This is a genomic window from Natrialba sp. SSL1, assembly GCF_001861355.1.
Lineage (GTDB): Archaea > Halobacteriota > Halobacteria > Halobacteriales > Natrialbaceae > Natrialba.
Window position 1 is genome coordinate 343,076 of sequence record NZ_MASN01000060.1, and the last position, 112,841, is coordinate 455,916.

Annotated in this window: 107 protein-coding genes, 1 tRNA gene and 1 pseudogene (1 of these 109 cut by a window edge); 49 read left to right on the plus strand and 60 right to left on the minus strand. The window is 63.1% G+C overall.

The window, feature by feature from the left end; translation table 11 throughout:
* Positions 1–112: 112 nt before the first annotated feature.
* Both BBD46_RS20585 and BBD46_RS20590 read right to left on the minus strand, forming a co-directional pair.
* Positions 113–475, minus strand: coding sequence for a NifU family protein (locus BBD46_RS20585; protein ID WP_071403520.1), 363 nt, complete (start codon positions 473–475; stop codon positions 113–115).
* 100 nt (positions 476–575) lie between these two features.
* Positions 576–920: a DUF5783 family protein gene (locus BBD46_RS20590; RefSeq protein WP_071403521.1), complete on the minus strand. Its 345-nt coding sequence runs from the start codon at positions 918–920 to the stop codon at positions 576–578.
* 206 nt (positions 921–1,126) lie between these two features.
* On the opposite strand from BBD46_RS20590, the gene BBD46_RS20595 reads away from it, so the two are divergent.
* Both BBD46_RS20595 and BBD46_RS20600 read left to right on the plus strand, forming a co-directional pair.
* The gene (locus tag BBD46_RS20595) at positions 1,127–1,516 is read left to right on the plus strand and encodes a hypothetical protein (protein ID WP_071403522.1); all 390 of its coding nucleotides are present in this window, start codon (positions 1,127–1,129) and stop codon (positions 1,514–1,516) included.
* 892 nt (positions 1,517–2,408) lie between these two features.
* The gene (locus tag BBD46_RS20600; RefSeq protein ID WP_071403523.1) at positions 2,409–3,167 is read left to right on the plus strand and encodes a PHP-associated domain-containing protein; all 759 of its coding nucleotides are present in this window, start codon (positions 2,409–2,411) and stop codon (positions 3,165–3,167) included.
* Between the two features lie 58 nt (positions 3,168–3,225).
* Here BBD46_RS20600 and BBD46_RS20605 read toward each other — a convergent pair whose 3' ends face one another.
* From BBD46_RS20605 to hemC, 5 genes are all read right to left on the minus strand, one after another.
* On the minus strand, positions 3,226–4,773 hold the full coding sequence (locus BBD46_RS20605) for a DHH family phosphoesterase (RefSeq protein ID WP_071403524.1): 1,548 nt from the start codon (positions 4,771–4,773) through the stop codon (positions 3,226–3,228).
* Positions 4,774–5,012: 239 nt separating this feature from the next.
* Positions 5,013–5,186 (minus strand): hypothetical protein, encoded by a 174-nt coding sequence (locus BBD46_RS22850; protein WP_171908257.1) that lies wholly within the window; start codon positions 5,184–5,186, stop codon positions 5,013–5,015.
* A 174-nt stretch (positions 5,187–5,360) separates the two neighbouring features.
* Complete coding sequence (locus BBD46_RS20610; RefSeq protein WP_071403525.1) at positions 5,361–6,089, minus strand: uroporphyrinogen-III synthase; 729 nt, start codon at positions 6,087–6,089, stop codon at positions 5,361–5,363.
* 3 nt (positions 6,090–6,092) lie between these two features.
* Positions 6,093–6,899: a uroporphyrinogen-III C-methyltransferase gene (cobA, locus tag BBD46_RS20615; protein WP_071403526.1), complete on the minus strand. Its 807-nt coding sequence runs from the start codon at positions 6,897–6,899 to the stop codon at positions 6,093–6,095.
* A complete protein-coding gene (gene hemC, locus BBD46_RS20620) occupies positions 6,900–8,036 on the minus strand; it encodes a hydroxymethylbilane synthase (RefSeq protein ID WP_071403527.1) in 1,137 nt (378 codons plus the stop codon).
* Between the two features lie 227 nt (positions 8,037–8,263).
* Here hemC and BBD46_RS20625 point away from each other — a divergent pair, with 227 nt between their 5' ends.
* A complete protein-coding gene (locus BBD46_RS20625) occupies positions 8,264–8,629 on the plus strand; it encodes a group I truncated hemoglobin (protein ID WP_071403528.1) in 366 nt (121 codons plus the stop codon).
* A 30-nt stretch (positions 8,630–8,659) separates the two neighbouring features.
* On the opposite strand, the gene BBD46_RS20630 is transcribed toward BBD46_RS20625, so the two are convergent.
* The 5 genes from BBD46_RS20630 to hemB all read right to left on the minus strand — a co-directional run bounded on the left by BBD46_RS20630 (position 8,660) and on the right by hemB (position 14,741).
* Positions 8,660–9,340, minus strand: coding sequence for a hypothetical protein (locus tag BBD46_RS20630; RefSeq protein WP_071403529.1), 681 nt, complete (start codon positions 9,338–9,340; stop codon positions 8,660–8,662).
* Between the two features lie 71 nt (positions 9,341–9,411).
* Complete coding sequence (hemL, locus tag BBD46_RS20635) at positions 9,412–10,686, minus strand: glutamate-1-semialdehyde 2,1-aminomutase (RefSeq protein WP_071403530.1); 1,275 nt, start codon at positions 10,684–10,686, stop codon at positions 9,412–9,414.
* 118 nt (positions 10,687–10,804) lie between these two features.
* Complete coding sequence (locus tag BBD46_RS20640) at positions 10,805–11,383, minus strand: PH domain-containing protein (RefSeq protein WP_071403531.1); 579 nt, start codon at positions 11,381–11,383, stop codon at positions 10,805–10,807.
* Positions 11,384–11,514: 131 nt separating this feature from the next.
* Positions 11,515–13,278: an ammonium transporter gene (locus BBD46_RS20645; protein WP_071403532.1), complete on the minus strand. Its 1,764-nt coding sequence runs from the start codon at positions 13,276–13,278 to the stop codon at positions 11,515–11,517.
* A gap of 461 nt (positions 13,279–13,739) precedes the next feature.
* Entirely contained in the window at positions 13,740–14,741 is a 1,002-nt protein-coding gene (hemB, locus tag BBD46_RS20650; RefSeq protein WP_071403533.1) for a porphobilinogen synthase, read from the minus strand.
* 114 nt (positions 14,742–14,855) lie between these two features.
* Between hemB and BBD46_RS22855 the strand changes: the two genes are divergently transcribed.
* Positions 14,856–16,460 (plus strand): hypothetical protein, encoded by a 1,605-nt coding sequence (locus BBD46_RS22855; RefSeq protein ID WP_071403534.1) that lies wholly within the window; start codon positions 14,856–14,858, stop codon positions 16,458–16,460.
* A 40-nt stretch (positions 16,461–16,500) separates the two neighbouring features.
* On the opposite strand, the gene BBD46_RS20660 is transcribed toward BBD46_RS22855, so the two are convergent.
* Positions 16,501–17,580, minus strand: coding sequence for an asparaginase (locus BBD46_RS20660; RefSeq protein ID WP_071403535.1), 1,080 nt, complete (start codon positions 17,578–17,580; stop codon positions 16,501–16,503).
* Positions 17,581–17,797: 217 nt separating this feature from the next.
* Between BBD46_RS20660 and BBD46_RS20665 the strand changes: the two genes are divergently transcribed.
* From BBD46_RS20665 to BBD46_RS20675, 4 genes are all read left to right on the plus strand, one after another.
* Positions 17,798–18,973 carry an MFS transporter gene (locus BBD46_RS20665; protein ID WP_071403536.1) on the plus strand — a complete coding sequence of 392 codons (1,176 nt, stop codon included), beginning with the start codon at positions 17,798–17,800 and terminating at the stop codon, positions 18,971–18,973.
* 144 nt (positions 18,974–19,117) lie between these two features.
* Positions 19,118–19,270 carry a hypothetical protein gene (locus tag BBD46_RS22860; RefSeq protein WP_171908258.1) on the plus strand — a complete coding sequence of 51 codons (153 nt, stop codon included), beginning with the start codon at positions 19,118–19,120 and terminating at the stop codon, positions 19,268–19,270.
* 62 nt (positions 19,271–19,332) lie between these two features.
* The gene (locus tag BBD46_RS20670) at positions 19,333–20,112 is read left to right on the plus strand and encodes a TrmB family transcriptional regulator (RefSeq protein ID WP_071403537.1); all 780 of its coding nucleotides are present in this window, start codon (positions 19,333–19,335) and stop codon (positions 20,110–20,112) included.
* A gap of 137 nt (positions 20,113–20,249) precedes the next feature.
* Positions 20,250–20,573: a 4Fe-4S dicluster domain-containing protein gene (locus tag BBD46_RS20675; protein ID WP_006165595.1), complete on the plus strand. Its 324-nt coding sequence runs from the start codon at positions 20,250–20,252 to the stop codon at positions 20,571–20,573.
* A 51-nt stretch (positions 20,574–20,624) separates the two neighbouring features.
* Here the strand turns inward: BBD46_RS20675 and BBD46_RS22865 are convergent, their stop codons facing one another.
* Both BBD46_RS22865 and BBD46_RS20680 read right to left on the minus strand, forming a co-directional pair.
* The gene (locus BBD46_RS22865; protein WP_006110911.1) at positions 20,625–20,789 is read right to left on the minus strand and encodes a DUF6757 family protein; all 165 of its coding nucleotides are present in this window, start codon (positions 20,787–20,789) and stop codon (positions 20,625–20,627) included.
* A 44-nt stretch (positions 20,790–20,833) separates the two neighbouring features.
* Entirely contained in the window at positions 20,834–21,640 is an 807-nt protein-coding gene (locus tag BBD46_RS20680) for a PHP domain-containing protein (RefSeq protein WP_071403538.1), read from the minus strand.
* A gap of 186 nt (positions 21,641–21,826) precedes the next feature.
* Between BBD46_RS20680 and BBD46_RS20685 the strand changes: the two genes are divergently transcribed.
* Positions 21,827–22,114 (plus strand): DUF5789 family protein, encoded by a 288-nt coding sequence (locus BBD46_RS20685; RefSeq protein ID WP_004267430.1) that lies wholly within the window; start codon positions 21,827–21,829, stop codon positions 22,112–22,114.
* A 154-nt stretch (positions 22,115–22,268) separates the two neighbouring features.
* On the opposite strand, the gene BBD46_RS20690 is transcribed toward BBD46_RS20685, so the two are convergent.
* Positions 22,269–23,276, minus strand: a complete 1,008-nt coding sequence (locus tag BBD46_RS20690) for a DUF5784 family protein (protein ID WP_084777837.1) — start codon at positions 23,274–23,276, stop codon at positions 22,269–22,271.
* A gap of 125 nt (positions 23,277–23,401) precedes the next feature.
* On the opposite strand from BBD46_RS20690, the gene BBD46_RS22420 reads away from it, so the two are divergent.
* Positions 23,402–23,575, plus strand: a complete 174-nt coding sequence (locus tag BBD46_RS22420) for a DUF5786 family protein (RefSeq protein WP_004267428.1) — start codon at positions 23,402–23,404, stop codon at positions 23,573–23,575.
* A gap of 131 nt (positions 23,576–23,706) precedes the next feature.
* Here the strand turns inward: BBD46_RS22420 and BBD46_RS20695 are convergent, their stop codons facing one another.
* Positions 23,707–24,726, minus strand: coding sequence for a YkgJ family cysteine cluster protein (locus tag BBD46_RS20695; RefSeq protein ID WP_071403540.1), 1,020 nt, complete (start codon positions 24,724–24,726; stop codon positions 23,707–23,709).
* 115 nt (positions 24,727–24,841) lie between these two features.
* On the opposite strand from BBD46_RS20695, the gene BBD46_RS20700 reads away from it, so the two are divergent.
* The gene (locus BBD46_RS20700; protein WP_071403541.1) at positions 24,842–25,111 is read left to right on the plus strand and encodes a DUF7561 family protein; all 270 of its coding nucleotides are present in this window, start codon (positions 24,842–24,844) and stop codon (positions 25,109–25,111) included.
* A 204-nt stretch (positions 25,112–25,315) separates the two neighbouring features.
* Here BBD46_RS20700 and BBD46_RS20705 read toward each other — a convergent pair.
* Positions 25,316–25,411: transfer RNA gene (locus tag BBD46_RS20705), tRNA-Gly, on the minus strand.
* A gap of 220 nt (positions 25,412–25,631) precedes the next feature.
* Between BBD46_RS20705 and BBD46_RS20710 the strand changes: the two genes are divergently transcribed.
* Positions 25,632–27,539 (plus strand): helicase C-terminal domain-containing protein, encoded by a 1,908-nt coding sequence (locus BBD46_RS20710; RefSeq protein WP_071403542.1) that lies wholly within the window; start codon positions 25,632–25,634, stop codon positions 27,537–27,539.
* 251 nt (positions 27,540–27,790) lie between these two features.
* Here BBD46_RS20710 and BBD46_RS20715 read toward each other — a convergent pair whose 3' ends face one another.
* The 5 genes from BBD46_RS20715 to BBD46_RS20735 all read right to left on the minus strand — a co-directional run bounded on the left by BBD46_RS20715 (position 27,791) and on the right by BBD46_RS20735 (position 36,604).
* On the minus strand, positions 27,791–28,450 hold the full coding sequence (locus BBD46_RS20715) for a hypothetical protein (protein ID WP_253184616.1): 660 nt from the start codon (positions 28,448–28,450) through the stop codon (positions 27,791–27,793).
* A 173-nt stretch (positions 28,451–28,623) separates the two neighbouring features.
* On the minus strand, positions 28,624–32,130 hold the full coding sequence (locus BBD46_RS20720) for a S8 family serine peptidase (RefSeq protein ID WP_084777838.1): 3,507 nt from the start codon (positions 32,128–32,130) through the stop codon (positions 28,624–28,626).
* Between the two features lie 272 nt (positions 32,131–32,402).
* On the minus strand, positions 32,403–33,638 hold the full coding sequence (locus BBD46_RS20725; RefSeq protein WP_071403544.1) for a class I SAM-dependent methyltransferase: 1,236 nt from the start codon (positions 33,636–33,638) through the stop codon (positions 32,403–32,405).
* 3 nt (positions 33,639–33,641) lie between these two features.
* Positions 33,642–34,799: a 60S ribosomal export protein NMD3 gene (locus BBD46_RS20730; protein ID WP_071403545.1), complete on the minus strand. Its 1,158-nt coding sequence runs from the start codon at positions 34,797–34,799 to the stop codon at positions 33,642–33,644.
* A gap of 92 nt (positions 34,800–34,891) precedes the next feature.
* Entirely contained in the window at positions 34,892–36,604 is a 1,713-nt protein-coding gene (locus BBD46_RS20735; RefSeq protein WP_071403546.1) for a PQQ-binding-like beta-propeller repeat protein, read from the minus strand.
* 338 nt (positions 36,605–36,942) lie between these two features.
* Here BBD46_RS20735 and htpX point away from each other — a divergent pair, with 338 nt between their 5' ends.
* The 3 genes from htpX to BBD46_RS20750 all read left to right on the plus strand — a co-directional run bounded on the left by htpX (position 36,943) and on the right by BBD46_RS20750 (position 38,826).
* Positions 36,943–37,836, plus strand: a complete 894-nt coding sequence (gene htpX / locus BBD46_RS20740) for a zinc metalloprotease HtpX (protein ID WP_071403547.1) — start codon at positions 36,943–36,945, stop codon at positions 37,834–37,836.
* Positions 37,837–37,948: 112 nt separating this feature from the next.
* Positions 37,949–38,221, plus strand: a complete 273-nt coding sequence (locus BBD46_RS20745; RefSeq protein ID WP_071403548.1) for a DUF7472 family protein — start codon at positions 37,949–37,951, stop codon at positions 38,219–38,221.
* Positions 38,222–38,340: 119 nt separating this feature from the next.
* On the plus strand, positions 38,341–38,826 hold the full coding sequence (locus tag BBD46_RS20750) for a hypothetical protein (protein ID WP_071403549.1): 486 nt from the start codon (positions 38,341–38,343) through the stop codon (positions 38,824–38,826).
* A 21-nt stretch (positions 38,827–38,847) separates the two neighbouring features.
* Here the strand turns inward: BBD46_RS20750 and priL are convergent, their stop codons facing one another.
* Entirely contained in the window at positions 38,848–40,122 is a 1,275-nt protein-coding gene (gene priL, locus BBD46_RS20755) for a DNA primase regulatory subunit PriL (RefSeq protein ID WP_071403550.1), read from the minus strand.
* A 198-nt stretch (positions 40,123–40,320) separates the two neighbouring features.
* On the opposite strand from priL, the gene BBD46_RS20760 reads away from it, so the two are divergent.
* On the plus strand, positions 40,321–41,256 hold the full coding sequence (locus tag BBD46_RS20760; RefSeq protein ID WP_071403551.1) for an alpha/beta fold hydrolase: 936 nt from the start codon (positions 40,321–40,323) through the stop codon (positions 41,254–41,256).
* Positions 41,257–41,328: 72 nt separating this feature from the next.
* Here the strand turns inward: BBD46_RS20760 and BBD46_RS20765 are convergent, their stop codons facing one another.
* The 5 genes from BBD46_RS20765 to BBD46_RS20785 all read right to left on the minus strand — a co-directional run bounded on the left by BBD46_RS20765 (position 41,329) and on the right by BBD46_RS20785 (position 46,786).
* Positions 41,329–41,790 (minus strand): HalOD1 output domain-containing protein, encoded by a 462-nt coding sequence (locus BBD46_RS20765; protein WP_071403552.1) that lies wholly within the window; start codon positions 41,788–41,790, stop codon positions 41,329–41,331.
* A 202-nt stretch (positions 41,791–41,992) separates the two neighbouring features.
* Positions 41,993–42,736 (minus strand): DNA polymerase sliding clamp, encoded by a 744-nt coding sequence (locus BBD46_RS20770; RefSeq protein ID WP_071403553.1) that lies wholly within the window; start codon positions 42,734–42,736, stop codon positions 41,993–41,995.
* A gap of 195 nt (positions 42,737–42,931) precedes the next feature.
* Complete coding sequence (locus BBD46_RS20775) at positions 42,932–44,368, minus strand: response regulator (protein ID WP_071403554.1); 1,437 nt, start codon at positions 44,366–44,368, stop codon at positions 42,932–42,934.
* A gap of 79 nt (positions 44,369–44,447) precedes the next feature.
* Positions 44,448–45,716, minus strand: a complete 1,269-nt coding sequence (locus BBD46_RS20780) for a response regulator (protein ID WP_071403555.1) — start codon at positions 45,714–45,716, stop codon at positions 44,448–44,450.
* A complete protein-coding gene (locus BBD46_RS20785) occupies positions 45,713–46,786 on the minus strand; it encodes a winged helix-turn-helix transcriptional regulator (protein WP_071403556.1) in 1,074 nt (357 codons plus the stop codon). The genes BBD46_RS20780 and BBD46_RS20785 overlap by 4 nt, the downstream gene beginning before the upstream one ends.
* Before the next feature lie 224 nt (positions 46,787–47,010).
* Between BBD46_RS20785 and BBD46_RS20790 the strand changes: the two genes are divergently transcribed.
* From BBD46_RS20790 to BBD46_RS20805, 4 genes are all read left to right on the plus strand, one after another.
* Positions 47,011–48,435 carry a DUF2334 domain-containing protein gene (locus BBD46_RS20790; protein ID WP_071403557.1) on the plus strand — a complete coding sequence of 475 codons (1,425 nt, stop codon included), beginning with the start codon at positions 47,011–47,013 and terminating at the stop codon, positions 48,433–48,435.
* Entirely contained in the window at positions 48,432–50,081 is a 1,650-nt protein-coding gene (locus BBD46_RS20795) for a glycosyltransferase family 2 protein (protein ID WP_071403558.1), read from the plus strand. The genes BBD46_RS20790 and BBD46_RS20795 overlap by 4 nt, the downstream gene beginning before the upstream one ends.
* Before the next feature lie 166 nt (positions 50,082–50,247).
* On the plus strand, positions 50,248–51,168 hold the full coding sequence (locus BBD46_RS20800; RefSeq protein ID WP_071403559.1) for a hypothetical protein: 921 nt from the start codon (positions 50,248–50,250) through the stop codon (positions 51,166–51,168).
* A gap of 141 nt (positions 51,169–51,309) precedes the next feature.
* A complete protein-coding gene (locus BBD46_RS20805; RefSeq protein ID WP_071403560.1) occupies positions 51,310–52,131 on the plus strand; it encodes a 23S rRNA (uridine(2552)-2'-O)-methyltransferase in 822 nt (273 codons plus the stop codon).
* Between the two features lie 167 nt (positions 52,132–52,298).
* Here BBD46_RS20805 and BBD46_RS20810 read toward each other — a convergent pair whose 3' ends face one another.
* Together BBD46_RS20810 and BBD46_RS20815 are read right to left on the minus strand one after the other, a co-directional pair.
* On the minus strand, positions 52,299–52,478 hold the full coding sequence (locus tag BBD46_RS20810) for a ribbon-helix-helix domain-containing protein (RefSeq protein WP_004267407.1): 180 nt from the start codon (positions 52,476–52,478) through the stop codon (positions 52,299–52,301).
* A gap of 140 nt (positions 52,479–52,618) precedes the next feature.
* Positions 52,619–54,988, minus strand: coding sequence for a twin-arginine translocase subunit TatC (locus BBD46_RS20815; RefSeq protein ID WP_071403561.1), 2,370 nt, complete (start codon positions 54,986–54,988; stop codon positions 52,619–52,621).
* Between the two features lie 175 nt (positions 54,989–55,163).
* On the opposite strand from BBD46_RS20815, the gene tatC reads away from it, so the two are divergent.
* Complete coding sequence (gene tatC / locus BBD46_RS20820; RefSeq protein ID WP_071403562.1) at positions 55,164–56,201, plus strand: twin-arginine translocase subunit TatC; 1,038 nt, start codon at positions 55,164–55,166, stop codon at positions 56,199–56,201.
* A gap of 2 nt (positions 56,202–56,203) precedes the next feature.
* Here tatC and BBD46_RS22425 read toward each other — a convergent pair whose 3' ends face one another.
* The 5 genes from BBD46_RS22425 to BBD46_RS20840 all read right to left on the minus strand — a co-directional run bounded on the left by BBD46_RS22425 (position 56,204) and on the right by BBD46_RS20840 (position 60,183).
* Entirely contained in the window at positions 56,204–56,404 is a 201-nt protein-coding gene (locus BBD46_RS22425) for a hypothetical protein (protein WP_139173734.1), read from the minus strand.
* Between the two features lie 447 nt (positions 56,405–56,851).
* Positions 56,852–57,253, minus strand: a complete 402-nt coding sequence (locus BBD46_RS20825; protein ID WP_071403658.1) for a hypothetical protein — start codon at positions 57,251–57,253, stop codon at positions 56,852–56,854.
* A gap of 165 nt (positions 57,254–57,418) precedes the next feature.
* The gene (locus BBD46_RS20830; RefSeq protein ID WP_071403659.1) at positions 57,419–57,778 is read right to left on the minus strand and encodes a hypothetical protein; all 360 of its coding nucleotides are present in this window, start codon (positions 57,776–57,778) and stop codon (positions 57,419–57,421) included.
* Between the two features lie 182 nt (positions 57,779–57,960).
* Positions 57,961–58,800: an ATP-dependent sacrificial sulfur transferase LarE gene (larE, locus tag BBD46_RS20835; protein WP_071403563.1), complete on the minus strand. Its 840-nt coding sequence runs from the start codon at positions 58,798–58,800 to the stop codon at positions 57,961–57,963.
* A gap of 99 nt (positions 58,801–58,899) precedes the next feature.
* The gene (locus BBD46_RS20840; protein ID WP_071403564.1) at positions 58,900–60,183 is read right to left on the minus strand and encodes an MFS transporter; all 1,284 of its coding nucleotides are present in this window, start codon (positions 60,181–60,183) and stop codon (positions 58,900–58,902) included.
* Positions 60,184–60,323: 140 nt separating this feature from the next.
* Here BBD46_RS20840 and BBD46_RS20845 point away from each other — a divergent pair, with 140 nt between their 5' ends.
* From BBD46_RS20845 to BBD46_RS22870, 3 genes are all read left to right on the plus strand, one after another.
* Positions 60,324–60,926: a hypothetical protein gene (locus tag BBD46_RS20845; protein WP_071403565.1), complete on the plus strand. Its 603-nt coding sequence runs from the start codon at positions 60,324–60,326 to the stop codon at positions 60,924–60,926.
* A 73-nt stretch (positions 60,927–60,999) separates the two neighbouring features.
* Positions 61,000–61,941 carry a metallophosphoesterase family protein gene (locus BBD46_RS20850; RefSeq protein WP_071403566.1) on the plus strand — a complete coding sequence of 314 codons (942 nt, stop codon included), beginning with the start codon at positions 61,000–61,002 and terminating at the stop codon, positions 61,939–61,941.
* 180 nt (positions 61,942–62,121) lie between these two features.
* Entirely contained in the window at positions 62,122–62,289 is a 168-nt protein-coding gene (locus BBD46_RS22870; RefSeq protein ID WP_171908259.1) for a hypothetical protein, read from the plus strand.
* Positions 62,290–62,311: 22 nt separating this feature from the next.
* On the opposite strand, the gene BBD46_RS20855 is transcribed toward BBD46_RS22870, so the two are convergent.
* The 3 genes from BBD46_RS20855 to BBD46_RS20865 all read right to left on the minus strand — a co-directional run bounded on the left by BBD46_RS20855 (position 62,312) and on the right by BBD46_RS20865 (position 66,313).
* The gene (locus BBD46_RS20855) at positions 62,312–63,043 is read right to left on the minus strand and encodes a Yip1 family protein (protein WP_071403567.1); all 732 of its coding nucleotides are present in this window, start codon (positions 63,041–63,043) and stop codon (positions 62,312–62,314) included.
* A 130-nt stretch (positions 63,044–63,173) separates the two neighbouring features.
* On the minus strand, positions 63,174–63,404 hold the full coding sequence (locus BBD46_RS20860) for a hypothetical protein (RefSeq protein ID WP_071403568.1): 231 nt from the start codon (positions 63,402–63,404) through the stop codon (positions 63,174–63,176).
* An 86-nt stretch (positions 63,405–63,490) separates the two neighbouring features.
* A complete protein-coding gene (locus BBD46_RS20865) occupies positions 63,491–66,313 on the minus strand; it encodes a PAS domain S-box protein (protein WP_071403569.1) in 2,823 nt (940 codons plus the stop codon).
* A 184-nt stretch (positions 66,314–66,497) separates the two neighbouring features.
* Here BBD46_RS20865 and BBD46_RS20870 point away from each other — a divergent pair, with 184 nt between their 5' ends.
* Together BBD46_RS20870 and BBD46_RS20875 are read left to right on the plus strand one after the other, a co-directional pair.
* Positions 66,498–68,612, plus strand: a complete 2,115-nt coding sequence (locus tag BBD46_RS20870; protein WP_071403660.1) for a MutS-related protein — start codon at positions 66,498–66,500, stop codon at positions 68,610–68,612.
* Between the two features lie 95 nt (positions 68,613–68,707).
* Complete coding sequence (locus tag BBD46_RS20875) at positions 68,708–70,138, plus strand: amidohydrolase family protein (RefSeq protein ID WP_071403570.1); 1,431 nt, start codon at positions 68,708–68,710, stop codon at positions 70,136–70,138.
* A gap of 69 nt (positions 70,139–70,207) precedes the next feature.
* On the opposite strand, the gene BBD46_RS20880 is transcribed toward BBD46_RS20875, so the two are convergent.
* Both BBD46_RS20880 and BBD46_RS20885 read right to left on the minus strand, forming a co-directional pair.
* Positions 70,208–70,708: a hypothetical protein gene (locus BBD46_RS20880; protein WP_071403571.1), complete on the minus strand. Its 501-nt coding sequence runs from the start codon at positions 70,706–70,708 to the stop codon at positions 70,208–70,210.
* Positions 70,701–71,381 (minus strand): nucleotidyltransferase domain-containing protein, encoded by a 681-nt coding sequence (locus tag BBD46_RS20885; protein ID WP_071403572.1) that lies wholly within the window; start codon positions 71,379–71,381, stop codon positions 70,701–70,703. The genes BBD46_RS20880 and BBD46_RS20885 overlap by 8 nt, the downstream gene beginning before the upstream one ends.
* A 314-nt stretch (positions 71,382–71,695) precedes the next feature.
* Here BBD46_RS20885 and BBD46_RS20890 point away from each other — a divergent pair, with 314 nt between their 5' ends.
* The 3 genes from BBD46_RS20890 to BBD46_RS20900 all read left to right on the plus strand — a co-directional run bounded on the left by BBD46_RS20890 (position 71,696) and on the right by BBD46_RS20900 (position 73,911).
* Positions 71,696–72,826, plus strand: coding sequence for an ORC1-type DNA replication protein (locus BBD46_RS20890; RefSeq protein ID WP_071403573.1), 1,131 nt, complete (start codon positions 71,696–71,698; stop codon positions 72,824–72,826).
* A 130-nt stretch (positions 72,827–72,956) separates the two neighbouring features.
* A complete protein-coding gene (locus BBD46_RS20895) occupies positions 72,957–73,340 on the plus strand; it encodes a DUF2267 domain-containing protein (protein WP_071403574.1) in 384 nt (127 codons plus the stop codon).
* 154 nt (positions 73,341–73,494) lie between these two features.
* Complete coding sequence (locus BBD46_RS20900; RefSeq protein ID WP_071403575.1) at positions 73,495–73,911, plus strand: DUF2267 domain-containing protein; 417 nt, start codon at positions 73,495–73,497, stop codon at positions 73,909–73,911.
* A gap of 81 nt (positions 73,912–73,992) precedes the next feature.
* Here the strand turns inward: BBD46_RS20900 and BBD46_RS20905 are convergent, their stop codons facing one another.
* The 3 genes and pseudogenes from BBD46_RS20905 to BBD46_RS23305 all read right to left on the minus strand — a co-directional run.
* Complete coding sequence (locus tag BBD46_RS20905; protein ID WP_071403576.1) at positions 73,993–74,259, minus strand: DUF7553 family protein; 267 nt, start codon at positions 74,257–74,259, stop codon at positions 73,993–73,995.
* 64 nt (positions 74,260–74,323) lie between these two features.
* Positions 74,324–74,581, minus strand: coding sequence for a hypothetical protein (locus tag BBD46_RS23300; RefSeq protein WP_071403577.1), 258 nt, complete (start codon positions 74,579–74,581; stop codon positions 74,324–74,326).
* Between the two features lie 265 nt (positions 74,582–74,846).
* Positions 74,847–75,017 (minus strand): annotated as a pseudogene (locus tag BBD46_RS23305) (pyrrolo-quinoline quinone); the annotation flags it as partial.
* A 395-nt stretch (positions 75,018–75,412) separates the two neighbouring features.
* Between BBD46_RS23305 and uvrB the strand changes: the two are divergent.
* Positions 75,413–77,473 carry an excinuclease ABC subunit UvrB gene (gene uvrB, locus BBD46_RS20920; RefSeq protein WP_071403661.1) on the plus strand — a complete coding sequence of 687 codons (2,061 nt, stop codon included), beginning with the start codon at positions 75,413–75,415 and terminating at the stop codon, positions 77,471–77,473.
* 591 nt (positions 77,474–78,064) lie between these two features.
* Here the strand turns inward: uvrB and BBD46_RS20930 are convergent.
* The 5 genes from BBD46_RS20930 to BBD46_RS20950 form a co-directional block, all read right to left on the minus strand.
* Positions 78,065–78,553, minus strand: coding sequence for a GNAT family N-acetyltransferase (locus BBD46_RS20930; RefSeq protein ID WP_071403580.1), 489 nt, complete (start codon positions 78,551–78,553; stop codon positions 78,065–78,067).
* A gap of 122 nt (positions 78,554–78,675) precedes the next feature.
* Positions 78,676–78,972: a stress response translation initiation inhibitor YciH gene (gene yciH, locus BBD46_RS20935; protein WP_071403581.1), complete on the minus strand. Its 297-nt coding sequence runs from the start codon at positions 78,970–78,972 to the stop codon at positions 78,676–78,678.
* Between the two features lie 42 nt (positions 78,973–79,014).
* Positions 79,015–79,548 (minus strand): hypothetical protein, encoded by a 534-nt coding sequence (locus tag BBD46_RS20940; RefSeq protein ID WP_071403582.1) that lies wholly within the window; start codon positions 79,546–79,548, stop codon positions 79,015–79,017.
* Between the two features lie 96 nt (positions 79,549–79,644).
* Positions 79,645–81,486 (minus strand): excinuclease ABC subunit C, encoded by a 1,842-nt coding sequence (locus BBD46_RS20945; protein ID WP_071403583.1) that lies wholly within the window; start codon positions 81,484–81,486, stop codon positions 79,645–79,647.
* A 94-nt stretch (positions 81,487–81,580) separates the two neighbouring features.
* Positions 81,581–82,453 carry a hypothetical protein gene (locus BBD46_RS20950; protein WP_071403584.1) on the minus strand — a complete coding sequence of 291 codons (873 nt, stop codon included), beginning with the start codon at positions 82,451–82,453 and terminating at the stop codon, positions 81,581–81,583.
* Positions 82,454–82,590: 137 nt separating this feature from the next.
* Between BBD46_RS20950 and BBD46_RS20955 the strand changes: the two genes are divergently transcribed.
* The 3 genes from BBD46_RS20955 (at position 82,591) to BBD46_RS20965 (ending at position 84,835) form a co-directional block, all read left to right on the plus strand.
* Positions 82,591–82,860 (plus strand): hypothetical protein, encoded by a 270-nt coding sequence (locus BBD46_RS20955; protein WP_071403662.1) that lies wholly within the window; start codon positions 82,591–82,593, stop codon positions 82,858–82,860.
* Between the two features lie 92 nt (positions 82,861–82,952).
* On the plus strand, positions 82,953–83,879 hold the full coding sequence (locus BBD46_RS20960) for an ABC transporter ATP-binding protein (RefSeq protein WP_071403585.1): 927 nt from the start codon (positions 82,953–82,955) through the stop codon (positions 83,877–83,879).
* Complete coding sequence (locus BBD46_RS20965) at positions 83,876–84,835, plus strand: ABC transporter permease (RefSeq protein WP_071403586.1); 960 nt, start codon at positions 83,876–83,878, stop codon at positions 84,833–84,835. Before BBD46_RS20960 ends, BBD46_RS20965 begins: the two co-directional genes overlap by 4 nt.
* Positions 84,836–84,905: 70 nt before the next feature.
* Here BBD46_RS20965 and BBD46_RS20970 read toward each other — a convergent pair whose 3' ends face one another.
* Positions 84,906–85,307 (minus strand): PPOX class F420-dependent oxidoreductase, encoded by a 402-nt coding sequence (locus tag BBD46_RS20970; protein ID WP_071403587.1) that lies wholly within the window; start codon positions 85,305–85,307, stop codon positions 84,906–84,908.
* A gap of 368 nt (positions 85,308–85,675) precedes the next feature.
* Between BBD46_RS20970 and BBD46_RS20975 the strand changes: the two genes are divergently transcribed.
* On the plus strand, positions 85,676–86,947 hold the full coding sequence (locus BBD46_RS20975) for an RNA-guided endonuclease TnpB family protein (RefSeq protein WP_071403588.1): 1,272 nt from the start codon (positions 85,676–85,678) through the stop codon (positions 86,945–86,947).
* A 278-nt stretch (positions 86,948–87,225) separates the two neighbouring features.
* Here the strand turns inward: BBD46_RS20975 and BBD46_RS20980 are convergent, their stop codons facing one another.
* The 3 genes from BBD46_RS20980 to BBD46_RS21975 form a co-directional block, all read right to left on the minus strand.
* Positions 87,226–87,648, minus strand: a complete 423-nt coding sequence (locus tag BBD46_RS20980) for a universal stress protein (RefSeq protein ID WP_006653537.1) — start codon at positions 87,646–87,648, stop codon at positions 87,226–87,228.
* 344 nt (positions 87,649–87,992) lie between these two features.
* A complete protein-coding gene (gene ligA, locus BBD46_RS20990) occupies positions 87,993–90,089 on the minus strand; it encodes an NAD-dependent DNA ligase LigA (RefSeq protein ID WP_071403590.1) in 2,097 nt (698 codons plus the stop codon).
* A gap of 208 nt (positions 90,090–90,297) precedes the next feature.
* A complete protein-coding gene (locus BBD46_RS21975; RefSeq protein WP_084777839.1) occupies positions 90,298–90,681 on the minus strand; it encodes a 2Fe-2S iron-sulfur cluster-binding protein in 384 nt (127 codons plus the stop codon).
* Positions 90,682–90,873: 192 nt separating this feature from the next.
* Here BBD46_RS21975 and rio1 point away from each other — a divergent pair, with 192 nt between their 5' ends.
* From rio1 to BBD46_RS21010, 3 genes are all read left to right on the plus strand, one after another.
* Positions 90,874–91,749, plus strand: a complete 876-nt coding sequence (gene rio1 / locus BBD46_RS21000; protein ID WP_071403592.1) for a serine/threonine-protein kinase Rio1 — start codon at positions 90,874–90,876, stop codon at positions 91,747–91,749.
* Positions 91,750–91,827: 78 nt separating this feature from the next.
* Positions 91,828–92,739 (plus strand): hypothetical protein, encoded by a 912-nt coding sequence (locus tag BBD46_RS21005; RefSeq protein ID WP_071403593.1) that lies wholly within the window; start codon positions 91,828–91,830, stop codon positions 92,737–92,739.
* Positions 92,740–92,987: 248 nt separating this feature from the next.
* Positions 92,988–94,277: a tryptophan--tRNA ligase gene (locus tag BBD46_RS21010; RefSeq protein ID WP_071403594.1), complete on the plus strand. Its 1,290-nt coding sequence runs from the start codon at positions 92,988–92,990 to the stop codon at positions 94,275–94,277.
* A 17-nt stretch (positions 94,278–94,294) separates the two neighbouring features.
* Here the strand turns inward: BBD46_RS21010 and BBD46_RS23415 are convergent, their stop codons facing one another.
* Positions 94,295–94,429: a hypothetical protein gene (locus BBD46_RS23415; protein ID WP_256375007.1), complete on the minus strand. Its 135-nt coding sequence runs from the start codon at positions 94,427–94,429 to the stop codon at positions 94,295–94,297.
* A gap of 180 nt (positions 94,430–94,609) precedes the next feature.
* Between BBD46_RS23415 and BBD46_RS21020 the strand changes: the two genes are divergently transcribed.
* The 4 genes from BBD46_RS21020 to BBD46_RS21035 all read left to right on the plus strand — a co-directional run bounded on the left by BBD46_RS21020 (position 94,610) and on the right by BBD46_RS21035 (position 99,226).
* Positions 94,610–95,113 carry a metallophosphoesterase gene (locus BBD46_RS21020; RefSeq protein WP_071403596.1) on the plus strand — a complete coding sequence of 168 codons (504 nt, stop codon included), beginning with the start codon at positions 94,610–94,612 and terminating at the stop codon, positions 95,111–95,113.
* Between the two features lie 99 nt (positions 95,114–95,212).
* The gene (locus BBD46_RS21025) at positions 95,213–95,791 is read left to right on the plus strand and encodes a KH domain-containing protein (protein ID WP_071403597.1); all 579 of its coding nucleotides are present in this window, start codon (positions 95,213–95,215) and stop codon (positions 95,789–95,791) included.
* Positions 95,792–96,175: 384 nt separating this feature from the next.
* Positions 96,176–97,834, plus strand: coding sequence for a thermosome subunit alpha (gene thsA, locus BBD46_RS21030; RefSeq protein WP_071403598.1), 1,659 nt, complete (start codon positions 96,176–96,178; stop codon positions 97,832–97,834).
* A gap of 312 nt (positions 97,835–98,146) precedes the next feature.
* On the plus strand, positions 98,147–99,226 hold the full coding sequence (locus tag BBD46_RS21035) for an ornithine cyclodeaminase family protein (RefSeq protein ID WP_071403599.1): 1,080 nt from the start codon (positions 98,147–98,149) through the stop codon (positions 99,224–99,226).
* A gap of 13 nt (positions 99,227–99,239) precedes the next feature.
* On the opposite strand, the gene BBD46_RS21040 is transcribed toward BBD46_RS21035, so the two are convergent.
* Positions 99,240–100,031, minus strand: coding sequence for a YqjF family protein (locus tag BBD46_RS21040; RefSeq protein ID WP_071403600.1), 792 nt, complete (start codon positions 100,029–100,031; stop codon positions 99,240–99,242).
* A 262-nt stretch (positions 100,032–100,293) separates the two neighbouring features.
* Between BBD46_RS21040 and BBD46_RS22875 the strand changes: the two genes are divergently transcribed.
* Together BBD46_RS22875 and BBD46_RS23420 are read left to right on the plus strand one after the other, a co-directional pair.
* Positions 100,294–100,467 (plus strand): hypothetical protein, encoded by a 174-nt coding sequence (locus BBD46_RS22875; protein ID WP_171908260.1) that lies wholly within the window; start codon positions 100,294–100,296, stop codon positions 100,465–100,467.
* A 217-nt stretch (positions 100,468–100,684) separates the two neighbouring features.
* Complete coding sequence (locus tag BBD46_RS23420) at positions 100,685–100,810, plus strand: hypothetical protein (RefSeq protein WP_256375008.1); 126 nt, start codon at positions 100,685–100,687, stop codon at positions 100,808–100,810.
* Positions 100,811–100,829: 19 nt separating this feature from the next.
* Here BBD46_RS23420 and BBD46_RS21045 read toward each other — a convergent pair whose 3' ends face one another.
* Positions 100,830–101,324 (minus strand): PaaI family thioesterase, encoded by a 495-nt coding sequence (locus tag BBD46_RS21045; RefSeq protein WP_071403601.1) that lies wholly within the window; start codon positions 101,322–101,324, stop codon positions 100,830–100,832.
* Positions 101,325–101,537: 213 nt separating this feature from the next.
* Here BBD46_RS21045 and BBD46_RS21050 point away from each other — a divergent pair, with 213 nt between their 5' ends.
* From BBD46_RS21050 to BBD46_RS21060, 3 genes are all read left to right on the plus strand, one after another.
* Positions 101,538–102,005 (plus strand): DUF4385 domain-containing protein, encoded by a 468-nt coding sequence (locus BBD46_RS21050; RefSeq protein WP_071403602.1) that lies wholly within the window; start codon positions 101,538–101,540, stop codon positions 102,003–102,005.
* A 60-nt stretch (positions 102,006–102,065) separates the two neighbouring features.
* Complete coding sequence (locus BBD46_RS21055) at positions 102,066–103,544, plus strand: serpin family protein (RefSeq protein WP_071403603.1); 1,479 nt, start codon at positions 102,066–102,068, stop codon at positions 103,542–103,544.
* 68 nt (positions 103,545–103,612) lie between these two features.
* Positions 103,613–104,995, plus strand: coding sequence for a serpin family protein (locus tag BBD46_RS21060; protein ID WP_071403604.1), 1,383 nt, complete (start codon positions 103,613–103,615; stop codon positions 104,993–104,995).
* Positions 104,996–105,019: 24 nt separating this feature from the next.
* Here BBD46_RS21060 and BBD46_RS21065 read toward each other — a convergent pair whose 3' ends face one another.
* On the minus strand, positions 105,020–105,931 hold the full coding sequence (locus BBD46_RS21065) for a hypothetical protein (protein ID WP_071403605.1): 912 nt from the start codon (positions 105,929–105,931) through the stop codon (positions 105,020–105,022).
* A gap of 59 nt (positions 105,932–105,990) precedes the next feature.
* Here BBD46_RS21065 and BBD46_RS21070 point away from each other — a divergent pair, with 59 nt between their 5' ends.
* Complete coding sequence (locus tag BBD46_RS21070; RefSeq protein ID WP_071403606.1) at positions 105,991–106,809, plus strand: lipoate--protein ligase family protein; 819 nt, start codon at positions 105,991–105,993, stop codon at positions 106,807–106,809.
* A gap of 110 nt (positions 106,810–106,919) precedes the next feature.
* Positions 106,920–107,471 (plus strand): DUF7529 family protein, encoded by a 552-nt coding sequence (locus BBD46_RS21075; protein WP_071403607.1) that lies wholly within the window; start codon positions 106,920–106,922, stop codon positions 107,469–107,471.
* Between the two features lie 58 nt (positions 107,472–107,529).
* On the opposite strand, the gene BBD46_RS21080 is transcribed toward BBD46_RS21075, so the two are convergent.
* The 3 genes from BBD46_RS21080 to BBD46_RS21090 form a co-directional block, all read right to left on the minus strand.
* Entirely contained in the window at positions 107,530–108,615 is a 1,086-nt protein-coding gene (locus tag BBD46_RS21080; protein WP_139173736.1) for a hypothetical protein, read from the minus strand.
* Positions 108,616–108,780: 165 nt separating this feature from the next.
* The gene (locus BBD46_RS21085; RefSeq protein ID WP_071403608.1) at positions 108,781–109,488 is read right to left on the minus strand and encodes a DUF5806 family protein; all 708 of its coding nucleotides are present in this window, start codon (positions 109,486–109,488) and stop codon (positions 108,781–108,783) included.
* Between the two features lie 162 nt (positions 109,489–109,650).
* A complete protein-coding gene (locus BBD46_RS21090; protein ID WP_171908261.1) occupies positions 109,651–111,549 on the minus strand; it encodes a PKD domain-containing protein in 1,899 nt (632 codons plus the stop codon).
* A 179-nt stretch (positions 111,550–111,728) separates the two neighbouring features.
* On the opposite strand from BBD46_RS21090, the gene BBD46_RS21095 reads away from it, so the two are divergent.
* Positions 111,729–112,841 carry the 5' portion of a thiolase family protein gene (locus BBD46_RS21095; protein WP_071403610.1) on the plus strand. It continues 24 nt past the right edge of the window, so only the first 1,113 of its 1,137 coding nucleotides appear in the window; it begins with the start codon at positions 111,729–111,731; the stop codon falls past the right edge of the window.

Here is a 112,841-nt window from a genome sequence, read left to right on the forward strand (position 1 = left end):
TCGTATCGTTTCCACCCGTCGCCAGCGGGCTGCACTTTCTGTCCGTCACGATCGGTAACTCGTTGCCCGTCTCGAATCGAACGGGCGAACTCACACCGAGGCCGACGGTGCGTTAGAACGGTGCTTCCGGTCCTTCGTCGGCTTCGCCGCCGTCGTCATCGACGGTCTCGCCGGGGAAGGAGGGGCTCGCGCCACCGCCCATGTCGCCACCGCCGTCCATGCCGGTGTGGGCGTTGACCTTCTCGATTTCGGGAATCTCCTTGACCATGCGGCTCTTGATCGCCTGAATCGTCATCGGGGAGATCCCACAGCCACTGCAGGCGCCACCGAGTGCAATGGTGACCTCACCGGTCTCGCGGTCGAGATCCTGAATCGCCGCGCTGCCGCCGTGCATCTGGATCTGCGGGAAGTTCCGTCGCAGGAAGTTTGCGACGCGGTCCTCGAGATCGTCTCCGCCCTGGGTTTCGGTACTCATATCTCGGCGTTAGGGACGAACCTCCCTAAACCTTCCGTCGTTTCCCGCTGGCGGGCACTGCTGTTCGGTGCTCTGCTCTTGTTCGGGCCGGTTTGGTGACTTAGGCCAGTCCGAACACGCGCTCGAGTTCAGTCTCGATCTCTCCGATGTGGATCTCGAGAACCTCCTCGAATCGGTCCCGGTCGACGACCACGCCGGTAAGCCGATCGTATGGGTTCTCGGGGAGTTCGATGCGGAACTCGCCGTCCGCGTCGTCCTCATCACCGACGTAGAATGGCTCGCTCTCGTTCAGTACCTGCTGGTCGATTGCGTGGACCAGTTCGGAGTCGTACTGGTCGTTCATCCGGTTGAACGCGTTCTTGTAGGCCTGCTGGAGTTCGGGGAAGTAGTTGGCGTACTTGTCCTCGAACGCCTCGGGATCGAACTCGGTATTCGTGTGTGCCATACTGGTGCTACGGACGAGCGCAGACAAAAGTCGGACGATCAGTCCCGCCACGCTGGATTCGGTGCCAGACGGTCACACAGAACGTCACTGATAGATCGTCACGCGAACTGGTGTTGCCTGCTCCTGCTGAAAGTAGGGGGACCCTACAGAGTAGGGTGCGCTTGCAAGCCGAACCGACACCTCTCCGAGTGGCGCTATCGACAACTATGCCCCCCGATCACCATCCCATTCCGTGGGAGCAACTCCCCCCGGAATGGGGACCCACTGAGCACGATGACGGCTGTTTCGCCTACCGACATCGCCGATCGCCAACCGTTCTCGTCGCCGATCGAACCCCCGCCGCAAACTCTCACCCCGGATTCGGTCTCTGTTGTTACTGGGAACTGCGTTGTCGCTACTCGCTCGGTGACCGTTCGCTCTCGGAAGCGATCGCTCGCGTCTCCACGCGCAGCGCCGCCGTCGAAGGACTACTCGAGTGCATGCATCGCGTTCACGACTCAGTCGAGCAGCCGGCGGACCCGATCGAGGTGGTGAACGTCCTTCGTGAGGTGTCCATGTCGGATATCGTCCCGGAGAGTCGGTCACGATCGAAGTAAGAGAGAAGCGTTGTCGTTCCTCGTTCGCTGACGAAGGTAAATTCTGTATAGCGCATACGGGTGTATCACTGCCGTGTGCGTGCACCTGCTCACTGTTCAGAACTGGTCTTTCAGCCAGAAACCTGTGTGTGATAACGGTGCTGTCCTCAAACAATGCGTAGTGCTGGACTTGAGCTGGGTGAGATACGTCGCCGCGCACTATTTGCGGAACAGGTGGTTCGACTGTACTGTACTCGCGTTCCCCACCATTCCTGCGTCCGAATTGGTCCTCCTCTCGCAAACAGATCAGTTTCGCGTTCGAAGCACACCGATTCGAGCGGTCTCGGTCGTCGTCACCACCTTCGCGGTATCGAGTGGTGTATGAAGTATTCTTCGCGCCTGAATCACGGGTAACTCCGCTGTGGTTGTGTGTCACTGCTAGTCAATCTTTCAGATCAGTTGTGGTTGAAACGCAAACTGACCAAAAACGGAGACTCCACTGCATACGACTTCGCCGCCACCCTCTCCCGGTCGAGTTCCTCAATTGTACAGACACGATTTCTTTCTCTGCCTGTTCCTGACTACACCGGTTCCAGACGTCATCCGTGCCGTTTCTGATCCAGCGTCGTGTGTGGGACTTGGGTCTTCTCCCTCGCCTCCGCTGCTACTCGAGTACCGTCGAACACAGCTGTCGGGTGATCCGTAGGGGCTGCTGACCGCTGTCTGTCGCTGCAGCGTCTACAGTCGACAGCACGGTGCCGTAGCGACCTGTTTTCTGTTCTCGTTCATCCACCACAGTCGCAGTCAATAAATCATATATTGCGATACGGAATTGGTCTTATCGCCTACCATGTACCAGCAGAGTGCTTATGCTGTTCTCGACGGTACAGGGGGTAGCTCCCGCTGGATCCCTATGACACCGCTCCCCTTTGCGATCGACTTTCACGTCCACTCGGAGGACTCCTACGACGGCCACGAACCGATCGAACTGATTCTCGAACACGCGGCGGATATCGACCTCGACGGCGTCGTCATTACGGATCACGACGAGATCGACGAATCGCTCCGTGCGGCGGAGTTAGCACCGGAGTACGGACTCATCGGCATTCCGGGTGTCGAGATATCGACGCGTCACGGCCACCTTCTCGCGGTTGGTGTTGAAGAGCGACCAGATCCCGGACAGCCGTTCATGGACACCGTTGAGACGGTTCGCGAACTCGGTGGAATCACGATCGTCCCGCATCCGTTCCAGCGTAGCCGTCACGGCGTTCGTAAGCGCCACATCGAGGATGCGGACGCAATCGAGACGTACAACTCGATGCTCTTTACCGGCTATCGCAATCGCCGGGCGCGGACGTTCGCCCGCCGTCGCGAGTATCCAGAGATCGGTGCGAGCGACGCACACTACCTCCCGAACGTCGGCAAGGCGTACACTGAGGTTCTCGTTACGCCGAAACCGGCCGACAGCACGCCTTCGAAGGCAGAGATCAGCGGCGACGACCTTGTCGACGCGATACTCGAGGGCCGAACACAGATCCGCGGGAAACGAACGCCGGTCCACAAGAGTACGGTTCAGTACGCCAAGGGTGCGGTCCGCAAGTCGGCCTACATGCTGACCTCGCGTGCGCCGCTCGTGCCGACGATGCCGGCGTCGATGAACCGGTCACGATAGCTGTTCGTCGACGATCACGAAAGCTGTTCCCGCTACTCGCGGTAGCTGTCGCCACCGTTCACGATAATTGCTCGCCGACGAGTTCGTCCGCGTGCTCGATAAAGTCCGCCTCGTTCCCTTTCGGGACGGTCGCACCGGCTGCAACGTCGTGTCCGCCGCCGTCGCCGCCGACGGCGCGTGAGGCCTGTCCCATCACGGTAGAGAGGTCAAGCCCGTTCCGAACCAGACTGTGCGTACCGCGAGCGGAGACTTTGACCTCCTGTTTTTGGTCGTCCGTCGGCTCCGGCTCCGGCTCCGCGCCCGCTCCTGCGTCATCGTCCGATTTGTTCGCGAACGCGATGATCGGCTTCGAGCGGCTGATTCCTTCGTTACCCATCGCCATGCCGGCCACGATGCCGACGATCGTCTCGCGGATGCGGTCTTCCGCGTGGAACCACTGGAGGTTGTCCGTGTGTGTTACGCCCTCTTCGGTCACGAGATCGATGCCGTTCGAGAGGTTGCGCCGGTGGTTCCGCAACAGGGTTCGGGCCTGCTCAAGTGCCGCTCCACGATCACCGAGACAGACCGCCAGGCCAACGTCGGCGCGCTCGTAGCGCGCGGTCGCGTTGAGCAGCGTCGAGAACTCGCTGGCGTCGCGCAGTTCGGTGCCGACAGGTTCGTCGCTCAGGACGTAGGCAGTGCCGACGAGTCGGTCTATCTTCCCCGCCGGTACCCCGCGGGAGACGGCCCGCTTGACGAGCGCGCTGGCGACGGTCTGTTTCTCATCGGCGGTTAGTTCCGCCCAGCGACGCCACTCGCCGGTGTCGTCGCCGTTGCCGTCGCCACCCCCGTCCGCCGGCCGGCGCAACTCGAGTGGCAACTCATCCAGAAACGAGAGCACCCCGCGTTCGCTGCCGGAGATGCCCGGGATACGCACGTCGGTGGCGTACTCGAGTAGCTTCGGGAGCGGGCGGGTCTGCTTGCCGTAGAGGGCGAGGTCGGTGCTGGGTTCGACGACGCCGGCGTCGACGCCCTCGGCGACGATTTGTTCGTTCGCGCCGTGGAGTTCGCCGTCGGAGTCTTGCATGTCGCCGACGGCACCGACGATGGCGAGGGCGGCGAGGTCGCGGTTGTCGGCGCGGGCTGCGGTTTCGCTGCCACCGTCGGAAATGACTGTCTCGTCCGAAACCTCGGCGAGCGCCCGAGCGAGAACGTAACTCGCACCAGCACCCGAAAGTTCGGACGCGCCGTTGATGCCGAACAGGAGCGGGTTGAGGTGGTAGGGCGTCTCCGCGTCGGCGGGCTGGTGGTGGTCCGCGATGACCGGCGTAAACGCGCCGTCCGCTTCGTGGACGCTGATCTCGTCGAGCTGGCCGCTCCCGAAGTCAGTAAAGAGGACGGTGTCGTACTCGGTCGCCGCAATAGCCTCGATAGCCGCCGCGTCGAGCTGTTTTTCGAAAACGGTCTCGAACGGAATCCCCGCGCGTTCGAGCGCCTGGCTCGCGATGGCGGCGCTCGTCAGTCCGTCGGCGTCGATGTGAGAGGCGAGCAATACGCGCTCTGCCTCACAGAGTTTTCGTGCGCACTCGAGTGCGCGGTCCTCGAGTTCGGGGATTGGGCCAGCCATCGCGGTATCGTTGGATCGGCTTCCCGAATAAAGGTGCGGATCAGGCACAGGTGGTGAGTGACGGAGGCTGGTCGGGCGTTCGTACCGATGTGTGCCTCTCGTCGATGATGTAGAATTCCTCCCGAGACGCGTGCGATCTACGGACTCCGACGTTAGAGAGGGGGAGGAGCGTCCCGTATCTCAGGGTGTGTTGTCTGATAGGAACGGCACCCTATTACCACGACACCGGATCCCCATAATCAGTCGAGGCTAATATAGCCGAGAAGTGTCGCGATTGTTATAACAATTCCAGCGATAATCATCCCGAACGAAAATGCTGGCGGTTCTATACCGCTCAGATGCGAGTCGATCATCAATAAGCCACCGACCAGTGATATGTGCATTCCAACAACGCTGATGTGTGTTTTCCCCATGGGAGATACCAATTAAAAACAACCTAAAACTTTGCCATTAGCCGTTGATGATACGGCTTCGGTATTCAAACTGAGGTGTCACACTCACGGCGAGTACGAAAACAATTCCTGCAGCGATCATCAGAACTGCTCCCAACGGGTCGCTGATCACAGATACTGTGTGGCTCGCAACCGTTAGGAGAGTACGTCGACTGTCTCTCGGGCCAGCGCGTCGAACGTCGCTTCGCTCGCGACGAGGTCGACGTCGATGCCGAACTCGGCGGCGGTTTCCCGGGTCGGCTCGCCGATGACGCCGACAGTCGCGTCTTCGAGTCCCGCCAGCGCGTCCGCCCGAACGTCGCGCTCGGCGGCGGCTTCGAGGAAGTGTTCGACGGTTAGCGACGAGGTGAAGCAGGCCGCGTCGAGGTCGCCTGCGGCGGCGCGCTCGGCTGACTCGCCGCTCCCCTCGGGTCTGACGAGTCGGTAGAGCACCGTCTCGTGGACGTACGCGCCGGCAGCCTCGAATCCGTCGAGCAGGACGGGACTGCCGTGGTCGCTGCGGGCGACTTCGACCCGCGCGCTGTCGAGGTCCGACTCGAGTTCGGCGACGAGGCCGCTCGAGGTGTACTCGTCGGGCACGATGTCGACCTCGTAGCCCGCGGCACGGATCGCGTCGGCGGTTTTCGGGCCGATGGCGCAGACGGTCGCCTCGCCGGGCTCCCAGTCCGTCTCCGCGACGAGTTCGACGCCCGTCTTGCTCGTGAGGACGACGTAGTCCGCGTCCGTGCGCGGGATGGCGTCCGTTGGATCGACGGCCAGCATCGGATCCGGAACTGCCGTTGCACCAAGCGAGTCGAGCAGTTCGACCGCGTCCGCGAGGCGTTCGTCGTCGGGGCGGAAGACGGCGACGGAGAGGTCGCGCATGGGTTAGATCTCCTCCTCGCGCTCTTTGGTCGCTTCGTTTGCTTCGTTTGTTTCGTTCGCCAGGAACTCGAGTACCCCCTCGCGCGTCCCGGCAACGTCACCGATCACGGTGACCGCGGGCGGCGAAATGTCGTGCTCGTCGCGCACGTCGACGATGGACTCGAGTGTCCCCGTCGCGACTTTCTGGCCGGGCCAGGTGCCGCGCTCGATGAGCGCGACCGGCGTTTCGGGGTTCATCCCGGCCTCACGCAGGGCTTGCGTGTAGTCCGGGAGTCGTCCGACGCCCATCAGGACGACGATGGTGCCGCCGGTGGCGGCGAGGGCGTCCCAGTTGACAGCGGATTCGTCCTTCGTCGGGTCCTCGTGCCCGGTGACGAACGAGACAGAGGAGGCGTGGTCTCGGTGGGTGACCGGAATCCCGGCTACCGCGGGGGCGGCGATGGCGGAGGTGACGGCGGGGACGACCTCGAACGGGACCTCGTGATCCGCCAGATACTCTGCCTCCTCGCCGCCACGGCCGAAGACGAACGAGTCGCCGCCCTTCAGTCGGACGACGCTCTTGCCCTCGCGGGCGAGTTCGACCAGCCGCTCGTTAATTGCCGACTGGGGCGTGCGCTCGCCGCCGGCGCGCTTGCCGACGTCCTCGCGTCGGTCCTCGGGCAACTGGTCGATGATCTCCGGCCCCGGCAGCTTGTCGTGGAGCACAACGTCGGCGGACTCGAGTAGCCGCGTCGCTTTGACGGTGAGCAGGTCGGGGTCGCCGGGACCGCTGCCGACGAGGTAAACGGTGCCCGGCTCGGGAGCGCTCATCTATTTCCCCTCCGGCTGGTCCTCCTGGCTCGGCTCGGACTCGCTTTCGGTTTCCTTGCGCGCGTTTTCGATCAGTTCCGCAGCGCCGCGGTCGGCGAGGTCCTGTGCGAACTCGCGGGCGGCTGTCGCGTGGTTCTCGACCGGAAGGTCCCGCGTCGCCGTGATCGACTCCTCGCCGTCGCGGTCGAAGACGCTGACCGCCGTGTGGACGTACTCGCCCTGGATGATAGCGTAGATGCCGATTGGGGCGATACAGCCGCCGCCGAGTTCGGCCAGTACGGTGCGCTCGACGGTGGTCTCGACGCGACTACGCGGGTGGTCGATCGCGGACTGGATCTCCGTGGCGGTCTCGCCGTCCGTTGCGGTGACGGCGAGCGCGCCCTGTCCCGGTGCGGGGACGAACGTTCCGGTGGGGAGTTCCTGCGCGTCGACGTAGTGCTCGAGGCCGCTGCGCTCCAGTCCGGCCTGTGCGAGGACGATGGCGTCGTACTCCGTTTCGACCTCGCGGCCGAGCGCCTGCTTTTCGAGTTCCGAGAGGCCGTCGAACCACTCGTCGACGGTCTGGTCGAATTCGGGCTCGAAGTCCTCATTTCCGGTTTCCCCCTTCCGTTCCTTATCTGCCTCGCTGCGCTCCTCGTGTTCGACCTGCAGCGACGGCGCGAGGAGCTTCTCGAGTCGGGTGTCGACGTTCCCGCGCAGCGGCTCGACGGTGAGGTCGGGTCGCTCGGAGAGGAGCTGTGCACGCCGGCGGAGACTCGAGGTGCCGACGGTCGCTTCCTGTGGAAGCTCCTCCAGCGTCGCGCCGTCGGGCGTGATCAGGTAGTCACCGGGGCGGCCACGTTCCGGTACGGCCGCGGTGACGAGGTCGTCGGGCTGTTCGGTCGGCATGTCCTTCATCGAGTGAATTGCGCCGTCGAGGTCGCCCTCGAGTACGCGTTCGTCGAGTTCCCGGACGAAGGCACCTGTCTTGCCGAGCCGATGGATGAGTTCGTCTCGGATCTGGTCGCCTGTGGTCTCGACGGTGACGAGTTCGACCTCGTACCGGTGGTTCTCCAGGGCCTCCTTGACGAGTGTGGCCTGCCGCCGGGCGAGAGTGGATCCCCGTGTCGCCAGTCGCAACGTCCCACGCGTTCTCATAGAAGGTAGTCCTCGCCTGAGGTATGAAAAGCGCACGCTTGTCGCCCGACTCGCTTGGTACTCGAGTTCGATTCGATCGGTGGGCCCATTCAGCCTGCCCACCGACGGTACGGACAGTTGGATCACCCACCACTGTGAACGGGTGCGTGTATGAGGCATTTTGACACACTTTTCGACCAACATATTCGGGATGTGGTTTATTCGTTGTACGTGAGAAGCCGTACACGATGACAGACACCCTGTACGACCGACTCGGCGGCGAGGACGCGATCGGTGCCGTCGTCGACGAGTTCTACGACCGCGTCGTGGCCGACGAGCAGGTCGCACACTTCTTCGAGGACGTGGATATGCAGAAACAGCGCGCCCACCAGACCCAGTTCATCAGTTCGGTCGCGGGCGGGCCAGTTGACTACACGGGCGGCGAGATGGAAGCCGTTCACGACGGGATGGGGATCGACCACGACGAGTTCGACGCGATCGCGACCCACCTCAACGACGCGCTACTCGAGTTCGATGTCGGTGACGACGACCGCGAGGCGGTTCTCGAGGCGATCGAGTGCTATCGGGAGCCGATCGTCGTCGCGGCGGATTGATCCTGCAATCGTCGTTCGGTTTCCGCCGGCTCACTCGCCGTCAAGACCGATCTCTCGTCGTCGTTTTCGCAAGTAGTACCCCGCGACGAGTGGCTGTAACGGCGCGACCGAGAGGCTCAGGAACGCAAGTCCCAGATAGATGCCGGGATTCGGTCGCCACGAGTTCGATTCGGTACAGACGTAGGCTGCATCCTGATGGATCGCCACCGGAAACGCACCGACGGCGATCGCACCTGCGAGCCCGATCGCACCGGCGACGACGCCCGGAATCGCGAGCAGGAACGCCACGATCGCGGCGACGAGGCCACCAACTGTTGTCGCCAGCGTGGCCGCGATCACGAGCCACCACCCCGACCAGCCCGCTGGCGTCCCAAAGCGCCTGTGTCGCCGGGCGAGGTAGACGACGCCCGCCACCGGTGCCCAGAGGAGTGCAAAGAGCCCGTTGAGCCACGGGTGTGGCCGCCAGTTGCCACTCGCCTTCGGCTGCTCGCGAACCCGTTTCGCGTCCAACACGAGCGCCATCGCGAGTGCCAGTGTCAACACCGTATAGCCGAACGTCCCGACGAGGAAGAGTCCGAAGTCGAGTCCCGGGACGGGGTACTCGAGTTCCTGGAGCACGCCGACGATCCCGACACCGATGATCGGTGGAAAGAGATAGAGGAGGCGCTCGACGACCCGTGCCCAGTCGAGTCCGTCTACGATCGGCGACACCTGCGAGAGCGAACGATGTCCGGCCTCATAACAGTTCGTCGTCGCGGCTGATTTTGTGGGGGTTGGACAGCTTACAGCGCGTGCTTGTACGCCTCGAGCGTCTCTTCGACATCAGCCTCGGTGTGGCCGTAGCTGACGAACTGGCACTCGAACTGGTTCTGTGAGAGGAAGACCTCTTGTTCTTTCATCTGGCCCCAGAAGACACGCCGCCAGCGGTCGGTTTCGGCGTTCTTCACGTCGCCCGCGTTTTTGGGTGCCTCGCCGTCGCGCGTGAAGATCACCTTGAACATACTGTCGGTGCCGGCGACGGTGTACTCGGGGGCCTGCTCGGCGACGATGTCGGTGAGTCCCGACCGTAGCTGGTCGCCAAGCGCGTTGACGTGGTCGTAGACGTTGTTCGCCGCGGCGAACTGGAGCGTCTCGAGTCCGGCCGCCATCGTGACGGGGTGGCCGGAGAAGGTGCCGGCCTGGAAGACGGGGCCGGAGGGTGCCAGTTGCTCCATAATCTCTGCGCGACCGCCGAGTGCGCCGACGGGGAAGCCGCCGCCGATGATCTTGCCAAACGTTGTCAGGTCGGGCGTCACGCCGAACTCGCTCTGGGCGCAGCCGAGCCCGCCGACGCGGAAGCCGGTGATCACTTCGTCGAAGATGAGCAAGGAGCCGTGTTCGTCGGTGATCTCGCGCAGGAAGTCGTGGTAGCCGTCGTCGGGATCGACGATACCGTAGTTGGCGAGGATCGGTTCGGTCATGACGGCGGCGATGTCGTCGCCGTGTTTCTCGAACGCCTCGCGGACGGCGTCCTCGTCGTTGAACGGCACCGGAATCGTGTGCTCGGCGAACGACTGCGGGACGCCGGCGGAGGAAGGTGCGACGCTTTCGGCGTCGCCTTCGACCAGCGTTGACTCCTGGGCCCCGTGGTAGCCGCCCTGGTTGACGACGATTTTGTTTCGCCCGGTGTAGCCGCGCGCGAGTCGGACGGCCGAGGTCGTCGCCTCGGTGCCGGAGTTGACGAACCGGATCTTCTCGACGCTCGGGACGTGGCGCACGACGAATTCGGCGAGGTCGACCTCGATTTCGGTCGGCGTGCCGTACATCGGTCCCTCGCTCGCCTTCTGCTGGATGCCGGCCTGGACGGATTCGGGGAGGTTGTGCCCGAGCAGCAGCGGGCCCAGGCCCATCACCCAGTCGATGTAGCGGTTGCCGTCGGCGTCGATGACGTGGCCGCGGTCGCCCTTCTGGACGAAGAACGGGTAGGGCTCGATCGCGGCGCGGACGGCGGAGTTTACGCCGCCGGGCATCACCGAGAGCGCTCGATCGTACAGCGCGCGCGAGTTGTCGTCGTTCATGCGCGAGCCTAGGGAACGGGACGGCAAAGTAGTACCGAGGTTCGGCTGCGATCTGTCCGATGGGAGTCTGCGTCTGCCGAGCCCACCAGACCCGACACTGTCACCGTAAGTGGTTGCCTCAGCGCCCCTTCCGCTCGGATTGGCGTCTCCGAACCGTCTGGGCCACCTGCTCGTAGTTCGGAACGCCCTGCAACTGCAGATCGCCACCCATGCCGAAACCGCTCGGCGTCACCGTGTGCGAAACCGTGATCGTGCCGTACCCACGACTGCGGCTGAACGACGTCGTTTTGGTCTGGAGTCCACTCACGTCTTCGACCCACGTTTCGTTCGTCGTTCTGGTCGTCATTCCGGTCACGACGATGATGCGCCGGTCGGTGACGAGATACCGCTGGTAGGTCCGCTGATACCAGACGTAGCCTGCGATCAGGACGCCCGGAACGAGTGCCAGGAGCCCGACCGCGAGTTCGACGAAACTCAAAAGGAGTCCGAATCCGACAAACATGCCTGCAAGCGTGAGCGAGCCAGTCCATCCCCACCACGTCGGCCGCGTGTCGACCAGCACTGTTTCGTCGTCGAGACAGAACGGCTCGTCACCCGAACTGGTGTCCGTCTTCGTCTGCGCTGCAGCGTCCGCTTCGCTTTCGTTCCCCTCCGTTTCGTCGTACTCCACCGTCGACCGGTTACCCCGCTGACTCATTCATCAGCTACCTTCGAGAGCGACGTGATAAATGTGGGTCATCTCTGGAGACAATCAGTCTCTCTGATATACCGATTGAGACGGGGCCGTGGTGTCATCCGGGTGCGGGACCGCGGACGAGACCCTATCGATTAGATCGCCTCAGTCCCCGTCTTTCCGGTGCGAACCTGGTATGCGTCTGCGACCGGGAGAACGAAAATCTTCCCGTCGCCCGGTTCGCCCGTGTTCGCGGCGTCGGCGATCGCATCGACGACTTCGTCCGCTGGGATATCGGCGACGACGCACTCGATCTTGATCTTCTGGTGGAGGTCGACGGTGTACTCCTCGCCGCGCCACTGCCCCATCTTTGCGGGCTGAGAGCCGCGCCCAGAGACGTTGGTGGCCGTCAGCGACGGCGCACCGACCTCGGCCAGCGCCTGCTTGACTGCACCGAGGCGGTCAGGACGGATGATCGCCGTGACCATCTCGATCTCACTCCCGTCGGTCGTTCCCCCATCGGAACGCAGGGGCTGCTCGCCACCATCCGTTCGAGCGACGGAACTCGAGTGCCCGCCGTCTGCAGCGATATCCGGCTGACCGAACTCTGGGTAGGTGTCGACGCCGTGTTCGGCGAGGTCGAGGCCGTCGCGTTCGTGATCGGGCGTGACGCGGGCCTGTCCGATTAGCTTGAACGCGCCCCAGACGGCTGCAGTCGCCACGACGGTCCAGATCGTGATGGTCGCGACGCCGACGAACTGCGGTGCGAACGCGCTGGCTTCGATCGAAAGGAGGCCGCCGGCAATGACGCCGCTGCCGATGGCCGTTCCCTCGACGGACCACAGCGGGTAGATGAGCAGCCCGAGCATGCCCGCAGTCCCGTGAACGGGGAAGACTGCACAGACGTCGTCGATCTTGAGTGTCTCGTCGACGAGTTTGAAGACGAGCGGGAGCTGTGCGCCGGCGAGGAAGCCGATCGCGATCGCCCCGACGGGCGTGATGAGGTCCGTCGGACCGGTGACGCCGACGAGGCCGGCGAGCATCCCGTTCGCGACGTACAGCGTGTCGACTTTTCCGTTCATCGCCAGGGAGACAGTCGACGCGCCGAGTGCGCCGAGTCCCATGCCGAGCGCGGTCACGATTGCGACTCGCCCGACGATGGCGAAGTCACCGAGGACGAACTCGCCCGTGTCGATGACCAGCGCAGCAGTCCCGACGTTGAAGCCGAACCAGCCGAAACAGAGAATCAGCGTCCCCAGCACGGCGAACGTCAGCGAGTGGCCGGGAATGATGTTGACGCTGCCGTCGTCGCCGTACTTGTCCATCCGTGCGCCGATGATCCAGGCCGCGGTCAGTCCCGCGACCCCACCGACACCGTGGACGACCATCCCGCCCGCGAAGTCGTCGAAGCCGAGGCTCTCGAGAAGTGGTGCCTCAGCACCGGGCGCGTACCAGACCATCGCCGCGACCACCGGGTAGATGACCGCCGCGAGCAGGAAGGTGTAGGCCACGTAGGCGCGGAGTTTTGCACGGCCTGCCACCGCACCGGACACGATCGTCGCGGCCGTCATCGCAAACACCGCGCTGAACAGTAACTCGGCCATCTCGACGCTCGGGTCGAGGCCAAACTGCGTCAGCGGACTCGAGCCGCTGCCGCCGCCGAGTATCGTCCCGACGTTGTTCGCGATTCCCATCCCGACGGCGACGAACACGAGAATGCCGACCGCCCAGGTCAGCATGTTCTTCGTCAACTGGTTCGCGACGTTTTTCGAGCGGACCTGTCCCGCTTCGAGCATCGCGAACCCGGCGTGCATGAAGAAGATCAGGAAGGTGACCGTCAGCATCCACACCAGGTTCAACCCCGTCGCGAGCGACTCGAGATCGCCCATCTCTGCTTGTAACACGACCGATTCAACCATTACGTACGCACCTCAGTTCCGTTCGAACGGATCACTCTAACCGGACACTGTAGACAATCGTCCACTATTCCGCCATCTCCACTGCAGTTCGTGTTCCAAATCACGTTCGACTGGGATGTAACAGTGGAATATAAGGCTACGCGTTGTTGTTCGTCAAGTATCCTGCCCTATTAGGTTGGATCGTCAAACTCTAGAGTCAATATAATGTGTATTAGGTTTCCGACGTCCGCAGTTTGGCGCGGATTCGCGCTGCAACTGGGCGTTTAGGTACCACTTCGCATAGTGGCTGTGGCAAGTACTACCGGTCACCGCCCAGCAAACCGCCAATCAGTGTCGTGCGCGGCGTCTTTCGGTCAGTTTCAGTGATCGTCTCCCCTGTGACTGGACGTTCATCAACTCTCTTTCTGATTCCGGTCCGCCCCAGGTGCACACCACCGCAGAACACGCTCCGGCTGCGAGACTCAGCGCAGTCGTCCCGCAACGTCCTCGGCGAAGTAGGTCAGAATCAGATCCGCGCCCGCCCGCTTGATCGAGAGCAGGGACTCGAGTGCGACCTCCTCGAGATCGAGCCAGCCCTTCTCGGCGGCGGCGTGGAGCATGGCGTACTCGCCGGAGACGTTGTAGGCGGCGACGGGGTGGTCGAACTCCTGGCGGATGTCGCGGACGATGTCCAGGTAGGGAAGGGCGGGTTTGACCATGAGCACGTCTGCGCCGGCGTCGGCGTCGAGACGGACCTCACGCAGTGCCTCGCGGGAGTTCGCGGGGTCCATCTGGTAGTGACGACGGTTACCGAAGGCGGGTGCGCCGTCGGCGGCGTCCCGGAACGGGCCGTAGAAGGCGCTCTCGTACTTTGCGGCGTAGCTCATGATCGGCACATCGTGGAATCCCTCGTCGTCCAACCCGTCGCGGATCGCGCCGACCATGCCGTCGGTCATGCTGCTCGGCGCGACCATGTCCGCGCCCACTGCAGCGTGGGAGACTGCCGTCCGCCGGAGCGAGGTGAGGGTGGCGTCGTTGTCGACGGTCAGCGAGGGGTCCGGCGTCTCGCACTCGCCGTCACGGAGTTCCGGTTCGAGTGTGCCGCAGTGGCCGTGTTCGGTGTACTCACAGAGACAGACGTCGGTAATCACGTAGGCGTCCGTTTCGGCGGTGATCCGCCGGGTTGCCTCCTGAATGACGCCGTCGTCGGCCCAGGCGCGCGTTCCCGTCGCGTCCTTGGATTCTGGGATGCCAAAGAGCATGACGGCTTCGACGCCGGTCTCGAGTACTTCCTCGACGCGCGCGACACTTTCTTCGATCGGCACGCGCTCGTGGCCGGGCATCGACTCAATTGGTTGGCGCGTCGTCGCCGTCGCGTCGATGAACACCGGCGCGATGAGATCCGCCGGCGTCAGGCTCGTTTCGCTGACGAGCCCGCGTATCCGGTCTTGCCGGAGCCGACGCGGACGGTGTGTAAGATCCATACTGGCGTTATTGACGGCATATGCAAAAGCGGTGCGTTCACGATCCGTCGCGTTCGGTGAAAGATCAGTTTGAGCTAGCGGCTCACTTATACTATTTCTCCGACACGTCCCTGTATGGACCGCCGCCGCTGTCATCGCTCTCGCCGCCGCTTCCTCCAGACCGCTGCTGGTGGACTGGCCCTTCTTGCAGGCTGTGCCGATCTCGGACAGACGGACGACGAGCCGGACCGTGATCCTGCACAGGTTGGTTCGAACCCGGATGTGAATGCGGACGCGGATGACGACGTAACCATCGGGTGGCCAACTGCGGATGTGACCGTCGTCGACTTCGAAACGGCACCGCTGACCGCTGTCGTCACTGGCAGCGTTCGGACCGAAGACGGCCTCGGTGCGACACTCGATTTCGACGAGCCAGCGACCGCGTCGTCGCCGGCGACGCTTTCGGGCGTGGTCACCAACCACCACGACTACGAGCAGACGTTCGATCCGACTCGGCTCGTCGTACTCGACGACCCGCCTGCGAGTCGGTCGTCCGGCGACGCCAACGATGCAGTCTATCTCGTCCCGACCGCGGAGCATCCACTCGCCGAGACGGTGCCGTCGTCCAGCCAAGACGACGGCCGCTGGCGAGTCGACACCGTCCACGGCGACTGGTACCCCGAGACGCTCACGCTCGAACCCGGGGAACGACTCGAGTGCGAGTATCACCTGCTCGGCCACCACGAGCGCGCCTCGCAGCCGATCGAGGCCGGTCGGTACGAGTTCAGCGCTCAGGAGAGCGGATTCGCGGTCGCCGTCTGGCCGACCGACGCGCCGGGGCCCGACGGTGACTCGCAGTTTTCGGGGACGGACGTGCCGGCGCTTCCCGAGTCACTCGACGAGGAGGGGACCGAAGCCGCCGACCTCCACTGGTACCACGAGGCGACCCCGGAAACCCCGGTGTATCTCGAACCGGACCAGGAAGCGGTCACCGCACCGGCGCGGATCGAGTTCGATCTCGTCAATCACAGCGACGAGTTCCTGTCGGGGAACCCCCACCGGTGGCGGCTGTCCAAACTCGTCGCCGGCGAGTGGCACCGGATCGCACCCGATGTTACCCCCGACCCGCTGTCGTGGGTCGCGCCGGGCACCGTCACGACATCGACGCTCGACCTCTACGACGGCCGGCCGATCGACCGTGATCGGTCCCGAACGGTCGGCTACCTGGGCGGCGGTCGCTACGCCTACTCGGTCGGCTACAGCGCCGACGACGAAACCCACGCCGCCCTGTTCGACCTCGACGCATCACCCCTCGCGGTGGAGTTGGAATCTGATGCCATCGTTGACGACGCTGGAAACGGAACCGCGGCCGACCGCGTCGTCCGTCTACCGAACTACGAGGACGCCCGCCGCCCCGCGACGCTCACGGTTACTCGAGTCGGTTCCGGTTCGACCCCCGACGCCGATGCCAGTACCGATACTGAGCCCCAGACCGGCGACGCCAGCACCGACACCGACACCGACACCGACGCTCACCTCATCCCCGAACAACTCCCGCGCCGTCGATTCCGCAGTTTCCGAAACACACTCCCGCTCTTCGACGACGACGGCATCGACCGCGTCGTCCTCGAAACGGATCGCGGAACGGCACTCCGCTGGTTCGGCTACGAGGAAGCCACGCGGACGGTTTCCTACAAGGGAACCGTGTTCGAGGTGACGGGTGCACTCGAGTCCGACTGATGCCTCCCACTCCCTCCGCCTCTCACCCGCATCGGACCGCTCAGACTACCGACTCCACACCCTCGAACGCCGCAGCGACACGATCTTGGACCTCACCTTCGGCGTCGTCACCAGCCACCGACAACACCAGCGCCACCTTCAACCGCGCCTTCCACGCCGGCAGATCGCCACCCGAAATCGCACCCGCCTCGCGGAGCGTCTGCCCACCACCCGGCCCGCCGTACAGCCCCGCCGTCGCACCCGCGTAACACCGCGAGGTCAGCACCACCGGGAGGCCGTCGTCGATAGCCGTCTCGAGTACACTCCCCAACTCGCCGGTCGCGTTCCCGAGCCCGGTACCGGCGAGGACGACGGCGTCGGGAGCGGCGGTGGACTCGAGTGCCTGCGCGAGCTGTCGGCCGTCGGCACCCATCGCGTTCGTCACGATGTCGACGCGGATGTCGGGGTCGATTCGCGCGCCGTCGTCCGGGATCGCCGACGCGTCGGTGTAGCTGCGCGGTTCGCGAAACGTTCGGAGGCCGTTGGGGGTCAGTTCGGCCACCGGCCCCGCGCCGGGTGAGGCGAACGTCTCGAGTTTGCTCGTGTGGGATTTGACGACCCAGCGGGCGGCGTGGACGGTGTCGTTGAACGCGAGGTAGCTACCGGTCTGGAACCGGTCGTCGACGGCGGCACGGACGGCGGTGAGCAGGTTCGAGGGGCCGTCGGTTCCTTCCTGGTCGAACGGGCGCTGTGCGCCGGTGAAGACGACCGGTACGTCGGCGGCGGAGACGAGGTCGAGGTAGTACGCCGATTCGGCCATCGTGTCGGTGCCGTGAGTGACGACGACGCCGGTGACGCCTTCCTCGGCCGCTCGCTCGGCGGCGTCGACGATGTCGGTCGCGTTCTCGACGGTCATCTGGAACCCCGAGCGCTGGCAGACCGTGTCGACGTTGAGGCTGGCGTACTCGGTGAGTTCCGGGACGGCGTCGACGAGGTCTTCGCCGGATACCGATGGGGTCTTGCCGCTGGTGTCGTCGTCATCGCCCGTGCTCGCGATGGTGCCGCCGGTGCTGACGACTCTGACGTGTGGCTGTGACGACGATGCGGACGCCGGCGACGGTGCCGAATTCGGTGGTGACATATCCGTGTGCTCGGCTTCCAAGGAGAAGGGTCTTCCCGCCGTCGGGGACGACAGCCGTCGTTGACGCGGATTCGGTCTGTCGCTGTTCGACTCCGGGCGACGGCTGCCGGGATCAATACCCTCATCTGTCAGCATCGGTGACGAACGGATGAGCGATTAGAACGACGATGGCGAGGAATTCGATGGGACGGACAGGCAGACGGCTCGTTGGTGGCGAATGAGACGGTGGCGATACAGCGAGACTGTGCTCGCGCTGTGTACACTCGCGTTCTTCGCGACGATGGTCGGCCGACTGGCGATCAGTCCGGTGTTGCCGCTGATCACCGAGGACTTCGGCGTCACGAATTCGGTCGTCGGCGTCGCGATGACCGGCATGTGGATGGCCTACTTCCTCTCGCAGTACCCGAGCGGTATCTTCGCGGACCGCTACGGCGAGCGCCCGATCATTTTGATCGCCGTCGGCGGAACGGCAGTAACGAGTCTCTTCCTCGCACTCTCGCCCGTCTTCGCGGTGTTCGTCTTTGGAACGGTTGCACTGGGTGCCGTCGCCGGCCTCCACTACAGCGTTGCGACGACGCTGTTGACCCGGACGTACGACGAGATCGGGGCTGCGATCGGGGTTCACAACAGCGGCGGTCCCGCTGCCGGTCTCGTCGCACCGCCGATCGCCGGCTGGGTCGGTGTTACCTACGGCTGGCGGGCGGCCGTCGCGATCGCCGTTCCTATTGCAATCCTCGTCTACGTGCTGTTCTCCTGGCTTATCGACCCGACGGAGCCTCGCCGACCGAACCAGCCGATGCAGGATCGATTCGATATCGGGGCGATCACGGACCTCCTCTCGCGGCCGAAGATCGCGTTCCCGATCTGTCTCGCCATCGCCGCGGCGTTCGTCTGGCAGGCGACCTCAACGTTCCTTCCTACGTTCCTCACCGAACACCGGGAGCAGTCGACCGAACTCGCGGCTGTCGTCTTCGCGAGTTACTTCGTCGTACAGGCGATCACGCAGGTCGGTGTGGGTGCTGTTTCGGACCGCGTCGGTCGCGACTTCGCGACGGCCGGCTGTCTGTTCCTTGCGGGTGTCGGCTTCGTGATTTTCGTTACCGTTCCCGGATTCGAAGCCGTCGTCGTCGGAGTAGTACTGGTCGGGACCGGACTCGGCTGGGGAGCAGCGCTCTTACCACGGTTCATGGACGTTCTCTCGGATGCAGAACGCGGGGCCGGATTCGGTCTTATTCGCACGGTGTACGGCTTTATTGGTGCACTCGGTTCGGTCGCAACCGGGCTGTTCGCCGACCTCTTCGGTTGGGGGGTTGCGTTTCTCGTGTTGGCCGGCCTCCTGGGGCTCGGTTTCTGTGCGATTCTCGTCAACTGGCTGTTCTCGCTCGGCTACTGAGGGATTGCGTCCTGTCCTGCCCGGCTCGTTCGCCTCGTTCCACACACCTCGTCTCGTGCGATGTTGTTACGACAGCAGTAACAGTCGTCATACTCCTCGGAAAGTAACAAGTACATTATGTGTTCTGACGAGAAAGGAGTGATGATGACAGACACGACGCGAAAACGAGCGGCAGCACGCTGTGAGGACTGCGGGCGGGCACTCGCCGTCTGGGTAACGCCGGATCAGAAAATCGCACCGATTGGCAGCGTCAGCGGTTGCCCCTGCGGCGAAACCTCGTTTCGATTGCTCAACTGATCATCTCGAAACCCGTCGGCTGAAAGCTTCGGACTTTACTCACTGTAGTCGGTTGTTACCGTGTGTCCGTCGACAATGCCGAGGAAGCGATTGCAACCCTCGTCGAACTCGGGCTGACGGAGTACGAAGCGCGCTGTTTCGTCGCGCTGACGCGCCTCCAGGACGGGACGGCAAAGGAAATAAGTCAGGTTTCCGATATCCCCCGGTCGCGCGTGTACGACACGATCGAACGGCTCGACGAGAGCGGGCTGGTCAACGTCCAGCAGACCGATCCTCGTCGGTACAAGGCTACCTCCGTCGAGACGGCCTGTCGGCGGCTTCGAGAGGACTTCGACTCGCGAATTAACGCGGCCGAGAACGCCCTCAAACAGGTCGAGGAACCGGAGTCGGAGGCGGACGAAGGAATGTGGGCGATCTCTCAGCCCGACCACGTTACCGACCGCATCGTTACCTTCATCGACTCGGCCGAGGAGTCGATCCATCTCGTCGTCGCCGAGACGACGGTCGTCGAACGTCGCATTCGCAAGTCGATCGCGACAGCCGTCGACCGTGGCGTCGAGGTGTACATCGAGGTCCCAACCGAGGAGGACAGAGACCTGTTTGCGGAGTCGGTTCCCGAGGACGACATCGTGACCGCACCTGATCTCGAGTCGGCCGACTCGGTGTACGACGAACGGCCGGGTCAACTCCTCGTCGTCGACCGGCGCGCGATCGTCGCAGCCGGGATCAGGGAGAGCGACTTACCGGGCGTGACCCAGGAGACTGCGGTCTGGACGCACGGACACGATCACGGATTCGCGGCCTGGGTTCGAACACTCCTCGACGAGCGGGTTGCCAAGTAGTCACCGACGACAAGCACGAGCACAACAACGACGAGTGACCGTCGATCAGTCGCTTCCCGACCGTCCGAGAACCGGTCGCACTGTCGTACACGAGTCCGTACTTTTAAGTGCGCATCCGCCGTTCTCATCTGCTAGCAATGGCCATAGATCCACAGTTCCACGAAAACCGCGAGCAGGTCGACGAACACGAGGGCCACGTCGTCTGGGGTCCCGTCGACGAACCCGAAGAACTCGGGATCCACGGCACTCACGTCGCCGTCGACTTCGACCTCTGTATCGCCGACGGTGCCTGTCTCGAGGACTGTCCCGTCGACGTCTTCGAATGGGTCGAGACCCCTGGACACCCCGAGAGCGAGGAGAAAGCAGACCCCACCCACGAAGCTCAGTGTATCGACTGCATGCTCTGTGTCGACGTCTGTCCGGTCGACGCGATCGACGTCGACGCCGGACGAACGGCCTGATTCTGCACTCTCTGTCTATTCGCGTGACGGATCGCGGTCGATTGTACGAGTCTACTCCGCGCGATCGACGTCGACTTTCTCTTTGAGGTTCTCGAGTCCGTCGGCTTCCGCGAGCTCCTGTAAGCGTTCGCGGAAGTGTTCCTCACAGAGACCGACTTTGAGGCCGTCCGACTCCGCGGCGAAGGCGGCCTCGCGGTCACAGTAGTGACAGTTCATACACAGCCGTTGGTGCCACGAGGCATTGAACCCTCCGCTCCCGGCTAGTCCGTCTGACTTTCTGGGACCAGCCCCAACTGGTCGAACTCTTCCTTCGAGAGTCCTGCAACGCCGAGTTCCTCCTCGTGGGCGTCGGTGCCGCCGGTCGCGAGCAAGTCGTCTCGCTCGATTGCTCGCTCTACTGGTTCGAGATCGACCGTTCGGCCGTAGGGGTACGAGAGCTCGACTGCATCGAGATCCGCTGCGTGCGACAGCGCGTGCTCCGGGTTCGGATACCGAAGCGGGTGAGCGAGCGACACGACCTGTGCAGCCTCGCCGAGAATCCGTCGACCCTTCTCGAACGACGGAATCTCACGCGCGACGAAACACGGGCCGTCGTTTCCGATGAGTTGGTCGAATGCGTCCTCGTAGTCGTACTCGGTCTCCGGATGTGCATCGATCGCGCGGGCGACGTGCGGGCGGCCGAAGCCGTCCGTGACGGTGACGCCGAGGTCGATCCCCAGTTCGTCCTCGACGTTGTCGACGATCGCCTGTCCGCGTTCGATACGGTTCTCCTGAATCCCAGCCGTCAGGGACTCGAGTTCGGCCGTCGGCTCGATTCCATATCCCAGCAGATCGACGCGCTGACTCGGCGTGTCGCCGTCGCCCTGAATCTCGACGCGGAGTTCGATGCCGTTGACGAGAGTAATCCCATCGCGCTCACACACGGGGTCGTCGAACGGCTGGAGTCGGTCGTGGTCGGTGATCGCGACGACGCTGACGTCTGCACGGGCGGCCGCGTCGGGGACGGCCTCGAGTTCGAGGCTGCCGTCCGACCGCGTCGTGTGGACGTGAAGATCGGCGTAGGGCATTAGTCTGACTCATCCGAGTTGTTCTGTCGATAAAGGCGTTTTCAGTGTCGATGATGGTATTACCGGCCGCTTCGGTGGTAACGCGCACGCCAGTCGAACCCATTCTAGCCATATTAGGTCTTGGGTGAGGCTAGTAATCCATTATGGACAATGTTTATAATTATCGTTCACGCACGATGGGGTGTAATGCTTCCAACTGGCACCGCCGAGGTCATCGACGACCACGAGTACCCCGCAACGACCGAGGAACTGATCGAGGACTGTGGCGACCGCACCCTCGAACTCCCGAACGGCTCCGAGACGGTCGGCGACGTACTCGCGCGTCTCGAGTCCGAAACGTTCGAATCGGCGGATGACGCACAGCTCGCCGTCTACTCCGCGGTGAGCAACAAGGCCGTTGGCCGCGTCGGCTACAGCGACCGCGATCCAACACCGGTCGGCAGTCCGTACTCACCGGACGCGGTTTCCTTCTGAGGTCGGCCTGTTCGATTCTCTTCTTGGCTGTTGTGCAACTACTTGTTCAACGGAGAGTCATCGACCGCGCGCAGAGCAGCTGTTCAGTCGCTCAGCCATTCAGTCGTTCGGCCCTTCAGCGCTTCAACCATTCAGTACTCCAGCCGCTCAGCAATCAGCCCAGAAACTCGATCGCCTCGGCCAACTCGAGTGGCACCGATCCTTTCCGGTAGCCTTCGACCCGGCCGTTCGGGCGTGCGCGATAGACGACGGCGGGACGGTGTCGGACGTCGGGCCGTTCGCCGCGAACGGCAGCCCAGGCGTCGTCACGGAAACTCGAGCAGTCGACAAAGAGCACTGCCCCGCCGCCGTGTTCGGCGAGTTGGCCGTTCGTCTTCGTCTCCGCGGTATCGCGGACGGCTGCGACGGGGCCGTCTGCGGCCCGGTTCGTCGGCGGCTGCGGGCGAGTGACCTCGACGAGGACGTTCGTCTCGACATCTTCGGCGCGGAAGTCGAGCGAGTGTCCTGTCGTCACCTCGATTTCGGGTGTCACATCGTAGCCCGCGTCGGTGAGAATTTTCGCGGCGATGAATTCGCCGAGTGCGGCGCTCATGCGAACTCGGTCGACGTGGTTGCTGGTGCCGAGCTTGCCCGACATGTCGTGTCGGTACTCGTCGAGCGCGCCGGTTTTGAGAAAGTCCTCGAAGAAGCGCGTCGTCTCCCGTCGGCTCGCGTCGGGGAAGCCGGCGGCGTGCTGGCGGAAGAACGCGCGCGTCGATTCGCGACCGTCTTTCGACATGAAGACCGGCAGGAAGTACCACGAGAGGTGCGGATAGTCGGCCAGCCACGGGTCCTCCTCGTGCAGCGTCGCGAGGAGTTCACGCTGGGTCCAGCGCGCGACGTGATACGGAACCTCGCGCCAGCCGTACTTGTCCGTCCGCCAGAGCGAGGACGGCGTTTCCGTGTTGCCCATCCAGTAGGCCTCGTCGTCAGTACGCGCAAAGAGGGCGATATCGCCGTTTTGCATCTCGAAGCGGTGTGTCTCCCAGTCTGCGCCGATGTCGAACTGCGGCGTCACTGCACGAGCACCGATATTCGACCGCAGCGGCTGGAGTATCTTCTGTCGAACTCGCTGCTCGCTCCAGGATGTGGGCGAATAGCGAAAGCGAAGCGGCCGTGCCACGGGCGCCCTACGGCCTGGTCGGCCATACGTGTTGCGAGATAACTCCTTACTCACCGTGACTGCCTTCGAATATGAACGACCGTTACATTGATATGCGAATCGCACCTACTATGTGTATACTTGCCATGTCAATGGGTGCCTATGACGAAGACGAACACGAACGCCGCGAAGAACAAGCCTCTCGAGTCGACGCCGATTTCGATGACGAGCGAACGATCTATCACGGTCGCGTAGAGTACGATTCGGGTGACTCCGCGGAGGACCTCCTCGACCAGTTCGAGCAGATCAAGTCGGACTAGTGTCGACCCCCTCCCTTCTGCGGTCCATCAGGACGAGTCGTGAGCCGCTGCGCTCGCCTCGGTAGCGATCACCAGTTCATCCCGATCAGGGACGGAAGCCGTCGCTTGCACCGTGAGTGACCTGCGGTCGGTTACTCGAGTTCCCCTTCTTCCCAACCGGGCGTCTCGGGCGCGCCGTGGTCCTCCTCGACTGTAACTGCGAGATCGGGTGATGACACCGAATCATCATCGTCGCACGCTGCCGTGTCGTAGCGCTCGTGCCACTCGTCGATTGCGGGACCGACCCAGGACGCACTGTCGGGGGCGCTGTTTCCACTGTCTCCACCGCCTGCTGATGGCATCGCCTCCATCGCCTGTGTTTTTCCCGTCTCGTAGTGGTGCTCCGAAATCGCGAGCGTGCCCGGACTCGAGGCGCTCGCGACGGCGATGCACTCGGCGCGATCCTCCGGCCGAAGGTGACCGGTTTCGAGGCGGTCGACGACGCCGGTGAGGTCGTCCGGCTGTGGATGACAGAAGAGTTTCTCGCCGATAGCCTGTGAGCCGAGCAGCGGTCCGTCGCCGAGTTCGTCGTCTGAAAGCCGGTCGTCGAGCAGCCGATCGCCTCCGAAGGCCGCCTCGACGCGCTCGCACTCGGTTTCGTGTCCGAGTTCGAGGTTGTGCGCCGGATAGGCACCGCACTCGGAAGGAAAGTGTTCGTCGCCGTGGATGCGACACTGCAGCGTCGTCGGATCGAGAAAGACACAGGTCGGCAACCAGTTCGGTTCGGCGCGGCCGAAGGGTGCGACCGGTTTCGGCGGTTTTCGGAGGCCGACGAAGAAGACCGGTCGGTCCGCGATGGCGGCGACCTGTTGGCCGTCGATTTCGACCGCCTCGTGCTCGTCGCGGGCGCGCCAGAACCGCGGCGTCATGGCAGCAGCCATTCCCCGGTCGAGGAAGGTCCGGACCTCGTCCCGGGTCAGCGGGACGAAGTTAGCGTCGTCGTCGAACGGTGGGCGGCGCTCGTTTTCGGTGTTGTCGCTAGTGCTGTCGCTATCGCTGTCGCTGGCGTCAGCGAATCGCCCGCGCTGGCGCGTTCGGTCCGCCTCGTAGTCGTCGAGCAACGCCGTCCAGTCCATACAGCAGCCGGCACAGCCAGCACAGTGCACCTCCATATCCGGCGCTACCACCGCGGTCGGTATAACTCGTTGGCCGACGGTGGAAGCTGACACCGGGTGTCGAAACTGAACCGGGGGAACGACTTTCACCACGCAGCACCCACTGCCAGCTATGGCAACAGACGTCTGCGACGGCTGTGGTCGAGCGGTCAGCGTTGCCGGCGGCATCGCCAACCTCTGGACCTTCGGCGAGAACGACGGCAGCGACGGCTCGGCGATCACGCTCGAACTCGCTGACGGCACGGAGCACCTGCTGTGTTACCCATGTCTCGAGGTCATCCCCGACGACCCGACCGCCGAGGACGTGGCGCGACTCGAGCAGGTCGATGCGGAAACGTCCCGCATTGCACCCGGTAGTACCCACTCCGAGGAGTCACTGTGAAGCGTCACCGGTAGCGAGTCACCAGCAGCCAGTCACCTGCAGTACTCGAGTTGGCTACTAGGTTGGGAGAAGACATGAGCCGTGGTCCGCGAACGGTCTGGCCGACGCGGACGGCGGACCACGGACGCAAGCCACTGTGTTGAACGGGGATGGGGGAGGGGTGGCAATGGCAACGGGAAGGGTCATGGAGACCGATCCCGTAAACGGAAGGGGTGGGATTTGAACGCCACGAGGCATGTGCTGCCGTCGCGGGCCAGGGTCAGCTGGCACCGCGATGCTCTACCGCTGAGCGACCCTTCCGCGACTAAAGCCAAGGTCGGTGTTCGTATTTGTAATCAGTCGGTTACCTGCGGGTAACTGCCACCTACCGGTGCCTATCAGCCGTTTTTGCGCTCCACATCCGCTCCGATTTGCTGCCAGTTGGTTTCGATTCCGTCCAGTCTCGTTCCCCACAGCCGAACAGTTCAGTGCGAGCAACGCTCCGTAGCCTTTAGGAGTCGGCCGGTCCGTGACTCAGACGGTGAACCCCGAGCGGATCTTCGACGCCTTTCCCGCGCCCAGCTACCGCGGGAACCAGGAGCAGGCCCTCCGCGACATTCGTGACGCCTTCGCGGCCGGCAACGACGTGGTGCTCGTGCGCGCGCCCACCGGGAGCGGCAAGTCCCTTCTCGCACGATCCGTCGCCGGCTGTGCCCGGACGATCGAGGAGGCAGAGCCGAGCGAGGCCGCCGGGGCCTACTACACGACCCCGCAGGTCTCACAGCTCGACGACGTCGCCTCGGACGATCTGCTCGCCGATTTGAACGTCATCCGCGGCAAGTCGAACTACACCTGTATCCTCCCCCAGGAGCGCAATACGCCGGTCAACCAGGCCCCCTGCGTGCGCGAACGGGGGTACGACTGCTCGGTCCAGCATCGCTGTCCGTACTTTTCGGACCGCGCAATCGCCTCGAACCGATCGATCGCGGCGATGACGCTCGCGTACTTCATGCAGACCGCGGGTAGCGAGGTCTTTCGCAAGCGCGACGTCGTCGTCATCGACGAGGCACACGGCCTCGCCGAGTGGGCGGAGATGTACGCGACGATCCAGCTTGGCCCGCGAACCGTCCCGTTCTGGGACGACCTGCGCGTGCCACAAATCGACAGCATCGAACGGGCCGTCCGCTACGCCGAGAACCTCGAACAGACCTGTACCCGTCGCAAGGACGACCTGCTCGCACAGGAGACGCTCTCGCCCCGCGAGGTCCGCGAACGCGACCGGCTTCAGGAACTGATCGGCGAACTCGACTGGTTCGTCTCTGACTTTCGTGACCCGCAGAGTCCGACGACGTGGCTGGTCGACCAGTCCGAGCGGAACGCAGCCAATACGGACGATGAGACCGACGAGGAACTCGGCGGCCCCCTGACCATCAAGCCGATGAATCCCGAGAAGTACCTCGCCCACACTGTCTGGGACCGAGGCAACAAGTTCGCGCTCCTCTCGGCGACTATTCTCAACAAGGCGGCCTTCTGCCGACAGGTCGGGCTCAATCCTGACGACGTCGCGCTCGTCGACGTTGGCCACACCTTCCCCGTCGAGAACCGGCCGCTGTACGACGTCACCCAGGGGAAGATGACCTACGAACACCGCGACGAGACGACGCCGGACATCGCCCGTACCATCGTCCGGCTCATGCAGCGCCATCCCGACGAAAAGGGGCTGATTCACGCCCACTCCTACAACATTCAGGAGCGACTCGCCGACCTCCTGCGCGACTTCGGCGTCGGCGAGAGAATCCGCGTTCACGACCGCGACGGCCGCGACGCCGACTTAGAGGAGTGGAAAGCCAGCGACGACCCCGACGTGTTCATCTCCGTGAAGATGGAGGAGGCACTCGACCTCAAGGGCGACCTCTGTCGCTGGCAGGTGCTCTGTAAGGCTCCCTACCTCAACACCGGCGACTCGCGCGTCGCCCACCGACTCGAGGAGGGCCAGTGGGCGTGGTACTACCGGACCGCGCTGCGAACCATTATCCAGGCCTGCGGCCGCGTCATCCGCGCCCCCGACGACCACGGCGCGACGTATCTCGCCGACTCGAGTCTCCTCGACCTCTTCGAGCGCGCACGGACGGACATGCCCGACTGGTTCGCAGCACAGGTCGACCGCATGTCGACGCCCGAGTTGCCGGCGTTCGATCCGCAAGCGGCGTGTGATTCGTCCGGACCGGGTGGCCGGCGCGGCTCTGGTCGCAGTGGTGGCTCGGGCAGGGACTCGAGTACGAGTGGGTCAAAATCCGAGTCAGCGGGTCAGTCTTCGACGGGGTCGGATTCGGGGACTGCGTACACGCGCTCTCGCTCTCGTTCTCGCTCGCGTTCGCGCTCACAGTCGGGGTCGTCGAACGGTTCGTCGTCGAGTCCGCTCGCAGATGTTTGGGATACCGACGGCTAACGAGATTGACTGACGACCGACGACCGACGCGCGGAGTCTCATCGCAAAATCGAGTCGTATAGGCTGAGGTGATTCGGCCTCAGAACGCGGCGAGTGCGCCCCACGCGATCATCGACGTGACCATGAGGAACGCGAAGCCGAGCGCGATGAACTGATTTTTGTCCATACATCTCTCGATTCACTCCGATGGTATGAATGTCACGCCCGCGCTGGCGACGGCGGTTGATGGTAGTTGATCTGCGCGAGCGGTGTTATTCTTGCCTCGTTATCGATCCAAGGGCTATAAGTACGATTACCAGTGCGCCGAGTGCAGCGAGCGCCGTGAAGCCCGGTAGTCCGTTCTCCTCGCCGTTGCCGTCATCAGTGCTTCCCTCCTCGTTGTCGGCGCTAGTGTCGGTTCCGTTTTCACCAGCAGACTCACCGTCATCCCCCTCTGACATCTCGGTTATATCAATGTCGTCCTCGCCCTCTATTCGTTCTGCATCACTACCGGTTACGTGTGAGTCGTCAACGAACTCGAGTTCTTGAAGACCATCCTCAACGGTAAACGTCACCATCGCGAGTTTAGGCTTGTCAAGGCTATTATCTCCGGTAACCGACTCTGTCATCGCTACGTGTCCCTCCTCTGGCATTCCGACGTTCCCGATTCCGTCGAGATCCTCGAACTCGATATCGTTGTCAGTAATCACTACGTCCGATCCGTCGTAGCTCAGGTTGGCATAGAAGCCGGCGGTGTCCTCGGCGAGTGAGGCGATTCCGACGGTGACGGACTCATCGTCTTCCTCGATGAGTTCGAGCGTCATCGTATTGTCTGCGTTAGTCGCTATCAGTTCGCCCTCATCGGCTTCCTGGATAGTATCGGCTGTCGCGTGTACACTGGCAGCCATTGCCGGCGCCGTGGCTGCGGTCATCAGAACGACTACCATTGTGAGGACGAGCAGTAGTTTCGTTGATTTCGTCTGTGTCATTGTATTGTTTGTATGAATGGAAATTATTTATACCATTGTCGGTGTGTAATAACCGAGTACAAATAAAAACCGCAATGTAGCGGTTTAGTGGTGGTCGTTCGTTCTATACTCTTTAGTTAGCTTGTGAGTTCTTCCAGCATTATCGTGACATCACCAGGTCCAATTTCACCGTTCTGGTTCATGTCAGCGAATTCCTCGTGGAATGTATCGGTCGGTTCCTCTCCCATGAGGAACTGCTGGGTCAGCGTCACGTCCATGGTGTTGAACTCGCCGTCACCGTTTACGTCGCCAAGCCAACCAGTTTGGATCGTGTCATCAATCGGTACGACATCTACTTCGCCGTATTCGTTGTTGAGGAAGGTGTTCTCCTCATCGAATGCCAGTTCACTACCGCTCTGGTCCGCTTCACCGACGATTTCGAACTCGAATTCGGCGAGTGACGGCGCTTCATCGTCGCTGGCCTGTGCCTGTGCCATTGAAACCGTACCGTTCTCGTTGTCGATGTTTGTCACGGGATCATCGAAGTCGACACCCTCGATTCCTTCAACCTGAACGACATCGGGATCGAAGTGAACTTCAGTTTCGTAGCCTGCAACGTCTTCCGTCGTGTTGATCTCGATGTCAATCGTCTCTTCGACAATACCGACGTGGTCGCCATCACCGAACGTTAGTTGGTTGTCCGGTAGTTCGTCGACTGTTACCTCGTGAGTGTCGGCGTCGTCGTCACTCTCGACGGTAACGTTGCCGTCGCCGGCGTCGCTGGATTCGGTTTCCCACGTCAGCGATACGTTCGAACTTTCGCTCTCGCCGAGACCGACGTTGGTGCTGTCGACGACGTCGCCGTCGAAGTCAGCGAGCGTGACAGTCTGCGTGTCACCCTCTTCGCCAGCATTGCTCACCATCGCGTCGACAGTCAGCGTTTCACCTTCGGTTACTGGCTCGTTCGTGTCCGTGATTTCGACCTGGAAGTCGACACCGTCTTCGGCGTCGTCAGACAGGTATTCGACCGAGTTCGCCAGAATTGTATCGGCGTTCTCGGTGTAGTCGCCGTCAGTGACGAACGTCGAGTAGCCGAGGCTCGATGCGAGGATCGTCGAACTGTCGTCGTCGACGGCGAAGCCGTCTCCGGCTGGTACGCCGAATGCGACGGTGTCCGCGATCGAATCGAATTCGGTCCCGTCGAACCAGGTATGATCTCCGTAGATGGCGGCGTGAATATCGACAATGTCGCCTTCCTCACCGACGCCGTCGAAGACCTCGTGGTCGGCAGTTAGCTCGTATTCGATCGGTGGTGCAACGAGGTCAGCTTCGCCCGTGGATTCCGGTTCACCCGTCTCGTCGGAGTGAACTGGGATCGCATTGCTGTCGGAACCCCACTGATCGAGGTAGACAACACCGGTGTCGCCGCCCTCGGTCGCATCGATGAAGTCGCCAGCGTTCGCACTGTCGAGGTTCTGCACAACGATTACGTCGTAGTCATCCATCGCGTCTTCAGACGACATCACGACGGGATCGTACATCTCATCGAGCGAGTCCTCGAGTGTGTCAGCGACACTGTCACCGAACCCACCGGCGTCGTCGACGACAGCAACGGGGATGAACTCATCGAAGACGGTCGTTGGACCGGTGCTTACCGTTTCTTCGTCGCCTACGCCGGCGACGGTGTGCTCGAGTGCGAGTTCGCCTGCGGTGTCTTCAGTCGTTTCGACGGTGACCGTCACGTCCTCCGAGACTCCACCGTCGACATCGACGGGTTCGCCGAAGGATGCGGCGTCGCCGTTGACGTACAGCGTTGCGTACTCCTCGTCGTAGTCGCTGACGAGGTCGACGGTGACCGTGTCGGCGTTCGCGGTCGTGATCGTCGCGTCGACTTCGTCACCGCCTTCGACGCCGTCTGGCTGGTCGGCAGCCAGTTCGACGCCGAGTGCGTCAGCCAGTTCGAAGTCCTGTTCCGTGGTTTCTTCTTCTTCAATCGTCACGTCGGTGCTTTCGGCCTCGAAGCCGAACGCATCAGCAGTGACGGTGTGCTCGCCAGGTGCGGCAAGCGTGCTGTAGTAGCCGTCTGCGTCCGTGTCAGTACTCCCACCGTCTTCGACATCAACGGTTGCGCCGTCGACTGGCGTCCCGTCCGTGTCCGTTACGGTCCCCTCGATTCCGCTATCGAGTGCGACCATGTCCGTTGCGGCGGCAGCGTCAATGATTCCCATCCCGTAGCGGGTGTCGTACTCGTTGTCCGGTTCGTCCCAGTCAGATGGCTTCCAGGCGGTCTCCTCCACGGCGTCAGTGAGGAGTTCGCGGTCAGCGTCACCACCGGAAGCGGAGACCATCAGTGCGAAGGTTCCGGCCTTGTGCGGTGCGGACATCGAGGTTCCGGTGTAGCTGTCGTCGTATTCGCCCTGGTCAACGGGAACAGCGCTCAGGACATCGACACCGGGTGCGGCCGCGTTCGGCACCGTGTACTCGTCTGGCCAGTACTCAGGTGCGTCCGGGTAGGCCGCCGACGTCGTGATCTCTTCGCCGCTAGAGAGAGCGTGGACGTCGTGGCTCTCGTCAACCATTCCACTCGCAAAGTTCGGATACACGTTGCCAGGCGTGCCGCTTACACCGTCGCCGGAGTTACCGGCGGAGGTGACGAGCACTACTCCTGCATCGCGTGCGTTCTCGGACGGCTCGATCATCTCGCTGTCGTAGCCGTCACCGCCGAGGCTCATCGAGACGATATCAGCGTCGGTGTCGTCGACTGCCCATTCCATACCACCAATGATCTGCGCGAACGTTCCGCCGCCGTCGTCCGCCAGAACCTTGCCATGGTAGAGTTCAGCGCCAGGTGCAACACCGTAGGCTGGCACGTCACCGTCTGGATCTTCCGGTCCAACAACGGTGCCACTCACGTGCGTCCCGTGTCCGCTCCCGTCGTTCGGGTCGGTGTCGATCGGTTCGCCAGTGCTATCGAACTCCTGCCAGTTGTCGTCGTCGATCTCGAGGTCAGGGTGCTCGTCGTCGACACCCGTGTCGAGGATCGCGACGCTCGCACCTTCGCCCTGGGTACCGTGTTCGTCCCAGACCTCGGTTGCGTTGATCATATCGAGACCGTACGTCGTGTCTGACGTATTGTTGTCAGCCGTCTCTCCCTCGGAGTCGGCTTCTCGGTCCTTGTCTTCGGCACCATCGTCGGTGCCGAGATCGTCGACAAGTTCTACTTCGTAGTTCTTGTGGAGCTCTTCGGCACCGGTGTGTCGCATGACCTCTACAGGCGATACGTCGTCGGTGTCAACATCGAGAAGGACTGCGTTTGCAATCCAGAAGCTCTCCTTGAACTCGACGCCGTCAGTCGTTTCTGCCCACTTAACTGCTTCAGCTTGCGACTGTTCGGCGTGCGTCTGCATCGTATTGACCGCCTCCGCTGAGCTCGTCGCAGCCGACGTGTCAGCCGAGCCGAATCGTACGATCATCTCTGTTGTTCCATCCGCTTCGGATAGGTTATCGTCGATTGCATCAGATACATGCTCACCGACATCCGAAACGTCGATATCCCCCTCGTCCGCCATCCCAGCGTTGAGATTCGTCGCACCGGCCATTGCCGGAAGCGACGCGATCATTATGAGGGTAAATACCACTGCCATACTCCGTACGAGTCTTGACTTCGATGTACGTCTACTCATGTCTCAGTGTGTGGCACTACCAGTCAATTCGCATCACATTCTCTATCGAGTGAATGTATTGTTAAACAACACCAAGCATTATTCGCGCCAGAAATCGGCCAAAAGGTATATCAATAACTTCGTCAATTCGGGTGCGCAAATCAATTATATTACTGTCTGGTGTACTGCGTCTCTCCGTGGACGCCACTTTCGAAGGAGTTGATGGCTGCCACGGAATCTGCGAAAACGTAGCGCTATTCGACCGTCACGTCGAGAACCACGTGAGCGACGCCGGCACTATGACTCTTTACGCGCCGACGTTCGACGTCAGTGACTGTTCGACCAACATCGTCGACGGTTGTTTCGACGCGCCGAACTGGTCTCTCCCACAGTCGCGACTCCGGGGTCGCCTCGTGGTAGTGGAGCACGCCGCCGGGGACGAGCGCGTCGAGAGCGTCCGCGAGGAAGGTGTGGGCCGCTTCATCGCGCGTCTCTGGCTGTGCTGTCTCTGTCGCTCGCTCGTCGTCACCGTCGGGTTTGGGTCCGTTCTCGGTTCCACTTTCGCTCTCGCTGCCGCTCCCGTAGTACCCCATCACGATCCGATCTGCCGCCACCTCGCTCGTCAGGTCTCGACAGTCGCTCATGTAGGCATCTACCCGGTCACCCACGTCGTTCAGCATCGCGTTCTCGAGTAGGTACCGGAACGCGGTCGGGTTGATTTCCGTCGCCGTCACCTGCGCACCGGCGCGGGCCATCGGCAGCGTGAAGTAACCGATACCCGCGAACATGTCGAAGACGCGCTCGTCCGGTTCGCACACGTCGCCCATCCGGACGCGTTCGGCCTGATTCCCCGGCGAGAACATCACCTTCGTCGGATCGAGTCCGTATCGCGTCCCGTGTTCAGTGTGGACCGTCTCCGTATCGCGCTCGCCGGCGAGCAGTCTCGTCTGTGGCTCGCGCATGCGACCCGCCTCCCCCTCGTTCGCGATTCCCTCGTCCGCGAGCACGCTCTCCGCTTCGCCGTGCAACTCGAGTAGCGCCTCGCCTAGTTCGCGCTCCCGGTCTGCGGGGAAGTCCGCCGGCAGCGTCACCAGGATCACTGAGCCGACGACCGCCCACGAGTTCGGGGTGGACTCGAGTGCGTCGTCGCTCCAGCCGCGGTCCGCGAGGAGGGCCGCCAGATCGCGGTTGCGGTACTCGGGATCGAGTTGGCGGACGATGTCGAGGACATCGGTGTCTGTAGGCGGTGCGGTGACGGGCAATGCCACTCGTTCTGGACTGTCTTCCTGTACGTGTCGCGAGTCGTCGTAGACGCCTTCGGTTCGGAGCGATTCGATCGCGGTTTCGGCGCGTGGCTTTTCGACGATGACTGCGAGCGGGCCGTCCGCGCTCGCTTGCTGGAGGATGTCTGTTACGCGCTCTGCAGTGGCTGTCTCTTCCCTGCTGTCTGTCTGTTCCGCGTCGTCTCCGTCCGTCGGCTCGTCCGACATGGGTTACTCCTCCGCGGATCCGGATGCAGACTCGTCGGGGAGAATGTGCAGCCCCGCGCGACTCTTCAGGACGGGAACCGTCTCGGCGTCCGGATCGAAGTAGTCCGGTCGGGCGACGGTCTTCGCCTGGTACGTCTCGGGGTCGAGCACTTGCACGGCGTTCTCGTCCTCGACGGTGACGACAGTTGTCTCGTCGGCGTCCTCGTGCTCGCCGAGTTTGCGCGCGTCGGGCGAGTTCCCCTCCTCGTAGCCCGCCTCGTAGCGTTCGCCGGTCGTCACGCGGATTCCCTTCAGGTTGCCGCGAGCGCTGCGGACCAGAACCGGCCCGTCGTCGTCGGCGTCGTCCGCGAGGTCGATCACGTCGCCGGGGGTGTACGGCGGGAGGCGGACGGCGAAGGTGACGCGGTAGACCTCGTTGCCGTCCGAGTCCTCGGTGACGAGGGTTTCGGCGTCGTTGACGGTGCCGCCGAACTCTTCGACCATCTTGTTCGAGATCTTCTTGCCGATCTTGTTGGTCGAGACCTTGATGTTCAGTCCGTCGTCGGTCTCGCCGACCTCGGTGACGAAGGCGTTGCGGTCGCCCGTGGCTTCCATGTCGGCGACGATATCGTGGGCGATTTCCTTGGCGCGGTCGGTCTCCTCGCTCGTCGGCGTGCGTCCCTCCGCGCGGATCTGGACGATGCTGGCGTAGTAGTCGCCGGCGATGCGGCCACAGCGCTGGCAGGTCTGGCGGGCGATCTTGACCGGCACCGTCACCTGTTCTTCGACCGGCGTGCCGCGGACGACACCCGTAAAGAAACAGTGCATCCGGATCGTGTTCTGGTCGACCTGCTCGGGTTCGACCTGCCAGGCGACATCCTCGACGTCGACGTGGACCGAGAGCGCCTCGCTCACCTCCTCAATCGCAATGTCCGTGTAGTCCTGTGCGCCGACGTCGACCCAGCGGTTGCCCCGATAGACCGCACCACAGCGGGCGCAGACGCGGACGTCGATTCGATTCGGCGCGTCCACGAAGTCGAAATCCTCGAAGTAACACGAATCACAGAGGTCGACCTCGCTGCCGGGACGCAGCGGGTCGGCGGCGTCGCCCGACTCGTCGTCGGCCGATCGCTCGGGAACGGGGTCCCCACATCGGGGACAGAACGCGCGAGACTCACTCATTATCCCCGATTGGTGGCTGAAAGAGTTAAACGGCGCGCTCTGAACCCGGTTCGGAACGCGTCGATCGGGCGAGTAGCGGTACAGCCGTTCCGTTACTTGCTCGGCTCAGTTGCGCCGCTCCCATCGCTTCCACCGTCGGCCTGTCGACGGAGCCACTCGAGTGTCGCTCCGGCACCGAGGACGCCCGCGCCGGCAGTGAAGCCGGGCGTGCCGTCGTCGTTGTTGTCGTTGTCGTTCGAGTCGGCTTCCGATTCGGTGGGTTCGTCGGCGGTTTCGTTCGCTCCGCCGTTTCCGTCGGCCGATCCGGTCGAGTTGTTTTCGGTGTTTGTGTCGTTGTCGTTGTCAGTGTCAGCGTCCGTGTCCGCGTCATTGCCGGTGTCCGTCTCATTCTCCTCACTGGAGTTGTCCTCGCTCTCCTCGTCACCCGCTGCCTCGTCTGTCGCATCGTCGGATTCGCTCTCACCCTCGTCGTCCGCCGCATCTGTCTCCTCCTCGCTCCAGTCGTCGTTCTCCGAACGGATCGCGACGAGCGTTTCCGAACTGGCGTAGACCGTATCGTTCGCGAGTGCGATATGCGGAATGCCGTCCGTTCCGATCGACCACTCGATCTCGCCGGTGTCCGCGTCGAAGGCGTACACGCCGTCGTAGTGCTCTGGAACGTCGTCCTCGTCCGGATCGTACCCAGCCCCGTCGAGTGTCAGCCCTGCGTAGACGATTCCGTCGCCGACGGCTATCGAGGGGACGCGATACGTGATACCGCTTGGATCCCAGCTTTCCTCGCCGCTGTCCCGGTCGTAGCCCCTGACATTGTGCGAGTCGAGGCCGTAGAACCGCTCGTCGGTGATCGCCCCCGGATCGAACGTCGAGCGCTCGCTCGTGACCAGCCGCTCGCCGGTCTCTACGTCGTACAGCGTCGTGTAGCCAAGCGGCCACATCGACGCGTCATCCGTGTCCGCGCTGCCGATCGCCACGACCTCGTCCGTTGCAACCGGGTAGCTCGTCTGGCGCGGGTTCGGTTCCATGAACCGGCTGTGCTCGTCGTCGCCGACGGGATCGTCGACCCGCCAGCGCTCGGCACCGTCCTCGAGTTCGAGTGCGAACGCGTCGCTCTCGCTGACGGCGACGACGGCCCCGCCGCCGACGGCGACGGGCTGTTCGTACAGCGGTTCGTGCTCGTCAGTGTCGGCTGTGGGTGTAAACTCCCAGGCGACCTCGCGCGCGTCGATGTCGAACGCGAACAGGGTCCCGTCACCGACCGTGAACGCGTAGTCGCCCGCGACGACGGGCGAGGCCAGCGCCTCGTCGTAACCGAGGTCGTGCTGACAGCAAATCTCGCCGTCGGCAGCGTCGATCAGCGTCAGGCGCTCGCCGCCGACCAGGACGGTGTCGCCTCGCACCGCGGGCGTCCCGCTCGCACCGATGTTGTGGGTGGCCCACTCGAGTGCCCCGTCGGCCGCGTCGAGGGCGTGGACCTCGCCGCCGGTGGTGAGATAGACGGTGTCGTCGACGATCGCCGTCGGGCCGGCGTGTTCGTACTCCCAGGCGACGTGTACCGGCGGCTCGGGTTCGGTTGCCGGCTCGACGACCGGGTTGTTTCCGGGGGTGCCGCCGATCGACGGCCAGCCAGCTGTCTCGGTGCCAGCCGTGCCAGCACCGACGGTTGGGTGAGTATCTGTCGCCGGCTCTCCTGTCGTGTCGCTGCTGCTATCGGCACTGACACTCGACGTGCTCGCCGCTGCGAGTGTCGCACCGACTGCTGCGAGTCCAGTTCGCTTCAGCACGCGCCGCCGATCGTGTTCGACCATGGTCGTGACGTGTTCGGCTGGATCCCTTCGCTATCCGGATGGTAGCACGGTTTCACAGGGTAGAACGACAACGTCGCTGCGCGGATCTCTGTTTCACGCACTGAAAACTCGACACGAAACGAGGGGGTTCGATGAGAGCCGAAATCCCGTCTGACGGGCGTCAGACATCAACTGGCTGTGAAATCACGGTCTCTCAGTCGGGGGGTTTCCATGCGAAACGGAGGGGGTCGAGCGGCGGGGACGCCCGGTCAGTTTCCGACAGAGGCACGGTTCGACTCGACACGACAGTTGACCGTGGGGTCAGGATACTTATTTCCACTGAGCACTTACAACGGCGTATGAACTGGCAGCCGGATTGGGGTCTTCGCGGCCGGATGTTCGTAACGATGTTCCTGCTGTTTGCGCTGTACATCGTCTTCGCCGGCGTCCTCACGCTGTACATTGGTGGCGGACCGTTGATGATTGTGGTGCTGTTTGGTGGGTTCTCGCTCGTCCAGTACTTCTTCAGCGACACGCTCACGCTTCGCAGCATGGGCGCAAAGGAGGTCTCGGCCGACGAGTACCCACAGCTTCACTCCTCGGTCGAACGGCTCTCACAGCAGGCGGACCTCCCGAAGCCAACGGTCGCCGTCGTCGACTCAAACGTGCCGAACGCGTTCGCGACGGGGCGCAACCAGCGCAACGCTGCTGTCGCAGTGACGAGTGGCCTGATGAACACGCTCGACCGCGAGGAACTCGACGGCGTCATCGCCCACGAACTCGCCCACGTCAAGAATCGCGACATGATGGTGATGACCATCGCGTCGTTCCTCTCGACGATCGCCTTCATGATCGTCCGCTGGGGCGCGTTCTTCGGCGGCGGTCACAGCCGCGGCGGTGGCGGCGGGAAAGGCGGTGCCGGAATCCTCGTCGCGATCCTCGTCTCGCTCGTGGTCTGGATCATCAGCTACGTCCTCATTCGCGCGCTCTCGCGCTACCGCGAGTTCGCGGCCGACCGCGGGGCCGCAGCGATCACCGGCAACCCCTCGGCGCTCGCCTCTGCGCTCCTGAAGATTTCGGGCGAGGTCGACAAGGTTCCGGACAAAGACATGCGCGAGGAGGCCGAGATGAACGCCTTCTTCATCATCCCGCTGAAGTCTGGTGTCGTCGGTCGGCTGTTCAGTACCCACCCTTCGACGGAACGGCGCGTCGAGCAACTCCGCGAACTCGAACAGGAACTAACCATGGCCTGAGGTCCCTGCCTCGCCCTCTTCCTGTCCTCTCATCGTTTCCGCCCTTTCGTTCGCTTGGTCCATCCGACCCCTTCGAAGCGCTTTTGACGCGTCCGGCGAAACGTTCGCTATAATGCTCGAGCGTGAGCGACTCATCGAACTGGTCGTCGCCGTCTCCTCCGTTCTCCTGATGCTCGGCGTCATGGCCAGCATCGGCACGAACTACGGTGGCGACGACGGAATTCTCACCCCTGACGGCGCACAGCTGCTCGTCGGGGCGATCATCGGCTTCGTCTTCCTTCTGACTATCGTCGGCATCGCCCTGGCGTTCGTCCTGAACGACCCCGAAGACGGACTCGAAAGCGACGACGACAACGTCGAGACGGACACGCCGGACGCGGTCTGACTGTCACGACGCGCTCCGCTACTATTTGCCGTCGCCTCGCTGTCTCTCCTCCCGTTCCTGTGCACTATTTCGTCTGCCTTCGCCGGCACGCTTTTCAGTCACTGCGCTGAAGTATTTGTATGACCAGTTCCGACACCGCGGCTGAGACGACCACAGCATCGCCACAGCCATCGCTGCTCGGCCAACTGGCCGTCCTCGCCGTCTTCGTACTGGTCGGGACCTCTGCCTTCGTCCGCTCGGCAGGGACCGTCTCACCGGGGTCTGCGGTCGGATTCACCGCTATTCTCGCCGGCTTCGGCGTCGTCCTCCTCTGGCGACGCGCGGCCAGAACAACCGATCGAGACGCTCACATCGATTACGACGCTCACTCCGCAGCGCAGACACAGGACACAGACGCCACTGAGGGCGACGCGCCCGCTCCCGATATGGACGGAGACGTGCCGGCGGACGAGTCGAACTCGAGTGTCTGGGATGCAATCCCCACCTGGCAGTACGAGGGTCGCCACGTCGAGTCGGGCGGCTTAGCTCGCAGCGAGCAGGAGAAAGCGTTGCAGGATATTCAACAGCAGGCGGCCGAGTTAGAAGCGGAACACGAGGAGAAGTAGCCCTTCTTCCCGGCTGTCTCTCTATTCCTGCTCGTTGGCGGGAGTGTCGCTGCTGGTGTCGGTCTCACCGCTGCTGTCGCTCTCCGTATCGTCGCTATCATCATCATCATCATCACTATCCCCTTCCCGCCAGTCCTCGAGTTCGTCGTCGTCAGCGTCGTCGACACGCTGCTCGTAGTAGGCCATCGGGTGCGGAATCCGCTCACAGAGGTCGTCCTTGTTCACACAGTCGCCGTACGACTGCATCGTCGCACACGAGGGGGGAGAGTACTCCGTCGGTGAGGTCTCGCCCCGAATGTGGTCCGTCTGGTAGCGCGTCATCTCCTCGCCGAACGAGGAGTTCACCCGATAGAGGTCGACGATTTCGTCCGTCGTCATGCCGATACTCGAGAGGAAGGCCGTGATGGCAAACCGGGAGTGATGGGGCAGGTGCTCGCCCTTCTGGACCTGGTCCAGCAGTGACTTCATACACGGCGGGAAAAGTTCAGGAACGACAGTGTCGATCTCGCGCGTGAGGTCGAGATTGGCGAGCACCTCCCGGACATCGTCGGCGGCGTCCTCGAGTGGGTCGCCGATCGTGGTGGGGACCTCGAAGGGGAGGCCGTCTTCGATTCGGTCGCGGATGGCTTCGCGCAGGAGGAGCAGGAGGTCGTCTTTCTCGACGGGGACCTCGCCGTCGGTCAGGGGTTGGTTGACGAGTCCCCACTTGTCGTCCCAGAGGTCGGCGGCGAGCGGGATGTAGGTGCCGACATCGATTCTGAACCGGTCAGCGTTGTCGGGGTCGGTTGCTGTGGTTGTGCCGGTTGTGCCGGCTGTGGCTGTGTTGGTGCCGGTGCTGGTCCCGGATCCGGAACCGGGTCCGGCCCCGGTCCCGGTACTCGCACTCGCCGACACGGACTCGGCAGTGACCGTCTCCTCGAGGTCGAACTCCGCGAGGAGTTCTGCGAGCTCAAGCCCCGTCGACTCGACGCTCTTGAGTTCGGTTGTACTCTCGAGGTCGGCGGTGAATCGTTCGTGGGCGGTCTCAGCCTCGGCGCGGGCGTACCGGCGCACGAGGACGCGTTCCTCAACCATCGAGACGAGGACGCGCGCGACCGGATAGGAGAGCAGTTCGGTGCGGGGGTCCCGGTGGGGCTCGCCAATCTCGCCGTCTTCGAGCGCGGTAATCACTCGTTGTCGCGCGCGCTCGACGACTGCTCGCTCCTGCTCGACGACGGTAGCCAGATCGACCGTCTCCGTCGCCACGGTCTCGCGGGCGGCTTCGAGAAACGGGTACCGAGCGTGCAGTCGCTGCATCGGTAATGGGAAGCTACTCTGATGGATTAAGTCCACTGATTGTCGCTGGCTCGCGACGGTGTCGGTAACTAATGATTACGGCTCTGTCTGACCGCGCTGTCTGATCGCGTTTTCCGCCTTTCGCACAGGCGTGTCCCGCCGTCGCACGGGCCGAAGACGAGCCCCCAATTCAAGAGGATCCGACCCGTTGTCTCGCCTATGCCACGGGCGACGCGGGACGGCGTGTCGATCTACTACGAGTTCGACGAGCGACCGATGGACGAGCGACGAACCGCGACACCCGTCGTCTTCCTCCAGGATCTGGGATACGGCCGGTGGATGTGGCGCTGGCAGCGCGAGGCCGTCGCACGCGAGTTCGGTGCCCCCGTAATCGCGCCCGATCTGCGCGGCACCGGCCGTTCGGACGCCGGCCTCCCGCCGCTCGTTCCTCGTCTCCCCGGTCGACTCCGAACTCCACTGCTCCAAAACGTAGCGGGCTACTCGGTGTCTGGGCTGGCGGCCGACCTGGAGGCCGTCCTCGACGACGCCGGCGTCCACAGCGTCCACCTCGTCGGCTCAGGTCTCGGCGGAATGATCGCCCAGCAGTACGCCATCGACCACGACCGTGCAGCCTCGCTGACGCTCTGCGGGACGACCCACGGCGGGGCGGACGCCGGTCCAATCACCGACGAAATACCCAGCCGGCTGCTCGCCGCCTCCGCCGGCGGGAGCGAGCGCGAACGCCTCCGCGAGCAACTGCGTCCCGTTTTTACCCCCGCGTTCACCAACCGGAACCCGCATCTGATCGACCAGGTACTCGAGTGGCGACTCGAACAGGATGCGAGCCGGCCGGCACTCGAGGCACAACTCGGTGCGTTCCTCGGGTTCGACAGTAGCGCCGAGTTGGACAAGATCGATGTGCCGACGCTGATCGTTCACGGGACGAACGACGAGGTTGTTCCCTGGCTGAACGCCAGGTTGCTAGAAGAGGCGATCCCAGATACCCGTCTCGAGGTGATCGAAGGAGGGCCACATCTGCTCGGTGTCGAGCGCGCGGACGAAGTAACGGACGCACTCCTGTCGTTCGTAGCGGCCCAGGAGGATGAAGATGCGTTCGCCGCTACAAGGACGCCTCGAGTTACCGACTCGAGGTAGCTCGGATCTGTTCGATCGACGGTTGCGTTTGTACTGATTGTACGGTGTGCTTGTGCTGGGGTGAGTGTTGTCTCAGGCGGTTGCTGTATCGGTTTCGTCGGTATCGGTGTCAGTGTCAGTATCGGCCCCAGTTGCACGCCGCACCGTGACCGTTCCGGCACTGTGCAGTCCGACATCGAACCCAGCGTAGGTGAACCAGAGTTCCTGCTCGCCAGCATCCGCTTTCGCCGCCGCGTGTTCGAACACCCGATCCAGCGCGTCCGGATCGATGACGTGTGCCAGTGCTGGCAGTTCAGCCGGACGGGTGTCCGTGAGCGCAGCAATTGTGAGAACGACGCGCTCGCTTACGCTGTCTGTTGTTGGGTCGAAACCGGTGGTGTACTCGAGTGGGTTTGAGTTTGGGTTCGAGTCAGCGTCTGAGTGTAGTTCTGATTGGCCATCTGTCTCCGCTCCCGAGTGGGTTCGCTGGTCCGGTTCATCCGCTGATTCCTGGTCCTCGAGGTCACCGTCGCACGTATCGTCGCTGGAGGGCATGGTTGTATCCCTCCCACCAGTACTGGACAGGTAACGACTGTCCTGTCTCTGTGCAGCCTTTATGTCAGGTCTGGCGGACTGTCAACGGTAGATCACGGTCACCGAACGAAGACAGCAGTGATCGGTGCTGGTCCGGCAGAAAAACAGTGTCAACTGCGATCACCCGCTCCTCTCTTCGAGACCGCCCGCGAAAACTCCGGACTCAGTCGCTCTGGATACGCGGTGCGAGCATGTAGGTCACCTGGCCCTGCCCTTCCGCGAAGCCGAAGTAGATCTTGACCGGGAACTCCTCGCCGAGGTGCAGCGTGACCTCGGTGTTCGAGGGGATCGCCTTGTTCATATCCTTCAGGTAGTCCAGACTGAACAGCGAGTGGGCGGGACCGGCCTGCAGGTCGATCAGGTCTTCTTCGGTGAGTTCGAGGTGAACGTCGTCGGTGTCGCCCTCCGCATCGACGTAGAACGACTCCTCGCCCTCGTTGACACCCAGGGCGATGTGGTCGGAGACCATGTCCGCCGCCGTCACCGAGCGGTTGACGTCCTTTCCTTCGAGGACGACCTCCGCCGGCAGGTCGAGTTCCGGAATGTCTGGCTCCTGACGGATGCTGTCCGGATCGATGAGCGCGAGGGTGTACTCGAGTCCGTCGATCTGGATGTGGAGCTTGCGGGTCTCTTCGTCGAGTTCGAACTGGATGAGCTGGCCGGATTCGGCCATGCCCGCGATGTCTTCGAGCCGGGAGAGGTCGACGCCGATCAGCCCGCCGTCGGCCTCGTAGGATTCGAAGGCGGCCGCGTCGAGCGAGAGGTCGACCATCCCGACGTTTGCGGGGTCGACGGCTCGAATTTCGAGTCCGTCTTCCTCCAGGTGGATCTTACACTCGTCGACCAGCACGCTAATCGAGTCGAGCGCGCTGGTGAGCGTTTCCGCGCTCACGATGGCCTTAAACATATGAATCGGGCTACGGACGGTTGGCATAAAAAGGCACCCTTTCGGACGAGAACCGTGCCGGAAGTGGTGGTTGCTACGGCGGCACTGATGCACGGTCGTGAGTGGTGGTGCACCTCGCGTCGGTAGCGGTGCACGTCAGTAGTGATGCACGTCGGCAGCGCCGGACGCCACGCCGGCTGTCCGCTGTGGCCCATTTCAGTCAGTAGCGCCGTATACGTCCGTAATCTCGAAGCGAACTCCTCCGTCGTCGCTCTCGGTTGCAGTCACACTCCAGCCGTGGGCGTCGACGATATCCTGGACGATTCGAAGACCGAGTCCGGTGCCGTCTGGGTTGGTCGTGTAGCCGGACTCGAAGACGGTCTCGCGCTTATCTGGCGGAATACCGGGCCCGTCGTCCGCGACGAAGAACCCGTCCTCGAGACGCCCGACTGTGATCGTCACCGTCTCTGTTCCGTCATCTTCGTGAACGCCGTGCTCGAGGCTGTTTCCGAGGAGGTTCTCGAACAGTTGCACGAGCCGATTCTGGTCCGCCTGAACCCGCACGTCGTTCGGTATCTGAATATCGAGCGTCGCTGCCAGATGAGGCGGCGGATTCCAGGCGTTCTCGACGGTTTCCACGATCGAGATCGGTTCGCTGTCGTCGATAACGTTCCCGGCTCGAGCGAGCACCAGCAGGTCGTCGATAAGGGTCTCCATTCGCCGGTGTGCGGCTGCAACGTCGTCGAGAAACGGGACGTCGTCGGCTTCTGCCCGCGCCAGTTCGAGATAGCCCGTTGCGGCGGCAAGCGGTCCGCGGAGGTCGTGTGAGACGGTTCCCGTAAACTCCTTGAGTCGCTCGTTCTGCCGACTCAGCCGTTGCTCGGCGAGCTTCCGGAGCGTTATGTTGTGCTGGAAGCCGACGAAGTACGGTGTCTCGCTGTCGTCGATCGGTGCGATCGTCACCTCGTTCCAGAACATCGTCCCGTCGAGACGGTAGTTTCGAACTTCCGTTGTTATCGGCTCTCGCGCCTCGATTGCCGTTCGCATTCGATCGACCGGCTCCTGCTCGGTTCGTTCTCCCTGCAGAAACCGACAGTTTCGATCGAGTACCTCCGCGGCGGGATAGCCGGTCAGGTCGTAAAACTCCTCGTTGGCGTAGACGATCGGATTATCGGGGAGACTCGAGTCGGTTAGTACGATCCCGACCGGTGCTTCGTCCATTGCGGCGTTCTTGCGCTGGAGTTCTTCGAAGGTACGATGGCGCTCGACTGCGGTTGTAATTCGTGACGCGAGCAGGTCGTACTGTGCCATCCCGCGTTCTTTCCGGAGATAATCGGTGATGCCGCGCCGAATCGCCTCGCTTGCAACCTCCTCCGAACCAGCGCCGGTAAACAAAATAACCGGTATCGTGGGGTCTTCCTCACGAATTGCATCGTGTAGGTCGAGCCCCGACAGCCCCGGCATCTCGTAGTCACAGACGACACAGTCGTACTCTCGCGTTCGAAATCGCTCCAGTGCAGCCGCGGGATCCGTTTCCGTCTCGACGACGATGTCGTCCTCGAGTCGCTCGAGTACGGTCTCCGTGAGTCCGAGAATAACGCTATCGTCGTCGACACAGAGCACACGAATCTCGTCGTCCGCTGCCGCCGCCATACCGATCCTACGCGGTCGAGATGCTTCAAGCTTCGAGCGCTGCTCTCGAGCTGGGACGCCGATGTACTGCGCCCCCCACTCACGCAGCAGCGTTCAATGCAACGCGGAGGACCGGCTCTCCGTCGCCATCAGCCGGGTTGACGACTCCTATCTCGCCGCCGTAGCGGTCGAGAAACGTCTGCACGAGCACCGACTCGATGTCGCTTCCCTCGTGTAGCTCATCGACCGTCGCTTCGAGCACCGGCTTCTCGAGTGCGGGGGCGACGAGATCAAACCCGGCGCTGATCCGGTCCCCGCCCCGTCCGTCGGTATTGGCGATGCGTCGGTCGCTTTCGGTGGCTGTTCGTTCGGACTCTGGCTCCGTCTCAGGCCCCGACCTCGACTCGACGCCCCCCTCCATCTCCTGCTCCGCTCGGAACGGCCGCAGAACGATTCGCTGCTGTGAGACACTGCTGCGCTCGACGAGCGTATGTACCACCGCTCTGACAACGATTCCGAGAAACCGATCTGCGTGCACCCGAACGTCGGCTTCCGATGTCACATCGCACTCGAACGTCACGTCGCCGTAGCGCGTTTCGAGCCGGTCGATCGCAATCTCGAGTACCGGCTCCAGTGCGACGGACTCGAGTACCGGGTTCGGCGTCTCGATCGCCTGCACCAGTGCGCTGATCGAGTCCGTGAGGTCGACGATGTGCTCTCCCGCGTCGATGATCCGTGAGACGGTCCGCTTCGTGTCGGGATCGCTCGGCGAGAGCTCCGCCGCCCAGCCCAGGATTACCGCGGCGTCGTCGCGATACTCGTGGCGGACGTGCCAGTGGAGCAACGCTAACTCGCGGCGCTGGCGTTCGATTTCGGCCCGCCGGCGCTGGCGCTCGATGGCGTAGCTCACGGTCTGTCCGAGCAGCCGCGGTGTTACGTGCTCTTTCATCAGAAAGTCCTGTGCGCCGTGCTCGACCGCCCGCTGGCCGAGTTTGGTGTCGTCCATTGCAGTCAGAACGACGACCGGTATCTCGTGCGTGTACTCGAGTACCGAGGTCAGTGTATCGAGGCGACTCGAGTCGGGGAGGTTCAGATCGAGGAGGATGAGGTCGAACGGGCGGCTGGTCTTCTCGGCTGCGGTCGTGTCGTCTGTTTCGGGCGTGCCGGGCGTGCCGGGTGTGTCGGGTGTGTCGATCGCGTTTCGAGCCTCCGCCAGCGTTTCGACGTGTTCGACGGCGACCGACTCGAGCGGTGCGTCCTTCAGTTTCGAGAGTTGCTGGAGCATCGTCTGATACAGCCGCGCCTGCAGGTCGTCGTCCTCGACGAGGAGGATCGACGGGCTGTCTGTTGGTGCGCTCGGTGCTGTCATTCGTTTTCATCACCGTCTCTGCCGTTGTCTGTGCTGGTGTCGTCAGTCGACTCTTCGGACACGTGGGTTCGGTTCTGGGTGTGATCGTGGTTGTGTTTCTGGTCCCGATCGGAGTCGTGGTTGTTGTCCTGGTCCTGCCCGTGTTCGTACTCGTACTCGTACCCGTGCTCTTGCTCGCGGCGCTCTACGTGACTCGTACCCGCAGACTCCGGTGCCGCTGTCGATCGCAGCCGCCGCCAGGGCGCTCTCGCCTCGGCAGCCGCCGCTCGGTCCTGCTCGAGTGTCGCCAGTTCGCCCGCTACCTGCTGGTAGGCCTCCGTCGTCGGTGCCGTCGGTCCGAGGTGGCGCTCGACGAACGCCAGTCGGTGACGACGCGAACGAATGTCCCGTCCAATCGAGGACTCCGCTCTGAGTCGCGTCAACCGCCCAACGGCATCTCGGAGGGTAGTTTTCGAGAGCGGATCGCGGACCAACACGTCTGCCGGAATCGACACATCGTCGGGTGAGACATCGCCTGACGTCACGATCGCGACTGGTGTTCGCTGGCCGGCCGTCTCGAGTGCGGCTGCGATTGCGGGGCCGTCGAGTGTCGGCAGGTCGCTCGCGAGCACCGCCACATCGATGCTCTCATCGAGCAAGCGGAGCGCCTCCTTGCCGTCTGCGGCCGTTACCACGTCGTAGTCGGTTTGCAACCACAGCGCGTACAGCTCCCGGAGCCGCGGATCGTCTTCGGCGAGCAGGACCGTCGGCACGCCGCGCTCGGTTGCGTACGTCGCGTCCCACTCTGCGAGCGCCTCGAGGAGTCCGTACAGTTCACGCCCGGCACCGGTCAGTTCGTACTCGACGCGGCGGGGCTGTTCCTGCAGGACGTCACGCGAGACGACGCCGTGGTCGCGCAGTTCCTCCAGATTCTCCGACAGCACCTTTCCCGAGATGCCCGCGAGTTCGCGCTTCAGATCGCCGAACCCGAGTCGACCGTTGGTCGCGAGGGCGACGATCAGCCGGGGCTTCCACTTGGTGCCGAGGATCGCCAGTGCGGTCGACTCCGCTGGGGTCGGGGGAGTGCTCATAGGTTGTCAGTGTGGGTCGCGGTCGTGGGTGAGCGTTCGTCTGTGGGCCATCGGTTGTGGCCATCTCTGCGGGCCAGGCTGTCGATCAGTGGTTGCTGTCCTCGTCACCGATGATAAATAGCGGGCCCGTACGGAACGGAAAACTGGTGTTACCTCGAGGTAACCAGCCGAGGCTACATCCAGGTCGCTGACAGTACTGCCTGTCTCGGCTCTCTCCGTCTGGTATGAGTTCACTTCCGTCCACCTGTCCTGTCTGCCGGTCGCGCACGCTCACTGCAGCGCACATCGACGAACACGACTGCGGCCACGTCGCGCCGGAAGACGACTTTGCGGACGGCTGTGAGAAGTGCAACCGACAGGTGTCGGCGGACGAGCTCACGCGGCTCCAGACAGTCGGTCGGTGTCTCGAGTGCGATTCGCTGGCAACCGACGATTTCGACCTCAATCTGGATGTCGCGCCGCCGCTCCCGACGGTGACGTTTCCGACGCTCCCGTCGCGAGCGGACAACCTGAACTGGCTACCGGCGCGCTACGTCCCCGAGTCGCGGCTGGCTCGGCAACTGCTGAGTTCGGCGCTCGTCGTGATGGTGCTCCTGGCCGGGATCACGGGGGCGATATCGGTGATGCCGATGCTCGAGAGCGAGCCGGCGACGGTTGCAGCGGGCGAACCGGAGTGGGAGGAGTACGACTCCATCGTGCTGTTCAGAAACGACGACGTGCAGGCCTGGTACAATCAGGACGAACTCCGGGACGTGAATCAGGTGTTCATCGACGAGGAGGTGCCGGTGACGTTGGGAATCATCCCCGATACGAACGGCGAGGCACCGTTGACCGACGACCCCGACCTCTGTACGTACCTGCAGTCGCTCGAGACCGACTACCCCGGCCAGTTCGAGATGGCACTGCACGGCTACACCCACGAGCCGGTGACGGAGTTCTACGGTGCGAGCGAGTTCGGCGACCTCCCGGCTGACGAGCAACGCGAGCGGCTCGAAGCCGGCGAGGAACTGCTCGATGAGTGTGTTCACTCGCCGTCCTCGACGTTCATCCCGCCGATGAATACCTACGACGAGACGACGGTGTCGGTTCTCGAGGACGCGAACTACACCACCGTTTCGGGTGGCTCGTGGTTTACTGATGCGCATTTCGATGGGAACGAGACTGTCTTCGAAGACGGTGACCTCGTCCACATCCCCGAAACCCAGCCGTTCGAGAACTGGACAGCCTACGAGGAACGGGTGCTCGAGGCGGAGGAGTCGGCTGATAACAACGAATCCGACGAAATAGTCGTCCCGTTCGAGGACCTCGAAACACTCACCGACTCGTTCGACGAGGCCCACGCGGCGAACGACGTCCACGTCGTGATGTTCCACTACCAGTACTTCACGACCGACGAGCGCGTCGAGCAACTCGAGTTACTCGTCCAGCACACGAAAGACGAGGACGCGGGCTTTCTGACCATCGAGCAGTTCGCACTCGGACTCGAGACGGGGACGGTCGAGCAGACGGACGACGGCTGGCGCGTCCTCGAGCCCGCTCACGTCGCGATTGCGGCGGAGCAAGCCGAGGCGGCCGCTGCGGACCGCGGTACCGAGGACGGAGATGCTGAACAATCGCTTGCCAACATAACACAGAGGGTGGGCCGATGAACCCCATCGTGATCGCGCCGGTCGCCCTCGGCCGCGACCGCGCACGGTTCGCCGTCCGACGGATCCAGTCGGTCAAGTGGCGCTCGGTCGCGCTGTTTCTCTCCGCACTGGTGCCGTTCTGGCTCCTGATCGACGTGATGGCCCCACAGACGCTGTACGCCATCGCACTCCTCGTCGTCCTGTTACTGCTCTATCTCGGCTGGTCGTACTACGTGGTCGAACGCGCCACACGGTTCAGAGCGGTCTTCGGAACGCGCGGGTTGGCAGTCGCCGTCACCTGCTACATCGGACTCATCATCTGGCTGGGCTGGCTCAGGCCATCACTGCTTGCGCTCGTCCACCTCGGGGCCGTCGTGTTGATTTTCGTCTACTACTGGTTCATCGCGTTCATCGCGTTCTTCCACGACCAGGTCGGCCGCTCGAAGTACGTCCCAAAACCGCCCTACCCACAGCTCACCGTCCTCATTCCGGCTTACAACGAGGAAGGCTACGTCGGCCGAACGATCCAGTCACTGCTCGATACTGACTACCCCGCAGACGCACTCGAGATTGTCGCGGTCGACGACGGTAGCACCGACGGCACGTTCGCCGAGGCGAGCGCCTTCGCCGCCGCGAGCGAGCGGGTCTCGGTCGTCAGCAAGACGAACGGCGGCAAGTACTCCGCGCTAAACTACGGCCTCCTGTTTGCCTCCGGCGACATCATCGTCACCGTCGACGCCGACAGTATCGTCGACCCAGACGCCCTGAAACACATCGTCGCACCGTTCGCCGCCGACGAGGACATCGGTGCCGTCGCGAGCAACGTCACCATCTGGAACCGCGACTCGCTCGTCACTCGCTGCCAGCAACTCGAGTACACCATCGGTGTGAACATCTACCGGCGCGCGCTCGATTACTTCGGCATCGTGATGGTCGTCCCCGGCTGTCTGGGTGCGTACCGCCGCGAGGTGCTCTCGGAGGTGTTCGCCTACGATCCGGATACCCTCACGGAGGACTTCGACGTGACGATGAAGGTGCTTCGGGCCGGCTACCGCGTCTCTGTGAGTGATGCGCGGGTCTACACCGAAGCGCCGGCGACGTGGCACGACCTCTACCGTCAGCGCCTGCGCTGGTACCGCGGCAACTACATGACGATTATCAAGCACTGGTCGGTCGTGACGGACTCGTCGTACGGCTACTTGAACCGGATCGCGCTCCCGTTCCGGCTGGTCGAGATGTTCTTCCTGCCGCTTGCGAGTTTCGTCGTGCTGGCGTACATCGCCTGGCTGATCGCTGCCGGTCACGTGCTCACCGTGCTCGCGGTGTTCGTTTTCTTCACGAGCATCGTCTTCCTGATCGCGGCGCTCGGCATCCAGATCGAGGGCGAGGACTGGCGGTTGCTCGTCTACGCGCCGCTGCTCGTCGTCGGCTACAAGCAGTTTCACGACGCGCTCAACGTCAAGTGTCTGCTCGACGTGCTCACGGCCCCAGAACTCGGCTGGACGCGCGCAGCCCGTATCGAGCAGGTTGTGGCAAGCCCGGACGCAGGTGCGATCCCAGAGCCGACTGCGAGTGCATCGCCGTCTCCAGCCCCGACTCCTGAGGCAGGACCACCGACAGAAACGGAGACAGAGAGCGAGACCGTCGCCGATACGGACTCGAAGTAATACTGCCGGACAGAACTATTCGCAGATCGGTCGCGCTACTGCGGCCGTTCCCTTCGGGGATGGCCGCGACTTCGCGATCGACTGTTCACTGACCGTTTGCCGGACCATGCGGGTCCCGTGCTGTGCAGGCACGATACCCTTCCCGCCACTCCCACTACGCCCGGCTATGAGCCCCACATTCACGGACGACGATGTCGGGAAGGCCGTCGAGAGCGCGAACGGCGACTCGCTCGGCATCGTGGTCTCCGTCGAGCCGGAAACCGCGTACGTCGACCCGGATCCGGAAACCACCGACTCGATCAAGGCCGTCCTCGACTGGGGGAGCGAGTCGGAGGGCGCGGTGCCGGTGACGGACGACGCAGTCGAGCAGGTGACGGAGGACGCGATTCGACTGACTCCCGCTGTTCCAGAGGAGAGCATCACGAGCGACGAGCCTCGAGACGCCGGCCGAACCGCTGAGCGGCGAGCGGACCGACAGGCGGCGACGGGCGCTGAGCGCGGCAACGACGAGTACACGCCCGGCGAACCGGTTTCGGGCGACACTACCGAATCCGAAACCGGTATCGACGGCACCGAGGAGGGCCCCGGCACGACGGCGGGCGACACCTCAGAGCCGATGATCGGCGACGAGCACTACGACGATCTGGAGGACGAGCCACGCGTGGATCCGGACGAGCAACTGGAAGCGAAACCGGAAGCGGGTGAGACGGAACCAGCAGAGCGAGGCGAGACTGACGCTTCCGAACTGTCGGCTGACGAGCCACAACCCGACGAACTAGACGCCGTCGAGGACGAGGCCAGCCGCGGACTCGAGGTCGACCCCACCGAGCTGACGGACCGCGATGCAGACGCCGAAATCGACCCCAGCGAAGATCTGGGCCAGCGAACGGATGCGGAAGTCGAACCCGAAATGGACCTCGAAGAGCGCTCGGATGCCGACGTCGCGCCGGGTCATATGGACGAACGCCGCCGTGACGACGCCGAGGTAGATCCGGAGCGAATCGATTCCGAAGTCGGTGAGGGGGCTGGCGCCGATGATGAGCGGGCAAGCGAAGAGGAAGATGACGACACGTCGTCTTCACAGTAACTCGTAGTAACGCCACAGCGCCGGCACACGTCCTCTGAACGTCTACCACAGAACGCCCTCCGTCGAACACCGGCAGTCGAACGCCGAAAGTCGCGACACCTATCCGTCTTCACCCGCTAGTACGACCAACTGAATACCCGCATGGCACGAAAGGACCACTACTACAACAAAGCAAAGCAGGAAGGCTACCGCAGCCGGGCAGCCTACAAGCTCAAACAGCTCGACCAACTCGAGAACGTCATCTCCGGCGGCGACACCGTCGTCGACCTCGGTGCCGCCCCCGGCGGCTGGCTCGAGGTCGCCGCCGAAGCCGTCGGCCCCCAGGGCCAGGTGATCGGCGTCGACCTCCAGCGCATCCGAGACTTCGACGACCACGACACCATCGAAACCCTTCGCGGGGACATGACCGAAGAACGAACTCGCGAGCGCGTTATCGAGGCTGCAGGCGGCGACGCCGAGTCAGCAGAGACCGGCACGGCCACCGGAACCGGCGGCCCCGTCGACGTCGTCATCTCCGACATGGCACCCAACATGTCGGGCGAGTACTCCCTCGACCAGGCCCGCTCGCTCCACCTCGCCCGACAGGCGTTCGAGACTGCACTCGAGTTACTCGACACGGACGGCGACTTCATCGTCAAGGTGTTCGAGGGGCCGGACGTTGACGACTTCCGTGCGGATGTCGAGGAGGAGTTCCAGTACGTGCGTGCGACGAGTCCGAAGGCGTCGCGCGATGAGTCCTCGGAGATCTACTTCATCGGGAAGGGGCGACTCACTGCGCCGGTGAACTCGGGTGATGAACTCGAAGTGGAAATCGTCGACACGGGGACGGAAGGTGACGGAATCGCCTCGGTCGAGGGCTATCGGCTGTTCGTGCCGGGAACTGCGGAGGGTGATGTTGTGACGGTTCGTGTCGGTGACGTGAAGCCGAACTTCGGGTTCGCAGAGCGGATTGACGAGGAGTAGAGTCGGGTTCTGTCTTTCATCTGGTTTCTTCGCGTTTCGGCTCTTGTCTCCCGGTGTTCGCTCCTGTTTTGCCGGTTTGCTGTTTCTGGCCGTTATCGTTCTAGTATTGTACTGCCCATTGCCATCTCTGCGTGACCGGCTCGCGACCCGCTGTCTCCCCGCCTCCCTTACTCCTCGTCGGTGTCGAGCCGGTCGTGTCGGTCGTCGATTTCGTCGAGCAGATCGAGCGTTTTCCGGATCGAGGCGCGGATCGCGTCGCTTCGGTTGACGAACTTGCCGTCGTCGCCGACGTGGCCGTCTAAGTCGTCGAGCAGTTCCTGTGGGATTTCCACGCTGATTTTGGGCATCAGTCTAGCAGCCCGTTTCGTAGCCTCCTCCCTTAAGTCGTGGGACAGCGGTGCCGTGGTTGGCGAATGTCGGCGTTGCTGCAAGGTGGGGACCAGGAAGTAGCAGTGTTGCTGCGAGAACAGCCGTGTGTGGTGGCGATTTACGTCGTCGCTTCGGGTTCTGGCTCCGGACCGGTCTCGTCACCGCCGCGGCCGCCACCGCCGAAGAGCCGGCCGCCGCCGGTGAGCAGGTACAACACGCCGAGCCCCAGCATGTAGGTCAGTGCGATCGGGATCGCGAACAGGAGCATCGTCAGGATCCCTTTCGGGCTGGCGATGGCCGCGATGGCGAAGATACCGACCACGACCGGCCGCCAGCGTTTGAGCATCGTCCGGTAGCTGATGATGCCGCCGACGTGGAACAGCGCCATCGTGACGACGATGTTGAACAGGAAGCCGATGCCGATGGTCGTGAAGATTACCAGCCAGAAGAAGCTGCTGATCCGGTAAGAGACCACCATGCCGTTGGTGATCGCGTCCGAGACGAGGTACGAGATGACCGCGGGTGCGACCCAGAAGAACCCGAGGTAGGTCCCGAACGCGAAGCCGCCCAGCAGCGAGCCGCCCCAGACGACGAAGACGCGCCGGTCACCGCGGACCAGTCCGCGCTCTTTCATCGCCGGCCAGCCGTAGTACAGCACCATCGGAAGGATGGCGACGATGGCTGCGAGCACACTCACCTTCACCTCGAAGATCAGCACTTCGACCGGGTGGAGCGCGATGACGATGTCCATCTCCATGATGAGTTCGTCGAGGGTCATCCCGGCCGGATCGACGTCGTTGCGGACGGCGACCTCGTGGAGGATGTGCTCTGGAACGCGGTCGAGGAACATCGTAAGGATCCAGCCGAGTCCGCCCTGGTAGAGCCAGAAGAACGTCCCGCCCATGACGACCATGAAGACGGCCACGATGCGGAACATCTTCGACGTGAGGCTGTTGAGGATGAACGCGATGTCGTAGGCGTAGCCGCCGATGTCGTCTTCGTCCGTCTCTTCCTCGGTGAACGGATCGAGCATGCCGGCGGCCGTACTCGCGAAGAGGCCGCCTTCCTCCTCCTCGTCGGCGTCGGCCTGGCTCAGCCCTTCGCCCTGGATCTCGGTCCCGCCTTCGCCTTCTTCGGACTCGGCCCCGGCCTCAGCCTCAGCTTGCGCCTGCTGTTCGTGCAGCGTATCGAACCGGTCCAGAATCGCCTGTGCTTTCTCCCGGTTGTCGTCGTACATCGCCTTCCGAGCCGTCTCCATCGCCCGGTCCTCGTCCATCTTGAGGAACACCGTCGCCGGCACCTCCTCGATGTCTTCGGGCATGAGCATCTCGAAGTCGACGTCGTCCGGATCGCTCGCCGATCGAATGTCGCCCTCGCGCGGGTACACCGGTGCCTGCAGTACCTTGATCGTATAGAGGAACAGGACGGCTACTCCCAGCCCGAGGGCGACCACGAGCCCCACCGCGACATCTCCAAGCAGGCCGTACTCCACGGCGACCGACTCGAGTCCGAGCGGGCCATCGGGACCGGGGTGTGCCCACTCAGGGAGCGACGGGTAGATTGCTTGCTCGAGGTAGTCGAAAGCACCCTGATTGACGGCTGCGGCGATGGCGGCCGCAGCGACGACTAATACGCCGACGAACTGGATGACGAGCCGTTTGAGGTGGTCGGTTCCGGTGCCGTCGGTTTCGGCTGCGCCGCGCCGGCGGATGTTCGAGACGACTTTGGCGAGGCCGAGACTGAAGATGTAGAGTGCGACCATCGGCATCGCCCACATGATGAGTGTGAACGGGTCCGGTGGGGAGAACAGCGCGCCGAAGACGGTGACGCCGACGATGGCGTGGCGCCACTTGTCCCGGAACGTCTCGTAGGGGACGATTTCGGTGTACGAGAGGACGCCCATAAAGAGCGGCAACTGTGCCGCAAGGCCGAACGAAAGCGTCAGTAGCGCCATGAACTCGGTGAACTCGGTAATTCCGAAGCTCGGCTTGACGCCGGCGTTGACGGCGTTGCCCGCGAGGAAGTCGAACGCGTACGGGAAGAAGATCGAGTAGGCGTAGGTGATCCCGATACAGAAGAGGACGACCGACGTGAGGCCGAAACCGGCCATATACTTTCGCGAGATGGGGACGACGCTCTTGTAGCCGCGGCGGCGAAGCGCGTCGCGGGAGAGATACAGCAGGGCGGGGATCGCGAGGAGGATCCCGACGAGCATCCCGATTTTCGCCTGTAAGAGGATCACTTCGAACGGTGTCCGTGTGATGAGGTCCGTCGAACTCGCCACGTACGGCGACATCTCCGCTTTCGCCGTCGCTTCGAGAAAGTCCCAGATGAAGACGCGCAACGCATAGAAGGAGCCGATAAAGCCGATAACGAAGACGATAAACACCTTCTGCAGATGCGTCTGCGCGCTCGAGAACATCGCGCCGAGGGTTTCACGCCCACTGTTTATCGCGCGGGCGGTATCCTCATCGACGGCAGAACTCATTTCGTGTGCTGGGGTAACTGACATCCAGTTATCAACCTTTCGAGTCAGGGACCCCTTGATCACGGAAGTGTCCGTGAGACGGCCCGAATTTCCGACCGGTCACACGGCTTGTCACTCTCTCCCGGTGCTCGTAAGAAAAAGGCCTATAACTGGCGGCCTATCTATATCCCGATAGATGTCGGACGAGTCGGCGGACGCGGGGGAGAGTGTGGACCCCGATGAGGACCCTGCGAACGGAGACGAGGAGCCGTCGCCATCGTCTGGGTCGGACGCGCCGGAGACGCCAGCGGACTCAGAGGCGGAGGCGGAGGCGGAAGCGGAAGCAGAAACAGACGCGGACGCCGACACTGACACTGACACTGACGCTGACGCCGACCACCCAGTCGAAACCGACGGCGAAGGCGTCGTTGGCGGCCACGAACCCGGCTCGGAGTCAGACGATCCGTCATATCCCGACCCTGACGAGGATGTCGGCGGTATTTCGACGCCGCCGGACGACCAGGAGATGCCTCTCGCAGACCACATCGAGGAGATGATCCTCCGGGTCGCGGTCGTCTTGCTCTTCGCGTCGGCCGGGACGGCAATCGGACTGCTCGGGGCCTCCCAGGCGATCGAGCACATCTGGTTCAACGTCTTCCCGTACGAAATCGAGAACGTCCCGCCGCCACACGTCTACCACCCACTCGAGCTGTGGCTGACCCGAATCAAGGTCTCGGCACTGCTCGGCATCATGGTCGGGCTGCCGGTGTTCGTCTACCAGTGTTACCGGTTCATGAAGCCGGGCCTGTACCCGCATGAGCGCAAGTACTACCTCGCAGCCGTGCCGACGAGCGTCATCCTCGCAGGGATCGGAATGCTGTTCTCCTACGTGCTCGTCCTTCCGATTCTCTTCGAGTACTTCACGTTCTACGCAGAGGGCAGTGCGGACATCGCCTACGCGCTCGGCGACACCTTCGATCTGATCATCACGCTGATCGGCTTCCTCGCCATCGTCTTCCAGATTCCGCTGTTCATCATGCTCGCGATCATGATGGGCGTGACGACCCGGCGCTGGCTCGCGGACAAGCGCCTGTACTTCTGGGCGGCCTTCTTCGGGCTGGCGTTCATGTTCACGTTCGACCCGACCGCGATGGCCCCGATCCTCGTGGGAATCACGATGATCCTGCTGTTCGAGGGCACACTGCTGATCCTGAAGTGGGTCGGCGTGGACTGACTTCATTCGCCTTCCTGCCCGCAGCCAGTGTCGTGAACGATGCTCTCACTCACGCGTTTGCTCTCTCTGAGTAGCCCACTCGAGTAGCCGTCCGATCGCACGCACTCGTTGGTGGGTTGTCCGTGCTCGACGGCGTGCTTGTGGCTGCTCAACAGCGGGTGCACGTGCTCCACGACGGCTTGTGATCGTACTGGAGTACCCACACGGATGCGTCCTCACACCGTCTTCGCTCGGCTGTGCTGATTCCAGCTACGCTCGGCGTTGCTTCGATGTGATCTGGTATCGTTGAGCACCCTTGTATCTCGAGTACCCGCATCGTCGTTGCGTGGCCTTCCTGCCAGGAACACCGTCACCGTCGAACGAGTTCGTCAGTACATGCTTGGCAGACGAAACGCCGAGTGTGGTCCGACACCTGCACGTGGCGTCCGTCAGGACTCGCGAGAAAACAGTCTGGAGGCAACTAGCGAACGAAACAGGCCCGTTAGGGTTAGTGGTTTTTGTCGACGAAAGCTTCGCACTCGCTGCTGCTGTGCGTTGTGGGGGATTGTCGACGTGCCGTGATTCCGGAGCAGAAAACAGGTGTTGGAGCCGGCTGTGACCACCATTCAAAACACAACAGGAACGGACAGCCGTCCAGCATCCGTGGCCGATCAGTCAGCCGACTGCTGGTGACCGGACTGGTGCTCTGTCTGGGACTGTGCCTGTGCCTGCTCGTGCCCGCCGTCGGTGGTTGGCAGTGCGATCTGAACGATGTCTCGTGTCTGTCGGCCCAGATCGGTCGCAAAGCGCAGTACGTTTTTCATTCCCTGCTCACCGGGTGCGCGGTAACACGCGATCAGCGACCACATGACCGCGACGCCGATCGAACCGGCGGCCGAGAACGTCATGCCCATCGTGCCGTAGGTGAACGCGTAGATGCCACCGATCGTCATCGAGGGGACACTCGAGCCGAGAGGGACGCGAGCCGAGGCGTCTTTGATCGTTGGTGCGAGGAAGACGATCGAGAGAACGCTTCCAGCGAGAAAGACCAGATCTTGCCACATCATTTCCATCATCAAAACTGCTTACTCGGTAGTGAGTAAAAAGTCTCTCGGTGTCGAAAACCGCACGGAAACAGGACTCTCGCGCAAACGTGGTTGTCTGAGAGCAGATAGTGACACTGGGTATTGACAGTCGTCCGATAGTGGGTGTCCGAACAACTCCGCGGCGTCCACGGCTCAGCGATGCGACCGCGTCCGCACCGCCGCGTACTCTCGGGCCGCCTCGAGTGAGCCCGCACCGTCGTACCGGGCCGAAAAGAGCAGCATAAACCGGCGCGCGAGTTCGTCACAGCGCTCGAACGTCAACACCGTTCGTACCCGCTGGCGCTCGCTGCACTCGAGTTCCGGGTAGCTCGTGACGGTCAGTGCATAGCCGGGCCGGTCGCTGTCATCCAGCGAGGCGGGGGCGACTTTCAGCCGCAGGTCTTTGGAGACGTGGTCGTAGAGGCGGTACTGGTGCTCTCGTTCGTGGTCGGCGGGCGTGTACGCTCGGGCGGTGTGGACGGCCCACTCGGGCGGCAGATCGGCGTCGTCCATCGGGTACTGGTACTCGATCTGTTGTGACGTTCGTGTCGTCTCGTGCAATATTGTCGGACACTGTGGCGGCTGCTGCGCCAGTAGCGTGTTCAAGGGGCAAAATCACGTTATATTTTGACCGAACGGTCACTTCTGTCCGGTCGATTCGAACGAACGAAAATCGAGAATCGGCGGAGCGGCGGTCAGTCATCCGACTCGGTCGCAACCGTTTCGTCCGACTCCGGACTGACGCTCCCCGTTCGGTAGCCGTGGAGATCGAGCGTGACGTGGTCGAAACCCAGGTCCGAGAGTTCGTCGCGAACGGTCTCGACGAACTCGCGCTGGAGGGCGCGCTCGAGTTCCGCGGGCGAGACTTCGATGCGGGCGAGGCCGTCGTGATCGCGCACGCGGAACTGGTCGAACCCCCACTGTCGCAGCAGTGCTTCGGCCCGCTCGACGCGCGTCAGTCGTTCTTCGGTGACCTCGAGTCCGGTCGGGATGCGCGAGGAGAGACACGCCATCGAGGGTTTGTCCGCCACCGAGAGGTCGTACTGGTCGGCGATCGCCCGCACCTCGTCTTTCGTGATGTCGTGGGCTAACAGCGGCGAGTGGATCTCGAGTTCCTCGACGGCCTGCAGCCCTGGTCGATGGCCCGCGCCCGGGTCGTCGGCGTTGGTCCCGTCGCAGACGGTTTCGATGCCGAGATCCCGGGCGGTCTCGATCATCTCGCCGAGGCGCATCGTCCGACAGTGATAGCAGCGCTCGTCGTCGTTCTCGACGAACTGGTCGCTCTCGAGTTCGGAGAAGGAGACGATTTCGTGACGGATGCCGATTTCGTCGGCGACGCGCGCTGCGTCCTCGAGTTCGGCTTCGGGGAGCGTCTCGCTCTTTGCGGTGCAGGCGACGGCGTCGTCACCGAGCGCGTCGTGGGCGAGTGCGGCGACGACACTCGAGTCGACGCCGCCGGAGAAGGCGACGAGGACGCCGTCGTGGGTGGCCAGTTCGTCGCGGGCGGCCTCGCGTTTCGCCTCGACCGTTGTCATGGCCCCTGGTTCGGACTGCGCGGGCAAAAGCGCGTTGTCGTCGTCGTGTGCTGCCGGTCCCCAGAATTCGCTCGTGGGAATCGCGTTCGGACGGTCGCGTCAGTCGTCGAGTGACTCGTTGATGCCACCGCGCAGTCGCGTTGCGGGGAGCAACATGCCGGTTTCCCGGTAGACGCCGCCGAGCAGGATTGCACCGGCGACCAGCGGCATGACCGCGCAGGCGGCGTACACCGGTGCGAAGCCGACGACTTCGACGATCGGGACCGAAATCAGCGGCCCGAGTCCGCCGCCGATGTCGCCGAGGACGTTGTTGGTCCCGGCGGCGCGTCCCATCTCGTCGTTCGGCGTGAGGTCGGCGAGCAGCGCCATGAGCGGGCCGCTCGTCCCACCTTGACCGGCGCCGATGAAGAGACACGCGAGGGTGAGTGTTTCGACCGAGTCGGCTCCAGCGAGGAGGATGAAGCCGACGAACGAGACGATCAGGAAGACGAGCAGCGTCGGGATACGCGAGTCCGTTCGGTCGCTCACGAAGCCGCCGAGGAACATGAAGACGGCCGCGGCGAGCACGGTGATGGCCATGAAGATACCCGACGAGCCCTGCGCGTTGAAGCCGAGCACGCCGATGCCGTGTTCGTCGAGGAAGAGGACGAGCGTCGCGAACAGCGCGCCGATGTAGGCGAACAGGACGGCGAAGTTGACCAATCCGACGGTGACAGTGGTCAGGCTCGTATCGATGTTCCACGGGGAGACGGTCTGTCGGTTCTCGCCCTCGACGTGGGTCTCCGGGACGGTCGCGTAGGCCATCGCGCTCGCGACCAGTGCGAACGCCGTGGCGACGATGAACGCGGCGTTGATGCCGGCGACTTCGCTGACGATGCCGCCGAGGACGAGCCCCGTCGGGAAGCCGAAGATGCTCCCGCCGCGGATGAGGCCCATACTGGTCCCTCGGGAACCGCCCTGGCTCACGTCGGCGGCGATGGTGTAGGCCGTCGCGAAGACGAGCGCGCTGCCGATTCCCCAGACGAGCCGTGCGAGAAGGAACCAGGCCTCGGGAAGCGGCGCGATCATCGCGATGACGTACCCGAACGTCCCGACGCTCTGGATGAGCAGGCCGGCGATGAACGGCGTTCGGGTGCCGATACGGTCGACGAGGCTGCCGGCGGGCGCGTTCGCAACGAGCCGCGAGAACCGGTTCGCACTCAGGATGAAGCCGACGAGAAACGGCGAAATTCCGAGGAGTTCACCGAGGTTTGGCAGAATCGGGAAGATAACGCCGCCGCCGAAACCGACGAAGAAGGTACTGGCGACGACGGAGCCGATAATCAAATATCGCCGTCTCGAACTGTATTCCGAAGAGCCGTTCGTAGTCGTCTTGTCGTCCACGCGTCCGTTCTCACTGACTTCTCGGTCAGTTCGACGTAATGGTCTGTCGGTTCCGGCAGGCCGGACCGAGCAGTTCCGACCAGCAGTCAAACGCGCGCCGGAGCGTTAAGGGGCCGCTCGTGGTACCACACCGAACCCCAATGTCCGTACTCGATCGGTTATCGTCGCTGTCGCCTCGCTCCTCGCGAGCGGCGGACGCGGCCGACGCAGCGGAGCAATCCGCCCAGTCCCCCTCACACGCCGACCGTTCGCGCGCAGCACACGTTCTCAACGCGTCAGTCCGCGGCTTGCAGGCTGGCTTCGTCGCGACGCTCATCATGACCGCGTTCCGACTGCCGATTCTGCGGTCGCTGCCACCCTCCGCGAACTTCTGGACGCAGTACGTCGCTCGCGACGACTCCGACCCGGGTGACCACCCGGTTGCGGGACTCGTCTTACATCTCCTCTACGGCGTCCAGGCCGGTGCCGTCTTCGGCGGCCTCTTCGCGCTCCAGGACGCCGAGCGCTCGATCGAACCCGAACAGCGCGGCATCGTCTGGGGGAGCGTCTTCGGCATGGCGCTCTCGGCCTTTGGCTCGCAGTTCATGCTGAAAGAGTTACTCGACATCCGTCTCGAGAACGACGAACTCGCGTTGTTCCACGCCAGTCACCTCGTCTACGGCATCGCACTCGGGGCCTGGGTCGGCTCGCGCACGGAAGGTGTCGAGGATCCAGAGCAGGAGTACGGCTACAACGACGAGTGAGCGGTTCTGCGCTGACACACCGTCCGGCTTCACGCCGGTGCCCGACCTGCCACCCTGAGACACCACTGATCAGATGACGCGTCCACACACCGGTCAACTGCTCGCTCGGTTCGCTCGACCCACCGCAGCCGAGCCGACGCGCATCGCCATCCTCTCGGATGTCCACCTCGCGACCGATGCGACCGGCACCTGGAAGGTCTTTCACCGCACCGAACGCCACCTCCGGGCCGCTGTGTCGGCGGTCAACGACCGCGCGTTCGACGGCGTCGTCGTCGCGGGCGACCTGACACGAAACGGAACGCCGCCCGAGTTTGACCTGTTCGACGACCTCGCGGACTTCGAGCCGCCCGCGGTCGCGGTTCCCGGCAACCACGACTTCCCGACGACGTTCGACGAACACGAGTCACTGCCCGTCCGGACGTTCGAGGACCGATACACGCCCGACGGACTACCGTTTCACGTCCAGTTCGGCGACCTCGACGTCTTCGGCCTCGACAGCCACGCCGCGACCCCTGGCTCGCCCGCCGAGACCTGGGACGGCCGCATCGATTCGGCACAACTGATGTGGCTCGACGAGGCCCTGTCCGCCGCGGACCCTGACACGTCCATCGTCGTCGTCCACCACAACCTGCCCGCGACGGGCGAACTGTACGAACGTTACCGTGCCGAACTCCCCGTCGAGGGCAGCGTCCCCGGCTTCACCAACCCCGACCCGCTGGTCAAACTGCTCGCCCAGCACGACGTCTCGCTCGTCGTCACCGGTCACCTCCACTTCCCCGCCGTCGAACGGGCCGACGGCGTCACCGAACTCACCGTTCCTGCCGTCTCCTCGTTCCCTCACGCGCTCGTCGCACTCGAGTCCGACCCGCGCGGGACGACAGCACGATTGGTGCCGTTGACCGACGGGGAAGGAATGGTCGAGTCGATTGCTCACGGCTGGGAGAAGGATCGAGTGCTGTTGTCGGCGGCGCAGTTGGCGACGCTGCCGCTGGTCGAGGACGATGTACTCGAGTAGTCGGGCTCTGCTTTATTGGATTTATTGAAACACTCATAACATGATAGGAGTTGGCTGCTGAATATAGAGGATGAGTGTAGCACGACAGCCCCAATTGTCTCACCATGGAATCGTTGAACCATATCCTCACTACACGTCCTTATTGTACACTCTTTTATTGTGTCAAACGTACGAATAGATATGCTCTGGACGATAATCATCGGATTTCTGATTGTCGTGATTGGAACGTATTTCGGCGCAAAGATGGCACTTCGGTCGTTCTTTGGTCGGGACTTCATAGACCCCGAGACGGGTGAATTCGCCCTACCTGAGTCAGTTTTTGACGATTCGGTGGAAGAAGATCGGTAAGTATCGGTTCTATCTTGTTCTGCTAGGCCAGACTGAGCAGCAACACGATCACGAGCGGGACACCGACTGCGACGCCGGCAGCCGCTCGCGACAGGTCGGCGTCTTGCTGGAGACCGCCGGTAAGCAGGACCCACTGCCAGATGGTGGTCGCGACGGTGGCGAGGACGAGCACCGGTTCGACGGACGCGAGCGCCACTTCGATCACGTCCGGCGCCTGTTCGAACTGGGTTATAGTCACGTCCGAGAGCGCAACTGTGATCGCGAGCAGACCGGCCGCCAGCCGGGCGAACTCCGGGACGGCTGCCCAGCCGGCCAGTGCGAACGTGCCGCCGAGCGAGGGCGATCCGTTCGCGAGTCTGCCGGCGGCGAACAGGACGAGGCCACCGACGACCCACATGAGGAACGGAAGGACGGCCGCGTAGCCGACGTAGTTAGTCGCCGCCTCGTAGAAGAGCGACCCGCCATCGCGTTCGATGGTTTCCGGTTCATCGCAGCTGCTCGTCTCGTGCATCTCGCCAGTTGGACTATCGCACACCCACTCCGGTGGCCGATCCGGGTTATCGACGGTGACCGTTCCCTCGATCGTCCCGCCGAGAACCGACGCGATGAAATAGACCGAGAGGACGAGCGCAATCGCGAACGTGACGACGATGCCAATAGCCACCGGGAGCGTTGTCGCCGGGTCGTGTTCCTCGAAGAATTTCGACGGGCTCCGGAGGAACAGGTGGAGGGAGTGCAGCAGGGACCGTTCCATACTGCCTGCCGTTTCACGGCAAACAGTTAGCTCTGTTGATCAGTTCACGGATTCGTCGGTGAGAACGAGGTCGCTTTCGGGTTGGCTACGAACCGGCCGATCGCTCAGGTGGACGCTTTTGCAGACGGACTCAGGCTGGCTGGGAACTCGAGTGCGCTGACTCCTCGCGCCGGATCAAACTCGCGAGTCCGTGTGCGACCAGCCCGATTACGGCCCACTTCCAGGCGAGCACTGCGACGGCGAGCAGCAAAATCGCGCGGGCGTTGTGTCCGCGGTCGAGTGCGCGTTTCATCTCCGCGAGAACGGAGACGACGGTGAACGACCGCGTCGCCTTCGATCCGAGGAATCGTTTGAGTACCATGCCCATCGTTGCGCCGCCCGCCGGATAACGACGGTCCCGGAGACCGCAAGCGCCAGTCGCCGCCCGTCGCGCTCTCACAGCCGGTCTCACTCCGCCGCTGGGATCGTAAACGAAACGGTCGTCCACTCGCCCGGTTCGCTCTCGAGCCACATCTCGCCGCCGTGGCGCTCGACGATCCGCTGACAGAGCGCTAGCCCGATGCCCGTTCCCGGATGCTCCTCGCGGGTGTGCACCCGTTCGAACACCTCGAACACTCGCTCCTGATCCGACGGCTCGATTCCGATCCCCTCGTCGTGCACCGAAATCACCCACTCACGGCGTCGATTGCGGACACGAGACTCGGCATCGACGTGTATCCGCGGCCGGTCGTCGCCGCTGTACTCGAGTGCGTTCTCGAGTAGGTTCTGGAAGACCTGTCGCAACTGGTTGGCGTCGCCCTGGACGCGAGGGAGGCCGTCCTCGGTCACCGTGAGTTCGGCGTTCGTCTCACCGATCTGTAGCTGGAGGTCTTCCCGGACGTTTGCGAAGACGTTCTCGAGGTCGACTGGCTCGAGGGGGTCACCGCGCGTTTCGACGCGGGAGTAGGCGAGCAGGCCGTCGATCATCCGGCGCATTCGATCCGCGCCGTCGATGGCGTACTCGATGAACTCCTCGCCATCCTCGTCGAACGCGTCGCCGTAGCGTCGCTCGATCAACTGGAGGTAGCTCGAGACCATCCGCAGCGGCTCCTGGAGGTCGTGGGAGGCCGCGTACGCGAACTGCTCGAGGCGGTGGTTCGATTCCTCGAGTCGAGCGATCGTCTCCTCGAGTTTGCGCTGATTTTCCTTGCGCTCGGTGATATCGTGGGCCATCGTCATGCCGGCGAAGACGGCCCCCTCGCTGTCGGTTACCGGAACCGCGTACAGCACCCATTCCCTGCCGTCGTGCCAGAGCTCGATCGATCGTTCTTCGCCCTCGAGTGCACTCCGAAGGACGGGCTCGAGCGTCTCGCGCGTGTCCGGACTCCAGACCTCCTCGAAGCTCGCCCCTTCGATTTCGGCGGGGTCTTCGGTGACTTTTTCGAAGCCCTGTCCCGCCGCGAGAGTGTACTCGAGATCGTGGTCGAACAGGGTGACGATGCCGTTCGGAAGGTACTCTGCAATGGTCCGGTACCGCTGCTTTGACTCCTCTAAGGCCTGTTCGCGCTGCTTTCGTTCGCTGACGTCCCGGAAGTAGACCGAGATTCCCGTTTCGGAGGGATAGAGGTTCGCCTCGACCCAGAAGCCGAGCCGAGGGTAGTAGAGTTCGTAGTCCGTTGGGACCTGTTCGTCTCGGGCCGTGTAGAACGCGTCTCGGACATCCTCTATTTCAGCGGCCGACGGGAAGACGTCCCAGAGAGACTCTCCGAGGAGGTCCGCTTCGGGGTAGCCGAGCAACTCTTCGGCGCGGTCGTTGACGAGCGTGAATCGGAACTCGTTGTCGAGCGCGTACAGCGCGTCGGACACGCGGTTGAAGACACGCTGCAGTTCGGTCTCGAGTTCCCGCTCACGATTCCGCCGGTCGGTCATATCGCGCGTTACCTTCAGGAATCCCTGATGCGTGCCGTCGTCGTCCCGGACGGGTGTGATCGTGACGTTCGCCCAGAACTGTGAGCCGTCCCGTCTGACGCGCCACCCCTCGTCCTCGACCGACCCCGTCTCGAGTGCAATCCCGAGATTCCGTTCGGGAACGTTCGCTTCCCGGTCCTCGTCGGTGTAGAACGTCGAGAAGTGCTCGCCGAGAATCTCCGCTCTGTCGTACCCCTTGATTTGGCGTGCGCCCTCGTTCCAGCTGACGACGTAGCCGTCCTCGTCGAGTCGGAAGATCGCGTACTCCTCGACGGTGTCGACGAGGGTGTTGAACGCTTCCTGGCTCTTCCTGAGCTTTCCTTCCGAACGCTTTCGGTCGGTAATGTCGTCGTAGAACTCGACACGACCGCCGGCGTAGGGACCGGTCTCGATCGGTTTGCTCTGGTACTCGAGCCAGCGCTCGCCGTGTTCGTCGACGAGTTTGAACTCGAGATAGTCGTCGACTGCTGTGTCATCGGTTGCGTGGCCGCCCGTGCGATCACCCTCGGTTTCGTGTGGGTTGTCGCCTACTTTAGCGCCGATTTCACCGTCGTTCTTGCTCCCGTTTTCGCTTTCACGAGACCTAACTCGACTGACGAACGAGGCGGGTTCGACGATCCGGTCAGCAAGCTGGTCTTCGATGACGGTGCGTTTTGACTGGCCGAGAACTGACTCGCGATCGAGATCGAGGAACGCTTCGGCGGTTTCGTCGAGCCACCTGATCGTCCGGGACTCGTCGAGGACGATTGCACCGATGTTGGCGCCGTTCAGAGCGCTTCTGATCGAGTCTGCCGAGGCGCGATCCGTGTTCGAAGCGGCCGATGCAGAGCCCCGTTCTTCATCCTGGCTCGTTTCCGGGTCGGCCGCAGACGCGTCACGGTAGTCACGGATGAAACAGAGTACGCTCTCCCCCTCGCCCTCGCTCTCAGCCTCGCCTTCGTCCTCGTGCGTCTCTCCTATCGGTGGGACTCGCGTAACCCGCACGGTACAGGATACGTCGTCCCCGTTGGCGGTTCGGATGTCGACTGTGGTTTCGACGACCGGGTCGTCCTCGGGAGTGGACCCGAGAACGTCGTCGATCGCCGCGATACCTGCATCGTCGAAAAGTGTCGAAATGTGGATGTTCGTAAGTTCCTCGCCTGGGTAGCCGGTAAGCGACCGAAAGCCGTCGTCGACGAGTTCGATACACCCCTGTTCGTCACACTGACAGAGTCCGCCGTCGACCATCCGCGCGAGAGAACGGTAGCGTTCCAACTCCCGTTGTTCATCCCCACCCTCGGCAGTTCCCCAGAGCGTCTCGGGCGCCCCCAATCGACGCGACATACACATCCGAAAGTCACCGAGGAGGATAAGCGCCGTGGCATCTCCTGCAGCGTGGCCCCTATTCCCGTTCTGAGGGCTGAAACTGCACAATTCGGCTGTCTGCCTATCATTGCTGGGTGATACCACACCGTCTCCGTCGGGCGGGAGCTTTTTCTCGCTCCGGTTGGATACGACCGTCGAGAACATGGACCTCGAGTCGATTCCGGGTGTCGGCGAGAAGACCGCCCGGGCGCTGTCGGATCTCGACGATCCCGAGCGAGCGCTTCGCGCGGGTGACGTTGCGACGATCGCGTCCGCCCCCGGTATCACGCAGGGGCGGGCCGCCCGGATCGCACGCGGTGCAATCCGGCGCGAACACGACGACCCCGGCGGCTTCCTCGCGACCGACCGCGCCAGAGAGATCTACCGCGAGGTCCTCTCGCTGCTCAAAGCACGGACGGTCACGGCTTACGCCGCCCAGCGCGTCGAGACGTTCTATCCGAGCCCACGGCGCTCGCGAATCGAAGAGGTCCAGACGTTCGCGCGCGAGGCAATCTCGCGCGAGACCGACCCCGCCATCCTCGAGGCACTCGAGGGCGTCGAACCGCTCCGAACGCCCGGCGACGTTCGCGTCCGCGAGCGCTGTCTCGCGACGACCGACGCCGAGCGCTACTCCGCGGCCCGCAAGGAAATCCCCGAACTCTCGGTCGAAGTCGTCGAGGATGCTCAGGGACTCGCCGAACTCGCTCGCGGTTACTCGACCGTCATCGCGCTCGACGAATCCTTCGCCGGCGTCACCGTCGAGGGCGACGTGCAGGTCAGGCCGGACGCACTCGAGTCCCCCGCCGAAATCGTCCCCGAGCGCCCGCTCGCGTTCTTCGCGCGAAACCGGGATCGCATCACCGCCGCAATCGGCGTTCATCGAACCGCTGGCCTCACAGACGAGGTCGAGTGTGATCTCGACGCACTCGAGGACGGCCTCTCGCGACTCGAACCGGACGGCACCGTCGCCGGTGACGACGAACTCGACCGGCTGACGGTCGCCGCGGATGACTTGGACACTGCAGTTGGGACCGCCGAAACCGTCGCGAACGACCACCTTCGGGACGCGATCCGCGAGGAGGACGTGACCATCGAGGGCTCGGACCTCCTCTCGCTGGTCGAACGCGGCGCTGGCGTCGACTCACTGCTCTCTCGGGAACTCGCAGACGAGTTCGCCGCGGCCGTTGCCGCCGCACGTGAGCACCTGATCGACTCACTCGACCTCGACGCGGGCGAGGCGGAACTCGCACGACGCATCTTCGGCGACGAACCGACGTTCCCGGTCGAGCGCGACGAGGACGCAACCGCTCGACTGCGTGAGGAACTCGTCGCAGCCAAGGAGCGCCGCGCGGGCAAACTCAAGCGCGAACTGGCGGCCGACCTCGCCGATCAGCGCGACGGCGCGCGGGAACTCGTTCGGGCTGCACTCGAGTTAGATGTCGAACTCGCGATCGCCCGCTTTGCCGAGGACTTTGGGTGTACGATGCCGGAGTTCGTCTGGGACGCTGACGACGGTGGTCGCGGTGACGGTGGCGGTGGTGGTGGGGGTAGCGGTGACGGTGGCGGTGATGGCACCACGAACGCCAACACCGGCTTCACTATCGAGGCCGGCCGCTCGCCCCTACTCGACGAGCCACTCGAGGCCATCGACCCGGTCGACTACGAAGTGTCGGGTGTCGCGCTCCTCTCGGGGGTCAACAGCGGCGGAAAGACCTCGCTGCTCGACCTCGCCGCGAGCGTCGTCGTCCTCGCGCACATGGGGCTTCCTGTCCCCACCGAGCGCGCGGAACTGCGTCGGTTCGACGACTTACACTACCATGCAAAGACCCAGGGCACCCTCGACGCAGGCGCGTTCGAGTCCACCGTCCGCGAGTTCGCCGACCTCGCCCAGGGCGGCGAAGGCTCGCTCGTGCTCGTCGACGAACTCGAGAGCATCACCGAGCCGGGCGCGTCGGCGAAGATCATCGCCGGGATTCTGGAAGCCTTGCACGAAAACGGCGCGACGGCGGTCTTCGTCTCCCACCTGGCGGACGAGATCCGCGAGATGGCCGGCTTCACGGTGACCGTCGACGGCATCGAAGCCGTCGGACTGGTCGAGGGGGAACTCGAGGTGAACCGCTCGCCGGTGAAGAACCACCTCGCGCGCTCGACGCCGGAGCTGATCGTCGAGAAGCTGGCGACCGAGGCTGGGACTGACGAGTCGGTGCGCGCGAACGGCGGCACTGAGACCGTGTCGGAGCCGCAGTTCTACGACCGGCTACTCGAGAAGTTTGACTGATTGGTCGGCGCATTCGCAGTTGTCCCATTGGCAGACCAGCGCTCGCGTTTGCCGCCTCGTGATCGTTTTTGCATCTCCTGTTCGTGGGCCGACGTATGACCAGAGACCTCGCGATTACGAACGCGCTCGCACTCACAATGCGTGACGGCCGGCTCGGAATCGTCGACGACGCGACAATCGCCGCCGAGGACGGCGACCTCACCTACGTCGGTCCCGCCGACGAGTTCGACGGCGACCCGGCGCGAACCATCGACGGCAGCGGTCGGGTCGTCCTTCCGGGACTGGTGAACGTCCACGCCCACACCGGCCTGACGCTGCTTCGCGGCGGCGCGCAGGACGTGCCCGAAATCGAGTGGATGAACCGCGCGCTCGGCCCGCTCTCGGAGGCGATGACGACCGATGACGAGGTCGCCGGCGCGCGACTCGGCGTTCTCGAGGCGCTGCGCTCGGGCGTGACCACCGTCGGCGAGTACGCAGCGGACGTTTCGGACCTCGTCGACGCGGTCTACGATCCGATGGGCGTCCGCGTCGTCGCCGCGGAGACGATCAACGCCGTCGACGACGCCGCAGCCGACCTCGGCCCGGACGAGCCGTACCCGCTCGACGCCGAGCAGGGCTGGGCGGGACTCGAGCGCAACGAGGACCTGTTCGACACCTACGCCGACCACGAGCGCGTCTCGTGTCTCTACGGACCACAGGCACTCGACATGGTGCCGCCCGAACTACTCGAGACGATCCGCGACCGCGCCGTCGAGCACGACCGGGGCATCCACATGCACGTCGCGCAGGGCGAGCGCGAGCACCGCCAGATTCAGGCCCGCTACGGCGCGGACGAGACGACCGTCAGCGTTCTCGACGACCTCGACATTGTCTCGGAGCGCTTGCTCGCCGCGCACCTCCACAACGCTACGCCCGCAGAACGCGAGCACCTCGCCGACGCCGGCGTACGGATGGCCGCGAACCCGAGTTCGATCGCGGCTATCGATGGCATCACCCCGCCGATCGCCGAGTACCGCGAGTACGGCGGCGTCGCCGGCATCGGAACGGATCAGGCCCCCGGTCCGGGCGGGCACGACTTCCTGCGAGAGTTGCGAACCACGGCGCTGCTCGCGAAGACCAAGCGAACCGATCCGACCGCCTTCCCCGCGTGGGAAGCGCTTCGCGTCGCGACCATCGAGGGCGCGAAGACGCTGGGGATCGACGACCGCGTCGGCTCACTCGCGGTCGGCAAACGCGCCGACCTCGTCGTGCTCGACCTCGACCACCCCTCGACCGCACCCGTCGTCTCCGAGCCGCTGCAGACGGTGGTCCCGAATCTAGTCTACGGCGCGAACGCCGGCCTCGTCGACACGGTCGTCGTCGACGGCGAGGTGGTACTCGAGAACGGTGCGGTCACGACGGTCGACGAAGGAGAGGTACTCGAGTCGGCGAACGAGCGCGCTGGGGCTGTGTTCGATCGTGCGGGTGATGCGTGGCGCGCGGCTGATTCCGAACTCGTGGCTCGAGTGGAGGATGGTTGGCTCTGAACGGTGATACCTGAGAATCGACAGCTGACGTTGGTGTCGGTACCGATATCGGCGTCGTGTGGGTTGGGATTATGAACCTGTCTCGGCGCACAGACACTCGTGGCCCTGCGACGAGCGACCGATGACGAAGGCATGGATCACAGTGGCGAGTGTATACATCGCCTGGGCCCGTTCTGCTGAGGCGAGTCCGTCCTGATAGTACGTTTTTGCCCGGTGGTCGCGCCAGAGGTCGGCGAGATCTGCAGCCATGGATTCAGCAACGATGCCGACTGCAGCCGCTTCTCGATACACACCCGGGTGTGTTCCGGGAAGATCGTTCGGCTCCATCGTTCCGCGCTCGAGGAGTCGGAACTCGACCGTTCGTTCGATTGCGACGAACGAAGCTTCGATAACGAGTGTGTAGTATCCCGCCTCACGCAGGGCGTCGGCACCGGCGAGCAGTCGGCACGCCTTCCGTAGCTGGAGGAGCGCTGCGTCCGTCACATCGAGCCCGGATTCGATCGCTGTCGGCCGCCGGTCGAACGCTGCCTGTGCGTCGGCGATGAACTGTTCGATTCGCGTACTACTCACCGCCAATCACCGCTTTCCGGAGCGATTGCAGTTGCTCACTGCCGTACACCGTGACGCCCTCCGTGAAAATCTCGCGGAGCTTCGGCCCTGCTCGACGTGCACTCGCTGTGGATTCGACGTACGGTTCGAAGTCGAACCGGTCCCCATTGAACCGTTGCTCCTGGAGGCCGGCAACAACGTCGGCGATCATGCGACGAGCCGTTGTCCGGTCGCCGTCGACCACGACGAACAGGTCGATGTCGCTCTGTCGGTCGGCCTCGCCTCGAGCGACGCTTCCAAACACGACGATGCCGACAACGTCGTCGATCTCATCGGCATCACCGGCTGCCTCACGGATGCGCGTCACGACAGTCCGAATCGGCGCGTGGAACTCCGATTGCTCGATCGCGAGTATCGGGTCGTCCTTCTGGAGCCGATCCGGATCAATCGAGACGTAGTTTCGCCGCGCTGTTTTTCGGACTCGAACGGCACCGATACTCTCGAGGAGATTGACGGCCCGCCAGACCGTCGACCGAGTGACGTCCGTTGCGTCGACGAGATCGGGGATCGCAAACTCCGTCTCGTGAGCATCGGCCAACAGCCGGAGGATATCGTCCGCCGCTCCGATACGAAACACGTCGGTCTCTGCATCCGGATACGCATCGATGCAGATTGTCACGTTTTGTTGCGCCATTTCAGACAGTGTCTGATTTTGTGCAACGGTAAATAAATAGATACTGTGCTTTCCTCGCAGCACGTGTGTACTGTGCCGACGTTGGCGTCTGAACAATTTCGGATTTGAGCCGGATCGCCGGCATTGGTAGCGGGGGCACGGTACTCGAGAGCCGCGACGATGCGTGGCGCGCGGCTGACTCCGAACTCGTGGGTCGAGAGCCGGACGGCTGGCTCTGAACACTGTGCGCGATTGGTGTGGATCACGGTTGTCGAACGGGTCAGAACCCGATAGACAGCAAACAACTAAGTAACTTGGACAGCGTGGTGAAAGTGATGGCAGACGACCCCGAGGAGGGGATGTTGTCGTGGGACGAGTCCGTGTTTCGGGACGAGCACGTCTTCGAAATCGACTACGTACCCGAGACGTTCCAGCACCGCGAGGGCCAGATGCGGAACCTGACGTACGCGCTGCGGCCAGCGGTGCGTGGTTCGCGCCCGCTCAACGTCGTGGTTCGTGGCCCCCCGGGAACTGGCAAAACGACCTCAATTCAGAAACTGTTCGACGAGGTCGGTGCACAAACCAGCGACGTGCGGACCATCCGCGTCAACTGTCAGGTCAACGCGACCCGCTACTCGGTGTTCTCGCGGCTGTTCGAGGGAACGTTCGACTACGAACCACCGTCGTCGGGGATCTCCTTCAAGAAGCTATTCAGCCAGATCGCGGAGAAACTCGTCGAGGACGACCGCGTCCTCGTCGTCGCCTTAGACGACGTCAACTACCTCTTCTACGAGAACGAGGCCTCCGACACCCTCTACTCGCTGCTTCGCGCCCACGAGGAACACCCCGGCGCAAAGATCGGCGTTGTCGTCGTCTCTTCCGATCCTTCCCTCGATGTCATCGACGAACTCGACTCCCGCGTCCAGAGCGTCTTCCGCCCCGAAGACGTCTACTTCCCGGTCTACGACCAGCCCGAAATCGTCGACATCCTCGACGAGCGCGTCCGCCGGGGCTTCCACGACGGCGTCATCGGCAGAGAGACACTCGAGTACGTTGCCGAACTCACGGCCGACAGCGGCGACCTTCGGGTGGGGATCGATCTCCTGCGACGGGCGGGGCTCAACGCGGAGATGCGTGCGAGTCGCAGCGTCGAGCGCCAGGACGTCGAGGAGTCATACGAGCAGTCGAAGTACATTAACCTCTCGCGGTCGCTGTCGGGGTTGACCGACACCGAGCAGACCTTACTGGAGGTTATTGCACACCACGACGGCGAGCAGGCGGGCGAAGTGTACGAGGCGTTCCGCGAACAGACGGACCTCGGCTACACCCGGTACTCGGAAATCGTCAACAAGCTCGACCAGCTCGGACTGATCGACGCCGAGTACGCGGAGGTCGACGGCCGCGGCCGCTCGCGCTCGCTGTCGTTATCCTACGAGAAGGACGCCGTGCTGGATCGACTCGAGTAGTCGAGTAATCGTGCGAGGTTTGGGTCTGGGCTGGGTTTTCGGTCGCTGTGTCTCTGTCAGGTTCCACCGCGCCTGACAGACCGGCATTCGCTGGCCCAATCCCCACGGGACGCTCGGGCGAACGTCCGCTATGACAGTTTCCGAAGGCGAGTTCTACGAATCGGTTACACAGCGCGCCGATCTCACCGACGAGGCCGACGCCAGGGACGCAACTCAGGCTGTGCTCTCTGCGCTCGGCGAGCGACTCGACGAACACCGCTCGCACCAGCTCGCGGACGACCTCCCCAAGGAGATCGCCGATCACCTCACCGACGGCGCCTCCGGCCGTCGGTTCTCGTCCGAGGAGTTCATCGAGCGAGTTACCGAGCGGACGGACCGAGCCGACATCGGCGAGCCAGAGTTGCTCTCGGAGGCTGTGATCGGGACGGTACTCGACTCCGTCGACGACGAGACATCGACCGAGCTTCGGGAGCGGTTGGGGGAACTCGAGTACGACGCGTTCGTTCCGGAGTGAGCGTGCGAGTTGGTAGGGGTTCGGGTACGGGTACGGGTCGGTGGGACTGGTACGAGTTGCTGCCAACTGGGACGAGTTAGGAGAGGACACGTACGACTCCATGCCAGCACGTGCCACCCCAACCGTGAGGCCGTCTGCTCCTGTGCTGACGGCTATGGACCAGGAAACGATCACCCAGACCGTGAGCGACCGCACCGACGTCGACGAAGACAGCGCCGCCGACGCGATCCGAGCCGTGCTGACGACGCTCGGTGAACGACTGAGCGAGGATCAGGCAACCGATCTGGCGGCACAGCTCCCGGAAGAGTTCGGACAGCACCTCACGGAGGGCGAGTCCGGACAGCGCTTCTCGGAGGAAGAATTCGTCTCCCGCGTCGGGCAGCGCATGGAGACGATCGAACTCACGGACGACCGTGCCGTCCCCGCCGTACTGGCGACGGTACTCGAGTCCGTCGACGAGCGCGAACGGGCGGCCGTCGTCGACCAGTTCGAACACTACGGCTTCGAGGAACTGCTCGCAGAGACGGACATGGATGTCGACGTGACGGATCGGTCGCCGCGAGAACGGTAGCTGGGCGGAACGGTCGCTTCCTGTTGTATTCGTGTGACGGCCGTGTTCTCGAATCAGATCAGTGGATCGGCAGGAGCAGCGTCAGGCCTGATCGAGCTGTTCGCGGTAGTCTTCGGCGACTTCGAGTGCGTTGTCGATCCGATCCTTCGTACCGGCGCTCGTCCGCTCGCTGAGCTGTCGGAGCTGATTGAGGTGTTCGTCGAGGATCGCGTGATCCGGCTCGTGATCGCCGACGGTGTAATCTTTGAACGCATCGGCGACCTCGCGGATGTCCTCGCGTGCGTCGTCGTCGGCCGTTTTCGCCGCCTGCTCGAGTTCGTCGCGCGCCTGCTTCAGTTCCTGTGCCATACGCGGGGCCACAACGACGCGACCCATAACGGTTCGCGTGGCAGGTGAGCGGGAGGGCCGTCGGTCAGCCGTAGGCGACGACCTGTCCGTGCTCCGTTCCGACGACGAGCAGCCCGTCGACCGCCCCCTCCGAACCGACGGCGACCAGCTTGCTCGAGTCGTCAGTATCGTTCCAGTCGCCGCGCCCGGCGTGGAACACTGCCCGATCGCTGACGATAACTGGCGGGACGATATGCGTGTCCTGATGCTCGCGCTCCCACTCGAGTGCACCGCTGTGGCGCGTTGTCGGCTGTGTCGTACGCCTGCAGTCGCTCGGTGTCACCGATTGGATCGTACCTGGACCCCGAGAGGACGGTATCCTCCCAGACGACTGGCGGGTGACCGGTACCACTTCCGCGACCGTCCCTCTGGTTCTCAGGCAGGTCCTCGGAGTCAAGACTGAACCAGGAGTCTGCGGGGTCGTACGCGGCTAACCTCCCACTCCCCCGAAAGAGCCATCCGTCGGCGATGGCACAGCCGCCGTAACCGGACAGCTCCCACAGTTCGTCACCCGACTCGGGGCTGTACGCGGTCAGTCCGTAGTGATCGCCGTAGTAGGCGGTGTCGCCGTCGAAAAGCACGGTCGCGCCGAACGTCCGTGCGCTCGATTGGTCGTCGTCGGCCCACTGCTGCTCGCCGGTTTCGCGGTCGAGGGCGACGAGGCTGGTGCTCGCTGCCCGCTCGCTACCGGCGATCACGACATCCTTGCCGACGGCCAGCCTGTTGACGTCTCGAACCGTCGATTCTGGCTTGAAGCGCCAGCGCTCGTCGGGCTCCTCGGGGACGCCTGCGTCGGTGTTGGCGGCTGCATTCTGTAGATCGTACCGTGATTGTTTTCAGGTGTTCGCGTCCGTCTCGAGTGCACCGAACGAGTGACCGCTTCCGAGCAGCCGGCAACTGTGGCGAGCCCGGCCGCTGCTCCCGCGCCGAGGACGGATCGTCTGGAGGGCATGGCTTGCTACGCGGTCCAGATGTGAGTGGCATAGTTCTTCTGGTGTTCTGTCACGTCAACGGAACCGATCCGGTGGCCTAGAGCGGATCGTGGCAGCCCAGGCCGGGGCCCACGGCCCGCATATGCGAGCGCGTAAAGTAGCTCCAGTCCTTGATCCCGATGATGAGTAATTCTCGAGGTCCCCTGCAGCCGGACCGACCGGACGCCGACCATCCGTTCGAGGTCGACGCACCCTTCGAGCCCGCCGGCGACCAGCCCGAGGCGATCGAGCAGCTAGCCGACGGGTTCAACTCGGGCATGGAGAAACAGACGCTCCTCGGCGTCACAGGCTCGGGAAAGACGAATACCGTCTCCTGGACCATCGAGGAGGTCCAGCAGCCGACGCTCGTGATCGCACACAACAAGACGCTCGCGGCCCAACTCTACGAGGAGTTCCGCAACCTCTTCCCGCAAAACGCCGTTGAGTACTTCGTCTCCTACTACGACTACTACCAACCCGAGGCCTACGTCGAACAGACGGACACCTACATCGACAAGGACGCCTCGATCAACGACGAAATCGACCGCCTCCGCCACAGCGCGACCCGCTCGCTGCTGACGCGAGAGGACGTCATCGTCGTCGCAAGCGTCTCCGCAATCTACGGCCTCGGTGACCCGCGAAACTACATCGACATGTCGCTGCGACTCGAGGTTGGCGAGGAGATCGGGCGCGACGACCTCCTGAAACAGCTCGTGGACCTGAACTACGAGCGCAACGACGTCGACTTCACGCAGGGTACGTTCCGCGTCCGGGGCGACACCGTCGAAATCTACCCGATGTACGGCCGCTACGCCGTCCGCGTCGAACTCTGGGGCGACGAAATCGACCGCATGGTGAAAGTGGACCCACTCGAGGGCACCACCCAGGGCGAACAGCAGGCCGTCCTCGTTCACCCGGCGGAGCACTACTCGATTCCGGAGCCCAAACTCGAGCGCGCGATGGACGAGATTCGCGACGACCTCGACTCCCGAATCTCGTACTTCGATCGCAAGGGAGACATGATTGCCGGCCAGCGTATCGAGGAGCGCACGACGTTCGACCTCGAGATGATGCAGGAGACGGGCTACTGTTCGGGGATCGAGAACTACTCGGTCTACCTCTCGGATCGCGAGTCCGGCGAGGCACCGTACACGCTGCTCGATTACTTCCCGGACGATTTCCTGACGGTGATCGACGAGTCCCATCAGACGATTCCCCAGATTCGCGGGCAGTACGCCGGCGACAAGTCCCGGAAGGACTCGCTCGTCGAGAACGGGTTCCGGCTCCCGACCGCCTACGACAACCGCCCGCTCACGTTCGAGGAGTTCGAGGAGAAGACCGACCAGACGCTGTACGTGTCGGCAACGCCGAGCGATTACGAGCGCGAACACTCCGAGCGCATCGCAGAACAGATCGTTCGGCCAACGCACCTCGTCGACCCCGAAATCTCGGTCTCGCCGGCAAGCGGACAGATCGACGACCTCATGGACCGCATCGACGACCGGATCGACCGCGACGAGCGCACCCTCGTGACGACTCTGACAAAACGGATGGCCGAGGACCTCACGGAGTACCTCGAGGAGGCCGGTGTCAACGTCGAGTACATGCACGACGAGACGGACACCCTGGAGCGCCACGAGATTATCCGCTCGCTTCGGTTGGGGGAGATCGACGTGCTCGTCGGGATCAACCTCCTGCGAGAGGGGCTCGACATCCCCGAAGTCTCGCTCGTGGCGATTCTCGACGCCGACCAGGAGGGCTTCCTCCGCTCCGAAACGACGCTCGTCCAGACGATGGGCCGCGCGGCGCGAAACGTCAACGGCGAAGTCGTCCTCTACGCCGACGACCCCTCGAACGCGATGGAGTCCGCAATCGAGGAAACCCAGCGCCGCCGCCGCATCCAGCAGGAGTACAACGAGGAACACGGTCTCGAACCGACCACGATTGATAAGGACGTCAGCGAGACGAACCTGCCCGGCAGCAAGACCGACACCACGCAGGTCTCCGGCCGGGAACTCGAGGACGAGGACGAAGCCGCCCGCTACATCGACGAACTCGAGACGCGGATGGACGAAGCCGCGAGCAATCTCGAGTTCGAACTCGCCGCGGATATCCGCGACCGGATTCGGGAGGTCCGCGAGGAGTTCGAACTCGCAGGCGGTGCCGAAGACGAGGGTGTCGCGCCGCCGGCCGAGGAGTTTTGACCTAGATTGCCACTGATTCGTTCTCTACGCTCAAACGGTGCGCGTATTGGAATTTCCGAAAAAGTCTGTTTGTTTGTTCGGATTTCTCTCACGCTGTTTACTGACTGGGTGGAACATCGGAACTCGGGTCCACTAAAAAAGAGCTGAAAGTGATGACCAACCCTCCCAGAAGCATAGCCAGATCTATGGCATTATTACTATTCCCGGAGATTAACTCCGAATGGATCATCAATATTCCTCCAACAAACGAAATATGGAACCCTACAAGTGCGATGTGGTTCTTATTCATACTAGGATCATCAACCCCTCAAATAAGTAAGTACTGGGTTTAATTATATTAGAGATCATTACCATATGGGAAATGCGTGGTATAATTATAGCTCTTAGATAGCTCCGTGGTATTCATTCACTGACCTTGTAACTGTAGGCCATATTTAAAGTCAACATTCATGGCGATAACACAGTCGTGTGGTGTGTCAGCTTCTCGCTTGTCCACTACGTTTTCAGAGCGTGCCTCTGCTTGACCAGCACTCTGTCTCTGGAGAGCAACCCACGGTAGCGCCCGAGCACAAATCAAACTACAGACCGCTACTACAACTCGAGTGTGTAGACGACTTCCTCGTACTCCTCGTCGCCCATCTCGACCGTGCCGCCGCCCGTCTCCTCGAAGCCCAACTCCTCGTAGAAGGTTCGCCCGCCCTCGTTCGAGGCGAGGTCGATTGCCCGCATTCGGTTCATGTTGAAATCCGCGAGATCGTCGCGTAGGCGCTCGTGGAGCGCGGTCCCGATTCCTTCGCGCTGGTGGTCCGGGTGAACGTACATCCGCAGCACGTTGCCCTCGTCTTCCTGCACGACGCCGTGGGTGAAGCCGACGACGCCGTCGTCGGTTTCGGCGACCAGCACTGCGGTGCCGGGTTTCGAGAGCGCGCGCTCGAGTTCGTCGTCGGCGTACCAGTCGTCGACCGTTTCGTCGATGATGTCGCTCTCGAGTTCGTTGTAGGTGTCGTGCCAGGTGTCGCGGGCGACTTCGCGGATCGCCTCGCGGTCGTCGGCGGTTGCTGGCCGAATTGCTCCCTCCATACTGTGGCCTACGCTATCGAGGAACAAAGAGGGGCGCTCAACGCGGATTGTGTTAGTGCAATCTGCGTTACGCTCGGTCGGGGACAGCGTCGGTCGGCAGTTGGTTTGGACAGGTGCGAACGCTACGCCTGCACGTCGAACCCGCGGTCACGAAGCAGGTCCGGTACTCTGTCGCGGTGGTCGCCCTGCAGTTCAATTCGTCCGTCGTCGACGGTGCCGCCGGTGCCGAGCGACGATTTGAGATCGGAGGCGATCGACTCGATCTCGGATTTCGAGAGGTCGAAGCCCTCGACGATCGTCACTGGCTTGCCGTACCGCCGGGATTCCATGCGAATCGACAGCACCTGCTCTGCGGTTTCGAGGTCACTTTGGCTATCTAGTTCGTCGAGCAGGTCGTCGAGTGGGTCGTCTGCGGGCACGGTAGCACACAGGTGGCCCAGGGCAATAGCCCTAGGCACCGATCAGATTTCCGGACCGCCATCCGTCCGCCACCGCCCCACGAGTTCGGTGGTGCCGACCGAGAGGACCGACAGCCAGAGGGCGCAGGCGACGAGGCCGACCGTCGTCGCGACCGCGGAGTGGATCGCGAGCGGTGCGAGAACGAGTAGCGGGAGGCCGGGGAGGATCATCACGAACGTCAGCGCGTCGCCGAGAATTGCTGGTCCGATCCCGGCGAAGACGACCAGCGCCCAGAGCGTACAGAGTCCGACCAGCGCGAGGAAGACGGTAAGTGAGGCTGTGTCGGGCTGAAACACCCGCTGTCGGAACGGCAACTCTTCGGCCGCGACGGACTGGTTTCGCCCAACGGCTGCGAGAAGGGCGGCAACAGCGGCCGAACCGACGACCGCGCCAGCCAACCCGAGCAGGATCAGCCCTGCACTCGGTTCGACCGTTGGCGGAAGCTGGGCGGTTGTCAGGTTCCGATTGACGAACCAGACAGTCGGAAAGAGTGCCATGAAGAAGGGGACCACCATGGCGCGAACGAAGTCGTTCATCACCGAACGGTTCAACCCGACAATACAAATACGTTAGCGAACTGTGACAAATCGATCTGCTGTGGTTTTTGTAGGTCTCCTCACTGCACATCGATGCTACAGCCGCTCCTTCACCGTTTGAGCCGTCTTCTTGCCCACGCCAGCAACGCTCTGGAGATCCTCCACGCTCGCCTCGCGGACGTTCTCCACGCTCCCGAAGCGCCCGAGCAGCCGTTTTCGTGTCTCCGGACCGATACCCGGAACGTCGTCTAACACCGTCTTCACGTCGTCACGCAGCGTCTGGTGGTACTGGACGGCGAAGCGGTGGGACTCGTCGCGAACACGCTGGAGGAGGTGCAGGTGCGGCGCGTCCGAGGGCCAGGAGAGCTGTCGATCGGGGGTGATGACCGTCTCTTCGGCCTTCGCGAGCGCGATCGTAGGCACATCCCAGCCGACTGCACTCAGGGCGTCCCGGGCCGCCTCGAGTTGCCCCTCGCCGCCGTCGATCAGCAGGAGGTCCGGATCCGGCCTGTCGTCGCGGCCTTCGACGGCCCGGCTGGCGCGCCACTCGAGTAGCGCGCGCATGTTGTCGTAGTCGTCGTTCTGGTCGGTGAGTTTCTTCCGGCGGTAGTCGGCTGTTTCGGCGCTGCCGTCGACGAAGGTGACGTTGCTGCCCACGGCGGCTGTTCCCTGGGCGTGGCTCACGTCGAAGCCCTCGATTCGCCGGACAGCGTCGAGGTCGAGCGCGTCGGCGAGCATACCGCATTCGTCGCGGCGGCCGACGTTTCGCCGGGCGTTCTTGAGCGCGAGGTCGACGAGTTTGGCCTCGCGACCGGCACCGGGGACGCGGACGGCGACGCCTTCGGCGTCGAGCCAGGCGCTGACTTCGTCGTCGCCGTGGCGTTCGGGGAGAAGGAGTGCGTCGGGGAGGTCGCGCTCGGCGTAGTACTGGACGATGAAGGCGGCGAGGACGGCGGGGACGCCGCCCCGGCTGTCCGCTGTCTCCGTCCCCTGTGCGAGGCCGCCATCGACCGCAGCTGCTGTCGCGTTTGCGTCTGTGCCTGCGTCGCCGTCCGTGTTCGCGTCCGTTTCTGTTCCTGCACCCGGCGCTTCGAGCGTGTGGCGCTCCCGATCCACGAGCTTTCCACTCTCGGCGCGCAGCCGGGCCACCGTCGCGTCCTCGCCCTCGATGGCGACGCCGAGCACGTCGACCGCGCGCTCGTCGCCGACCGATTGAACCGCCTCGCCGCCCTCGCCGTGGAAGGCTTCGACCGTCTCGAGTCGGTCCCGGAGATTCGCCGCGCGTTCGAAGTGCTGTTCCTGGGCGGCGGCTTCCATCTCCCGACGCAGCGGGTCCGTGAGGATCCCTGTTTCGCCCTCGAAGAAGCGCTCGATGGCGGTCACGTCCTCGGCGTACGCCTCGAGTTCGATCTCTCGCGTGCAGGGGGCAGTACAGAGCCCCATCTCGTAGTCGAGGCAGGGTCGGTCCCGACCGGAGTACTTGTGGTCCGAACAGCCGCGGACGCCGTAGGTCTCGCGCAGGGCCTTCACGACAGTCTCGACCTGCCGTTTGTTGGTGTAGGGGCCGAAGACGGTCGCGGACTCGCTCGGATCGCGGGTGATCTCGATCTGCGGGGCGGGGTGATCCGTCAACTGGACCATCGGGTACGATTTGTCGTCCTTGAGCCGGACGTTGTACCGCGGCTGGTGGCGCTTGATCAGGTTGGCCTCGAGCAAGAGCGCCTGTGTTTCGGTGTCTGTGACGGCGATCTCGACCGCGTCCGCGCGGTCGATCATCCGACTGATGCGGGCGCTTCGCGGATCGGCGTAGGAGCCGACGCGACTCCGAAGGTCGACCGCCTTGCCGACGTAGAGGGTCGTGCCGTCGGCCTGGAACTGGTAGACACCCGGCTCTCGCGGCAGCGATCGGGCACGCTCGCGAACCGCGTCTGCGTTCATCGGGCGCGCTAGGAGGTGGACGGCTTTCAGCCTGACTCATCGGATCCGTGATTTCGTGGTCGTCGCCGTCGTTTTCGCTGACCGTCCCCGTGACTCACCACCCGTTCCCCGGACCGAACTCGTCGTTTAGCGAATTTCCGTCTCTGCCTCTATCGGAAATACCGCCGCTCGTCGCCGCGATCGACTGTCCACCCACCGGTCCCGGCTGAATCGCCTCGCGGAGACTGAGTGCAGTCGCCCTCCCGTCGTCCGTTCGACCGAGCGGCAGTTCGATGTCTGCCTCGCCCGCGACTTCGATCCGCAACCGCTCACCGCGGGAGCGGACGTACAGTGTCGCGAATACGGCTGTCAGTCCGAGCGAGAGCAGCCCACCCACGAGCACCGCCAGATCGAGTGCCTGAAACACCAACCCGAACGTCTCGAAGAGTCCGTCGACGGCGGCCGTCGTCGCAATATCCGTTCCGGGATCTGCTCCGGCTGCTGTTTCCGCACCCGTACCGCCTGTTTCCGATGCAGCACCTGGACTGGTTTCGTCTCCGCTCGTCTCGCCGCTCTCGAGTGCCACCGCTGGAACCATGGCCGCGAACGAGGTCGCCAGCGAAATCGTCAGGAGTGTGAGCCCGAGCGCACCAGTGAGCAACGCCCGGTAGAGGTGTGTCGGTGCCCCACCCGTGCTAACGTCGACGCGCTGGACGTTCGGCCGGTCTGCGTACCGATAGGGACGGTTCCCGGTGCCGGCGGTTCCTCGACCGCTGCTACCATCGTGATCGACCGCCAGCACGCGGTGGCTGGTGACGACGACCGTCGCCGACTCGAGTGCGACGCGTCGCTGCTCGGTCTCGCCGTCGTAGCGAAGGCGGTCGAGAGGGTCGAGCTGGTCGGTTTGGGGGTCGCCATCGCGGATGCCATCCCGACCGCCCCATCCGTCTCGACTGCTGGTGTCGTCTCCGTTCCTGCGCGTGGCCATCGGTTCGTCTCGTCAGTGAGTCCATTAACTGGCCCCAAGTACGCTGTGGCGTTCTGCTGTACGTGCGAACGCTCGATTCTGCGACCGGCTACGACGGACGCGATACTTTCTCGGTGCTCCGCCGGAAACAGTCGGTTATGACTGAGGCGACGGTTCAGTGCTGGCTGGTCGAACGCGAGTTCGGGACGCGAAACATCGTGACGCTCGTGTACGCGACGCCCGATGGCTCACGATATCAGCAGCGCGAACGTTCCTCGACCGCACTGCAAACAGGATCAGCGGTGACTGCCGCAACGGCTGTCCCCGAGTCGGATCTCGAACCCGTCGAGGACGAACAGACTCGCGAGCGCTATGCGACGGAGGTCGAGCGCGTAACCGACCAGTACGAACCCGACGACCCGATCTGACCGACTGCTGCGGTTTCTTCCTCGAAAATAGGTGGGTGTATTATCTCCCACAAGTGGCAACTCTTATCGGTGAACGGGGAGATGACACAGCCATGCCCGCACTCCGCGTCGACGACCTGACGAAATCATACGGTCAGACGCTCGCGCTCGACGACCTCTCCTTCGAGGTCCGCGAGGGCGAGGTCTTCGGCTTTCTCGGCCCGAACGGCGCAGGGAAGTCGACCACGATCAACGTCGTCCTCGACTTCATCCGTCCGACCGCCGGCCGCGTCGAGGTGCTCGGCCGCGACGCACAGGCTCACAGCCGCGACATCCGCTCGCGGACCGGCGTCCTCCCCGAGGGGTACCGAACCTACGATCGACTCACTGCTCGCCAGCATCTCGAGTTCGCCATCGAATCGAAGGGGGCTGACGACGATCCGGAAGCCCTCCTCGAGCGGGTCGATCTGGCAGACGCCATCGACAAGAAGGCCGGCGGTTACTCGAAAGGGATGGCCCAGCGGCTCATGCTCGCGATGGCGCTGGTCGGTGAGCCAGACCTGTTGATCCTGGACGAACCCTCGACGGGGCTCGACCCCAACGGCGCGCGCGAGATGCGCGAAATCGTTCGCGAGGAGAACGCCCGCGGCGCGACGGTGTTCTTCTCGAGTCACAGCATGGAGCAGGTAGAGGCGGTCTGTGACCGCGTCGGCATCCTCCGGAACGGCGAAATGGTCGCCGTCGACTCGGTCGAGGGGCTGCGAAACTCGATTAGCGGCGGAACGACGCTTCGGATCACGGTCGACCGTATCGACGACGAGGCGGTGCAGGCCGTTCGCGCTCTCTCGGATGTCTCGAACGTCACCATTGGATCGGAACAGCCACCGACGATCACCGCACAGGTCGAGGGCTCGAAGACCGCTGTGCTCACTGCGCTGGAGGACCACGGCGTCGACGTTCAGGACTTCTCGACGGAGGAAGCCTCGCTCGAAGACGTCTTCCAGTCGTACACGACGGGAACGGAGGTGCACGCACAATGAGCACTGACGTTGGGTCCGGCGCTGGCTCTGATACGACCGCAACCGACGCTGGGGCCGACGCAGCGACAGGCGGCTCTCCGAGCAGTTCGATCAACCCGGCGAGTGTCCGCGCGGTTGCGAAGAAAGACTTCCGGGATTCGATTCGTTCGTGGGTGTTCTGGGGGCTGAGCGTCTTTTTCTTCACCCTGCTGGTTGCGACGACCGGCGTCATCTCCTACTTCGGTGAAGATATCGCTGCACAGGGAGAGACGACGGAGGCGCTCGTAGCCATGGTCAACGGGATTACGCGGCTGATCATCCCACTGATCGCGCTGATCCTCGGCTGGAAGGCTATCGCCGGCGAGCGCGAGTCGGGGAGCATCAAGGTCCTGCTCTCGCTTCCCCACTCCCGGAAGGACGTGCTCCTCGGGAAGCTCATCGGTCGGGCCGCCGTGCTCACGGTCTCGCTCGTCGTTGGCTTCGCGCTCGCAGCGCTCGTTGTCGTCGCACTGCTCGGCAGCTTCGATATCGTCGACTACGGTGGGCTCCTCGTGATGTCGATCATCTACGGGCTCGCCTACACGAGTATCGCGGTTGCCGTCTCGTCGCTGACGCGCTCGACGACCGTCGCCGGTGCGGGGATGATCGGCATCTTCGTCCTGTTCTACATTCTCTGGGACACCATGCTCGTCGCGTTCATGACGTTGATGAACATGGGCTACCTGCCGGAGGGTGAGACGTCCGCACAGGTCATGCTGTTCTTCAACAGCCTCGATCCGGGAATGGCCTACCAGAACGTCCTCTCGTTGGTGACATCGGTGGGCGACCTCGACGGACAGACGGTGATGATGCTCGAAAATATGTTCGGGAGCGTCCCGTTCTATCTGCAGGATTGGTTCGCGTTCGTCATCCTGCTGGGCTGGATCGTCGTGCCGATCGCGATTGCGCTCTTCCGGTTCGATCGGGTCGACCTGTAGAGCGGCTCTTTGGCGTCACTCTTCGTAGAGTTCCCTTTCGCATCACCCTTCGTAGAGCGCCCCTTCCGCATCACCCTTCGAAGTGACTCACACGCTCTGGTTCGATCGAGATAATGATGCGCTCGGTCTCGATCGGATTCGGATACTCCTCGACGTCCATATACCGCCGTGCGAGTTCGTCGATGTGTTCGCGAGCGTTCTCGGTCGTCACCTCGTCGACCGTTCCGGTCACTGAGAGCATCCGATACGGGTTGTCGGGATCGGTCATACTCACGGCGACGCGGGCATCGTTGCGGGCATTTTTCTCCTTGCGCCGGTCACGTTCGGTGTTCACCAGCAGTCGATCCGCGTCGGCATCGTAGTCAATCCACACCGGTGTCACGTGTGGTGCGCCGTCCGGTAGCAGCGTGGCGACGTGAGCGAACGTTTCCTTCTCGAACAGATCCTGGAAGTCGTCGGGAATCGAAGCCATAGGGTCCGTACACCGCGTTGGTACTAAGTCGCGTGCCCCACATTGGTAGGTAGGATTTACTACACAGCGGTCTTCTCCGGTGCGGTCGGTCTTTCGCTGAATGATTCCCCGGTGCAGCCGACCAGTTACCGATCGAAATATATTCGGTAACGAACACATCTGATCTAATGTCGGATAATCCAATCCTCCTGCGACTCAATCTGATTATCGCGCTGTTGAGCGGGCTCCTCGTTCTGGAGCTCATCTCTATACTAGAGAAACAAGGGCGAGTACCCCGACCCACCGAGGTCGGGGGTGAAGCCCGACACTCGGCCAACCTATCAACCGTATTCCATACCTTTACAAGACCGCAGTACGACGATTAGGGTATGCAGAAGTCGCTGACCAAAACACTCGTCTTCCAACTCCAACCCGACGAGGACGGTCAGCGACTTCTGGATGACGCCTTCCTTGAAGCCCGGCGCGTGTACAACGAAACGATCTGGCGAGCAAAGAACGGTGAGGACTGGGACGAGATTCGACAGGACTTGGAGTCTGACGCCAACCTCGTGAACAACACCGCACAACTCGTCGTACAGAAATCACTGGAAGCGATGGAGAACTACTACGAGTACGACGACTATAACCAACCCAGCCACACCAAAGACGGCACATACCCGCTCTGGTCGAACTACGAAGAAGGCTACAACCTGTTCCTCAAAGACGACTGCATCCGCTATCGGGTCAGTGCGAAACCGTACAACCCGGTGAAGGGGACACTCAGTGGCTCGCTCGACTCTCTTGAACAACTCCGCCAAGCAATCCAATCCGATGAGTGGCGTGTTGGAACGGCGGAAGCGATGCAGCGGAACGGAAACTACGAACTCCACATCAACATCACCCACACCGAAATCGAAGTCCAAGACAAAGCGGAGTCACGAACAGTGGTTGGTGTGGATAGTAACGAGGACTGTATTGCTCTCGCTGCCCTCCACGAGAACGACATTGTTGACTCGGTGGTCATCGACTTCCCTGAAATCAAGAAAGAACGGCATCGGTACTTCACGATGCGAAAGCGGATGCAGAACGCCGGGAAGTCGTCATTTGATCGGGCGTTCGAGCAGAAGGAGGAACGGTTCGTTCACGACCAACTCCACAAAGTCTCTCGACAAGTCGTGGAGTGGGTGTCACTGTTCGAAACTCCCGTCATCGTCTTTGAAGACCTCAAAGAGATGCGGGACTCGATTGACTATGGCACCCGGATGAACCGTCGCCTCCACTCACTTCCGTTCCGTAAACTTCGGGACTTCATCACGTACAAAGCCGCGTTCCAAGGCATCCCGAGCGAGGAGATCAAACCTGAATACACGAGTCAGGCGTGTTCACTTACCAAGTGTGAGCATACGACTCGTGCAAACCGGAACAAGAAGCGATTCAAGTGCGTAGAGTGTGGCCGCCAAGACCACGCTGACCGGAACGCGGCCATCAACATCGCCAAGAAAGAGTTGGAGAAACTGGATAGGAATGTGCCTGCTCTCAAGACGCTTCCCACTGTGCGGAAGTTGCGACGGCAGGCATCGGGCTGTGTGGACCAGCCGACCGTGACCCACGACACCGCCAGAGGTCATCATGCCGATGGTGTCGCGGGTGTGTCAGACTAATCCACGAGAAGCCACGGGCCACCGCGCCCGTGGCGGTTCACTCTTCCGTCAGACGTAGTGTTCCCGCTAGCTGTGATTACGTTACCACTGCTCTTTCCAGTCGCCGTTATCGCGGTTGTCCGACTCGCAGTCGGTGCAACTACGTAGATTTGACTTTGTCGAACATATCACTGAACGGTCTGTTCTAGTGGGAGTGCTGAATACAGAGAACAGTTCCATCGCTCATCAGTCGTTGGCTGTGAGCGACTCAGCGGGTGAGTTTCCCAGACAACAACTGGTCAGTCTTCGTTCGAGAGTGGTACGATAGTCAGCGGAATCTGCGTCTGTTCCGCGAGTTGCTCGGTCGTCCGTCCGAAGATTGTTGCCTCGAGTTGTCCTGCACCACTCTGTCCGACGAGAATTAGATCCGCATCAATTTCAGCAGCATACGCCAGCAAGGCATCAGCAGGGTCGCCTCGACGAACTTCGGCCGTGATGTCGTCATTCCCGGTTGTTTTTGTAATGTTTTCAATGAGGGTCGCCTTCGCCTGATTCAGTTCATCCACTTCGGTGACGCTGAACCGCATCGGGTTCGCCGTCGAATCGACAACCGTGATGACGTGGAGGGTCGCCCCAACAGCTTGCGACAGTTCGACAGCGTGTTCAAGCGCTTTCTGTGCGAAGTCACTCCCATCTACGCCAACCAGAAGCGTATCGTACATGTGAAATCGTTGTACACCAATCCGCTTCGGCGTTCTGGTTGCCGTTCTCGTTCTCGTCCCCGTTCTGGTTGCCGTTCTCGTTCTCGTCCCCGTTCTGGTTGCCGTTCTCGTTCTCGTCCCCGTTCTGGTTGCCGTTCTCGTTCTCGTCCCCGTTCTGGTTGCCGTTCTCGTTCTCGTCCCCGTTCTGGTTGCCGTTCTCGTTCTCGTCCCCGTTCTGGTTGCCGTTCTCGTTCTCGTCCCCGTTCTGGTTGCCGTTCTCGTTCTCGTCCTCGTCCTCGTCCCCGTCTCCGTCCCCATTTTCGTCCCAATCCCCGTTCTAGACTCGCCACCACCGATCCACTCTACTACGATCCAAGATCGATCCCACGCTCTGCCAGCAGCTCGCGGAACTCGCCCTCGTCGATGATCGGCACGTCGTTTTCCTCGGCGTCCTCGCGCTTCGTCGCACCCGGATTCTCGCCGACGATGAGGTAGTCCGTATTCCCAGATACACTTCCTGTCGCGTTCGCGCCGTGGGCTTCAACCGTCTCCTGGGCCTCGCTTCGGGTCACGTCGGCGAGCGACCCCGTAAAGACGAACGTAAGCCCGTCGAGTTCGTTGCCGCCGGACTCCAGATCGGACTCCTGTGGCGAGACGTGGTCGAGAATGTCGGCCACCGCTGCGGCGTTCGCCTCGCTCGCGAAGAACTCGTGAATCGTCTCCGCGACCGTCTCGCCCACGTCGTCGACGCCCTCGAGTGCCGCCGGGTCGTCCTCGGCCGCCTCGCGGACTGCCTCGAATGTCCCGAACTCGCGGGCGAGTTCGCGTGCCGTCGTCGGTCCCACGTGGGGGATGCCAAGGGCTGAGAGGAAGTCGGCCAGCGGTGGCTCGCGGCTGGCGTCGATCTCCGACAGGAGGTTCTCGGCGCTGGTTTCACCCCACCCCTCGAGTGCGGTCAGTTCCTCGCGCTCGAGTTCGTAGAGGTCGGCGATGGATTCGACGAGCCCGGCGTCGACGAGTTGGCGGACGCTCTGTTCGCCGAGCCCCTCCAGATCGAGGCCGCCGTCGCTTGCGTAGTACTCGATGGATCGGCGAAGCTGGGCGTCACACGCCAGGCCGCCGGTACAGAACGCCATCGGCCCGTCGCGTTCGATGGCGCTGTCACAGACGGGACAGTGGTCTGGAAGTTCGTAGTGGCTCTCGGGGTCGTTCTCCGCCCCTTTCTCGATGACTTCCTCGACGTAGGGGATCACGTCGCCCGCACGCTGGACGCGAACCGTGTCGCCAATAGCGACGTTTTTCTCGGCGATCTCCTCGGGGTTGTGCAGACTCGCACGCGAGACGGTGACGCCGCCGACGTCGACCGGTTCGAGCAGGGCGACCGGCGTTACCCGACCGGTGCGGCCGATCTGGACGGCAACGTCGGCGATCGGAGTCACTTCGGCACGGGCGGGGAACTTGTAGGCGAAGGCGTAGCGGTCGTGTCTGGCCGTTCGGCCGAGTTCCTCGCGAGCGTCGCGGTCGTCGACCTTGATCACGGTGCCGTCGATTTCGTAGTTCAGGTCGTCTCGGGCCTCGAGCATCCGGTCGCGGTACGCGATGGCGTCGTCGATGTCGTCGACAATCTCGACGTGGTCCGTGACTCGCAGGCCGAACTCGGGGAACCGCTCGAGTTCCTCGCGATGGCTGTCCTCGAGTTCACTCGCAGCGAGGACATCGAAGTAGAAGACGTCGAGGGGGCGCTCGGCGACGATTTCGGGGTCGAGCTGGCGGATGGTGCCGGCGGTCGCGTTGCGCGGGTTGGCGAACGGTTCCTCGCCGCGTTCGATCCGCTTGCGGTTGTATGCCTGAAAGGCGTCTTTCGGCATGAAGACCTCGCCGCGGACCACGAGGAAATCTGGATAGTCGCCGTGGAGCTTCTGGGGAACCGAGCCGATGGTCCGGGCGTTTCGCGTCACGTCGTCGCCCTCGCGGCCGTCGCCGCGGGTGACGGCACGCTGGAGGCTGCCGTCCTCGTAGACGAACTCCATCGAGACGCCGTCGAACTTGGGTTCGCAAACGTAGTCGACCGCTCCGACCTCGCGCCGGACGCGCTCGTCGAACTCACGAACGTCGGCTTCCTCGCCGCTCTGGTCGATCGAGAGCATCGGTGCCTCGTGTTCGACCGTCTCGAAGGCCTCGATCGGCTCGCCGCCGACGCTTCGGGTTGGGCTATCTGGGTGGGAGAGATCGAAGGCGGACTCGAGTACCTGCAGTCGCTCGAACAGCGTGTCGTAGGTCCGGTCGGCGATGAGCGGGTCGTTTTCGACGTAGTACCGGCGGTCGTGTTCGCGGATGGCCTCGCGGAGCTGTGTGACCTGCCGCTCGGCCTCGTCGTCCGAGAGTTGCTCTGGCGGCTCGAAATCTGTCTGTGGGTCCCGGAGATACGGGTTCTCGTCCGTGTTTTCGTCGGCGAGAGACATTCGTTGCCCGAAACTTGCCACGCGCCCCCGTTAACGTTACTGTCGTGGCTTTCGTTCTGGCTCCGCTGGCTCTGGCTCCAGCTAGTGCGCCAGCGACATGCCGGCTGCTGTGCCAGCAGCTTCATCAGCACCGCGATATCCCAGCTACCGGGCTGGTACGGTAACGACAGAGGTGATGATCACACAGGTGGCGATCGAGTACAGCGACCTACCGCCAGGGACTATCACCAACTTCGGCACGCACCTGCGGCCCGGCCTCGATGCGACAATCGGCTTGTGGCAGCGCGATACACAGCAACACGTAGCCGTCGGCGCGCTCGTGTTCGTCGAGCGCCTGCGGCGGCCGTCGATAGTCGACGGCGAGCGCTGCGTCCGGCCTGGAATCGGTCGTCTCTCCATCGCCATCGCCTCCGTCATCGCCTTCGACCCCAACCACTCGCCCCACACAGGTCGTGCACGTCCCTTTCAGGCAGTCCGCCGGGAGTCGAACACCGTCTCGGCGGGCCGCCTCGAGTATCGTCTCGCGTTCGCCGACCTCGAGCGTGTGGTCTGGCGAACCGGGGCGCTCGAGTACCACCTCGTAGCTGGTCACGGCTGTCCCTCCGTCGTCGGCTGACTGCCAGTGAACTGGTCCATACCGGTGCTACGTTGCGACGCGAAAAAAGACGAGGTCGGCATACCGATTCAGACGGTCTCCTGTCCGTGCGATGATCCATCTCAGGCTGGTCGCTCGGGCAACGGATACCCAGTGCTTTACCCGCCTGCACCTCTTAGGAACGACTAGATGGGACAGGGAACGGACGCGGAGTACGGGCTGGTCGACCTCGAGGAGGCCGAAACACCCGGGGACGAATGGGAAGAGATCGACGTGTCGGACACCGAAGCCGACCGGATCGCTCGCAAGCGCGACCGCGAGTTCGAGCAGTTCGAAGAGCGAATTACGGACGCAGACCAGTTCAAGGTCGAGCAGTCAGTGTTCGACGACGCGACCTTCGCCGCGCTCTACAAACTCGTCCAGGACGGCTACGTCGAGGCCTTCGGCGGCCCGCTCTCGACGGGCAAGGAGGCGAACGTCTATCACGCGCTCGGCGACGAGCGCGAGGTCGCGGTCAAGATCTACCGAATCAACGCCTCGAACTTCCGGCACATGCGCGACTATCTCGAGGGCGACCCGCGCTTCGAGGGCCTGGGTGGCAAGAAGAAGGACGTCGTCCTCGCCTGGACGAAAAAGGAGTACGCGAACCTCATGCGAGCCGAGAAGGCGGGCGTTCGCGTTCCCGAACCGATCGCCACCGAGCGAAACGTCCTCGTCATGGAGTACATCGGCAACGAGGACGGCCGCGCAAAGCGTCTCGGCGAGGTCCACATCGAGAACCCCCAGACCGCCTACGAGGTCATGCGCGAGTACATGCGTCGCCTCTACGCGGCCGGCCTCATCCACGGCGACCTGAGCGAGTACAACGTCGTCTTTCACGAGGGCCAACTCGTGGTCATCGACCTCGGACAGGCCGTCACCGTCCACCATCCCAACAGCCGCGACTTCTTAGAACGCGACTGCGAGAACGTCGCGAACTTCTTCTCCCGGCAGGGGCTCGAGACCGATGCCGACGAGCTACTCGAGTTCGTCACGGATCCGGAGCCGGATCCGTCCCGAGACTGACCTGAGGGTAGCAGCTTCCTCAAAGAGACGTTTCACCTTCCTGAAGATACTTGTCCGGTCCTGGCGTACGTGTTCGTAATGCACCGACGCCGCCTGCTGGCTGCTGCTGGACTGTCCACTGCGGTGGTTGCTGGTTGTCTCACCAGCGACGGCACTGACGGTGATGGTGACGAGACCGGCGACGGAGATGGTGACGGCAACGGCGAGACCGTCGGCTCCGAGGAATCCCTTCCAGACCCACCCCGAAACGCACCGAGTAGCCATTGTCCCGCGACCGACGTTGACCCACCGACGGAGCTCTCGCGTGAGACCGTCGAATCGTTCGTCGACGCGTTCGAATCAGACTGGGTCGCTGCCTCGGCACCGGACAACGCGACACGAAGCGGGTCCGTCTCGATCGAGGCGGTACGAGTCGTGGACGAGGGTGAGAGTGAGAATGAAGATGGAGATGGAGATGGAGATGAGGACGAAACCGGTGTCGACCGGGCACGCGTCGACGCGCACGTCGGTTTCACCGGCCGCGGCTGGGACGGGGAGATAACGATTCGGCCGTTCGAGGACGATGAGTCTGCTGCGGACAGCGACAAAGACGACACCGAATCCGCAGACTCGTCCGACCTCAAACGCGTCTCCACGACAGCGGACCCGATCGCTACCTCCGAACCGTTGCTCGACGCAATCGACCACGTCGCCGACACCGGCGAATCCCGGTCGATCACGAAGGCCGACTCGCTCGAGGCGCTCACCGAGGCCGGCGAGTACCTCGATGATTTCCTGATCGAGACTGAACACGACGACAAGGTCCTCTACGCCGACAACGACGCGGCCGTCTGGGAGAGCCACGGCGAGTGGTTCGCCGGCTACTTCCTCACGGCCGACGCCGTCTACCGAATCGAACACGACCCTGGCGAGTGGACCGACGACACCCGCTCCGATGAACCGCTCTCGGTTCCCGACGAGGATTGGCGGCGACTCGAGTGCTGGTCGTGATCGGTCCCCCTGAATCTCCACACGGAATCGGAGAAACTGTTAGGTAGCCCGGGTGGCTACTGGATAGTGATGGCGACCGCTCTCGAGTGGCAGTGGCGCTGGCGCTGGCAGCCGTCCTCGAGAGCGGACAGTCTCGTCGCTGCGGCCGATGCGGCCTAACCCGCGGCTGCGGTGGCGGGTGCTCCCTCCGTTTTTCGTTTTGCACAGATTGCTGACGAGCCCCTGCGATACAGCCACGATACAATAGCATGCCAACACCACCATCACCGTCGACACCAGCCGATTCGAGCGACCAGACCGACCAGTCCGATCACGATACGAACACCGAGACAGAACAGAACGCAGTATCGACCGAAGAAGCCGACTCGAACGAATCCACTGACGACTTCACGGTCACGCCCTACGCCGTCACCGGCGAGGTCGACTACGAGAAGCTACTCGAGCGCTTCGGTGCTGATCCACTCACCGACGACCAGATCGAGCGCTTCCCCGACCACCCGCTACTGCGTCGGCGGACCTTCTACGCGGGTCGGGACGTAGATAGCTACCTCGACGCCGCTGCGGCCGGCGAACCGCACGCCGTCGTGACGGGGCGCGGTCCTTCGGGACCGATGCACCTCGGCCACATCCTGCCGCTGTACCTCGCGAAGCGCTTCCAGCAGGCGACGGGTGCAACCGTCTACATCCCGCTCTCGGACGACGAGAAGTACCTCGCGAAGGAACAGTCGTTCGCGTCCATCGGTGAGCACACCCGCGAGAATCTCCGCGATGTTCTCGCGGTTGGCTTCGACCCGGAGCGAACGCGAATCGTGGTTGACACCGCCGACGCGGACGTGGTCTACCCGATTGCCGTTCGCCTCGCGAAGCACCTCACGCCGGCCACCGTCGAAGCTGTCTACGGTGAGCAGGATACTGTCGGCCTGCAGTTCTACCCCGCCGTGCAGGCGACGCACCTCCTGCTTCCGCAGCTCGTCAACGGGCGACAGCCGACGCTCGTTCCCATTGCCATCGACCAGGATCCACACGTTCGCGTCTGTCGCGACGTGGCCGCAAAGGAGGCGCTGCCCGTCGACAAACCCGGGGCGCTGCTCGGGCGGTTCCTCCCGAGTCTGGCAGGACCGGGGAAGATGAGTTCCTCCGGCGACGCGCCGTCGATCGAGTTGACCGCCGATCCCGACACCGTCGCCGAGGCGATCCACACCCACGCCTACACCGGCGGCCGGGCCACGCTCGAGGAGCACCGCGAGCAGGGCGGCGATCCAGCGGTCGACGTCCCCTTCCAGTACCTGCGATTCTTCTTTGAGGAGGACGACGAGGCACTCGAGTCCATCGCCGACGCCTACCGTGCGGGCGACCTGCTCAGCGGCGAGTTGAAGGAACTCGCGATCGAGCGGATCACGGACTTTCTCGCAGCCCATCAGCGCCGCCGCGACGCGCTGGGTGCGATTTCGGACGAACTCGAGTCCTACCGGCTCACGGACGACGAGCGTCGCCGGGCGCTGGAGCGGGCTGGTGTTCCGCGGATACTCGAGGCGTAACAGGTCGCCAGCGGGTGCTACTCGAGTACCAGTGCGGCGACGAGACCGAGAACGAAGCCGCCGACCGCGAACGGGACGCTCTGACCGCCGATCATGATGGCGAAGACGAGTTCGTGGAGGTCGCCGTCGGGCTCTGTGACGATCTGGAGCACATAGATCACCGCTATCGGAGCGAGCCCACTCACGAGCGCTGCGAGAAATCTCAAGCGTACGCCGAGTTGGGTTCCAGGATGGAACTGCACTTCGAGCCGCGCAAGCGACGGACGAACGCGGCCCAGTCGCTCGTACCGCCACCCCGAACGGCTTAGTGGGTCGCCGGACCCACACTGGGTATGCAGCTCGGAATCGTCTCCGACACCCACGACAACGTCGCGGCAACCGAACGAATCACCGAGATTCTCGAGGAGGAAGGCGTCGAAATCGTCATCCACTGCGGCGACTTCGTCGCGCCGCTGCTCCCACCGTACTTCTCCGAGTTCGAACTCCACGGGGTTCTTGGAAACAACGACGGTGACGCCGTCAACCTGCAGGCCGCTTTCGACTCACTCGGCGGTGAAAGCGAACTCCACGGCCGGTTCGCCACACTCGAGTTCGACGGGCTCTCGTTCGCCGTCCTGCACGGGGAGTCGATGGACGAAGTGCGAGCAATCGCTGACTCCGAGGCGTACGACTTCGTCTGCTACGGCCACCACCATACGCGTGAGCTCTCGGAACATGGCCGCACGACGCTCCTAAACCCCGGCGCGCAGTTTCCGACGACGCCCGCGGACCACCAGACGATTGCAATCGTGGACACGAGGACGGAGTCAGTTCAGTTTCGGTCGGTACTCGAGTAACGTCCTGTGTTGAACCAGTTTTCGGGGGGTGTGGGGAGTGGTTCCAACCGGCGACGAGCGGACCAAGGCCTTAACCTCACGCAGCAAGTAGCCGGGTGTATGCAGCACGTGAAGATTCCGCAGGACCGGATCGGAGTTCTCATCGGTGAGGGTGGCGAGACGATGCGTGAGATCGAGGCGGCGGCCGAAGTGCGATTGGATATCGACTCGGAGAACGGCTCGGTTGCCATCGAAACGGTTGGCGACCCCGTTCTCGGGCTGAAGGGGCCCGAAATCGTCCGTGCGATCGGACGTGGGTTCCCGCCGGAAGACGCGCTTCGGTTGCTCGATGACGACATGATGCTGTTCGACGTCGTCGACATCGATGCCGCGTCCCGGAACAAGAACGACATGAAGCGCCAGAAGGGCCGACTCATCGGCGAAGGTGGCCGGACCCGCGAACTCATGGAAGAGCTCTCGGGTGCGTCGGTCGTTATTTATGGCTCGACGCTGGGACTCATCGGGACGCCGCCGGAGGTCGAGGCCGCACGGACGGCCGCCGAGATGCTCCTCGATGGGGCTCCACACGGAACGGTCTACTCGTTCTTAGAAGAGAAGCACAACGAAATGAAACACCAGGGGCTGCAGTACCACCGGTTCCCTGGCTCCGGCTCCGATTCTGGCTCGGAGTCGCCGTAGCGTTCGGTGTCGTACCGTACCATGTCATATCGCGCCGTGTCGTCGCACTCCGGCCGCTGACGACGCTGATTGTCACAGCGCCTCGGATCTGTTTTAGCTGGTCGGGATTCGTTGCTCCTGTTCGTCTCTCACGTCTACAGGCGGAGCAGGCCGAGTGCCTCGGGGCTTGACCCCGAGGCGGTTCACGTTCGGTTCTGCCAGCGAGTTCGGTCTCGATCTCGATATCCCATTGTGGTCGTCTCTCCCAATCGCTCATAAATAGCTGCTGACCGGTTTCACTCGGTGCAACACTCCCCGTCGATTCAGCGCTGTAACGAGCGCGGACACCAAAGCATTTATATAGAATAACAATCAATCCTTCGGGTGACTATGGCTCAACAGCAGATGGGCAACCAGCCCCTCATCGTTCTTTCGGAGGACAGCCAGCGAACCTCCGGGAAAGACGCGCAGTCGATGAACGTACAGGCCGGCAAGGCCGTTGCCGAGTCCGTCCGCACGACGCTCGGCCCGAAGGGGATGGACAAGATGCTCGTCGACTCCTCGGGCAACGTCATCGTCACGAACGACGGCGTCACACTCCTCTCGGAGATGGAGATCGACCACCCGGCGGCCGACATGATCGTCGAAGTCGCCGAAACCCAGGAGGACGAGGTCGGCGACGGCACCACGAGCGCCGTCGTCGTCTCCGGTGAACTCCTCAGCCAGGCCGAGGATCTCTTAGAGCAGGACATCCACGCAACCACGCTCGCACAGGGATACCGCCAGGCAGCCGAGGAAGCCACGAACGCACTCGAGGAGATCGCGATCGAGGTCGACGAGGACGACGACGAAATCCTCCACCAGATCGCCGCCACCGCGATGACCGGCAAGGGTGCAGAGAGCGCTCGAGACCTTCTTTCGGGTCTCGTCGTCGACGCCGTACAGGCCGTCGCTGACGAGGACACCATCGACACGGACAACATCAAGGTCGAGAAGGTCGTCGGCGGTTCGATCGAGAACTCCGAACTCGTCGAGGGTGTCATCGTCGACAAGGAGCGCGTCTCGGACAACATGCCGTACTTCGCCGAGGACGCCTCCGTCGCGATCATCGACGGCGACCTCGAGATCAAGGAGACCGAGATCGACGCCGAGGTCAACGTCACCGACCCGGACCAGCTCGAGCAGTTCCTCGAGCAGGAAGAACAGCAGCTCAAGGAGATGGCCGAGCAGGTCGCCGACGCCGGTGCCGACGTCGTCTTCGTTGACGGCGGCATCGACGACATGGCCCAGCACTACCTTGCACAGGAGGGCATCATCGCCGTCCGCCGTGTCAAATCCAGCGACCAGTCCCAGCTGGCCCGTGCGACCGGCGCAACGCCGGCCTCCTCGGTCGACGACCTTTCCGAAGACGACCTCGGTTTCGCCGGCAGCGTTGCCCAGAAGGACATCGCAGGCGACCAGCGCATCTTCGTCGAGGATGTCGACGACGCGAAGGCCGTTACGATGATCCTCCGCGGTGGCACCGAGCACGTCATCGACGAAGTCGACCGCGCAATCGAGGACTCGCTGGGCGTCGTTCGCACGACGCTCCAGGACGGCAAGGTGCTCGCCGGCGGCGGCGCACCGGAAGTCGAACTCTCGCTCGTACTGCGTGACTACGCCGACTCCGTCGGCGGCCGCGAGCAGCTCGCTGTCGAGGCGTTCGCAGACGCACTCGAGGTCATCCCACGCACGCTGGCCGAGAACGCAGGTCTCGACCCCATCGACTCGCTGGTCGAGCTTCGCGCCGACCACGACGGCGGCAACGAGGCCGCTGGCCTCGACGCGTTCACCGGCGACACGATCGACATGGCCGAGGAAGGCGTCTACGAGCCACTGCGCGTGAAGACGCAGGCGATCGAGTCCGCAACCGAAGCCGCAGTCATGCTGCTTCGCATCGACGACGTCATCGCGGCCGGCGACCTCGCGGTTGCCGACGATGACGACGGCGAGGACATGCCACCAGGCGGCGGTGGCATGGGCGGCATGGGCGGTATGGGTGGCGGCATGGGCGGCATGATGTAAGCGCGGTTTGACCAAACCCAAACCCGCGTCCATGCGACCGGCGCTTTGCGCCGTGAGTACGCGATGTCGGGGCAACCGACGCGAGCAAGACTCTCGCGAAAACGAGCGGGAAGCGAACAACCCGCGAGCAAACCCGACTCGCAGCGACCCACGTTCCACCGAGTAGTACTGACATCTCGGATTCCATCCGAGCACAGTTGCGACGGCCCATTTTGCCGTTTGCGCTCGCTATCATTGAGTGACATCGATACCGTCGTCCGGTTCTTCTGGTCGGAGAACCACTTAAGGTGTCACCGCGCAATATTCGCCTCCATGCAGACACTCCTTCTCAACAGCGGCGACGTCGAGACAAACGCCCAGATGGACGCCGTCATCGAGGCGGTCGAACAGGCTTTCGGCGCGTTCGAGCGCGGCGATACACAGATGCCAGCCAAGTCCTACATCGACCTCCCACAGTACAACGGCGACTTCCGATCGATGCCAGCGTACCTCGAGGCTCGCGGAAGCGACGCGTCCTCGAGTGAGTCAGGATCACAGCGCGATGCTGACGCCGCCGATGACTGGGACGCGGCAGGCATCAAGTGGGTCAACGTTCACCCGGATAACCCGAGCGAGCACGATCTGCCGACCGTACTGGGGACGATGATCTACTCCGATCCCGAGACCGCCTTCCCGCTCGCGATCATGGACGGGACGACGCTGACGATGAAACGAACCGGTGCGGCAGCAGCCGTCGCGACGGACTACCTCGCCGTTCCGGACGCAACGAGTCTCGGCCTCGTCGGCGCTGGCGTTCAGTCCTACACCCAACTCGACGCGATCAGCGAGATTCGGCCCATCGAGGAGGTCGTCGTCTCGGATCTCGACGACGAGCGCACCCAGCGGTTCATCGACGCCTACGACGACGAGTTCGACGTCCGCGCTGGCACCATTTCGGAGGCAGGTCACTGTGACGTGCTCTCGACGGTGACGCCCGTTCGCGACCCTGTTGTTTCGCCCGACGATGTCGGTGAGCAGACGCACATCAACGCCATCGGTGCCGACGCGGAGGGCAAGCACGAACTCGCAGACGACCTCCTGGAGGCGGCGACCATCGTGATCGACGACCACGAGCAGTGCACTCACTCGGGCGAAATCAACGTCCCATATCACGACGGAACGCTGACTGATGCAGACATCTACGGCGAGATCGGCGAACTCGTCATCGGCGCAAAAGCAGGTCGGGCTGGTGGGGCAGGCGGAGACGATGAGTCGGGCGTGACCGGTATCTCCGTCTTCGATTCCACCGGCCTTGCCATTCAGGACGTCGCCGCCGCCCGCATTGTCTACGAGAACGCTCGCGACCGCGACACCGGCACCCCGTTCGGGCTGATCGACACCGAGGTTCAGTAGGCAACCACACCAGCTACCGCACACGCCGCGGAATCGACCCCGTCATCTCGAGTTCGTCGCAATAATAGCAGACCGGCTCGCCGGACGGCTCCGGCAACCCGTGCCGGTCGAACACCGTATTCTCTCGAATTGTCACGTCCGCCGGCTGTAGCGGCCACGGATCGTGTGCAATCTCCGCCGTGAGCACGCCGCTCCGACCGTGTCCGCTGGCCGGCGCATAGAACCGCCGGCGCTCAGTCAGCCAGTACTCGAGTGTCCCCGGTTCTGCCTTGGCGACTGGCCCGTTCGGGCGGTAGGTTGCGGCGAACCATGCGGGTTCGTCGTCGATCCCGTTGTCTCCAGGGGGGTCAGTCGCGGTATCCGAGCGGCGACTCGAGAACGTGATGCCGTCTTCGGTACCGCTGACGGACATGGTGGCGTTGAACACCGGGAGGCGAGTGAGTCGGCCGATAACGTTCGCGAGCAGCGGTGTATCCAGGTCGACGCTGAGGAAGAACAGTCCCGGATCACCGCGGTAGGTGACGTACGTTCGGACGTTGAGTTCTGGAAACGCGATTCTGGTCGCTGCAGGCGAGCCGCGGATGCCGGCGTTCGTGAGGACGAACGGGAGGATGCTGAGCCAGGCGTCGCCGTCCCAGGTTTCCAGTTCGAGCGGTTGTGGAACGTGCGACCGGAGTTGGTCGGGGTCGACCGGCCAGTTCGCGAACAGCCCGTGTCGCCACGTCATCGATGCGATGTGCGGTGCTCGCGGGCGCTGCCCGTCGGTGAACTGCCACCGAATCTGGTCAGTCCGTCCGTCTGTCATATCTGTTGTCACGGTTTGAGACTGGTAACTACCCGTCTCTACCGTATGGCGGACAGCGACATAAAACAGATAGCTGCCTGTCAAAACCGGTGGAGGTTCGCCATCGGGAAGGCAGGTGTGAGTGTAACCGAATGTGAAACGTCGGCTACTCCGGCTGGGTGAGTGCAAGCTGCTGAGGCGGGGACGATGCGATCCGATACAGACGGAGTTTAGTCGTCTCGGTCAAAGCCGTGCGTATGAGTACTCGATGGGTGTGCGGTCGATGACCGGGCGACGACTGCAGGCAATGTACGTCTTCGGCATCCTCCTCAACGCTGGCGCGCTGGTGGCTGCGGCAACGAACGGAGCGACGCTGTACGCCGTCACGTTCGGCATCGTCATGGTTTATCTGGGGGTCAGGTTCTGGATGGTCCGCCAGAGCTATGGTCCCCACTGACCGCCACTGTCCACCCACTCACACGGCACATTCGTGGTCAGACGATGGAGACGAGAGTCGTGAGTCGCGAGTCGCGTGTACCCCGGTTCAGGTGTCCCATTCGCCGTTCGCCGTTCCCCGCTCCTCCTCCCGTCCTCCCCTGCCTTCTGGTCGGTGCAATAAAGCCGAAAACGATTCAGGTCTATCTCTATCCTACTCGAGTGTCCAGTCTCTCGTGATGGATCCGGTCCCCGTCTACGTCGAAACGGTGATCTACGGCTACTTCGTGCTCGTCTGTGCGATCGGCTGTTACCTCCACGGTCGACTCCGGTTCGGCTCGCGAGCCGGTCGGAACGAAACCTAAGCTGGGGTCGGAGTTCGACTCAGCGCCGGAACACCCGATATGATCCCTGCCCGGTCGCGACCTCCTTCGTCTCGCCGTCCGGCGTCGTGCTCTCGACCGTTACCTCGCTGACGCCGACGGTTCCGCCGACGCGGATCACGTTCGCCGTCGCCGTCAGATCGCCCGTCGCCGGACGCAGGTAGTTTACGTTGAGATTGATCGTCGCGATCGACGCGTCGACGGGGTCCTCGAGTTCGGTTCGGAGTGCGAGGCCGCCGACGGTGTCGATGAGGGTGGCGGCGATGCCGCCGTGGATGTCGGGTCGCTGATCCGAGTCGGCCGTTGCAGCGGGGCGGACGTTCGTGAGTTTCTGGTCGTAGGGGATCGACATGGTCATCGTCCCGGGACCGACGTCGTCGACGCTGGTACCGATCCACGAGAGGAAGTCCTGGTACTCGTCGATGTAGCTCTGGAGGTACTGTGCGATGTCGTCGTAGCCGCCGTCGCCGGTGATCTCGGGGATGTCTTCGGTCATACCCTGTGGTCCGACAGCAACTGTCTTGATGGCTGCGCTTCTGTAGTTGCCAGTTGTTGGGTGTTTGTTGTGGGTTCGGCGAGCGTGCTGCGGGCGCGTATGGGATTGTTGGCTCTCTCACTCGTTCTCTCACCTGTCGCTCCAGTCGGCTCGCGTCGCGTGGTTTCGTATGCCGGCCGGGGGTCGTTCCCGCTGGTCCACCACAGGTGAGATATGGGAGAGAGATCGACGGACACCGACGACGGCCCGGAGTACGAGACCGACTTCCGTGCCAATCCGACCGAGTACGACATCGGCCGCGGCGAGGAAGACGTTTTCAAGGTCGAGCCGTACAAGAGCGAACTCCTGCCGCTCTGGTCGTATAAAGACGAAGCCGCAGCCGAGGAGTCCGCCGCGGCGATCTACGACCAGTACGAACAGTACCGAGCGAACGACGAGTTTCCGGGGATGGACATGGCCCGGAAGTACCTCCAGATGGGTTACACGCGGGCGATGCGCTACGCGAAGTATCCCGGCGGGCAAAAGTACGAGGATGGTACCGAGCACGACCCCGAACAGTGGGCGGACCCCGACAAACGCGAGGCAGCGCTCGTCTTCGAATCCTACTGGGAACGAGTTCGGGAGGATGACATCTACCAGCAGGCGAAAGAGCGCCACCGCGAACACACCGGCGAGCCGTAAGCTGAAACTGCCGTTTCACTCTCCCGAACACGTTTGATACGTCAGTTCGTTACGTCGTATATGACACGGGGCTACGCCGACCGACGGACGATGCTCGCTCTCTCCGGTGCCTTTCTCGCGGGAATGGCCGGCTGTACAGGGACGGCCCCCGATGCGGAGGACGAAGTCGAGAACGGAACTGAACCCGACGACGAGACAGGCAGATCCAACTCCGATATCGACTTCGACGGCGACTTCCCCGAACTCGAGTTCGTCACTGATCCCGACCTCGAGGACGACCTGCTCGCAGCACAGATCCGACACAACGTTGCGTTCTCGCTCGACCTACTCTCCCAGCTCCGAGCGGACCAACCTGATGAAAACCTCTTTTTCTCGCCGTACAGCGTCTCCGTGGCGCTGGCGATGACCTACGCCGGTGCGCGCGGTGAGACAGCCGACGAGATGCGTGAGACACTGCGATACGATCTGCCGGGAAGTGCCGACGACTGGTCGACAGCAACCGAATCCGACGCCGCGACTCTCCACGCAGCCTTCGGTGCACTCGAGTCCGAGTTCGATCGGCGAAACGAAGATGGGGAGGAAGTCGACCAGTCGTGGGGCGATTCGGGTAGAGATGATGACGATGCTACCGAGGATGAGAAGGAAGACGAGTTGGGCTTCCAGCTCTCGAGTGCTAACGCCGTCTGGGCGGCCGAGGACCATCCGTTCGACGACGCGTACTTCGACCTCCTCGAGGCCTACTACGGGGCTGGCGAGCACCTCGTGGACTTCACCGGGAGTCCGGACGAGGCGCGCGAGGAGATCAACGCCTGGGTCGAAGCGCAGACCAACGACCGGATCGAGGACCTCCTGCCCGAGGGCTCGGTCGACGCCTCGACGCGACTCGTGCTGACGAACGCGGTCTACTTCTTTGCGGCCTGGAAGCACGACTTTGATCCCTCGAGCACCGAGCCGGAGACCTTCACCGGGCTCGCTGGTACCGAGACCGAGGTCGAGATGATGCACCAGACCGCCCAACTGCGCTACGCCGAGCACGAGGGACACCAGCTCGTCGAACTTCCCTACGCCAACGAGGAGACGAGCATGGTCGTTATCCTCCCTGCAGAAGGCGAGTTCGAGTCCTTCGAGGAGTCGTTCTCGGTGGACGTACTCGCGTCGATGCTTGACAATGCCTCGCGCCCGCAGGTCGACCTTGCAATGCCGAAGTTCGGTATCGAGTCGAAGGTCAGTCTCGTCTCGATCATGCAGGAACTGGGGATGCAGCGTGCCTTCACCACTAGCGCAGATTTCAGCGGGATAACCGACGGTGAGACGAGCGACTTCTACATCGGTGACATCGTCCACCAGAGCTTCGTCGAGGTAGACGAGGAGGGAACCGAAGCCGCCGCGGCAACGGCCGTCACAATGCCGGTTTCGGCTCCGCCAGATCAGGTCGAACTGACGGTCGATCGGCCGTTCCTCTTCTACATCCGTGACCAGCCGACCGAGACGCCGCTGTTTCTGGGTCGCATCGTCGACGGCAGTTCGTTACGGATGTAGAAGGTATAAACTCGAAACTGGACATTACTATGAAAAAGCACTTATCGCGGCAGGAACGTGTGATCGGTATGTCATCCGACCGACGGACCGTTCTTACTCTGATCGGGGCCGCGATGGCCAGCGGAGCTGGCTGTCTCTCCGGAATGGGTTGGAGGGAGGGGGACAGCGTGTTTGACGAATACGACGCTCCTACCTTTCCCCAGACAGATTTCGTAACGGACCCGGACATCAGTCCGACGGTAGCTGCCGATCAGGTGCGGGGTAATATCGATTTTTCACTGGCACTTCTCGACCAACTCCGGGACGGAGTGGCCGACGATGAAAACCTCTTCGTCTCGCCGTACAGCGTCTCTGTCGCGTTGGCGATGACCTACGCTGGCGCACGCGGCGAGACGGCCGCAGAGATGGCTGCGGCGCTGCGGTACGATCTCGAAGACGACGACCTCCACGCGGCATTCGGCGCGCTCGAAACGGAACTCGAACAGCGAAACAGGGACGGACAGGAGGTCGAACAGCACGGGGCGGAGGACTCCGACGAAACGGACGCACTCGGGTACCAGCTATCGAGTGCTAACGCCGTCTGGGCAGCCGAGGAATTTCCCTTCGCCGACGACTATCTCGACCTGCTCGAGGCGTACTACGAGGCTGGCGACCACACCGTTGACTTCGCTGGAGACCCGGATGCAGCGCGAGAAGAGATCAACACCTGGGTCGAAGCGCAGACGAACGACCGGATCGAGGATCTTCTGTCCGAACAGGATGTCCGGCCCTCGACACGACTCGTGTTGACGAACGCAGTCTACTTCCTCGCGGCCTGGGAACACGACTTCGATCCTGACGGCACGGAACCCGCACCGTTCACCGGACTCGACGGAACTGAATCCGAGGTGGAGATGATGCACCAGTCGACGCAACTTCGCTACGCCGACATCGGTGGCCATCAACTCGTCGAGTTGCCGTATGCGAACGACGACACGAGTATGGTCGTTATCCTCCCCGCGGAAGGCGAGTTCGAATCTTTCGAAGCGTCGCTGACAGCGGATCGGCTCGCAATCATGCTCGATGAAGCCACCTATCCAGTGGTAGACCTCGCACTACCGAAGTTCGGTATTGAATCGCGGTTCGGCCTCAGAAACGTGCTGCGCGAACTGGGGATGGAACGAGCGTTCGACGGGGACAGTGCAGATTTCAGCGGAATGCTCGAGGCTGACGACAGCGACCTGTCTATCACGAGTGTCATCCACGAGACCTTCATCGAGGTGGACGAAGAGGGGACGGAGGCTGCAGCGGCGACGGCGGTGGTGATGGGAGGGGACGACGACGGCGGACAGCCGGACAGCGTCTCGATGACAGTCGATCGACCGTTCCTCTTCTACATCCGCGACCAGCCGACCGAGACGCCGCTGTTTCTGGGCCGCGTCGTCGATGGCAGGTCGTTGCAGGAGGAATGAATCCGCGAACGCGTCTGTGTCTCGTTACCGTCGTCGAACTCGGACCTGAACTGGCTCGCCGACTCCAAACGCTCGGTCCGGACAGATCAATTTCGCACCGAAATCCGCATCTCGCGCACAGAACAGCGACAGTCCCGTAATCGGATCACCGTTCGCCGTGACGACCACATCGTCCCACGTGACTGACCGGCCGTCATCCGCGACCGAGCCGAGTTCGTCCCCGTTCAGCGAGACCTGCGACGGGAGCCGGGTACTCGAGTACACTCCGCCGCCGTCGTAATGCGGGAGCCCGCCGTCGAGGACGCCGCTCTCCTCGCTCCCATCACTATCAGCTCCGACCCCGACGAACTCGTCGCCAGGATTCGGATGCGTGGGCGCGTCGAGGACGGCGTACGTTTCGCCGGTCGCGACGACGGTTCCCGAGCCGTCCCACGCGAGTGGGCGGGGACGGACGGCCTCTGCGAGTTCGATCGGAACCGATCCCGACGCACGGTACGGGTTCTGTGCCGGCGTCCGAAAGCCGACGTGGAGGTGGTTGTCGACCCACGGCGCGAAGAAGCCGGCGCGGACGAGTTTGCCCAGCGAGTCTCCCGGTTCGACGCGGTCGCCGACCTCGACAGCGGGGTCGACGTGAAGGATTCTGGCTGTTAGTCCCGCACAGTCACCGGGGCCGTCGCAGTCGATCAGAATGAGGTGGTCGTGTTCTGGCGCGTAGGGTTTCGGCGGTGCGCGAACCGTGCGCGTCTCGCGGACGGTGCCGGCGACGGGACTCGGCGCGGCGGTCGTCCGGCCGTCGCGCAGCGTCCCAGGGTAGAGGTCGATCGCACACCCGGCGTCGTGGGCCGGATACGGCGAGTTGTACAGCGAGAAGCGGGCGTACGGAGCCAGCGCTGCCTCCGAGAGCGGTACCGCGTCCGTGTCCGTCAGATCGATCACAACTGTACCGACGACTCGCAGCGAGAGCGTTTAGGTGCGTCGACACAAACACCACTGGTATGCGAGTGCTTCGCGGCCGCGCCGACACGCTCGACGCTGACCGGCGGGCAAGCGAGTCGCTACTCGAGTACGCCGCCGCCGGCGAGCCCGCAGTTCGCGTCTGGCGGCCCCACCGCCAGGTCGCCTTCGGACGGCGTGACCGCAGGCAAGAGGGGTACGACGAGGCTTACGAGGCTGCACGTGACCATGGGTTCGCACCGATCGAGCGCTCGGTCGGTGGCCGCGCGGTCGCCTACGACGGCGAGACGGCGCTCGCCTTCGCGCGCGCTGACCCGGTCGAAGACTTCCGGCGTGGGACCGACGCGCGCTACGAGCGCGCCACGGAAGCGACGGAGCGGGCACTCTCCGAGTTGGGTGTCGACACCGAGCGCGGCGAGCCGGCGGACGCGTTCTGTCCCGGCTCGCACTCGGTGTCGGCTCGACTCACCGCTGCTGGCGGAAACAGGGACCCGACACTCGGCAAACTCGTCGGCCTCGCCCAGCGCGTCCGCCAGGACGCCGCCCTCACGTCCGGGATCGTGCTCGTCGACAACCGCGAGCTGATTGGCACGGTACTCGAGTCGGTCTACGGCGCGCTCGGACTCGCGTTCGATCCTGACTCAGTTGGAACGATTGCGGCGGCCGGTGGCGAGCCACATCCGGCTGTGGTCCGCGCACGGTTCGAGGAGGCGCTCATCGGCGATGTCGACTCCGACGCCGTCACTGTTGAGTCTGTACCGGTCGAGGGCGACGGTGGCCCGGCAGACAGCGGCCAGTCGAACGGCGGTCCGGCGGCACAGCAACCGAGGACCGACACGGCGGACGATACACTGCTCTAAGAGCGAACGCGAAAGGTACTGTTTTCGGGCTCCGGCCCGTCGGTCACGAGTATGCAAACAGACGTAGCGATAGACCGACGGCACGGCGATCGTGCCGTGGAGGGCTCGCGATGAGTGACGACGTGCCGACGACCGACGACGCACCGACGGCTGACGACCGGTGGACGGAACTGCTCGCCGACGCGAACGCGATCGCCGCGGAGTACGACGAGGACGGCTGGGAATCGATCGTCCTCGAGCCGGCGTCGGTTTCGCCGAGCGAGGCCGAGGAGCGTTTCGGACTCGACGTTGGCGTCGATCAGGAGCCGTTCGAACAGGTTGAGGAACGTGTGGCGGACTCGGTGACGACGTTCGGCGACGCGGAAGTATACTATCTGCCGGTCGACGAGGATGACACCACTCACGACGACAGCCGCCGCTTCGCACTCGCCGTCGAACGCGACGCCGACAACTCGGTCGCCGTTTTCGTCCCGGTGACTTACACCCTCCCCGAAGCGAAACCCGTCTTCGAGACGGCGCTCCTCGAGGAGGAACTGCTGATCCACGTTCGGGCGACCGACGCAGCGGAGACGGACCCGTGGGTGACGTTTTCCCACGACGATCCGTCGCTGTTCCTCTCGGAGTCGGACGTGGAGTCGTGGGAGTTCTCGCCGAGGGAGTGACGACTGATTTGGACTAGCTCAGACTGGTTTAGACTGGTTTAGACTGGTTCAAACTGGTTCAACAGGACCCGAACTCGAACCGCCCGTTCAATGCCATCGAGTGGTCGTCGTAGTACGCGTAGAGATTCTTCGGTGCGGTGTACTGGCCGCCGTAGTGGCCTGCGGGACCGTTCGAGTCGATGATGTTGTCCGCGTGGTCCGTGGTGAACCGAAGGTCCTCGCGCTCGTAGACGAGGTCGTCGTCGAGCCAGTAGCGGACGATCCCGTCCGGATTCGCCGCGCCGTCGGTTACGGTGTTCACGCAGACGTAGTACTCGAATTCGTGCCAGTTTCCGGGGATGATCTCTGGCTGGCCGAGCGCGTACTGCTCACCCTCCATGACGAAATCGTGGTCCTGGTTCTGGTCCATGTGATACGTATGCGAGAGCAGCGAGAACGGACCGTCAGGGTCCGAGTCCTGGTTGGTGATGTACAGTCGGTTACTCCAGCCGTTCGTCCCATCGGGCATCCCGCCGCCGGCGCTCCCCTCGCCGAGCGCCATCGCGCAGTTCCAGAGCCGGCAGTTCGCCGGATACCGGCCGGTCATCTCCCAGCCCGTATCGAGCGCGAACCGGACACGGCCGGTGAGTTCGAACAGCCCGTCCGCGAAATCGTAGTGCGTGCTCGCACCCCAATGTGCGCCCTCCTGCATGCGCATCTGTAACGCCCGGTTCCCGGAAGCGGTCGGATCGGCAACGAGGTCGAGCGCTGCCGGATCGCCGTTCGACAGCCGATAGACGTCGTCCCAGCCGTCGTAGTCGTCGTAGTCGAGCTGAACCACGTCGTCCGGACGACCACACTGTGTCGTGTTTCGTGTCTGTGCTGCGCCGAGTTCAGTTCCGTACTCGAGTCCACCCATAACTCCGCCCAGTCCGAGCGCTCCCAGAACGCCGCTTGCGCGTATCGTTTGTCGGCGGCTCAGGCTCGGGCTCGAATTCTGCTTCTGCTTCAGATTACCCGCTGTTGGCGGTGTACTCGAGTCCGTAGTGGCAGTGGTTCGTGACGACGCGCGTCGATCGCGGTCGTCGTCGCCGTCGGTCGTCCCGTCTTCGGTTGCGTCGCCGATTGTGTCGTCGACTGCGTCGTCAGTCGCGTGGGATGTCATGCACGACTCGCTTGCACAACGGGACGGTTAGTATCGAGTCAGCTACCAAATAGTCCCGATTCAGAAACGGTGTTTTCCGACGATTACCATCGGCAAGAACGGTTGTACTCGGTACAACTGTCTGGACCGACTGCTCCCAGCTGGCCACGTTCGCGCCGTGCGTGGCTACTCGTCTTCTTGCTCGCGCAATTCCTCGCTCGCCTCGCGGACCTCGCGCATGACGCTGGAGATCCGCTCCTCGGCCTCGAGTTCGTCCTCGACGGAGAGGTCGACGCCCTCAACCTCCAGTAGGAATTTCGCGACCTCGGTAGATTCGTACATCACGTCGTCGAGTTCTTCGGCGGTGAAGAAGTCACACATCGCGCCGTAGAGGAAGGTTGCGCCGGCGGTTCGGACCTTGTCTTCGAACGAGGAGCGGGCTTGGTTGACCGCCTGGGGCGTGTAGGTGTCGGTCATGAACGGCACGAGTTCGGGTAGGTTCTCGCCAATTTTGGTCATCTCGACGCCGGTTTCGGTCCGGAAGTCAGAACAGAGCCGCGCGATGGCCCACTCGCGGGCGGTGATGTAGGTTCGGTCGCGTAGGAACTCGTTGACGCGGTCGTACTGCGCGCCGTCCATCTTTTTGAAACGGGCGTACTTCTGGATGTCTTCGGGGACATCGGACTCTTCGGGCTCGGTATCTGGGACGTTCGGCAGTGGGTCAGTGTCGTCGCCCGCTCGTGCTTGATCCTCGCTGCTCGATTGCTCTGTAGGCGAACTTCCGGCGACGGTTTGTCGTTGTTCCCCTGCTGATTCGCCGTCAATTTCGGTGTCGGCGTTGGTCCCGTTCGATCGGTCCGACTCCGTGCTGACTTTCGGGCCGTCCTCGTCCATGCGCGCCTATTTCTGTAGGCTCGAGATAAGGGTTCTTGGTTCGAGGACGCTTTTTCGGTTCTGTTCGGAGCGCCGTCCGCCAAACCCATGTCGTCGATGTAGGAACTGGTCCGTCGAACGATTTCCGAGCGGCTGTTGCATCGCTCGCGGTCGACTGCAGCGTTAGGTCTGGGTATCGTCGCCGTCTCCGTGTCGGCGCGTCAGTAGGTAGCCTGCACCGCCGATGCTCGCGAGTGTTCCGACGATTCCTGGTCCCGGGGTGCCGTCGGTATCTGCAGCGCTGTCGTCGGTAGTCGACGCATCGCTTTCGTCGTCTTCAGTCGTGTCCTCGTCTTCCGCTCCGTTATCCGGGTCTTCGCTTTCCGATTCAGCCTCACCGCTTTCGTCCTCGTCGTCAGTTCCGTCTGCTCCGTCGTCCCCATCATCTTCGTCGTCAGTTTCCGCGCTGTCAGTGTCATCATCGTCGCCTGACTCCACTTCGTCGCCGACTACCACATCGACCGTCGTCTCCGTGCTGACGCCGTTGTCATCGACGACGGTAAGCGTCACAGTCTGCGTACCCACTTCGGAAAACGCGTGTGTAACCGTCTCACCGGAAGCCGTCTCTCCATCGCCGAACTCCCACGTGTAGGCGACGATGGCTCCGATACCCGCTGACGATTCGGTGGCATCGAACGAAACGTCCTCGTCGACGGCAGGCTCTGTCGTCGAAACCTCGATAACGGGTTCCGTTCCGAGCGCTTCCCCGAACTCGCTCACACTCTCTCCAGCGAGGCTTTTCCGATGGAATTCGATGAGGTCGTCTTCTGCTTCACGTGGGCTGTGTCCAGCGTCTTCGTATATCTTGAACTGTGCGCTAACATCAGCGTCTTCGAACGCCTTCTGACAGGTTGGGAACCGCTCCGCGATCATATCATCGCCGTATACGTCGAGCGCCGTCTGGCGGAGCTCGTCCTCAGTCCAGGCGTCATCAAACGGAATGGTGTCGTTGTCGTCCTGTGCTCCCATATAGAGGAAGTGGTTGACCTCGTCGACCGCGTCGAGATCGACCGGCTCACCGGTGAGCTCCTCGACGTCTGCGATTCCGACGTGGAACGGAAGCTCGTGGCCGTCGTACTCCTCGTGGGGAAGCGTGACCATTCCATTGAGCCCACCAGCCGTAACCGATACCACCTTCTCTGGGTGAAGCATGGCGAAGCGTTCGACGAAATTTCCCGATGCGGAGAACCCGTTCAGCATGACGCCGTCATCGGTATCGTACCCCTCGCTCTCGAGTTGCCCGCGGGCGTGCTCGACCATCGCCAGAAGCTGTCGATCAACGCGCTCGAGGTCACCGCTCTCGATACCCATCGTCTCCCTGTCGAGTGCGTGTATGTAGTGCGACCAGTCGACGGGCTCCTGTGCTGGGCGCGGGAAGACCGGGATTACCAGCGGTGTCCCAATCTCCTCGCTGACTCTCCGCGAGGTGCCTCCCTCGATGTGGCGTTGTGCAACCTCACGGTGTTCTTCGAGATCGTCGGCTGTCGTCCCCGTGTTGTTCGGTTCGACGAGAACGGGCGTCCCTTCGTCATCGGAGACCCGATCCGGTGCGTACAGGTAGTAGGGATAGTTGAATCCAGCTGACGGATCCGCTTCAACGAACCGTTCTTCCACTCCGGAGACGACATCGACGGTGTCTTCGAAGGAGACTGTCGCAACCTCACGGGCAATCCCCTGTCCAGTCTCGCCGTCGTAGATGCTGACAGCAATCTCTATCTCCCTATCGTCACCGATCGGCTCGCTGAACTCGAGTGTCAGGTCTTCGATTGTCGTGCCGGCCTCGATCGTCGTTCGTCCGAGCGCCCCGGTTTCGTTGCTCCGGGCTGCCAGCATTCCATCGACAGTCGAACTCGCTTCGGCAATGGTGATCGAGGTCCCGTCGGACGTTTGCTCTTCGAAGACGAGTGATGCGTCCGGGTCGCTCGTCGCACCGGCCGTATTCGAAGCCAGGCCGCCAACTGAGACCAGCCCTGCCCCGGCCAGTTGAAACAGCGTTCTCCGAGTCGACTTCGGTTCGCTCACTGGATTGTTCCCCGTTTGCATGAGTCAACCTGTTTCATCGACTACCAGTTTTGAATGGGACGAAATCATCGTTATGGCCGGTTACCGTTTTCATGTAATCGGCTGCAGATTCAGTAAACTCTCCTCGCATCCTCGCGAGTTCTCCCGGATTTAAGTTTGTTAAGCGTCTTCGATACAGTATGTCACAAACACCAGTCGTAGTGAAGGCCGTGCGGACACCACAGGGCAAGGAGGACGGCGTGTACGCCGATCTCCGTAACGAGGACCTCTCGGTCCCGCTCATCGACGAAATCCTGGCCGAGACCGGTCTCTCCGGCGAGGACGTCGACGACCTGATGTGGGGCTGTGCTCAGCAGCGCGACGAACAGGGGAACAACGTCGCCCGCGTCATCGCACTGCTCTCCGAACTCGGCGAGCACACTCCCGCGACGACGATTAACCGCTGGTGTGCTTCCTCGATGCAGGCCGTCATCTCCGCCTCGGACGCCATCGCCGCCGGCAACCGCGACGCCGTCATCGCGGGCGGTGTCGAGAGCATGAGCCGCGTCGCGATGGGCGAGAACACCCACAACGTCCACCCCAAGATGGCCGAACTGTACAACATGGGCGAACTCCAGATGGGGATGACCGCCGAGAAGGTCTCCGAGGAGTACGGCGTCAGCCGCGAAGAGCAGGACGAGTACGCCGCCCAGAGTCAGCAGCGTGCCGTCGAGGCAACCGAGGAGGGCCGCTTCGACGACGAAATCGTCCCGATCGAAACCGAGGACGGCACCGTCTCCGAGGACGAGGGCCTTCGCCCCGGCACGACCGCCGAGAAGCTCGGCGAACTGCCGACCGTCTTCAAGTCCGACGGCACCGTTACGCCCGGTAACGCCTCCCAGATATCCGACGGCGCGTCCGCGCTGCTCATCACGAGCAAGGAATTCGCCGAGGAGAACGACCTCGAGATCATGGCCGAAGTCGGCATGAACAACGTCGCCGGCGTCGACCCGACCGTGATGGGGATCGGTCCGGTGCCCGCGACGCGTGGTCTGCTTGAGCGCAACGGCCGCGACATCGACGAGTACGACCTCGTCGAACTCAACGAGGCCTTTGCCAGCCAGTCGCTCTATTCGCGCGACGAACTCGGTATCGACCCCGACAGCTTCAACGTCAACGGCGGCGCAATCGCCATCGGGCACCCGCTGGGTGCCTCCGGCGCGCGCCTCCCCGTGACGCTGATCCACGAACTCCAGAAGCGCGGCGGCGGCCTCGGTCTGGCGACGCTCTGTGTCGGCTTCGGCCAGGGTGCA

Excerpts from the sequence above, each read along its gene's own strand:
- BBD46_RS20940 (WP_071403582.1), bottom strand. The coding sequence starts at position 79,548 with ATGAACGACTTCGTTCGCGCCATGGTGGTCCCCTTCTTCATGGCACTC.
- BBD46_RS20945 (WP_071403583.1), bottom strand. The coding sequence starts at position 81,486 with ATGAACGCAGACGCGGTTCGCGAGCGTGCCCGATCGCTGCCGCGAGAG.
- tatC (WP_071403562.1), top strand. The coding sequence starts at position 55,164 with ATGTCGGACGAGTCGGCGGACGCGGGGGAGAGTGTGGACCCCGATGAG.
- BBD46_RS20885 (WP_071403572.1), bottom strand. The coding sequence starts at position 71,381 with ATGGCGCAACAAAACGTGACAATCTGCATCGATGCGTATCCGGATGCA.
- BBD46_RS20585 (WP_071403520.1), bottom strand. The coding sequence starts at position 475 with ATGAGTACCGAAACCCAGGGCGGAGACGATCTCGAGGACCGCGTCGCA.
- BBD46_RS20975 (WP_071403588.1), top strand. The coding sequence starts at position 85,676 with ATGCAGAAGTCGCTGACCAAAACACTCGTCTTCCAACTCCAACCCGAC.
- BBD46_RS20965 (WP_071403586.1), top strand. The coding sequence starts at position 83,876 with ATGAGCACTGACGTTGGGTCCGGCGCTGGCTCTGATACGACCGCAACC.
- cobA (WP_071403526.1), bottom strand. The coding sequence starts at position 6,899 with ATGAGCGCTCCCGAGCCGGGCACCGTTTACCTCGTCGGCAGCGGTCCC.
- BBD46_RS20855 (WP_071403567.1), bottom strand. The coding sequence starts at position 63,043 with ATGGAACGGTCCCTGCTGCACTCCCTCCACCTGTTCCTCCGGAGCCCG.
- BBD46_RS21025 (WP_071403597.1), top strand. The coding sequence starts at position 95,213 with ATGCAGCACGTGAAGATTCCGCAGGACCGGATCGGAGTTCTCATCGGT.
- BBD46_RS20850 (WP_071403566.1), top strand. The coding sequence starts at position 61,000 with ATGACGCGTCCACACACCGGTCAACTGCTCGCTCGGTTCGCTCGACCC.
- BBD46_RS20815 (WP_071403561.1), bottom strand. The coding sequence starts at position 54,988 with ATGAGTTCTGCCGTCGATGAGGATACCGCCCGCGCGATAAACAGTGGG.
- BBD46_RS21005 (WP_071403593.1), top strand. The coding sequence starts at position 91,828 with ATGCACCGACGCCGCCTGCTGGCTGCTGCTGGACTGTCCACTGCGGTG.
- BBD46_RS20890 (WP_071403573.1), top strand. The coding sequence starts at position 71,696 with ATGGCAGACGACCCCGAGGAGGGGATGTTGTCGTGGGACGAGTCCGTG.
- hemL (WP_071403530.1), bottom strand. The coding sequence starts at position 10,686 with ATGAACGACGACAACTCGCGCGCGCTGTACGATCGAGCGCTCTCGGTG.
- BBD46_RS20675 (WP_006165595.1), top strand. The coding sequence starts at position 20,250 with ATGGCCATAGATCCACAGTTCCACGAAAACCGCGAGCAGGTCGACGAA.
- BBD46_RS20600 (WP_071403523.1), top strand. The coding sequence starts at position 2,409 with ATGACACCGCTCCCCTTTGCGATCGACTTTCACGTCCACTCGGAGGAC.
- BBD46_RS20700 (WP_071403541.1), top strand. The coding sequence starts at position 24,842 with ATGGCAACAGACGTCTGCGACGGCTGTGGTCGAGCGGTCAGCGTTGCC.
- BBD46_RS20950 (WP_071403584.1), bottom strand. The coding sequence starts at position 82,453 with ATGGCCACGCGCAGGAACGGAGACGACACCAGCAGTCGAGACGGATGG.
- rio1 (WP_071403592.1), top strand. The coding sequence starts at position 90,874 with ATGGGACAGGGAACGGACGCGGAGTACGGGCTGGTCGACCTCGAGGAG.
- BBD46_RS21060 (WP_071403604.1), top strand. The coding sequence starts at position 103,613 with ATGTCATCCGACCGACGGACCGTTCTTACTCTGATCGGGGCCGCGATG.
- BBD46_RS20805 (WP_071403560.1), top strand. The coding sequence starts at position 51,310 with ATGGCACGAAAGGACCACTACTACAACAAAGCAAAGCAGGAAGGCTAC.
- BBD46_RS23420 (WP_256375008.1), top strand. The coding sequence starts at position 100,685 with ATGGATCCGGTCCCCGTCTACGTCGAAACGGTGATCTACGGCTACTTC.
- BBD46_RS20970 (WP_071403587.1), bottom strand. The coding sequence starts at position 85,307 with ATGGCTTCGATTCCCGACGACTTCCAGGATCTGTTCGAGAAGGAAACG.
- BBD46_RS20980 (WP_006653537.1), bottom strand. The coding sequence starts at position 87,648 with ATGTACGATACGCTTCTGGTTGGCGTAGATGGGAGTGACTTCGCACAG.
- BBD46_RS20725 (WP_071403544.1), bottom strand. The coding sequence starts at position 33,638 with ATGTCGGACGAGCCGACGGACGGAGACGACGCGGAACAGACAGACAGC.
- BBD46_RS21080 (WP_139173736.1), bottom strand. The coding sequence starts at position 108,615 with ATGACATCCCACGCGACTGACGACGCAGTCGACGACACAATCGGCGAC.
- BBD46_RS20715 (WP_253184616.1), bottom strand. The coding sequence starts at position 28,450 with ATGACCGCAGCCACGGCGCCGGCAATGGCTGCCAGTGTACACGCGACA.
- BBD46_RS20625 (WP_071403528.1), top strand. The coding sequence starts at position 8,264 with ATGACAGACACCCTGTACGACCGACTCGGCGGCGAGGACGCGATCGGT.
- BBD46_RS20795 (WP_071403558.1), top strand. The coding sequence starts at position 48,432 with ATGAACCCCATCGTGATCGCGCCGGTCGCCCTCGGCCGCGACCGCGCA.
- BBD46_RS22865 (WP_006110911.1), bottom strand. The coding sequence starts at position 20,789 with ATGAACTGTCACTACTGTGACCGCGAGGCCGCCTTCGCCGCGGAGTCG.
- BBD46_RS20900 (WP_071403575.1), top strand. The coding sequence starts at position 73,495 with ATGGACCAGGAAACGATCACCCAGACCGTGAGCGACCGCACCGACGTC.
- BBD46_RS21035 (WP_071403599.1), top strand. The coding sequence starts at position 98,147 with ATGCAGACACTCCTTCTCAACAGCGGCGACGTCGAGACAAACGCCCAG.
- BBD46_RS22855 (WP_071403534.1), top strand. The coding sequence starts at position 14,856 with ATGGACCGCCGCCGCTGTCATCGCTCTCGCCGCCGCTTCCTCCAGACC.
- BBD46_RS20605 (WP_071403524.1), bottom strand. The coding sequence starts at position 4,773 with ATGGCTGGCCCAATCCCCGAACTCGAGGACCGCGCACTCGAGTGCGCA.
- ligA (WP_071403590.1), bottom strand. The coding sequence starts at position 90,089 with ATGTCTCTCGCCGACGAAAACACGGACGAGAACCCGTATCTCCGGGAC.
- BBD46_RS20770 (WP_071403553.1), bottom strand. The coding sequence starts at position 42,736 with ATGTTTAAGGCCATCGTGAGCGCGGAAACGCTCACCAGCGCGCTCGAC.
- BBD46_RS20695 (WP_071403540.1), bottom strand. The coding sequence starts at position 24,726 with ATGGAGGTGCACTGTGCTGGCTGTGCCGGCTGCTGTATGGACTGGACG.
- BBD46_RS20905 (WP_071403576.1), bottom strand. The coding sequence starts at position 74,259 with ATGGCACAGGAACTGAAGCAGGCGCGCGACGAACTCGAGCAGGCGGCG.
- uvrB (WP_071403661.1), top strand. The coding sequence starts at position 75,413 with ATGAGTAATTCTCGAGGTCCCCTGCAGCCGGACCGACCGGACGCCGAC.
- BBD46_RS20640 (WP_071403531.1), bottom strand. The coding sequence starts at position 11,383 with ATGAGTCAGCGGGGTAACCGGTCGACGGTGGAGTACGACGAAACGGAG.
- BBD46_RS20830 (WP_071403659.1), bottom strand. The coding sequence starts at position 57,778 with ATGGACGACGCCGATCTGCCGCCCGAGTGGGCCGTCCACACCGCCCGA.
- BBD46_RS21020 (WP_071403596.1), top strand. The coding sequence starts at position 94,610 with ATGCAGCTCGGAATCGTCTCCGACACCCACGACAACGTCGCGGCAACC.
- BBD46_RS21070 (WP_071403606.1), top strand. The coding sequence starts at position 105,991 with ATGCGAGTGCTTCGCGGCCGCGCCGACACGCTCGACGCTGACCGGCGG.
- priL (WP_071403550.1), bottom strand. The coding sequence starts at position 40,122 with ATGCAGCGACTGCACGCTCGGTACCCGTTTCTCGAAGCCGCCCGCGAG.
- BBD46_RS20765 (WP_071403552.1), bottom strand. The coding sequence starts at position 41,790 with ATGCCCTCCAGCGACGATACGTGCGACGGTGACCTCGAGGACCAGGAA.
- BBD46_RS22850 (WP_171908257.1), bottom strand. The coding sequence starts at position 5,186 with ATGGGGAAAACACACATCAGCGTTGTTGGAATGCACATATCACTGGTC.
- BBD46_RS21055 (WP_071403603.1), top strand. The coding sequence starts at position 102,066 with ATGACACGGGGCTACGCCGACCGACGGACGATGCTCGCTCTCTCCGGT.
- BBD46_RS20810 (WP_004267407.1), bottom strand. The coding sequence starts at position 52,478 with ATGCCCAAAATCAGCGTGGAAATCCCACAGGAACTGCTCGACGACTTA.
- BBD46_RS20930 (WP_071403580.1), bottom strand. The coding sequence starts at position 78,553 with ATGGAGGGAGCAATTCGGCCAGCAACCGCCGACGACCGCGAGGCGATC.
- BBD46_RS20800 (WP_071403559.1), top strand. The coding sequence starts at position 50,248 with ATGAGCCCCACATTCACGGACGACGATGTCGGGAAGGCCGTCGAGAGC.
- BBD46_RS20790 (WP_071403557.1), top strand. The coding sequence starts at position 47,011 with ATGAGTTCACTTCCGTCCACCTGTCCTGTCTGCCGGTCGCGCACGCTC.
- BBD46_RS20660 (WP_071403535.1), bottom strand. The coding sequence starts at position 17,580 with ATGTCACCACCGAATTCGGCACCGTCGCCGGCGTCCGCATCGTCGTCA.
- BBD46_RS20860 (WP_071403568.1), bottom strand. The coding sequence starts at position 63,404 with ATGGTACTCAAACGATTCCTCGGATCGAAGGCGACGCGGTCGTTCACC.
- thsA (WP_071403598.1), top strand. The coding sequence starts at position 96,176 with ATGGGCAACCAGCCCCTCATCGTTCTTTCGGAGGACAGCCAGCGAACC.
- BBD46_RS21040 (WP_071403600.1), bottom strand. The coding sequence starts at position 100,031 with ATGACAGACGGACGGACTGACCAGATTCGGTGGCAGTTCACCGACGGG.
- BBD46_RS20595 (WP_071403522.1), top strand. The coding sequence starts at position 1,127 with ATGCCCCCCGATCACCATCCCATTCCGTGGGAGCAACTCCCCCCGGAA.
- BBD46_RS20775 (WP_071403554.1), bottom strand. The coding sequence starts at position 44,368 with ATGGCGGCGGCAGCGGACGACGAGATTCGTGTGCTCTGTGTCGACGAC.
- BBD46_RS20730 (WP_071403545.1), bottom strand. The coding sequence starts at position 34,799 with ATGAGTGAGTCTCGCGCGTTCTGTCCCCGATGTGGGGACCCCGTTCCC.
- BBD46_RS20590 (WP_071403521.1), bottom strand. The coding sequence starts at position 920 with ATGGCACACACGAATACCGAGTTCGATCCCGAGGCGTTCGAGGACAAG.
- BBD46_RS21075 (WP_071403607.1), top strand. The coding sequence starts at position 106,920 with ATGAGTGACGACGTGCCGACGACCGACGACGCACCGACGGCTGACGAC.
- BBD46_RS20745 (WP_071403548.1), top strand. The coding sequence starts at position 37,949 with ATGCTCGAGCGTGAGCGACTCATCGAACTGGTCGTCGCCGTCTCCTCC.
- BBD46_RS20735 (WP_071403546.1), bottom strand. The coding sequence starts at position 36,604 with ATGGTCGAACACGATCGGCGGCGCGTGCTGAAGCGAACTGGACTCGCA.
- BBD46_RS20680 (WP_071403538.1), bottom strand. The coding sequence starts at position 21,640 with ATGCCCTACGCCGATCTTCACGTCCACACGACGCGGTCGGACGGCAGC.
- BBD46_RS20785 (WP_071403556.1), bottom strand. The coding sequence starts at position 46,786 with ATGAGCACTCCCCCGACCCCAGCGGAGTCGACCGCACTGGCGATCCTC.
- BBD46_RS20720 (WP_084777838.1), bottom strand. The coding sequence starts at position 32,130 with ATGGCAGTGGTATTTACCCTCATAATGATCGCGTCGCTTCCGGCAATG.
- BBD46_RS22420 (WP_004267428.1), top strand. The coding sequence starts at position 23,402 with ATGTCAATGGGTGCCTATGACGAAGACGAACACGAACGCCGCGAAGAA.
- BBD46_RS20760 (WP_071403551.1), top strand. The coding sequence starts at position 40,321 with ATGCCACGGGCGACGCGGGACGGCGTGTCGATCTACTACGAGTTCGAC.
- BBD46_RS20865 (WP_071403569.1), bottom strand. The coding sequence starts at position 66,313 with ATGTCGCGTCGATTGGGGGCGCCCGAGACGCTCTGGGGAACTGCCGAG.
- BBD46_RS22870 (WP_171908259.1), top strand. The coding sequence starts at position 62,122 with ATGCTCTGGACGATAATCATCGGATTTCTGATTGTCGTGATTGGAACG.
- BBD46_RS20870 (WP_071403660.1), top strand. The coding sequence starts at position 66,498 with ATGGACCTCGAGTCGATTCCGGGTGTCGGCGAGAAGACCGCCCGGGCG.
- BBD46_RS21010 (WP_071403594.1), top strand. The coding sequence starts at position 92,988 with ATGCCAACACCACCATCACCGTCGACACCAGCCGATTCGAGCGACCAG.
- BBD46_RS20875 (WP_071403570.1), top strand. The coding sequence starts at position 68,708 with ATGACCAGAGACCTCGCGATTACGAACGCGCTCGCACTCACAATGCGT.
- BBD46_RS22875 (WP_171908260.1), top strand. The coding sequence starts at position 100,294 with ATGACCGGGCGACGACTGCAGGCAATGTACGTCTTCGGCATCCTCCTC.
- BBD46_RS20845 (WP_071403565.1), top strand. The coding sequence starts at position 60,324 with ATGTCCGTACTCGATCGGTTATCGTCGCTGTCGCCTCGCTCCTCGCGA.
- BBD46_RS20685 (WP_004267430.1), top strand. The coding sequence starts at position 21,827 with ATGCTTCCAACTGGCACCGCCGAGGTCATCGACGACCACGAGTACCCC.
- hemC (WP_071403527.1), bottom strand. The coding sequence starts at position 8,036 with ATGAGAACGCGTGGGACGTTGCGACTGGCGACACGGGGATCCACTCTC.
- BBD46_RS21050 (WP_071403602.1), top strand. The coding sequence starts at position 101,538 with ATGGGAGAGAGATCGACGGACACCGACGACGGCCCGGAGTACGAGACC.
- hemB (WP_071403533.1), bottom strand. The coding sequence starts at position 14,741 with ATGGATCTTACACACCGTCCGCGTCGGCTCCGGCAAGACCGGATACGC.
- BBD46_RS20825 (WP_071403658.1), bottom strand. The coding sequence starts at position 57,253 with ATGGAAATGATGTGGCAAGATCTGGTCTTTCTCGCTGGAAGCGTTCTC.
- BBD46_RS21085 (WP_071403608.1), bottom strand. The coding sequence starts at position 109,488 with ATGGACGAGGACGGCCCGAAAGTCAGCACGGAGTCGGACCGATCGAAC.
- BBD46_RS20895 (WP_071403574.1), top strand. The coding sequence starts at position 72,957 with ATGACAGTTTCCGAAGGCGAGTTCTACGAATCGGTTACACAGCGCGCC.
- BBD46_RS22860 (WP_171908258.1), top strand. The coding sequence starts at position 19,118 with ATGACAGACACGACGCGAAAACGAGCGGCAGCACGCTGTGAGGACTGC.
- BBD46_RS20610 (WP_071403525.1), bottom strand. The coding sequence starts at position 6,089 with ATGCGCGACCTCTCCGTCGCCGTCTTCCGCCCCGACGACGAACGCCTC.
- BBD46_RS21045 (WP_071403601.1), bottom strand. The coding sequence starts at position 101,324 with ATGACCGAAGACATCCCCGAGATCACCGGCGACGGCGGCTACGACGAC.
- BBD46_RS20750 (WP_071403549.1), top strand. The coding sequence starts at position 38,341 with ATGACCAGTTCCGACACCGCGGCTGAGACGACCACAGCATCGCCACAG.
- BBD46_RS20665 (WP_071403536.1), top strand. The coding sequence starts at position 17,798 with ATGAGACGGTGGCGATACAGCGAGACTGTGCTCGCGCTGTGTACACTC.
- BBD46_RS20960 (WP_071403585.1), top strand. The coding sequence starts at position 82,953 with ATGCCCGCACTCCGCGTCGACGACCTGACGAAATCATACGGTCAGACG.
- BBD46_RS20780 (WP_071403555.1), bottom strand. The coding sequence starts at position 45,716 with ATGACAGCACCGAGCGCACCAACAGACAGCCCGTCGATCCTCCTCGTC.
- BBD46_RS20955 (WP_071403662.1), top strand. The coding sequence starts at position 82,591 with ATGACTGAGGCGACGGTTCAGTGCTGGCTGGTCGAACGCGAGTTCGGG.
- htpX (WP_071403547.1), top strand. The coding sequence starts at position 36,943 with ATGAACTGGCAGCCGGATTGGGGTCTTCGCGGCCGGATGTTCGTAACG.
- larE (WP_071403563.1), bottom strand. The coding sequence starts at position 58,800 with ATGACAACGGTCGAGGCGAAACGCGAGGCCGCCCGCGACGAACTGGCC.
- BBD46_RS20645 (WP_071403532.1), bottom strand. The coding sequence starts at position 13,278 with ATGGTTGAATCGGTCGTGTTACAAGCAGAGATGGGCGATCTCGAGTCG.